Below are 115343 nucleotides of genomic sequence, written 5' to 3' on the forward strand. Positions count from 1 at the left end.
TGAGTTCGCTTTTTCTTGGATTCATTGTTATTCATAAAATAAGTCTAAATTGTGTAAACTTATTTCAGGACGGGACACTATAAATAAAAAAGACTGTCTAACAAGACAGCCTTTTTTGAATTTATTTAATTTCGAAATCTTCCATGAATTTCGTAGTGTAATTACCAGCTACGTAATCTGGATGATCCATTAATTGTCTGTGGAAAGGAATTGTAGTTTTAATTCCTTCGATGATATACTCATCTAAAGCACGCTTCATTTTATTAATTGCTTCTTCACGAGTTTGTGCAGTTACAATTAATTTAGCGATCATAGAATCGTAGTTTGGTGGAATTGTATACCCAGCATATGCATGCGTATCAATACGAACTCCGTGACCACCTGGCTCATGGTAAGAAGTAATCTTTCCAGGAGAAGGTCTAAAGTTCTTGTGAGGATCTTCTGCATTAATTCTACATTCGATCGAGTGTAACTGTGGAGTATAGTTTTTACCAGAAATAGGCACTCCAGCAGCAACTAAAATTTGCTCACGAATTAAATCGTAATCAACAACCTCTTCAGTAATTGGATGCTCTACTTGAATACGAGTATTCATCTCCATAAAGTAGAAGTTACGGTGTTTGTCTACTAAGAATTCAACAGTACCAGCTCCTTCGTACTTAATATATTCAGCAGCTTTTACTGCAGCTTCTCCCATTGCATTTCTTAATTCATCTGTCATGAACGGAGAAGGAGTTTCCTCAGTTAATTTTTGGTGACGACGTTGTACAGAACAATCTCTTTCAGATAAGTGACAAGCCTTACCAAATGAATCACCAACAATTTGAATTTCAATATGTCTTGGTTCTTCAATTAATTTTTCCATGTACATTCCGTCGTTTCCGAAAGAAGCTTTTGCTTCCATACGAGCAGAATCCCAAGCAGGTTTTAAATCTTCCTTGTTCCACACGGCACGCATCCCTTTTCCACCACCACCAGCGGTAGCTTTTAACATTACAGGGAATCCCATATCAACGGCGATTTTTTCTGCTTCTTCGTAAGAATCTAAAATTCCTTCAGAACCAGGAATACAAGGTACACCTGCAGCAATCATTGTTGCTTTAGCTGTAGCTTTATCTCCCATTTTAGAAATCATTTCTTCTGAAGCTCCGATAAATTTAATTTCGTGCTCTTCACAAAGTTTAGAGAACTTTGCATTTTCAGAAAGGAATCCATAACCTGGGTGAATTGCATCTGCATTTGTAATTTCTGCAGCAGCAATAATTCTATCCATTTTTAAGTAAGATTCGTTACTTGGCGCAGGTCCAATACAAACTGCTTCATCAGCAAATCTTACATGTAAACTTTCTGCATCAGCCTTAGAGTAAACAGCTACTGTTTTTATACCCATTTCTTTACAGGTACGAATTACACGAAGTGCAATTTCACCTCTATTGGCAATTAATATTTTTTTAAACATAATTGTAATAGTTAATTAATAGCTCAATCGATTAAGCTATACGATAAATTAAGATGGGTCAACTAAGAATAATGGTTGATCAAATTCAACAGGAGTTGAATCATCTACTAATACTTTTACGATTTTTCCTGAAACTTCAGATTCAATCTCATTGAAAAGTTTCATTGCCTCAATGATACATACAGTATCTCCAGTTTTAATTTCATCTCCAACTTCTACAAAAACAGGCTTATCAGGAGACGGCTTACGGTATAAAGTACCAATAATTGGAGATTTTATAGTAACGTATTTAGAATCGTCATCTGATTTAGCTGGTGCAGCTGGGGTAGCAGCTTCAGCAACTGGTTGCGCAACTACTTGAGGAGCAGCAGCGATAGGTGCAGCAGCTTGAATAATTTTTGTCTCTGGTGCATCAGATCCAGTCTTAATGGTGATTTTTACATCATCCATTTCTAGCTTTACCTCGCTAGCGCCAGATTTTGCTACGAACTTAATAAGATTTTGAATTTCTTTAATGTCCATTGTCTATAATTTTAGTTGATTGTGTCTATTTATTATACGCCCATTTTAAGTAGATAGCTCCCCAAGTGAAACCACCACCAAATGCAGCAAAAATTAAATTATCACCTTTTTTAAGTTCTTTTTCATAGTCTGCAAGTAATAATGGTAAAGTAGCAGAAGTTGTATTTCCATACCTACTTATGTTCATCATTACTTTTTCTTCAGCTAAACCAATTCTGTTGGCAGTAGCTTCAATAATTCTTTTATTAGCTTGATGAGGAACTAACCAATTTACAGTTTCTTTAGTTAAATTGTTTCGTTCTAATATTTTCTCCGATACATCTGCCATGTTAGAAACTGCGAACTTAAATACAGTTCTACCTTCTTGATGCACGTAATGTTGATTGTTCTTAATTGTTTCTTCAGAAGTAGGTAAAATAGAACCTCCTGCGTCAATCTTTAAGAATTCTCTTCCGATACCATCACTTCTTAAATATTCATCTTGGAATCCTAAACCTTCTTCATTAGGTTCAAATAAAGCAGCTCCAGCCCCATCACCAAAAATGATACATGTTGCTCTATCTGTATAGTCTATAATAGAAGACATTTTATCTGCTCCAATTAATAATACTTTTTTATATCTACCAGATTCTATATAACTAGAAGCTGTAGACATACCATATAAAAAGCTTGAACAAGCTGCTTGTAAATCGTAAGCGAATGCATTTACAGCTCCAATTTTAGTAGCTGTATATACTGCTGTCGACGCAACTAACATATCAGGTGTTGCAGTTGCTACAATAACTAAATCAATCTCTTCTGGATTAATATTATTCTTGCTTATTAAATCTTCAGCTGCTTTAATGGCTAAGTAAGAAGTACCTTCGCCTTCTTTCTTTAATATTCTTCTTTCTTTAATTCCGGTTCTTGAGGTGATCCACTCATCGTTGGTATCTACCATAGTTTCCAACTCTTGGTTGGTTAGAATGTAGTCAGGAACATATTTTCCTACTGCTGTAATTGCTGCAGTTATTTTAGCCATGTTTGTTACTTATAGTAAATTTAGTTTTCAAAAGTAGTGATTTTTTTTTCACTTGAAAACGAAAAAAACGCCAAAAACTTTCGTTTTTGACGTTAAATATGTTAAACTATAAAATCTTTATAGAAGTTATAATGTATTAAGCTTCAGCTTCAGTACTATCGATTACCACTTGACCACGGTAATATAATTTACCTTCATGCCAGTGAGCTCTGTGATATAAATGTGCTTCTCCAGTAGTAGGATCAACAGCTATCTGAGGCATAGTAGCTTTATAGTGAGTTCTTCTCTTATCTCTTCTAGTTTTTGATATTTTTCTCTTAGGATGTGCCATTTTATGTGTTTTTTCCTGTTAGTAAATCTTTTAACTTATCCCATCTCGGGTCGGTTGACTCATCTTCAACCGGTTTCTCTTTATTAATCTCTAATTCCTTAAGTCTCTTTAAAGTTTCAGACTCCATTGTTCCATTGACTACATCTGGATGTACTCTTTTCTTAGGAACGGAAAGAATTATTAGTTCATAAATATATTGAGCAATATTTAATTGATATTCTTCATGAGGAATGATTAAAATTTCTTCATTTTCATCGTTAAATTCTTGTCCGAACTTAACAATCAATTTATAATCTCCTTCAATTGGTTGATCAAATAATTCACTTGTTAAATCACAAGGTACGTTTACAGATCCACTAATTGAGAACAAAACTTCAAATAAAGTACTCTTTTTTATGAACTCAACGTCAACTATAACATTAGTTTCGTTGAATTCTTCATACTGAAATTCTTTAAAGAACGTGTTGTCAATTTGGTATTGAAACTCGTGGCTACCTTCTTTTAAGCCTACAAAAGGAATACTATATTCTTTTAAACCTTTCATTTACAATATCAATTTGAGGGCGCAAATATAATAAAATATTTTTTTAAAAAAGAAGAATTAGAACTATTTTGATTTTAATGTATTCGACTCTAATTCAATATTTTCTTTTCTGTTTCTATAAATTTTTAAAGAACTAAATAAAGCTTCTTTAAAAGATTCTACGTTTGCCTTGTTTTTTCCTGCAATATCAAAACCTGTCCCATGGTCTGGAGAAGTTCTAATTCTGTTAAGTCCAGCAGTGAAATTTACACCGTTTCCAAAGGATAAGGCTTTGAAAGGAGCTAATCCTTGATCGTGATACATTGCTAAAACTCCATCAAATTGCTGATAAGTCTTAGAGCCAAAGAAACCATCAGCAGCATAAGGTCCGAAAACCATTTTTCCAGTTTTTTTAATCTCAGTTATTGTTGGACGTATAATATCGTCGTCTTCTTTACCCATTACACCTTTATCTCCACAATGAGGATTTAATCCTAAAATAGCAATTTTTGGTTTATTAATGCTAAAATCTCTTTTTAAAGATTGATGCATTATGTTTACTTTTTTCTTTATCAATTCTGGTGTAATAAGTTCTGTAACTTTAGAAACAGGCACATGACCTGTGATTAAACCTATTCTTAAATCTTCACACATTAATATCATTAAGCTTTCACCTTCTAATTCATTTTCTAAAAATTCTGTGTGTCCAGGGAAATTAAACTCCTTCGATTGTATGTTTTCTTTATTTATAGGAGCGGTTAATAATACATTAATAGTATCGTTTTTAAGTGCTTTAATTGCCATGCTTAAAGACTTTAATGCATATTTTCCTCCTTCGGGAGTTATTTTACCAAGTTCTACTTTTACATCTTCTTTCCAAATATTTAGTAGATTGATTTTTCCATGTACAATTTTATCTAAAGATTGAATGCCATGGATACTGTTATTTAAGTTTAATGCTTTTTTATGGAATGAAATAACTTTGTTAGAGCCGAAAATAACAGGAGTACAAAATTCTAACATTCTTTTATCTTCAAATGTTTTAAGAATTACTTCTACACCTATACCATTAATATCACCTATTGAGATTCCGACAATAATTTTATTCGTTTTTTCCATATTTAGAATACCTATGTTGTATTTTTGATGTTAACAAAAGTAACTAAATTTTAAGGAATGTTTACAGGTATAATTGAAACACTTGCAAGTGTAACTGAGCTTAAGAAAGAACAAGAGAATATTCATATTTCTTTAAAGAGTGAAATTACTAACGAATTAAAAATTGATCAAAGTGTTGCTCATAATGGTGTTTGTTTAACTGTTGTAGCAATTGATAATGACGAATATACTGTTACAGCTATTAAAGAGACTATTGATAAAAGTAATATAGGAGATTTAAAAGTAGGAGATGAGGTTAATTTAGAAAGAGCAATGAAGTTAGGAGATCGTTTAGATGGTCATATTGTTCAAGGTCATGTTGATCAAACAGGTTTTTGTAAAGATATCAAAGACGAAGGTGGAAGTACTGTTTTTACTTTTGAATATAATTCAGAGTTAAATAATGTTACAATAGAAAAAGGATCAATAACTGTAAATGGAGTAAGTTTAACCGTTGTAAACTCTAAATTAAATGAATTTAGCGTAGCAATTATTCCTTATACTTTAGAACATACAGTTTTTAAACATTTTGAAGTTGGAACAAAAGTGAATTTAGAGTTTGATGTTATAGGTAAGTATGTGGCAAGACTTCAAGAGTTTAGAAGTTAACATTTAAAATAGCTTTTAAATATTTAGCGTTGAAGTAAAAGTAGTTTTTTAGATAATTATTCTATATTTAGACTTTAAATAATTAACTATGAAAAGCTTATATAAGAGAATCTCTGCCGAGGTTCCTAGTGACTACACCAAACCTTCACAATCGTTTAAAAAGCATGTTTGGCTTTCAGTTCTAGGATTGTTAGCCTTTATTGTTTTGTATTTAGGTCTTACGATATGGTTTGGGCGATTGGCTTACAATTTAGCAATGGATGCCCATAATTTTGATGGTCATTTTTTCAATTATCTTTTGGCTTTTGGATTTGGCTTTCTGTCACTATTCATGGCAAAATCATTATTCTTTCTTAATAAAAGAGAAGATAATCCAATTCATAAATACGTAACGGAAAAAGAAGAACCTGTTTTATTTGATTATTTATATCAATTAGCAGATGAAGCTGGAGCTCCAAAACCAAACAAAGTTTTTCTAACAGATAGAGTTAACGCAAGTGTATCTTATGATATTTCTTTAATTAATTTAATTTTTCCTTCAAAAAAGAATTTGGAAATAGGATTAGGGATTACTAATGTTTTAAGTTTGGGAGAATTAAAAGCAGTTTTAGCTCATGAATTTGGACATTTTGCGCAACGTTCCATGCTTTTGGGAAGGTATGTTTATGTAGTACAACAAATTGCAGCACGTATTGTTGGTAAAAGAGATGCTTTTGATTCTTTTTTAGCAGGCTTGTCGAGAATAGATCTTCGTATTGCCTGGATAGGCTGGATATTATCAATCTTAGTTTGGTCTGTAAGATCATTTATAGAAATATGTTTTCGCGTAGTTGTAGTTGCTGAAAGGGCTTTGTCTCGTGAAATGGAATTTCAAGCAGATTTAGTTGCTGTTTCTTTAACTGGAAGTGACGCTTTAATTCATGCGTTATACAAATTACAGGTGGCAGATGAAGCTCATGAAAACGCAATTCAGTGTATGAGTGAGTTGTTAGGTGAAAAAAAAGCCATAAAAGATATGTATACTTTACAAAGTAATTACATTGAAAGAATGGCTGTTATATTGAACGATCCTGCTTATGGGAAATCTCCTAAAGTACCAGATCAATTTCCAGAAGAAAATAGAATTTTTGCCAATAAAAAATACAATCCGCCAAAGATGTGGGCAACTCACCCTGCAGATATTGATAGAGAAAATAATGCAAAAAAGAACTATATTTTTGAAGAGATCGATGAAAGATCTTCTTGGGAGTTATTTTCTGATCCAAAGTTTTATAGGGAGGAAATGACAAAACGTTTGATTAGTACAGCTAAAGTTGAAACTATAGATGAGGTTGAAGAGGAAGGAATTAAATATCAGAATAAATCATATTTCGATTGGACGTTTCTTGAACCAGAGTACAACTCTAATTTTTTAAATAGATTTCCATTTCAAAATTTTGAATCGTATGAAGATTTGCTAAATAAGGAAATAAAAGATGTTGATTTAAGTACTGCAGTAAGTAAATTATATCCACATTATATAAGTAATGACATACAGGAATTGCAAGAATTAGAAGAGGAAATTATTGCTTTAGAAGTGAGTAAAGACGAATCTTTAACTTTAGAGAAAAGAAAAATATGGCATAGAGGAAACGAGGTTAAGAGAAAAGATATTCCTGAAATATTAAAAGAGTTAAAAGAAGAAGTAGCTGTAATCAGAGAGAAACTAAAAGAACACGATGTTTTATGTAGATCTACTTTTCAGAAGTTAGCTAAAGAAGTAGATCAAAGTTGGGCAGATTATCATGAAAGATTGATCAAGCTTGTGCATTATAGTGAACATACTATGGCAAACTTAAAAGATGTGATGCGCAAGTATAATAATGTAATGGGTATTGCTTTAGCTGATGGAAATGTTTCAGACGACGAATTGGTTAGTATTTTATCTATAGGTGATACTTATCACATAACGCTAAGAAGAATATATAAACATGCCGAAACTTTTACATTGAATAACACGCTATTGAAAAATATGAATATTGATCATTATAATAGTTTGTTTGAAGAGTTTAAGTTGCCGCCTCCTAGTAAAGAGAATATTAATGAGTGGGTACAGGTTGTAGACGGATGGGCTTCTGTTGCTTTAGCAGCTTTGAATAAATTGAGAAATGAATCTTTAGAATTACTATTAGAGACTGAGAAATATATAAAACAAGCTTACGCAGAAAAACTTACTGAAAAAACTACAGCGGTAATTAAAGGTTTTCCAGATCGTTACGATACATTAATTCCGGGAAAGGAGAGGAAACTACAAACAAAATTAGGTATTTGGGATCGTTTTGTAACTGGAGATGGAATTATACCTTCCATAGCAAAGTTTGGAATATCAGGAGGTATTGTGTTTGCGGCAATTTTCTTTGGAAATCGTTCGCAAAAATTACCTTTATATATTTATAATGGATTACAGACTACAGTAAGTGTAACCGTTGGAAGTGAATTTTTCGAGATTGAACCTAATTATAACGAAGAATTACTAATCAATTATGGAACAAAATACATTATCAAAGCTAAAAATTCTGAAGGACAAATTATTGATAGTCTTAATTTTTCAATGAATGAGCATTCTGCTTATATGTACAACGTAGCTAATGCTGCTGTGATGATGAAATATCCTGTTTTTTATGGTGTTGGAGCTTTTACAAGTCCAAAAAGTGAGACAGAATTATTAAATGAAAATAAAATATTTCCTATAAAGGCAGATTATATATTAGTAGAACCACCTCAAGAAATTTCTATGCCTTCAGGAGTAAGTGTAGAGAGAAAAGATGTGTTGTTGGCGTACAGTGAGCAAGATCCGCAAGAATTGTTGTCAATTTTGAAAGATGAAGATCAGATTTCAGAAATGATTGAAACTCATGTAAAGTGGGATGATGATGATAGTAAACAAATTGTAAATTGGTTATACTCTTTAAGAGGAACAAAAGAAGGTTTAGCGGTTTTAAATTCAAGACTCAACAGGAATCCAAAGGAATTTATTAGTTTAAGAGCGTTACAAGATTTATCTGACTCTACAGCTCACAAAGATATTTGTAATAAACATGTAGAACTTGCTCGAGAAGAACCAGATAACCCAGATTTATATTATTTATCAATTCGATGTATCAAGGATGAGAAATTGAAAGATAGTAAGTTTTTAGAAGGGTATAAAAAATGGAATCAACACAATTGGCTGGCATATGCTTCTGGATATATTTATACACAAAAAAATAATCTAGAAGAAGCATATGAGGCTTACAGAGTTGCTGCCAAAGGTAATCCAACCATAAGATCAATGATAGCTTTAGATGTTGAAAGAATAAAAAGAATCTTGAATTTAAAAGGAAAAAAACGATACAGAACTATAATAAAAAATGAACAAGTAAAATATTATCAAAATCTAGAATTAGGTAAAATTGAAAATGGCGAAAATAATCCAGATTATATCTTTTATCTCATAAATAATGGTAAGATTGATGAGGCTTATAAATTGGTAAAAAAATATGGAGAGCGTATGAGCTATGTGAATTATTTTATAGCTGCATCAAAAGGAGTAAAGAAGGATTTAAGAGATAAACTAATTCGAAATTTAGATATTAACCAGCTTAATTATAATTCTGTTTGGCCTGTTTTAGGATTACATGTTTTAGATAATAAAGATTACACAGACTTATTACCTATTTTTCAACCATTAGATATGGAAGCGAAAGATGTTAATAAATTAATCTCTTTAATAAAGCAAAGAGATTTTTCTGGAGTAGATAATCGTATTCAAAACTTAACAACTCAGTGGAAAGCTCAAGTTTATGTTTTATCTAGTATTATTCAAAAAGGAAATATTCCAACTAACTGGAAAAAAGTGATTAAAGGAGGGTTGTTTATATCTGAAAAACCTTATTTAGGACTTTAATTTATTATAATATTTAAAAACATTAGAATTGTAAAAATAAGAAAGACTACCTTTTTGGTAGTCTTTCTGCTTATATAAATGAATGTAAATTGGAATAATTAATTCTTACATTCGGATAGAAGGTTCAAAGTTTAATTCACTTTTTTGTTTAAATTCCGAAACAATAAACACTTACTTTAACACGCATTTTACATTCAAATGGTAAAGCATGGTATTGATCACATGTTCCGCAATTCGAACCTAATGGTACATCAAAAACACCGTAACAAGTTGGAGAAGGAGGGCAATATGAATATTGGCCACCATTAATATTTTTTTGAGTGTTTTTATCAAGTTTTTTTCCTAAGTTTAATATTGTTTTTTTCATAATTATATTTTATTAAAAAGGGAAATCACCACTACTACAAGATCCATACTGTCCGCAATTATACATTGGATCGTTCCCCAAGAAATGATAATTACTTAACCAAAAACCTTGAGTTCTTGTACAGCAAAATTGATATGGTGTTGGTATATATCCACCATGGATTTCTTTTTGTTGAATTTTGTTTAGAGTCGCACCTAATTTTAAGATTGAATTTTTCATAATTTTAATGTTTAATTTGTTTAACAACTTGCACAGCAATATCCAGTAACTGAAGATTCATTATGGTATAACCATTGAGCATCTTCTACAGACCACCCTTTTTGCCATCCTGTAGCAGGATCATAAATCTGACAGTCTTGAGACATTCTTCCTCCGTTAATTTCTAGCTGTTGCGTTTTGTTTAAAGTTTTACCTAATTTTAAGATTGATCTTTTCATAATTTTTCAAGTTTTCTTATTTTATTTTAGAACAGAAGAACTTAATGCAAGTTCAAGTTCTTCTGTATGAATCTAACTTTGTGTATTTTTAATAAAGAACCCAACCTCCTCTGCCATCGCATACACCAGGACAGTGTGGTGGTCCACATTTAATGCTTGAAGTTGATGTAGGGCATACTTCAGCACATGTTTTAATTTTTTTGATTAAAACACCACCAATGATTTCTGTTTGATCAGCTTTACTCAAAGCTTTCCCAACATTCAAAATTGATTTTTTCATAATTGAAAGGTTTAAATTTGATTAAATCCTTGAACATTTAAAGACACTCAAGGTTTGTGTCTGTTCTTCGCGAAAAAAAATGTTCAAAAGGCAACGATTTACGTTTTCTTAAGAACAATAAGGGTCAAAAATAGCGTGTGTAGTATTTATGCATGCTCCGAAACTACAGCAGTCAAAAGGACCTCTGCAATCTTCAGATCTATAACACCTTAATCCTACTAAGCCGCCATTAATCTCTTTTTGTTCAACTTTATTTAAAGTTTTACCTAATGTTAAGATAGATTTCTTCATGGTTATATAATATAGATGCTTATACAAACTCCTTGTCCATTACCTAATGGTTCACAAACATGTAAAGCATCACAATAACCTCCAGGGTTTTTGCAGTATCTGATTCTGCTAAATCCACCATTTATTTCTTTTTGCTGATCTTTGCTTAAAGACTTCCCTAAGTTTTTAACTGATTTTTTCATGATATTTAGTTTTAAAAGATTAGTTGCATATTAAGGGATAGCAATTTCTCCTCTTAAACATTGATGTGTAAATACAGTTCCAATACAACATCCATTTGGTAATGGACCACCACCACAAGCTAAACATTGACTTGCTGGGTAAGTAGGGCATGAGAATCCTCCAGAAATACTTTTCTGTTCTGTTTTACTTAGAGGTTTACCGAAGTTCAAAATCGATTTCTTCATAAATATTTGTATTAAAGGTTAATTAAAAAGAGATTTAAATCAAGTTTTTGATTTTGTTCTCTTGTACTCTGTTTTTTTCAGATAATAGGAGTAGTAGCTGAACTATATAGTTAACTATAATAACATAAATGTTAAACTGGAAATTAGTTTACACTTTTAATAAGAATATGATTATTTATTCTTTTAAACTTACCTAGAGGTGTTTAAGAACAAAATAATTGACAACCGTCAAAACATATTCCAAGTTCCATTCTATCTTTTGAAGTAGCCACGCAATTGTCATAACATTCAAAACAAGTTGTGCCTCCATTGATAGATTTTAATTCATGTTTGTTTAGAATTCTTGTAGAATCTATGTTTATTAGTTTTTTCATGATATAGTGTTTAGTTACCCGACTGCTATAATTGGGTAAAAACCATCATCACAAACTATAAAACAACTAACAAGTAGTGTAGGTTTATTACGGCAAACACAAGGGATTGTATTCATGCCGCCTTGAATTTCTTTTTGTTGAGTTTTGGTGATAGGAGTACCAAAATTTAAAATCGATTTTTTCATAATCGAAATAGATTTAAGGTTAATTAAATCCTTGTTCATTTAAAGACATCAAGGTTTATGTCTATTCTTTGCGAGAGATTATTTTATTTTAAGACGTTTTTAAGTTGATAGAAGAATCTTTCTATTAATCTTAGGTCTTCGGTAATTATATCAGCATTACCCTGCATTTCTTGTCTAAATTCTAACTGCTTCTCATAAGAAGTTGTTAGTTTGTTGGGTAAGTCTACATCTATTAAATAATTACCTTCTTGATCTGGAACAGAAGAAATACTTCTTACTTTACCTTCAAGTTTACCAAACTCATCCGAAGGATAATTTAATAGTTTAATATGCACTTTTTGTCCGATCTTTATTTTACCGGAATTTGCAATAGGAGCTTTAATTTTTCCTAGAAAATCTTGAGCGTTATTCGGTATAATTGTAAAAATTAAATCCCCAGTTTTTACTGTTTGATTTCTACTCCAAAAAGAAAGAAATGAAACTTTACCACTCATAGAAGTAGTTAAAGCATAGTTGTTTTCCCAGTCACTAATAGCTTTTCTAAGAAGTAAAAAAGATTGTTTAGCTCTTTTTTGAAGACCTCTGTCGTTCTGAGTTTTTTTAATACTAGTATCATCTACATTTTGAGATGAGCTATTTATCAACTCTCTGATTTGTAAAATAGAAGCCTCCATGTTTGCATAACTTCTTTGTGCCTGAATGAATTCAACTTCTCGTTGTTCCATGTCTTTAGCGGAAATTACACCTTTTTCGAACATTTGTTTGCTTCTCTTTAGATCTGTGCTTTTAAAGTCTAATTCTCTTTTACTTAACTCTTTTTGATAAAGCATATTTTGAAGCCTTCTCCTGGCTTCAATTACTGACATTTGACTTGCCATTACTTGCGATTTAAAAGGAGCTAAATCTTTATTTAGTTTGTAGGCCTGATAATCATTTTCAAATTGAGAAAAACTAGAGTTAATATCTCCCAATACTAATGGAGGAATATCATCTAGTGGGAAGCTAAATTGTTCGTTATGAAACTCAATCGTATCTACGATGCTTTTTAAAAATAACACATCTTTATAAGAAGCACTATTTTTAATAACAGCTAAAATTTCATTTTGCTTAACTTCTGTACCTTCATTGGCTAATAAAACTTCAAATTGTCCAGATGCTCTTGCAAAAATTTTCTCCGGAGGTGTAGCTGTGGTCACCATAACCTGAGTTTTAATAACATCTGGGTATTTTACAAACCAAGAAATGAAAAGTAACATGATTATTAATAATAATATTAACATATTACCATACCTAATCATCCAACTTGGTACTTTGCTAAGTATTTCTTGAACTTCTTCGCTTCTAATCTCTATGTCTTGACTATTCTGTGGCATTTATTATTATAAGAAGTGAGGGATTGCTCCCTCACTATAATTAGTATTAACAGTAAATTCTTACTTGGAAACCAGATGTACCGAAAAATGTAGTACATGGTTCACATCTTGTGCATGAAGGGTTTGCTCCATTAGAAATAGCTGCTGCCATTGCAGAGTTACATCTACTTTGAGTTGTATAACAAGAACTTCCAATAAAAAGTTCTCCAAATCCTCCATTAATGTTTTTTTGTTCAGCTTTATTTAAAGCTTTACCAATATTTAAAATTGATTTTTTCATGATTTGAATTTTAGAAGGTTATAGGTATACAGGAATTTCACATTCAGCATGAGTTAAAGCACAGCCTTTGTGTTTTCTTGGTAATGCGTTGTATTCAGCACATGAAGCGCAACCAGGAATACTATCTGCATAACAAAAAGGACCAACATAATCGCTACAACTACCGAATCCTCCATTGATGTTTTTTTGATCAGCTTTATTTAAAGCTTTTCCTAAATTTAAGATTGATTTTTTCATAATTATTATTTTATTGATCACTATTTACTTGACTTAAGTCTAATTCACATTTACCATTTCCATCAGGTATCCAATATTTACATAAACATGTAGTACCATCAAATGATATTGCTATAATACAAGCTGGATTTGTTTCTGGTGTAAAATAAAAATCTCCACCTTTAACATTTCTTTGTTCAGCTCTGTTTAAAGCTTTTCCTAGATTTAAAATTGATTTTTTCATAATTGTTATGATTAAAAAGCTTGAACGCAACAGTTATTAAAACAAAATGTAGGACCATTAGGTATAATTCTATTTACACACTGGCTACATGAACCAACAGGGTATTTTTCAAATCCAGAACAAGTAGATCCAAAAATACCTCCGTTTATATTTCTCTGCTCTTCTTTTTTAAGAGCTTTTCCTATATTTAAGATTGATTTTTTCATGTTTTTTTATTTAAAAAATTAACATCCAGGTGTATTTGGAAATAAATAACATATTAAAGGATCTGGAGGTAAAGGTCCAGGACCTTCAGCTTCACGTTCTCTACAATCTTCAGTACCACAAATAGGATTGTTCCAACGTCCAGTACTGTAATTGCAATTACATGCAGGTTGTTCTGTATTACTTCCTGTTATATTTCTCTGTTCTTTTTTATTGAGAACTTTACCTAGATTTAAGATTGATTTTTTCATATTCTTATTTGAAAATACAGACTTTTAAATTTGGCATTTAGCATCTACAAGAGCACAAGTAGGTCCTGTTAAAAGTCTAAATTCATAACATGAAGCACAACCAGGAATGTTATCTGAATAACATTGTGGTCCATTATCACCAATTGCTTGGCATAATTCGCTACCTCCATGAATAGTTTTTTGTTCAGCTTTATTTAAAGCTTTTCCTAGATTTAAAATTGATTTTTTCATTATTTATAAATTAAGGATTGAATACTATACTGGATCTTGTGGTCCACCACCACCTGGGTTACCTGGAGGATTTCCACCACCACCATTTCTACAATAGCAGAAAAGAGGTTTGTAATACATTTCTTGTAAGTCAGGATCAGCACACCATTCAAAGCATGGTCCAGTGAATACACTGCCGCCACCTGCAACTGTTTTTTGTTGAGTTTTGTTTAAAACTTTACCTAGTTTCAAGATTGATTTCTTCATAACTCATATGATTTAAATGTTAATTAAATCCTTGATCAATTAAAGACATTCAAGGTTTATGTCTATTCTTCGCGAAAAAAATATGATTAAGACTATGTTATTCAGGACAAACTAAAATACAAGCATTATCTAAAAAAACATATTCACAACAACCAGCACCAGTATTGTCGTCACATAAAAAATCTATTGTTGGACAGTTGTTTCCAAAACCTCCGTTGATTTTCTTTTGTGTGTCTTTGTCTAATGCTTTTCCAATGTTGAAAATTGATTTTTTCATATTAATTATTTGATTTAAAAAATTATTAAATCCTTGATCATTTAAAGACACTCAAGGTTTGTGTCTATTCTTTGCGAGAGATATTTAATTTAACTACCTAATTCAAGTTGGTTTTTAACCAAATGGTAGTAACTACCTTTTAATTTAATAAGTTCTTCATGATTTCCTTGCTCTACGATTTTTCCTTTATCGAGTACAACAATCTGATGCGCATTTTTAACCGTACTTAAACGGTGAGCAATAACAACTGCTGTTTTATCAGCAAAGAAGTTATTCAGATTTTCCATGATAACTTTTTCATTATTTGCATCTAAAGCAGATGTAGCTTCATCAAAGAATAAAAATTTAGGATCTTTATAAACAGATCGAGCAATTAATAATCTTTGTTTTTGACCTGTACTTAGTCCGTTTCCTTCACTACCAATTTTGGTGTTATATCCAAGAGGTAGAGCTTCAATGTAATCTGATATATTAGCTACGTTAATAGCGTGACTTAATTTTTCTTTATCTACAAAATCTTCTCCAACAGCAATGTTTTTAGCAATACTATCGTTAAAAACATAACCTTCTTGCATTACAACTCCACAGTTTCTTCTCCATTCCTTTTGAGATATGTTTTTCAAGTTGAAATTACCAACTATAATTTCTCCTTGTTCTATTTGATAAAAACCAAGTAAAAGTTTCATTAATGTAGTTTTTCCACTTCCACTAACTCCAACAATAGCTGTGGTTTTATTTGCAGGTATTTCTAAGCTTAAATCTTTAATTACAGGTTCTAATCCTCCAGTATATCTAAAAGAAACATTTTTAAGTTTTATAGGATGATTAATAGGAATATTAGTTACTTTTTCGTCTCCTGGTTTTTCTTCATCTTCCATGTTGTGAATTTCACCTAAACGATCTAACGATATTTGAGCATCTTGAACGTCTCTCATAAAGTTAATAAGCTGCATGATAGGTCCGTTCAATTGACCAACAATATAACTTATGGCCATCATCATACCTAAAGTAATATCGCCATCAATAACAAGTTTTGCTGAAAGAATAGTAATTAACATGTTCTTTAATTCATTAATGAAATTAGAACCAACGCTTTGAGTTTGTTCTAAAGCTAAACTTTTAGTGGCAACTTTAAATAAACGAGCTTGAACATATTCCCAATTCCAACGCATTCTTCTTTCTGCGTTGTGAAGTTTAATTTCTTGCATTCCATTAATAAGTTCAATTACTTTACTCTGTTCTTGACTTACTTCTGAGAATCTTTTATAATCTAATTCTTTTCTCTTTTTGAAAAAGAATAGTACCCAAGCAAAATATAGTACACTACCTAATACAAAAACTCCGAAAATTTGTAAACTGTAAAAACCTAAAACAAAACTGAATATAATTAAGTTGATGAAAGAAAATAGTACAGATAGAGAAGAGGTTGTTAAAATACGTTCTATCCTTTTATGGTCATTTATCCTTTGTAATAAATCCCCAGTCATTCTTACGTCAAAATAAGATATAGGGAGTTTCATTAATTTGATAAAGAAATCTGATATTAATGAAATGTTTATTCGTGTGCTTAAATGTAATAAAATCCAACTCCTAATAATTTCCAGAGAAGCTTTACCAAAGAAAAGGAATAATTGAGCAAAAAGAATAAGGTAAACGAAATTCAAATCTTGATTTTCGATACCGACATCAACTACACTTTGAGTTAAAAATGGTAAAATAAGTTGAAGTAAACTTCCTGCTAGTAATCCAATAATTAATTGGACTACAAAACTTTTGTATCTAATTAAGTATTTAAAAATAAATGAAAAACCGAATTTTTCATCTTCTTCAAATTCTTGTGAATAAAATGCAGCAGTGGGTTCAACTAATAAAGCAATACCGTCTTCTGTATTTTCATCAGCATTATTGCCAATCCAATGTTTAATGAACTCTTTTTTAGTCAAAGTGATTAAACCATGAGCTGGATCAGAAATATATACGTTGTCTTTTTTTATTTTATAAAGAACAACATAATGGTTTTTGTTCCAGTGAATAATACAAGGTAAAGGTGCCTCTTTTAGTTTTTCAAAAGCTAATTTGATTCCTAAAGATTTAAAACCCATCGACTCAACAGCTTCGCTAAGACCTAATAAACTACTTCCTTCTCTGGTAGTTTCACTAAGTTCTCTAAGTTGTTGTGTGTTAATTGTTTTGCCATAGTGTTTGGCAATGATTTTTATACAAGTAGGCCCGCAATCTTTAGCCTCAGTTTGCTTATAATGTGGAAATTTTTTCAAGTATATTCTAATTCATTTGGTTAAAAACTCACACATAGTTTTCATTAAAATATAGTGTGATTTACATTGCAATTCTGAAAATTTAAAGTATAATTAATTGAGTGAAAACACTTAAAATGATTTTAAATAATAATGTTTTTGCACTAATTTGTTACTTTTTTTACAATAATTTAAATTTTAAGATTACATTTGCGGCGAACATTTTAAGACACTCACCTAGTGTGTCTATTCTTCGCGAGAGAATATTGTTCGAAAGGTAAAGTCGCTTTTGCGGCTTTGCCTAATTTTGATTCTCTACTTGAAGGTTCGATGTAGCCTGAAAGTGTTCCTCTAAATCTTCTATAAAAAAGATCAAGTCAGTTCTGTTGTATTCTTTAGGGAAAGATTTACCGTTTATTAAAATTTCTGGAGTAAAGTTGATCCCGTTTTCAACACACCAATCCTTTTCTGCTTTTAAAACTTCTGCAGGGTTTGTGGTTTGAGTACCTTTATTCCATTTTTCCAACCATTTTTCATGATCTGTACCACCATAAATTTCATCTAACGCAATTTTACAATCTTCTAGTTTTCCTGAATTATAAAGTTCAAGTAATGTACTTGTAACCTTTACACCAGCACTTTCTGTATCATCTACAGGAACATTAAAGCGAATAATAATTTTAGCAGAATCATTATACTTCTTTAATATTTCATCAACTATTTCATGTACTCCTTTACAATGTCCACAAAATGGATTTGTGACAGTTACTATTTCTAAAGAAGCATTCTTATTTCCAAAAATAATTTCGTTAGGGTTGTTAATATTAGTGTTTAAACTTGGAGATTTTACTAATAAACTATTAAATAAATTGAAATTTCTTTTAAACTTTACAAAATCAATTTTTTCCTTTTGTAAAGTGCTTAATTCTTTAGCCATTGGTTTAATAAAGTTCCAAGCTAAATACACACCAAGAAAAGAAACAATCGTAATTGCTATATCAGCTAAACTTGTGTTTGATATAATTGAAGATGGATCTCCATTTACAAAAATTAGAGCAGCTTGTACCCATAAAACACCAACTATAGTTAAACATAATAAACACCAAGATTTAACTACTTTGTATTGATAATATATTGAGTAAATTGTAATAGGTAACGAAGCTAAACTTATAAGATAAAGTGTGTTTAAATTACCAAGCAAAAAAGAAGCCAGTAAAACACTAGAAAAATAAACAATACTTAAGTCGCTTAATTTGTGGTTTTTAATTATTTCAGCTCCTTTTGAATTTAAAACAGCATCACAATCCTTTTTTTCATCTGTTCCAGAACAGAAAGCATTACCAATCGCTGTGCTTTCTCCTAATTCTTGTTTTAAAATACTATAACTTGTAATTATACCAAATACCGCTAGTATGCTATATGCATAATTAACAACACTATTGTCTTTATTTATTAATAAAAATAAAATCGAAGCGGCAACTAAACCTAATAAAACAATGTTTTTAACACCACTTTCTTCTTTAGTTGTAGTTATATCATCAGTCTTTTCAACTGCAACAATAATTCCTGTAAATTGAGTTAAAAATTCACCTTCAGTTAATTTCTTTTCTTTATTATCTTCTCCACTAATTACTGAATAACCAGATTTTTTGTTGTCTTTTTTTACAGTAACTAAGTCGTTTCCTTTATCTGTAGAAATTTGAGCAATAAAACTGTCTGGTAATTGTTGTAAAGTCTGAGTATCTGTTGGAATTTCAGCAGCAATATTTTCAATATTAAAATGGTCTAGAACACCTGTTATAGCATGTAAACTAGGGTAAGAAGGATGGCTTTGAATTTGAAAAGCTAATTCTTTCTTGTCATATACAATTCCGTTGTATGATAGTAACTTTTGTACTATCAATGATAATGCATTTTTCATAGGAGGCAACAGTACTTCAAAAAAGAAATACTTATTTTAAATTTTATTGATTGATGACTCTAAAGTTACAATTTTTTTTAAAATAGATATTTTTTGTTCAAAATTTAACATTTTTTTGTTTCAAGGATTAGCTGTTTTTAGGTGTGATTATATAGTTAAATGGTTAAAAAATTGTTGATTTTCAAAAAACTATAGGAATGTTATTGAAAATCATTCAACATTTTTAAATTTGTTAATACTTATATATTAAGATGGGAAAGGGGATTTTAAAAAAGCATATGCAAGAGCTGCATAACGATACAAGTATTAAAACAGATGAATTACAATCTTTTTTAGTGCAGTTTAAAGTTTTAGGGAATATTGGAATAAATGCAAATTCTATTTTTTATGTGTTGAATTTAAACACAATGAAATATGAATATGTAAATGATGCTTGTTTTAGTTTTACAGGGTATACATCAGCGGAGTTTTATGAAAAAGGAATGCATATTCTACCGCTTATTATGGCTGACGAAGATTTTAAATTATTAACGACTACTTTATTTCCAAAAATGAATGATTTTTCGAAAGATTTAAGTTTTAAAGAAAGGAGTAAAATAGTTTTTGAGATTTATTATAAAATGAAGCATAAAAGTTCTGGTAAAACTATTCAAATGGTTGAATTTAGTTCTTACACTAAGTTTGATGATAATGAACAACCAATTCTTTCAACAGGGTTATGTTATGAAACTAGTCAAGATGTTAATGGTGTTAAAGGCGTGGTGCGTTTAAATGAAGGGGAGAAACAAATTACTTTGTTTGAAGAAAAAATAACGTATAAGAAAGAAAAGTTAACAAAAACTGAAAGTACAATTGTTGATTTATTAATTGAAGGATTATCTAGAAAAGAAATAGCAAATCAACTTTCGATTTCTTTGCATACTGTTCATACACATGTGAAAAACATTTACAAGAAAGTAGGAGTTAATAAGGTGTCTGAACTTATAAAAAAGATTGGGTAAAAAATCTATTTAGAAAGAATTATATTTAATTCATTAAAATATGTAGTCTATGCTTTTAGTGAAGTTCCGGTTAAATCATTCAATTTTTTCTTTTTCTCTTTTTTTATTATTTGGATGTGTCTCTGTCCAAAAAGTTCCTTTTGAAAACATTGTTGATACGACTTCAAAAAAGATAATTTATCAAAACAAAAAGGTGTTTTCAACAGAGAAAGGTGTATATGCTTCAAATAAATTTAATGGAGCTAGGTTATCTGATTTCTTCCAAGAAAATGATTCTGTTTATACAGTTTTTATTCAGCCAGAAAACACTCCGATTAATAATAGTGCATATTACTCTTTTAAGTTATGGAGTGATCAGTCAGAAGAAATATATTTAAAATTTAAATATCCTCAAGGATACAAGCACCGATACATTCCTAAAATAAAAGCAAGAACGGAACATTGGAAATCTATAGATTCAAGTTTAATTTATAAGAAAGACTCTTTGTTTATGGTGAAGTTGAATCTCTCAAAAGATACAACTTGGGTTTCTGCACAAGAAGTGGTAACAGTTAAGGATACTGAAAATTGGTGTGGTAATTTAGTTCATTTAAAACCTTATGTACACTTAAAAAGTGTTGGTAAAACTAAGTTAGGTAGAAATATTCCTGTTTTAGATATCTATAAAGAATCTAAAGAACATAAGCCAATTGTTGTTTTATTAACTCGTCAGCATCCTCCAGAAGTAACAGGTTTTTTTGCTTATCAAGAATTCTTGAAAACAGTTTTAAAAGAAAACAAATTATCTGAAGTTTTTTTCTCTAAATATAGAATACTCACTTTTCCTATTGTAAATCCGGATGGAGTAGATTTAGGTCATTGGAGACACAATGCTAATGGAGTGGATACAAACAGAGATTGGTCTCAATATCGACAATCTGAAATTAAACAAATAGTAAAATATATTAGTAAGGAAAGTAAGAAATATAAAGGTAAAATTGTTTTAGGTTTAGATTTTCATTCTACTTATGAAGATGTGTTTTATACAAACAAGATAAGAGAAGGTACTTCATTTCCTGATTTTATAAAAGATTGGTTTAAAGCTTTAGAAAAAGAAATTCCGAATTATAAAGTGAATGAAAAACCTGGGAATAGTAAAAAACCAGTATCTAAAGGTTGGTTTTTGTATGGACACAATGCAGTTGGAATTACTTATGAAATTGGCGACGAAACTCCACGAGATCGAATAAAATTAATTGGTAGAATCACTGCAGAAGAAATGATGAGAGTTTTAAATCAATATTGATAAAAAACAAAAAAGCTTCACAAAAAGTGAAGCTTTAAAGGTGGTCCCACATGGGCTCGAACCATGGCCCCCCCTGATTATGAGTAATTAACCTTTTGAGTGTAACTATTTCTTTTGTAGTGTCTTATCTGTATTTGGTTTCTTTAAGCCGTAAAAAAGCCGTATTATGCCTTTATTTGGAAGTTTAATTTGATGAAAGATTCTTTTGAATGTTCATCAAAATACACTTCACCATACCCCATTTTAGAGCCTGAAGGATTATCAAGCTTTGACGAATTTTTTAAATATGTTTTGAACTTATTAAAATCAATTACATGATAGCATAGTACTTCTGTGTCAGGTTTAACTATGATGATACCTCCCACAATATCATATTTCCCTGACCAAACAGTTTTTGAAGTCATCCCTAGAGCTGCTTCAACTAAAAAATTAACAAGTCTGTATTCATAAAATTTATGACCCTGACTAAGATCATAATTCATAGGGTTTTCTTCGTTGATTTTAGAAATTATATCAGTGAATTTTATTTTACTACTAACAAACTTATCTTTTACAATGTGTGCTATTATTTGAGGTAAATCGCTATCAATTACTTGAAGGTTTAACTTAAAAGTGTCGTCATCATAGGAATGGAAATTAATATCATACCCTAATTCAGATATTTTAGAAATACGTTTAATGTATTTATGCGGATTTCCGATTGAATTTACAGTAGTTAAATCTACTTTTGAAACAGGATTATTATTTTTATCAGTAATCTTGTATGTGATGTTTGTTGTTTTGTTAGCATTAAATAAAGTAGGAGTACTTCCAAGGAATGATTTAATGCTGAATTCTTGACTACTTGTTATTCCATGTATTGGGTCATAAATAACTAAATTAATATCGCCTTTTCCTTGAGATTTATTAGTAACTTTATTTATAGAATGCTTTTGAATTGAATCAATTAATTGTTTGGGTATAGATATTTTTCCTTTTTTTATTTCTTTAGCGAGATCATCAGCTATTTTTTTAGCATCTACAACATTAAAAGAAGATATTATTTGATTATTTTTAAAATCGATAATGTTTATTGTTTGATTATTGATTCTAAAATTTAAATCTTGTTCATTATCTCTTCTTATTATTGATTTTAATTCAACAAAAGATTTAGTTTTTTTTAAATTTTCATCAGCAGAAAAAAGTTTTCCATCTCCTAACAATTTAAAAAAAGTATAGAGTTCACTCCACTCTCCTTTGTTTCCTTTCATAGGTTTAATGTTTTAAGTATTTGCTGAGCAGTTTTTTGTATTGCAGGGACAGCAACTGAATTACCAAATTGTTTGTATGCTTGGGCGTCAGATACTACTATCTTGTAGTTGTCAGGGAAACCTTGTAACCTTGCCCATTCTCGGGGAGTCATCTTCCTTATACCTTCTCTGTTAACTTCACCAGAAATATTTGTTATAGGTTTAAAATTCGTTAACCTATGGTCAATAATTAAATTTCTCTCTCTTCCCATTCCTCCACAGACTACAGCATTTGCTACACCGTCATTAGGGATTATTTGAAAACCAAACCCATTTCCTTTATTTTGATGTCTTTCTTTGTGTTTTCTTAGGGTATCAATATAAGTTGTAGAAAGGTAGTATTTTACTGAAACCTCTTTTTCTTCAAGTATATTTCTTAATGAGGTTTTTTCATTTACAGGTTTTGGGTATTGGAAATTTGTTATTTCAGTATTTTTATTAAATCCAACAATAAAAATACGTTCTCGATTTTGAGGTACACCAAAGTCTTTTGCATTTATTATTTGAGGATCTGGTACGTAATAGCCTAAATCTTCTCGAAGAACATTCAAAATTGTAGATAAAGTTTTTCCTTTATCATGATTTCTTAATCCTTTTACATTTTCAAGAAAAATAGCTTTGGGTTGTTTTTTTTTAATTATTTCAGCCACATCAAAGAATAAAGTTCCTCTCGTATCTTCAAAACCACCGCGTTTTCCTGCAATAGAAAAGGCTTGACAAGGAAAACCAGCACATAAAATGTCAAAATCATCGGGGATATAGTCTTTTGTTCTTTTTCTTGTTATATCTCCAAACGGTACTTCTCCAAAGTTAGAGTAATAAGTTTGTTGTGAATATTTATCCCATTCACTAGTGAATACACATTTTCCTCCTAAGTTTTGAAAAGCTAGTCTAAAGCCTCCTATACCAGCGAAAAGATCAATGAACTTGAATTTAGGTTTTTTGGGGCTGGGAAAAGGAATAGTTTGGTTTTGTGATATTAGGTATTTGAGAGTATTTTCTGCTACTCTAGTAGAGATTATTTCTTCAGGGAATTTATATTCAATTAAATTTTTAACATGTTGTATAGCGTCTAACTTGTAATATTTTGAAACGCCGTTTTTATTATTATGCAGATAGTGCGTGAATGCAGGTTCAGTGTCTATTCCTGACTCTTTAGTTTTGATTCTGAATTTTTTATCTTCAAAGTCAATGATTGATATTTGTTTGTTTAATTGCACTAATTTATAATCTGAATTGAATATGGCAAGTTAGCTAAAATTATTTTTTTGTTAAAAGGATAATATTGTTTTTAATTATCATCTTATAAGGTTTCTTATTGTCAACTCTTAAAGCTTTTTTGTGGTTGATTTAGAATGAAAAAAAGCCGTAAAAAAACCGTATTTTTAAAAAAAAAACAGGTGTGAAATAGGTATTGTTTAAAAAGGTTTTATTGATTATCAATGTGTTATTGATGTAGGTCACCTTACTCTATATCAGGAGTCCAACTATATATAAAAATGCTTCTGACACTAGTAAATACAAAGGGTTGTAACTTGTTGTTAGTGAGTTTTTAAAAACAAAAAAGCTTCACAAAAAGTGAAGCTTTAAAGGTGGTCCCACATGGGCTCGAACCATGGACCCCCTGATTATGAGTCAGGTGCTCTAACCAACTGAGCTATAGGACCAGTAAAATGGATTGCAAAAATAAAAACTTTTTTGAAATTTAAAAGCCTTTTTTTATACTTTTCTTACCATTAAATTTTTTCCGAAATTAATTAAACTTTCTCTGGCTGATTCTGAGATGTTTAGTTGGTTTAAATTTTCAAAAGATTTATTTGTGTATTCTTTAATTAACCCCTGAATTAGGTTAGGAATATCATTTTTCTCAAAAATTCTGGTTACTTCTGGTACTTTAACAGAGTTGTCTTCTAACTTCTGATTGAAGAAGAATTTTAACTTTTCAGCATCTTCATTATTGGCAACCTCTAAACATTTTAAATATAAATATGTTTTTTTGTTTTCAATAATATCACCACCAATTTGTTTTCCGAAAGTTTCAGGATTTCCAAAAGTATCTAAATAATCATCTTGTAATTGGAATGCAATACCAAGATTTACTCCAAAATTGTAAAGTTCGTCTGCTTGTGCATCAGAAGCTTCTGCAACAATTGCTCCCATTTTTAAAGCAGCACCGACTAAAACAGAAGTTTTAAGAGTAATCATCTTTATATACTCATCTATGGTAACATCGTTACGCGTTTCAAAGTCAACATCTAATTGTTGTCCATCACAAACTTCTATTGCAGTTTTACTGAATAATTTAGCAAGCTTTTGAAAAATAATAGGTTCGTAATTCTCAAAATATTGGTATGCTAAAATCAGCATAGCATCACCAGAAAGAATTCCAGTGTTAATATCCCATTTGTGGTGAACAGTTTTTTTTCCTCTTCTTAAAGGAGCCTCGTCCATAATGTCGTCATGAACTAAAGTGAAATTATGAAAAGTTTCCACAGCCATAGCAGCTGGTAAAGCTTTTTCAAAAGAGCCTGAAATAATATCACAAGCAATTAAAGTCAGTATAGGTCTTAATCGTTTGCCTCCTAACTGTAAAATATAATCAACTGGCGCATAGAGATTCTTAGGTTCTCTATCGAAATCTTGATTTTGTAAGTAATTTAAAAATGATTGTTGATACTTAGATAATTCCAAAAGTAAAGTTTTTGTTACAAAAATAAGTCAATTATAAGAACTGAGTAAGCCTAATGTTAAAAAATGATTAAAACTTAGGAAACTTTTTTTGTTTCTTGAGTTTCCTTGTGTAACTTTGCATCGTATTATGGAAGATAAAATTATAAACAAAGCAGGAGAAATGTTTTTAACCCTTGGGTTTAAAAGCGTGACTATGGATGATATTTCTAGCGAGTTAGGAATATCTAAAAAGACCTTATATAAATATTTTTCTAATAAAGCCTCTTTAGTAAGTGCATCTTGTGCAACTATTCATCAGTCTATTGAAGGAACAATAGATTTAATTAAAAGCCAAAATCATAATGCAATAGAAGAAGAGTTTGCTATTAAGGCAATTTTTAAAGAAATGTTTAAGAATGCAAAAGCATCTCCTATGTTTCAACTTAGGAAATTCTATCCAGAAACTTATGCAAAGTTAATGGAAAGAGAAGTGTGTATGTTTAAAGATTGTAATAGTGATAATTTAAAAAAAGGAATCGAACAAGGTTTGTACAGACCAGAGATTGAACTTCCTCTTATTACTGATTTCTATTTCACTTTAATATTTGGTTTTTTTGAAAGCGACATGTATAGTGAGAACATACAAGAATTAGTAAAAATAGAATATAAGATATTAGAATATCATATAAGAGCCATTGCTACAGAAAAAGGATTAGAAGAGCTAGAAAAACAACTAAAAATAATTAATCAAAATTAAAACTAATGAAGAAATACATAACAAGTGTATTTGTTTTATTTTTTATGAGTATAACAATAAATGCTCAAGAAAAAGTGTTGCGATTATCCATGGATGAAGCCATAGATTACGCGATAAAAAATAACTACGACAATAAAGTTGCTTCAAAAGATATTGAAGCTGCTAAACAGAAAAAATGGGAGACAACGACCATTGGATTACCTCAAATCGATGGTAAAGTTGATTATCAAAATAACTTAAAGCAACTTTTCGATCCAGTAGATTTTAACCAAGATGGTTTTCCAGATTTTGGAGCGAAACATTCGGTAACAGCTGGTGTAACATTAACACAATTAATTTTCGATGGAACGTATTTAGTAGGACTACAGTCTGCTAAAACGTATTTGAAGATTTCTGAACAAGCTAAAGAAAAAACGGAGTTGGCAACTAAAGAAGCTGTAATTAACGCTTATGGAAATGTACTAGTTGCTGAAAAAAGTTTAGAGATTTTAGAAAGTAATAAAAGAGTTTTAACTAAAAACTTAAATGAAACGCAAAAGATTTTCGATAACGGACTAACGGAGGAAGAAAATGTAGAGCAACTTCAAATTACTTTAGGAACTTTAGAGAATAATATTAGAAACACGCAGCGTCTTAGAGATATTGCTTACAAAATGCTAAACATCGCTTTAGGAAATTCTATTGATAAACAATTAGAATTAAGTGATACTTTAGAGAATTTAGCTATTCAAAACACCGATTTAGGTTTGTTAAGTAAAACGTTTAATCTGGATAATCATATCGATTATAGAATCGCTAGTAACGATAGAGAAGCAAATAGATTATTATTAAAGTTAGAAAGAAACAGACAATTACCAACATTAGCAGCTTTTGTGAATTACAATGCAATTGCTAATTCTAATTCGTTTTCTTTCTTTAATAGTTCTCAACAATGGAGATCAACCTCTCTTTTAGGAGTAAGTTTAAATGTTCCAATATTCGGTTCGTTTAGAGCTAAATCAAGAATTAAACAAGCGAAATTAGAACTTGAAAATTCAGATATACGATTAGAAGAGATAAAACAAAAATTGAATTTACAAGCGGAAACAGCAAAAAGTGAATATCAATTAAGTATCGAAAACTACGAAACAGCTAAGAAAAACTTACTATTAGCAGAACGTATTGAGAAGAAACAACAAGTGAAATTTTTCGAAGGACTTTCAACAAGTTTCGATTTATCTCAAGCGCAAAATCAACTTTACACACAGCAATCAAATTACGTGCAATCAATGTTAAACGTAATTGCTAAAAAAGCACAATTAGAAACAGCATTAAATATACCTATAAAATAACCAACTCAATGAGAAAGATATTCATATTCACAATAGCTACAGTTCTTTTAGCTTCATGCGGAAAAAAAGGACAATCAGTAGACGCTGTAATAGCTTCTGGAGATTTAGGGCAAATTAGAGCAAAGAAAGATGAGTTAAGCACAAAGAGTCAAGAGATATTAAGTCAAATTAAGTTGTTAGATACTGAAATTTCTAAACTTGATAAGAATAAAAAAATACCATTAATCACTACGATCAATGCTAATTCATCTGAGTTTATTCATTATTTAGAATTACAAGGTAATGTACAAACAAAGAAAAATGTTTTAGTATACCCAGAAGTACCAGGGCAATTAGTTAGTGTTTTTGTAAAAGAAGGACAAAAAGTAGCTAAAGGACAGTCATTAGCAAGAATAGATGATGCTGGTATGTCTAATCAATTAGCACAGTTAGAAGCAAACGCAGCTTTAGCCAAAACTACTTATGAGCGTCAAAAACGTTTATGGGAGCAAAGAATTGGTTCAGAAATTCAATTTTTACAAGCTAAAACAAATTTTGAAGCACAAACTAATGCGGTAACTAATTTACGTAAGAATATTGCAAAGTATACTATAAGAGCACCTTTTGCTGGAATTGTAGATGATGTAATTAAAGAACAAGGAACTGTTGTATCTCCTGGTCCTGGAGCTGAGGTTTTCAGAATTGTAAACTTAGGAAATATGTATATAGAAACAGATGTTCCAGAAAGTTATATCAGTTCAGTTAAAAAAGGAAAAGCAGTAGAAGTTGAGTTTCCAATTTTAGGAAAAAAGTTAGACTCAGAAGTTCGTCAAGCAGGAAATTTTATCAATCCAGCAAACAGAACTTTTAAAGTTGAAATTGGTGTGCCAAATAAAGATAGAAGTATCAAACCAAACTTAACTGCAAAACTTAAAATTAACGATTATACCAATCCAAATGCAATCTTAATTCCTCAGAGTATTATTTCAGAAAACTCAAAAGGTGAGCAATATGTTTACGTAGTAAATACAAAAGACGGAAAATCTACAGCGCAACAAGTTATTATCAAAACAGGAAAAACTCAAGGAGATGTTATTGAGGTGCTTGATGGAATTAAAAGCGGAATGAAGATCATTAATGAAGGAGCAAGAAGTGTGAAGGACAGTCAGGAAGTTAAAATATTACAACTAGCCAAAAAATAAAAAATATTCTGATGACAGAACAACAAAAAAAAGTAGATAAAGAGTTTGGTTTATCTTCTTGGGCAATAAACAATAAAACTACTATTTATGTATTAATGGTAATTATATTGTTCTCAGGTATCTCTGCATTTATTAATATGCCAAGAGAAAATTTCCCAGAGATTAAAGAAACCAAAATTTATGTAAGCTCTGTTTTTCCAGGAAATACAGCAGAAGACATAGAGAAATTAATTACCGATCCTTTAGAAGAGAAGTTAAAAACAGTAAGTAATGTTACTAAAATCAACTCTACTTCTCAAGAGAATGTATCGATGATTACCATTGAATTTAATGAGCAAATCACCGTTGAAGAAGCGAAGCAAAAAGTTAAAGACGAAATCGATGAAGAGGTTTCAGGTGAAGACTGGCCAACGTTTAACGGAGCAAAAGTTGAACCTAACGTTTTCGAATTAAACATTGCTGAAGAAACACCGATTTTAAATATTAATATTTCAGGGGATTTTACTGTAGAACAATTAAAAGAGTATGCAGAATATCTTCAAGATGAAATAGAAGATTTAAAGGAAATTAAAAAGGCAGATATTCGTGGAGCTGAAGAGAAAGAAGTTGAAGTTGCTGTAGATATCTATAAAATGATGGCAGCTCAAGTTAGTTTCAATGATGTACTTCAATCTATCGGAAATGGAAATGCTACAATTTCTGCTGGTAATATTATTTCTAGTGGTCAAAGAAGAACGATTCGTGTTCTTGGTGAAATAGAACAACCTTCAGAGTTAGATAATTTTGTAGTGAAATCTGAAAGAGGTAGTGCAATTTATTTAAAAGATATTGCAACAGTTTCTTTTAAAGATAAAGACAAAACAACTTATGCTCGTGAGAACGCAGAATCTGTAGTAATGCTAGATGTTAAAAAGCGTTCTGGAGAAAATATGGTTGAGGCTACTGATAAAATTAGAGAGATTGTAAAAGTAGCTCAAGAAACTAAAGTGTTACCAGAAACACTTAAAGTAACCTTAGCAAACGATCAATCTTCTAAAACAGTTGGTCAGGTAGATGATTTAGTAAATAATATCATTTTTGGAGTTATTCTAGTAGTAACTGTACTAATGTTCTTCTTAGGATTGAAAAATGCATTATTCGTAGGATTTGCAATTCCAATGTCAATGTTTATGTCGTTAATGATTCTAAACATGATGGGATACACCATGAATACCATGATTCTTTTCGGGTTAATTATGGGATTAGGAATGTTAGTAGATAACGGAATTGTAGTTGTTGAAAATGTGTACCGTTTGATGGATGAAGAAGGAATGTCGAGATTAGAAGCGGCTCGAAAAGGTATTGGTGAAATTGCTTTTCCAATTATTATTTCTACAGCAACAACAGTTGCAGCATTTATTCCTTTAGGAATGTGGCCAGGGGTAATGGGACAATTCATGATTTATTTCCCAATTACATTATCTGTAGTATTAGGTTCTTCTTTATTTGTAGCGATATTCTTTAATTCAGTACTGGTCTCTCAATTTATGAGTACAGAAGATAAAAATATGCCATTAAACAAGATTATACGTTTAACAATAATCTTAGGAGTTTTAGGATTACTTTTTGTATTCTTTGGTGGAGCTATTAGACCATTAGGAACATTATTGATTTTTGCTGCTGCAAATTTCTGGATTTACAGGTTCATTATGCGTCCCGCAGCTAACGGATTTCAATCTCGTGTTTTACCAAGATGGGAGCGTTTTTATGAAAGAATGATTAGTGGTGTGTTAAAAGGTTGGAAACCACAAGTAATTACAATTATAACATTTGTAATGCTTATTGTAGCATTTATGGGATTCGGAAATTCTGTTCAGAAAAAAAGAACAAAAGTAGAATTCTTTCCAGATAATACACCAAATCAAGTTATTGTATATGTTGAATATCCGCAAGGAACGGATATTGAAAAAACAAATGCAATAATGAAGGATATTGAACAACGAGTAACTAATGTGATTAATTCTTCTAAATATTTAGATGGAGAATATAACTTTTTAGTTGAGAGTTCTATTACTCAGGTTGGTGCAGGATCAGGAAATCCGCAAACAGATGGAGGTTCAACAGCAGAAATGCCACACAGAGGAAAGGTTGTAGCTTCTATGCGAGAGTATAAATATAGAAAAGGTGCAGACAGTAAATTACTTAAAAAGGCAATTACTGACGAATTACAAGGAGTATATCCAGGGTTATCAATTTCTGTTGAGAAAGATCCAGTTGGTCCACCTGCTGGTTATCCGATTAATATTGAATTAGAAGGTAAAGATTACGCTGAACTGATTAATGTTGCTGAAAAAATGCGTGATTTTATCAATACAAAATCTATTCCTGGAATTGCAGAGCTTAAGATTGATGTAAATAAATCTAAACCAACAATGTTAGTTGATGTTGATAGAAAGAAGGCTGGAGAATTAGGTGTTAGTGCAGCTCAAGTAGGAACACAATTACGTAATTCTATCTTCGGAGCAAAAGCAGGTGTTTACAAAGAAGATGGTGAAGATTATGATATTTATGTAAGATTTAATGAAGAGAATAGATACAATACAAGTGCTATTTTTAATCAGAATATCACATTCAGAGATCCTTCAAACGGGCAGGTGAAATCTATTCCGATTTCTGCTTTAGCAACACAGAAAAATACTTCAGGTTTTAGTGCTATAAAACACAAACAAGGAAAAAGAGTAGTAACAGTATATTCGGCATTAGCACCAGGTTATACAGATGCAGGAGCAATTGTGTCTAAGATTCAAAATGAAATGAAAACCTTTACAGATTTACCGGCTACAATTAAAGTAGATTATACAGGACAAATCGAAGAGCAAAATAAACAAATGGCTTTCTTAATGGGGGCGTTCTTCTCAGGTTTAGGTTTAATTTTCTTAATCTTAATTTATCAGTTCAATTCTGTGTCTAAGCCAGCAATTATTATGCTAGCTATATTCTTAAGTTTAATAGGAGTATTCGGGGGAATTGTAATTTCTGGTTCATCATTTGTTATTATGATGACAATGATGGGAATTATTTCACTCGCCGGAATTGTGGTAAATAACGGTGTGGTACTGCTCGATTATACACAGTTATTAATAGATCGAAGAAAAGTTGAATTAGGTTTAGATGATGACGAGTTTGTTTCTGTAAGCGATTTAAAAGAAAGTATTATAAAAGGAGGAAAAGCAAGATTACGTCCGGTATTATTAACGGCAATTACAACAATTTTAGGTCTTATTCCTTTAGCTACAGGTTTAAATATTAATTTCTACACATTAGTGTCTGAGTTAAATCCACATATTTATGTTGGAGGAGATAACGTAATTTTCTGGGGACCATTAGCTTGGACAGTTATTTACGGTTTAATTGTAGCTACCTTCTTAACATTAATTGTTGTTCCAATATTATTTTACTTAATCACAAAGTTTAAAATGTGGATCAAGAACAGAAATAGTATCACAGAAAAATCATTTGATGAAATTGCTGAGATTGGAAATTAAGAAATAATTTATGTTTGTATTAAAAGAGTTAGTAGTTGTATGTTACTAACTCTTTTTGTTTTTTTGGGGTATGAATAAAAAGAGTGTGCTAACGGTAGATGAGGTAAAAAGAAAACTTGAAAGATTTTGTGTGTATCAAGACAGATGTCATAAAGAAGTGGAAGAGAAATTAAGAGGTTTTCATTTAATACCTGAAGCTAGAGAGCTTATTTTACTACATCTTTTAGAACATAATTTTTTAAATGAAGAACGTTTTGCTAGAAGTTTTGCTAGAGGAAAATTTAGAATTAAAAACTGGGGAAAGGTTCGTATTACAAGAGAATTGAAATTAAGAGATATTTCAGTCTATAATATTAAGCAAGCACTTTCAGAAATAGATGAAGAAGAATACTTCTCGAAACTAAATAGTTTAGCTGAAAGAAAAATTTCTTCTATTAATGAGTCTAATTCTTTTAAGAAAAGAAAAAAAATTTTTGATTATTTGAATTACCGTGGATATGAAATCAGTTTAATTAATGAAGTGTTGAATGAGTTAATGTCTTAAATATTTTACTTCTTTTTCCTTTTTTAAAGGAATAACTTTATCAATAATTTCATTAGGAACAGTTACAGAAAGTACGTAATGTTTTATAACTAATTTTCCGTTAACCTGTTTAAGTACTCCAGAACCACGACAAACACCCATCCAAGTGTCTAAAATTTCATCAAACCAAATGAAATTAGTGTCGTTTTCAGTATAAATATTACGTTGAATCTTTTTAAATGACCAAGCTTTACCTTTATCAAAAAAAGGTTTACTGAAATCTTGAAATTGTTTTTTAGACCAGACCTCACTAGCATCAGTGCCAACGAAAACGGAGATATTATCCATTGCATTAAAATAATTATCAAAGTTTGCTTCAGAAGCAGCCTTATGCCAATTGTCTAAAAAAGTATTGATTGTTTCTTTGCTGAAAGAACTTGTGTTTTGTTGTTTTACAGAGTTGCAACTAATAAATATGTTGCATAAAAAAACTATAAATAAGTGTAGAGGTTTCATTTTTTCTTTTCTTTTAATTCAACTTCAGGTTTAAAAAAATCATCTAAATTAATTTCCTCATCAAATTCTTTTTTACTGTAAATCGTATTTACTTTAGCATTATAACTACTGTAAATAAGTAAAATTTTATCAACTTGATTATTAATTTCTTTAGCTTTAATTGAAGGAATTAAAGTCATGTCATTTAAACGCAAAATTTCATTTTCTAAAACATTGGTTCTAGCTTTTAAAGCATTTGTTTTAAGTGTTTCAATTTTTAAACTGTCGTTTAAACTTTTTACTAATCCTTTTAATTCGTTAGCCATTTGTAAGGCTTGATTAGGAGATACAGAAGAAAATCTACCTAAAAACTCATCAAGTTCGTTGTATTCAGTCCAATCCTGAATTTTTGTTTTAGCTAATTCAGAAAGATTGGTTACTTTTTTGTGCTTAACAACAGTACTCATATCAGAAGTAACTATTTTTTCGACAGTGTTTTTTTTCTTTGGGGTACAATTGAAAAAAAACACACTAATTAAAAGAATTAAAAGACTAGAATACTTAAGCATTACTCATGTAAATTTTGCCCAAAAATACATTTTTTAAATTCGTTTTTTCTAAAACTAAACTTAAAGCTTAATTATCAGTTTTTTAAAAGATTGAAATTATCGATAGTTAAAAAATAACATTTAAATATTACGAATATTTAAATTCATTAACTTTGTAGAGCGTTAAAAATAGATTTTTGTAAATGAGTGATACTATTTTAATTCTAGGAGCATGTGGTCAAATAGGTACAGAACTTACTCAAAGACTACGAGAGATTTATGGAAGTGAACATGTAATAGCTTCAGATATTAGAGAAGGAGATGCCGACTTTTTAAATTCTGGTCCATTTGAAATTATTAATGCAATGGATAAGGATAGAATATTAGAAGTGATTAAAAAGTATAAGGTGAATCAAGTGTATTTAATGGCAGCTATGCTATCTGCTACTGCAGAGAAGATTCCTTTGAAAGCTTGGGATTTAAATATGCAATCACTTTTACATGTGTTAGAAATAGCGAAAGAAAAGCATATTCAAAAAGTATACTGGCCAAGTTCTATAGCAGTCTTCGGAAGTACTTCACCTAAAGTAAATACACCACAACAAACAGTAATGGAACCATCAACTGTTTATGGAATTAGCAAGGTTTCAGGTGAGCATTGGTGTAATTATTATCATAATAAATTTGGTGTAGACGTAAGAAGTTTACGATATCCAGGGATTATTAGTTGGAAAACAAAACCAGGAGGAGGAACAACAGATTACGCTGTCGATATTTATTTTAAGGCAAAAGAGGAAGGTAAATACGAATGTTTTTTAAGTGAAGAAACAAAACTTCCTATGATGTACATGGAGGATGCGATTAATGCTACAATTCAAATTATGCAGGCTCCAGCGGAAAATATTAAAACTAGAACTTCTTATAATTTAGCTGCAATGAGTTTTACTCCAAAAGAAGTTACTGAAGAAATTCAAAAACATATTCCAGAGTTTGAAATATCATACAAGCCAGATTTCAGACAAGAAATTGCTGATAGTTGGCCGCAAATTATAGATGATAGCGCAGCAAGAGAAGATTGGAATTGGAAGCATTCGTTTGATTTAGAACTGATGACTAAAGATATGTTAACAAATATTCAATCGAAAAATAATGAACTTTTAAAAGCTTTGTAAGTTTATAAAAATATACTCGTCATAATCATTGTAAAATGGTTAACATATGAAAGAAGTTATAGAAAAGAGCCTTGAAAGCGCATTAACATATTCAGAATACAGAACTTTAGTATCAGATTTATTAGAAGAAAATAAATCTACAGGAGTAAATCAATCAGAAGCATTATACAATTATAGCTTTCTTAACGATAGACGTATGAAGCGTCTTGATAAAACATCAAAGTTAACAGAAGATACTTTAACAAAGATTAAAAATGTTGAAGAACCTCAAACTTGGATTGTTTTAACTGAAGGTTGGTGTGGAGATGCAGCTCATAACATTCCTGTATTAAATAAAATGGCGGAAGAAAATCCTAATATTGATCTTCAACTGGTTTTAAGAGATGAAAATCTAGATTTAATGGATAATTTTCTTACAAATGGAGGCAGATCTATTCCGAAATTAATCGCTGTAAATAAAGAGAATGATGTGCTGTTTACTTGGGGTCCAAGACCATCTGTAGCAACAAAAATGATTGCAGATTATAAAGAAGAACATGGTGTTGTAGATGCAGATGTGAAAAAAGATTTACAAGTTTGGTATAACAAGAATAAAGGAACAAACGTACAAGAAGATATTTTGTCTTTATTAGAAAACTAAAGATTTAAATAATTTAGTAGTTTATATTTAAGCCTCATGATGTTTCTCATGAGGCTTTATTTATATTTGCAACTTATGATTGTACCGTTTGAAACTTTATCTGAAGAAGCAAAAGTTTGGATTTATCCATCAAGTAGAAAATTTTATGCTCAAGAATTAGAGCCCTTACAAGAGAAAATCGAAAGTTTTTTAAATGATTGGTTAAATACTGCTGAAGCAAAATTATCATACTGTATAAAATATGATAGGTTTATTGTGTTTTCATCTGAGGAAGGTGTGGTTGTTAATAATCAAAATTTAGATCAACAAGTCGGTTTTATATTAAAGTTACAAGAAGAGTACGAAATAGAATTACTAGATAAAATGAACGTAAGTTTCAAACAAGGAGAATTCGTTCAATATAAAGAAGTAAAAGAATTTAAAAAGTTGCTCAAAAATAAATCGGTTAACAGCAAAACTATAGTTTTCGATAATTTGGTTCAAACCAAGTATGATTTTGAAAACTTTTGGGAAGTACCAATTACAGAAAGTTGGTATAATCGTTTCTTGTAAAAAAGATTGTAAATTTTACGTTTTTTTTACGTAACTATTTTAAAATGGGGAGTATTTATTTAATTAATATTCTACTTTTGTAGCAAAATTAATTATATGAAAAAACTAATACTCTCAATTTCAATTTTCCTTACCTCCTTATTAAATCTTAAAGCCCAAGACGTACCTTTCACGCAAAGGTTATCATCAGGCGGAATCACAGTTAAAGGAGATGTGACCTTTGTATCTAATAATATACTGAATAGAGAAGATAGTTCATTTTCGCCAAACGATCCTTTTAATGGAAATGGTAGTAATGGACAACTCAATATTCAATATATAGATGTAGATGATGATCCTACAACGTTCTCTTCTTCGAGTTCGATTTTAAATGTACCAACTTGTTCTAGAGTTGTTTATGCTGGTTTGTACTGGTCTGCGGTATTTCCCTATGAAACTTGGGAAGCTGAACAATCAAGACCTGGCGATTACAGAAATATCAAATTTAAATTACCTGGTCAAGATTATCAAGACATTACAAGTGATGAAGTAATATACGATAATGGAATAGCTACACAACGTCCATATGTTTGTTATAAAGATATGACTGCGGAAGTAAGTAGTTTATCTAATCCGAACGGAGATTATTTTGCAGCAAACATAAGAGGAACAGTAGGTTTTGATGCTTTTAACGGTTTAGGAGGAGCTGCAGGATGGGTTTTAGTTGTGATTTATGAAAATGAAACAGAAACAACAAAAAATATTTCCTTATTTGATGGTTTTGCTACTATTGATGGAACTAATAATGCAGATGTTATATTTTCAGGAATCAGAACAACACCAGCAGGTCCAGTTAGAGTAAAAACTTTGGTAGCAACACTAGAGGGAGATCAATCTTTTATCGGTGATCGTTATCAAATTAAAGGTAGTAATGGATTTTATACTGATCTCACTAATCAGACTAATCCTCAAGATAACTTTTTTAATAGTTCTATTACTCAAAATGGTGATTATGTAATTGATAGAAATCCATCGAGTGAAAACACATTAGGTTTCGATGTAGATTTATTTGAAATTAATAATCCAGGAAATGCTATTATAGCAAACAATCAAACTTCTATAGAAGCAAGATTTACTACTAACGGAGATGTATATTGGCCATTTTTAAACGCGATCGCAGTAGAGGTGTCAGAACCAGATCTTAGAGTTGTAAGTACTGTAGATGATGGAGCAGGAAATGATTTATCTGGTTCAGTATTAAGTTTAGGTGCTGATTTTTGGTATAATCTTCAATTTCAAAATATAGGAAATGATGACGCAACAAATACAACAATAAGTAAGCGTCTTCCGAAAAATGTAAATTTAATTCCTGCAGATATCATTGTACCAGCCGGAGTAACTTTTACATATGAACAACCTTCAATTTCCAATGGTTTTAGAGGGGAGTTAATTTTTACAGTGAACGATAGTTTAGTTGAAGAGGGTAGTGCTTTACAAAATATCCGTTTTCATGCAGAATTAACTAACGATTGTAGTGGATTTACAGCATCTTGTTCAAATATAATAGAGAGTCAATCATTCTCAAGTTATTCAGGAGTTAATAGCGTAATTCAAATATCAAACGATCCTAGTTTTTCTGGTATCGATGCTTGTAATAAAGGAATTGTTGGAGCTACAAGTTTTTTAGTTGAACTTTCAAACTGTACAGATATTACTAAAGAGGTTACATTATGTGCTTCTTCAGTAACTTTAACTGCTGCGTCAGGATTTGTTACATACCAATGGGAAGATAATAGTGGAACCGTGATAGGAACTTCACAGTCGATTACAGTAAATACATTCGGTACTTACAAAGTTACTAAAGGTAGTGGTACTGGTGCACCGTCTGCTTGTTTGCCATTTTCAGAAACATTTAATGTTGTAAGTGGAACAGGATTGGCTAATAATCCTATTTTAAACTCAATAGATAACGTTTTAACATGTTCTATAGATGGAAGTGAGTTATCTGAAGTTTATTTATGTGGAAGTTCAGATTCAAGAAATATTACAGCAAATGTTCCAGCAACTTATACTGTACAATGGCAAGAATTAATTAATTCTACAACAAATAATACTAATTGCCCTGATACTACAGGAACATGGGAGAATGTGTCTACTAGTTCAACAAATGAATCGAGAGTTTTTTCAGAAGCAGGTCAATACAGATTGCTTACAGCAAGCGCTCAGGGTTGCCAACAATATTTTTACTTTAATGTATACAAGAATACTATAAACCCAGCTATTGCTGTTGAAGATGTTTCTTGTAATAACGGACTTGTGTCTATAAATAATATTTCTGATAATTATGTATTTGCACTATCGCCTAGTGGTATTGTGCCTTCTGCAAGTGATTATCAAGTTTCAAATATTTTTGACGTATCTGCTGCAGGTTATTATGAAGTTTACATAAAAAGTAATGATAATTCGTGTGTTTTTACATATGATGTAACGGTAGGTCAAGCTGATCTAGTGTTATTTTCTGCTTCCACTACAGATCCGTCATGCACAGAAACTGATGGAAGTATATCTATAAACGTTTCAAGCGGAGAGGCTCCATTTACATATACAATTATTAATACACTAGGTAATAACGGAGGAGTTAATGAAGCTGTAAGTAATGATTATTCGTATGTGTTTACTGGTTTAAGTGGAGGGAATTACGAAGTTCAAGTTACAGATAATAATGGATGTACATCTTTGTTATCGTTAGTAGTATCAGAATTATCTCCTATTATAGTACCTCCTTTAACAGTAACTCAGTTTGGTTGTAGTTCAGGAAATGTAACTAATAATGCAAACATTGCATTAGATGCTAGTTTAATAGTTGGAGGTACTGGATCTTATGCTTCATTAGAATTATTTAATGATAATGGAACACCGTCAGATTCAAGTGATGATACAAAAGTTAACGGAACTAATGCGGGGAGTATTTACACGTTTGATATTTTAGATGTTAATGGAGGTGATTTTTATGCTAAAGTTATAGATAGTAATAATTGTCAAGCTTTATCAGCTCCTGCAACAGTTAATGCTTTTGATGAATTACTTAATGTAACGGTTACCCAAGTTGATCCAGTTGGTTGTGTAACTACAGATGAGTTAATAAGTATATCGTATACTTCAAGTTTAGGAGCTTCAAATGCAGTAATACAAATAATTAATAGTGCAGGTACTGTAGTAGATACAATTTCTGATGTTCAAAGTAATACAGATGTCAATAGTAATATACGTTTAATACCTGGTACATACATTGTTAAAGTAATAAATCCAGTTACAGGGTGTGAATTAAATCAAACTCATGAGGTTTTAAATGTAGAAACTTATACTTTAAGTATAGTAAACTCTACACCAGTTGCTTGTTTCGGAGATAGCAATGGTTCTTTAATTTTAACAATTGAAGATACAGGACTAACCCCGTACACAGGAACTTATAATTATGAAGTTTTTGATGCAGGAGGAAATCCAGTAGGTATTTCTACAGTTGCAAGTAGCAATCCTTTAGTTATAAATGGCCTTTCTTCTGGAAGTTTTAGAGTGCAAGTTACATTTAATGAGTTTCCGTTTTGTACGTTAACTTCAGCAGATGTTAATGTTTTCGGACCAGCAGCTCCGTTAAGCGTTTCTGCTCATGTTAATGGAGATATAATAACAGTAAATGAAACAGGAGGTAATCCTCCTTATGAATACAGTTTAAACAATACAGGTTTTACAACGAGTAATGTTTTTGATGGTGTTAGTCCAGGAGATTATACTATAGAAGTTAGAGATATAAATGGATGTGCGGCTACTACGTTTATAACAGTAACTGGTACAAATAATGATATCATATTAGCAGATGATGTAGCAACTACTTTATCTAGTACTCCTATAGATATTGATATTTTCTCAAATGATACAAACATTCCAACAGAAGGATTTTTAAATATTACAACTCCGTCTAATGGTGTAGTTCAAATAAATGATTCAGCTACACCAAATGATCCTAGTGACGATATTGTTACTTACACTTCAGATCCAGATTTCGTAGGAACAGATAGTTTTACTTACTCAATATGTGATATTTCTGGAAATTCTTGTGATACAGCAACAGTGTTTATCACTGTCGATCCTCAAGTGACTCCAATGGAGATAACGTTAATAAGTTCTGATGTAACTTGTAATGGAGACAATAATGGAGTAATTCAAGCAACAGTATCAGGAGGAGTACCTCCATATACATATGTATTATTAGATTTTTCTTCTTCAGTAATTGCAGATAGTTCTAATGGTATATTCACAAATGTTGCAGTTGGAGATTACACTGTAGAAGTTACAGATAGTATTGGAAACACTTCAAGATCTATCAATGTAGTTATTTTAGAACCTGAATTGTTAGAAACTACTTTGGCTATAGAAAATGTAAGTTGTAACGGTTCTGATGATGGAAGTATTACTGTGAACTCAACAGGTGGTACAGGTGGTTATGTTTATGAAATCAGTTCTCAACCAGGAAGATTTCAAAGTGAAAATACATTTACAGGTTTAAGACCTGGTTCTTATTCGATCACAGTCTCAGATGATTCTGGTTGTGTTAATGTTATTCCTGTTAATATTGAAGAGCCAGAAACTTTATTTATCAGTTCTGTTGATATTAGAGCTACAGGAAGATTCCCAAGTGGAAGAATTAAAATAGGAGCAGATGGAGGTTCTCCAAGATATACCTATAGTGTTAATGGAGGTCAATTTAAAAGATCAAATAGATTTTTAGATTTAGAAGATGGTTCTTATACAATTCTAGTAAAAGATGCTAACGGTTGTATCTCTAATCCACTAACAGTTCGTATTGATAAAATTGAAATCAATAATACAGTTAATCAAATTTTAGAGATTTTAGAAGCATTATATAAAAATGCAATTTCTTACCAATGGATTGATGTAGATAATGATGTTAGAATTCCAGGAGCGAATCAAGCAACTTATAAACCAACGAAATCAGGTAGATATCAAGTAGAAATGGTAATAAGTGAAACTTCTACTAGAATGGAAAATAATACAGTGATTAGAAAAGAAAATAGTCAAGTAGTATTATCACCAGTTATTGAATATAAATCAGAAGTTTTAAATGTTGAAGATCTTGAAGAGAAGATTTTAAAAGTATATCCTAATCCTGCTTCAGAACGTTTAATCTTACCAGTTGATTTAATCAATAAGAAATATAAAATCTATTCGATTATTGGAACGGAAATAAGGTCTGCTAAAATTTCTTCTGAAGAAATTCAGGTGAATGAATTAGCTAGAGGTGTTTATCTATTAAAAGTTGATGGATATAAACCATTACGTTTCGTAAAGAAATAAGATAGTTCTCAGTACAAAAAAATGCGTTTAGTTCTCTAAACGCATTTTTTTTATTCTTTAAAAGAAAGAAAACCCAATTCCTAAAGATATACTATCTAAGTTTCCATTTTTAAATTCTGCAATTTTCTTCCTATGGAAATCTATTCGAATTAAACCATTCCAACGACTAGAACTAAAACTCATTAGTCCTAATCCAACTTTATAATAATTTCCGCTGCTGAAACTTTCAGAAGGTCTCCACATTCTACCAAAACTAGCGTCTACGAAGTAGGCAGAGCTACTTTTAGCAATAAAGTTATATCGTAGTGTCCCAAAATAGGGAATAGAGTTAATAGCGTATTTAAAATGATGATCGTATCCCATACTAACACTTCCAGACCAACGTTGGTCGAATTGATAACCAACTTCTGCTCTAAGTAAAATAGATTTTGGTGTGATAAATGGTCCATTGTCATCTTCTCCTAATCTAAATTGTTGATTAATTCCGAATGTGGTTCCAATGTTTCCAATAAAAAAAGGTTTCTTTTCTTTAATCTGTGCTTCACTTACTAAGTAAATGCTTAAAAATAAGAGACTAAGTAATAGTTTTTGCATAATAGTTTTTAGTTTCCATCTATTTATCAATAACTATTCCATGAAATGATCTTGTAACGAAAAATAAAATTCACGTCATATAATTAAAAAAGTTATGTTAGGTTCATTTGGTAGTCCACAAGCGCTATTAGATAGTAATAAGAATTTATTACGGAAAAAAAGCTTGTTTAAAGACAGAGAAAAAAGATTAAAATCTGAAGAAGGAGAATTAGAATTTGTAAAATTATCTGATGAGGAATTGGAGCTGTTAAAAAAAGAAATAACTAAACAATCCTGGAAAGAAAAAGTTTTAGGAATAATTGCTGTCCTTTTTGTAATTACCTTTGTAAGCTTTACAGCAAATTATTTAATTCTAGAAAACAAAAATTATAAAGAATATATTTCATCTAAGAATTATCAGCATAAATTAAATGAGTTTAATGAATACATGAAAAAGGGTGATGAATTCTATTATCAAGAGCATTATAAAAATGCCTTGTTCTTTTATAAAAAGAGTTCAATCTTGTTTCCTGAGAATAGTTTAGTAAAAACTAAAATGAATAACTGTTATCGTTTACGATGTGAAAATGAGAATATAGATTGTAATAAACTAGTTCGCTAAACTTTCAATAAATCCGTCTATATTTTGTGCATTCTCTACAGAAAAATCACCAATTTTAGTACGACGCAAAACAGATAAATGAGCACCTGAGTTTAAAGCAATACCAAAATCGTGAGCTAAAGATCTAATATAAGTTCCTTTACTGCAAACGACTCTAAAGTCGATGTTTAAACCATCGATTTTAGTAATTTCAAATTCAGTAATTTCTACTTCTCTAGATTTAATTTCAGTTGTTTTTCCTTGTCTGGCTAACTCATATAAACGCTTTCCGTCTTTTTTAATTGCTGAAAAAATAGGTGGTTTTTGCTGAATCTTCCCTAAAAATTGTTCAGTTGTTTTATGAATTAAATCAGATGTAATATGTTCAGTAGGAAAAGTTTTATCAATTTCAGTTTCTAAGTCGTAACTAGGTGTAGTTGCTCCTAAAACGAAGGTTCCTGTGTATTCTTTTATCTGACCTTGATATGTTTCAATACTTTTAGTTTGTTTACCAGTACATATAATTAATAAGCCAGTAGCTAAAGGATCAAGTGTTCCTGCATGCCCAACTTTAATTTTCTTGATATCAAAACGTTTTCTAATGTGCCAACGAAGTTTGTTAACCACTTGAAAAGACGTCCATTCTAAAGGTTTATCAATAAGTAAAACCTTTCCTTCTTTAAAATCCTCTAAAGTATTCATGTGATTATTTTAATAAAGCGTATCCAATAGCAATTACACCTACAATTGCACAGTAAATAGAAAAGTAAGAAAGTTTACTTTTTTTCACTAAAGCAATCATCCATTGACAAGCTAGCAATCCGGTAACAAAAGCAGCAACAAAACCAGCAGAAATCGGAACAATTTCAGAAGATTGAAAATTAATATCTCCTCCTAAAATATCTTTCGCAATTTTACCAAAAATTAAAGGTACAACCATTAAAAATGAAAAACGCGCGGCTTTTGTTCTATCTATTCCTAATAATACAGATGTCGAAATTGTTGCTCCAGATCTAGAAATTCCAGGTAACATTGCTATTGCTTGAGAAATACCAATAACTAGAGAGTTAGAAAAAGACACGTTTTTTTCTGTATTTTTTGCTTTATCTGCCAACAATAAAAGTAAAGCAGTTACTAAAAGCATAAAACCAATTAGTAGTATGTTTTTGCTGAAAAAGGTTTCTAATTGTTCTTCAAACAACAATCCAATAATTACTGCAGGAATCATTGAGATTACAATTTTTGCTGAAAATTGAGACTCTTCATTCCATTTAAATTGAAATAAACCTTTAAAAATTTGGGCAACTTCTTTTCTAAAAATTACCAACGTACTTAAAGCAGTTGCAAAATGCAAAACAACAGTAAAAGTTAAGCTTTCTTTTGGTACAGAATTATCACCTAAAATGGCTTTTACCAATTCTAAATGTCCACTCGATGAAACAGGTAAAAACTCAGTTAATCCTTGAATAATTCCAAGGATAATCGCTTCTAAAATATCCATAGTTATTTTTTAGGGTTGGCTAAAATAGCATATATTTCAATACCTAAACCAATAATAACTAAAGTAGGAGCTAAACGTATTCTTCTCCAACTGTATAATTCTTCGTTAAATACATTAGGATCATCACTTCCGCCACCTGCCATTAAAATAAATCCTAAGGCAATAACAGCTAAACCAATTAGCATGATTTTATAATTTCGTTTACCGAATAAAAATTCTGGTTGTTCTGAATTTTTATTTTTTTCCATAGTTTAATAATATAAATCGTTGGTTTGTAAGTTTAAGAATCGTTGTGTTGCAAAATACGTGCTAATCCACGAAATAATAAATGCAGCAGTTAAAATTCCAACTGCTAAATAAATTAATGAAATATAGTCTTTTACCAATTCTAAAGTTGGTATGTTTTTATCAATATAATAAATCATAACACCTAAAGCTAACAATGCTAAAAATGCACCAATAAAACCTAAGCGTATACTTTGCCAAATAAAAGGCTTTCTAATAAATCGTTTTGTGGCACCTACCATTTGCATGGTTTTAATATTAAAACGCTTTGCGTAAATAGATAAACGAATAGAACTGTTAATTAAAATCACAGAAACCACTGCGAAAAATCCACTTAAAACTAAAAGCCAGAAACTTATTTTTTTTATGTTCTTAGTCAGTTGCTCTACCAATGGTTTATCATAAGATATATCTGCAATGAAAGTGTTTTTTTCAAATTCTTTTCTAAGTTCTTCCATTTTCTCAGGAGTAACAAAATCTGCTTTTAAATACAAATCAATTCCATTTTTAAGTGGATTCGTTCCCAAGAAATCAAGAAAGTCTTCTCCTAAATCTTTGCTATAAGTTTGTGCAGCTTCTTCTTTAGATATGTAAAAAAGTTCTCTTGTAAAAGGTTTTTCAGTTAACGATTTTCGAAAAGATTCTATCTGATCTTTAGTTACGTCATCTTTTAAGAATAAAGACATTACTACTTCTTGCTTAAAGTGATTAGCAACTTTAGTAGATTTTAATAAAACTAAACCTAAAATTCCTATCATAAATAACACAATAGCAATACTAATGATTACTGAAGCGTATGAAGATCGCAAGCGTCTTTTTTGAAAAGAATCGAAAGAATTCGTCATTAATGTGCACTATTTAATTCGCAAGTTACAAATAATTGATATAAACTGATAAAGTTTATATGATGAAGGTTGTTTTTTAGGAATTAATTATAAAAAAAAACAGGAGCGAAGAAGTAGTTTCGCTCCTGTTTGGAAGGATGTTGAAAAAGTATGAAGTATGTTTATTGTTTTATAAAGTTTACTGTAATGCAGTCTGAAAACTTACCACATTTTGGAGATTCAGCTTCGTAACAAACTTCTACAGTACCAGATTGCTGAATGTGATCTTCAATTAATACAAATCTTGGACTTCTAGGTGTTACTTCTGTACCATTAATTGTCCATTTTACTGAACCGTTTACAATATCAGTAATTCCTAAAGTGTTTACACCTACAAATTGTTTATTACGTACTGTAAATTCAAATGCGCCTTGAAATAAAGAACAGTCTATTGGCGTTGGTGGGCCAGGTGTTTCTTCTTCAGAGTTATTTCCATCTTGTCCGTTACCATTGTCTCCATTATTTCCATTGTTGTCATTATCTGAATCTTCATCAGTATTACCATTATTATCAGAATCTGAACCGTTGTTAGTATCTCCATCTGTAGAATTATCTCCATCTTGATCTGTGTTATCGCCATTATTATCAGAATCTCCATCTAAAGCTCCTTCAGCCTCATCGGTAATTTCTGTTAGGGGATTTTGCTCATCTACTAAGTTTTCATTTTGTTGACAAGAAGTAAGAACCAAAGTGAATACAATTAAAAGCTTTAAAAATTTCATTATGTAAATAGTTTTATGTTTTTAACAGTACTAATACAACTGAATAAAAAAACACCCTACACTTTTTTTAAAAAAAATGTAGGGTGAGTTTTAATGTTTTTATTTTTAAAGTTTTATAAGCCTGCTATTTTATCTCTTGGCAAAGTTCTATAAGTACTCCGTTAGTAGATTTTGGGTGTAAAAAAGCCACAAGTTTATTATCGGCTCCTTTTTTAGGTGTTTCATTTAATACAATAAATCCTTCGCCTTTTAAGCGAGTAATTTCAGCTTCAATGTCTTCAACAGCAAATGCAATATGATGAATTCCTTCTCCTTTTTTCTCAATAAATTTTGCAATTGGACTATCTGGTTTTGTCGCTTCTAACAGTTCTATTTTGTTAGGTCCAGTTTTAAAAAATGAAGTCTTTACACCTTCACTTTCTACTTCTTCAATTTTATAATGTGCTTCACCAAAAAGAGAAGCAAATAAAGCATTCGATTTTTCGATACTTTTTACTGCAATACCAATGTGTTCGATTTTGTCCATAATCAAATAAAAATTCAAGACAAAATTAAAGAAATAGATTTAAAAATCGTTTAAATCTATTTCTTCAGCCATTACCAATAAAATGTCAGATTTATGTAATAATGATAAAACTTGTAATGTTATACTTCTTAGTTGTTCGTGTGTATTACAAAAGTGCCATATACCTTCTAAAAAATGTGTGAAGTCTGTTTTTTTATCAAGTTTAAAAGCTTTGGTTTGTGCTACTAAATTTAATAATTGTTGTATAAGTTCTCTTGCTTGTTGTGTTTTTTGAGTAAAAATTGCATTCGTTTCCCAAATATCATGTTGTGCTTGTTTTAACAAACGGGCAGTAAAACTATATTGTTCCTTACGTTTCCCTCTTGCACTAGGAACATAAGTAACAAGTTCTGCTCTTATAGCCGCTATTTGTGATACCTGCGGAAGATTATTTTTTTTCAAAATCTCTTCTGTATCAAATAACCAATTTCTAAATTCAGAGATACTAGTACTATTTTTTGATTCTATTAAGTTTGTTAGCTGATGTATTTCTAGTAACTTTTCATTTAGTGCTTTAACGATATTTATTTTTGAAGGACGCATAATTATTCAGGTAAAAGTTTCATATTGGTGCTTCCATCTTCATTAGCTGTAGAATGCCATTCCATTCCGTCTTCACTCAATTTCAATTTAATTTGAATGATGTTTTCTGGTTTTATTTCTCTTAATTCATTGGCTTGTACAATCACTTTTGTTTGATGTTGTATCAATTGTTTTTTCTGAATACGAGGTGTAAGTTCAGTTTTTATCTTTTGAATTAAACTTTCAATTTTAATATTATCGTCGATTCTACTCATGTATAATTCGGCTAAATTTTTCGAAAGTGATTCCATTGCAGCTTCTTTTTGTGTATCATCTGCTTTAATTCGTTTTTCTAAGTTTTCTGTTTCTTTAGCGATAGCACTTCTTAAAATTGTTGAAGTTTTTCTGTCAAACGAAGAAGTTTTAGAAAAATCTTTTAATACAGAATATGTTGCAGAGTTAAACTGAATATTATCGATGGGTTGATAATCTTTTTCTTGTTCACTTTCTAACTCTCCAATGGCAACAGGAATATTTAATTCAATGTCTGGTGTACGAAAACGAGGAATAGAAAACGTTTTTAGTAAATTGTCTTTAGCATAAATCTCGGCAATTCTGGCAGACTCAAGGTCTGCCATCATTCTTGCCTGATTAATTCCTACGACTAAAGAACTTAAGTAGTCTTTTAAATCAATCATTTGTTCTGGTTTTTAGTTTATTCTACTGGTTGAGAAACAATAGCGTCTTCTAAAATTCCTAGAAGTTTTTCCATTCCTTCTGGTATTTCATCTTGACTCACTTTTACTTTTACACCTAAGTGGAAAGTTTTATCAATTTTATGTCCTTGACGCGAATTTCTTTGGTAAGAAATACTGGTGTTTAATTTTACAGTATTCGTGTTTTTATTTACGTTAAACACTCCTGGTCCTAAGGCATAATTTTTATTTGTGTTTTGATTTCCATACGAAAAACCAGTGTTGAATTTAAATTCACTACCAACACGCTTATATTCCATTGAAGTAATTTTCGCATTAAAATCGATATTTCCTTCTTCTACACGAATAAAAGGAATAGGCATCATGGTAATAATAGGAACCTGTAATTGCATTTCTTCGAATTGTGCTGGTACAGCATCTTTATCTTCGGTTGTAATATCGAATTCAGCTCCAGTACCAGATCCGCCAGTAGCCGCAGCACCATTTTCATCGTCAATTCCTGTTAATTCTAAATTTGTGCTAATTTGTGTAATAGCTCCTGTGTTACTTACAGCAGTAACTTCAATAGATAATCCACCAGCAGTTAAAATGTCTCCTACAACATAATTAGTACCAGCAGCGCTAATAGTTACACTATCAAGCTTTCCTTTAATAGCAGGTTGGTATGGCGCTACCATTTTAGGATATTTAAAGCTTACATAAATAGGTTCTCCTGGTTTTATTTCACCAGTAGCTTCATCTTCAGTATCTGGTGTAAAACCAACACTTTTTACAAAATCTACAGTAGATAACGCGGCTTTAGATTGCGCATCAACAATAGCGCTTAAAGGTCCCCCTATCATACCTGCAAAGTCAATACTAGCCAATTCCTGACCAGGATTGTAGTTTGATAAACTCATAATAGTAATTTTATTGATTAAATGCCTACTCTATTTTCGTGGCTTTTCGGCTGTCGCCACTCTTGTATTTCGAAATAGCAACAACAAAATTCAATAAAAACTAAAGTTAAAAGACAAGTACTAGCACTTGAAAAAATAGAGGTAATACCCTGTATTTTTTGGAGTGATTTTCACAAGCGCCATAATAAAACAATGATTGAAATTTCGTTAGGAAATACATTTCATAAGTTTTACCTTTGTTAAAAATTGTTAGTTTAAATTTTCTACATAAAAATTGCATTTTAAAATATAGAAAATTAGCTATTTACTTATTTATTAACCATTATTATAATTTAATTATGAAAACAATTAAAGTTGTTACGCTTGCCATATTGGTAAGTGCGGTTACGTTTGTTGCGTGCCAAAAAGATGAAGACACAGTTACTCCAGAAACACAAGTGGCAGAAGCTGTAAAACCAGCACAAGCTATTTCGTATGAAAAAGCTAGAGTATTACAAAAAGAATATATAGAAACCAGAGCAAATGTGCTAAACAAAGCTTTACAATCTCGTGGTGTAATACAAGGGGAAGACGTACGTGATTACTATTATGACTTAGAAGTTCTAGAACAGTATATTGCATATTTTAAAGCAGAAGCAAAGAAAAAAGGATATGATAATTTGGGTTTACGAATTCACTTAGGAGCATATCCAAATCAAGAACATTATAACGAACCAGGTAATAGTACTATTTTTATAATGCCTACTCATAAGTTAGAAGATAAAAACAAGAGACTATTATTAAATAGTGATGTTTTAAATGCTGAAGGGATAGATGCTTTAAATCTAGCGACAGGAGGTAGGCCACCCGTTGATTTAGAATAAAACTCCATAATATTAATAAATTAAAAACTCCTATTTCGGTAGGAGTTTTTTTTGAACAATAGTTTTTTTCAATTTCTATCTGTTAAACCCTGAAAACCTAATAGGAAAGACCCTGAGTGGTAAAAGGTGTTTTTCCTGTATTTTATTTTTAAAAACTTGATTTACTTGATCTCTCGAAAAAAAGCTATTTTTTTTCAATAATATCCCTGTATTTTTGGCTATGAATTTAAACAAAAACATCATGAAAAAAATGAAACTACTACTAGCAGTAACATGCACTTTTACTTTATTACTTACTTCTTGTGATTTAATAAACGGAGGAGGCGGAAATACAGGAAGCGGTGATAAATGCGAAAACTGTTACGATTTTAATGGGCAAAAACCAAAGCAAGCAATTTCTAAAAAACAAGCATTAGTATTACAAAGAGAATATTTAGAAACTCGAGCAAAATTTTTAAATGAACACTTAAATAGCCAAGGTCATATTAAAGGAGAAGATGTAAGAGATGTTTGGTATGATATAGAAACGATAAAGCAGTATATCGCTTATGTTGAAGCGGCTGCAAAGAAAAAAGGATACGAAGGAGTTGGTTTACGTTTGTATTTTGGAGCATATCCAAAAAATTATGATCGAGTAAAAACTCCAGGATATAGTACAATGTTCTTTGCTCCAACTTACAAGAAAAAAGGAGCAGTTATGAATTTTGTATACGACCATGGTGGAGATCACTTAATGGACGATGTAGATTATTTGAATGTAGGAATGGGAGGTTTACCTCCAAAAGATTTGAATTAAAAAAATGAATCCAATTTTTTATTTATTTATTATACCGTTTTTTGAGCTTTTATGTTTGATTATCTCTTGGTATTCTTTTAATAAATATAGTCTAACGAATGAGAGATTTTTTCCTTATTTTTTGACTTATGTTTTTTTAAATGAGTTATTGGGAATTCTACTAAGTTTTATATTAGGTGTAGATAATAATTGGATTTATAATATATATTTTTTTATAAGTTTTAATTTTTACTTTTATTGGTATTATAAGATAATTAATAGTAGAATATTAAAAAACATAATTCTTTTGTTCTCTGTATCTTTTTCTCTAGTAGCATTATATTTTTTTGTTAGTCTAAAATGGGATTATTATCATGAATTTACATTTATATTTGGAGCTATTCTAACTATTTTTGTAACTACATTTCATTTTTATGAATTACTTAATAATAACAAAGTTATTGTTGTAAATAATAATTTAAGTTTCTGGATATCAACAGGTCTCTTGATGTTTAATTTAGGGATGGTACCTCTAATGTTTTTTTCAAAAATATTTAATGCAAGTAATGAAGTGAGAATTTTAATACTAATAAGTCTTAATTTTATTTTATATGCTTGTTATTCAATAGGATTCATTTTATGCAAACCGACCAAAGACTAGTTTTTATACTTACAACATTAATAGTGGTTTTAATGGCTTTAGTTGTTATTACTTTGTTTGTAGTATTTTCTAGAAAGAAAAACAGGTTATTACGCGAAAAATCTCAGGAGAAAAAACGTTTCGAGCGTGAAATTGCAGAAACACAAATAGAAATACGAGAAGAAACTTTAAGAAATATTAGTTGGGAGTTGCACGATAATATCGGGCAACTCTTAACTTTAGCAAAAATACAATTGCAAAACGCCACACCAGAAAGTTTAGATGATATTTCAGAAACAATTACTAAAAGTTTAAATGAAATACGCTCATTATCTAAACTCATCAATCCAGAATTTATAAAGAATATAGCGTTAAAAGATGCTTTACAATTAGAAGTAGAACGTTTTAATCGTTTACAGTTTATAAAGGCAAGTTTGTATATTTCTGGAGAAGAAAAAGAATTAAATCAGAAACACGGGATAATTTTATTTCGAATTTTACAAGAATTTTTTTCCAATACTATAAAACATGCACGTGGATCGAAATTAGAAGTTTATTTAAATTTTGAGTTAGATAAACTTACAATTAAAGCTATAGACGACGGTGTAGGTTTTAATATGGAAGAGATTCAACAAAAAGGAATTGGCCTAGAAAACATGAAAACAAGAGCCAAACTTATTAATGCAGATATAAATTTAGAATCTAAGCCAAATATAGGCACAGAATTAAATATTTATTACTATTTTTAGAAAGCGTAATCCCCTTATGCAGTAGTTATTTACTAACTTATTTAACCCGTTTAACTATGAAGTATTCAGTTGTTGTGGTAGACGATCATACGTTACTTTCACAAGCTATTGAAGGCATGGTTAATACTTTTGACAAATTTAAAGTATTGTACACATGCAAGAACGGAGGGGAGGTAAAAGAAAAATTTAAAGCTTCCCCCCGAAACATTCCAGACATTGTCTTGGTTGACGTTAACATGCCCGTTATGAACGGAATTGAGACCACCGAATGGATTGTTGCGAATTATCCAAATGTTCATGTTCTAGCCCTTTCTGTTGAAGATGCAGACGGAACAATTCTAAAAATGCTTAAAGCAGGTGCCATTGGTTATCTCTTAAAAGATACCCAAAAAGAAGTACTCGAAAAAGCATTATTAGAAATTATGGAGAATGGTTTCTATCACACTAGAAACGTAACTAACCTACTATTAGACTCAGTTTCCGGAAAAGGAAACAGAAATCAAGTCAATTTCAAAGAAAATGAAATCAAGTTCATGCGATTAGCGTGTTCAGAACTCACCTACAAAGAGATTGCCGAAAAAATGTTTTTGAGTCCAAAAACAATTGACGGTTATCGAGACAGTTTATTTACCAAATTAGATGTCAGAAACAGAGTAGGTCTAGTTATGTATGCTATAAAGAACAAGATTTACACCCCTTAAATGATTTAAGAATTGCTCCCTTTATTTCATCAGTGAAAAATAACTCTAAAACAATTGTTTAGAGTAACATTTAATATGCGTACAGTTTTACTATTTTTAGAAATGGTATTCCATAATAAATCTATAAATTTGCACTATGGAAGAAACTAATAGACAGCGAAAGATAGCAGGAGTACTACAAAAGGACTTAGTTGAAGTTTTACAGCGTGCTGCTCAAGATGGAATGAAGGGAGTAATTATTTCTGTATCGAAAGTATCGGTTACAGCAGATTTAGGTGTGGCTAAAGTTTTTTTAAGCGTTTTTCCTTCAGATAAAAGAGATGAAATTTTAGAAGGAGTAAAATCTAATACTCCATTAATTCGTCATGAATTATCACAAAGAACAAAAAATCAATTAAGAAGAATGCCTGAATTGTTGTTTTTTGGAGATGATAGTTTAGATTATATTGAAGAAATAGATAAGTCTTTAAAAGGAGAAGATACAGATCCTATAAAAAATCCTGAAATATTACCACGTCGTCAAAAAAGATAATCGAGAATAATTGTTACATTGCCAATAATTTTAGTAACAATTGAATTTCCCATTATACATAGCAAAACGCTATTTGCGATCTAAGAATAGCACTAATGCAGTAAATATAATTACCATTATAGCAATGCTTGGTGTAATTATAGGTACTCTAGCTTTATTTATTATTTTATCAGGTTTTTCTGGATTAAGAAATTATAGCTATTCTATGTTAGATAGTTCAGATCCAGATATTAAAATTACAGCTAGAAAAGGAAAGAGTTTTTTATATACCAAAGAGTTAGATGAAGCTTTAGTTTCAAATACCAAAATTGCAGATTTTTCAAAAGTTTTAGAAGAGCGTGCCTTTTTAAAGTATGGAGATAAAAACCATATTGCATACATAAAAGGAGTAGATGTAAATTATACAGATGTTTTAGCTGTAGACTCAATTTTATGGTCTGGAGATTGGATAAATCGTGAGTTTAAAAATACAGCAGTTGTTGGTTATGGAATTTACAATAAGTTATCCATTCAAAATTACCTAAGACCTTTGGTAGTTTTTATGCCTAAACCAGGTACGGGAATTATTAATCCAAATAACGCATATCGTTCTGTAAACACTCAAGTAACTGGGATATATGGTGGTTCAGAAGAATTTCGAAATAAGTTTGTTTTTACGGAATTACATGTTGCTCAAGAATTAATGGGCTATGAACCAAATAAAATCTCTGGAGTTGAATTAAAAGTAAGAAACCCAGAACTTGTAGATGATATATCAAAAGATTTACAAAAAGAGCTAGGAGACACTTATAAAGTTCAAACAAGAGCAGAGTTAAATGAATTAATTTTAAAAGTAATTAATACAGAGAATTTTGTGTCGTATTTAATTTTTACTTTAATAGTAATTATTGCATTGTTTAATTTAATTGGAGCAATAATTATGATGATTATCGATAAAAGAAAAAATTTAAAAACGTTATTAAATATTGGAGCATCAGTAAAAGATATAAAAAGAATTTTTGTGCTTCAAGGTTCATTATTAAGTGTGGTAGGAATGCTAATAGGCTTATTTATAGGGATAAGTTTAGTATTTCTTCAAAAACATTTCGGTTGGTTTAAAATAAGTCCAGAATTAGCCTATCCAGTAGAATTTAAATGGTTTAACTTAATAACTGTTGTTATCACCATTTTAACTTTAGGCTTTTTAGCTTCAAAAATTGCAGGTAGCAGAATAACAAAAGAGTTTATAGAAAGTTAAAATTTCTAAAGTATTGATTTAAAAATAAAACCCAGCGCTAGGATATTTTATTTATAGATAAATACATGTTTCTTTTTAGTGATCTATTTTTCAAGATTTAATTTATGTTTCATGTATAAGATCATGTGTATTGTGAATCTAAGTATGATAACTTTTATGATTCATTCATTTACATTACTTATGACACAAAAATTTATAAAAGGTCACATCGTGTTTAAATTCAGTAAAATATATGGAATTGTATAAAAAGGTAACTTGAGTAAATTCCGAATTGGAACTACTCAAATTAGAAGCATTTGAATTAGTATGGTGTACTATATTTTAATATAACCCAGCGCTGAGTATTAGTTTTTCCATTATACAAATGTTTCTTTTTAGTGATCTATTCTTTCAAGATTTACTTTATGTTTCATTTATATAAGTAAAAATGGATTAATTAATTGTGAATAATTAAGGGATTATTTTAATTAACTAACACTGTAAAGATACTATATGTAAATATTAAAAAAGCTGAGTTTTGGATACAACTCAGCTAATTATCGATAAACGGTTTTATAATTTAGATGAATGGTAATTATTTAATTTCAGGAATTCTGGTATTACCAAACTTATTTTGAATTTCATCAAAAGCATTAAAAACGTCCTGAGGATCATCAGAAGTTACCAGCTTTAATCGATATTCTTTAAAGTGAGGAATACCTTTAAAATAATTTGTGTAGTGTCTACGTGTTTCAACTACTCCTAAGTGTTCACCTTTCCAATCTATAGACATTTGTAAGTGACGACGAGCCACTTCTACACGTTCAGCAATTGTAGGTTTTGGTAAATGCTCACCAGTTTTAAAGAAATGTTTTACTTCATTAAAAAACCAAGGATAACCAATAGAAGCTCTACCGATCATTGCCCCATCTAATCCATAAGAATCTCGCATTTCCATAGCCTTTTCAGGAGAATCAACATCACCATTTCCAAATACAGGAATATGCATTCTAGGATTGTTTTTTACATCAGCAATTGGTCTCCAATCTGCAGAACCTTTGTACATCTGCGCACGAGTACGACCATGAATAGAAATCGCTTTAATTCCAACGTCTTGTAAACGTTCAGCAACTTCTACAATTCGAATTGAATCATGATCCCAACCCAAACGAGTCTTAACAGTAACCGGTAAATCTGTATGTTTTACCATAGCTTCAGTAAGTTTTACCATTAGGTCGATATCTTTTAAAATACCTGCTCCAGCTCCTTTAGAAACTACTTTTTTTACTGGACAACCAAAGTTAATGTCAATAATGTCTGGTTTGGTTTTTTCTACAATTTCTATAGAACGTAACATAGAATCCATATTAGCACCAAAAATTTGAATACCAACAGGACGCTCTTTTTCATAAATATCGAGTTTAATAACGCTTTTTGCTGCGTCACGAATTAATCCTTCTGAAGAAATAAACTCAGTATATACTACATCTGCACCATTTTCTTTACATAGTGCTCTAAAAGGCGGATCACTAACATCTTCCATTGGAGCTAAAAGCAATGGAAAATCAGGAAGTTCTATGTTGTCTATCTTTACCATAATTCAAAAAATCGTTGCAAAATTACTGTTTTTTTATAGAATGATTTTATAAGTTTGAAATCATCTAAAAAATAAATTGTTGGAAATCCCTTTTGAACCTATACTTTTTGGTGTAAAAGTTAATATTCATTTGATATTAGAATACTTAGCCTTTTTTCTTGGATATCGATATTATGCATTCTTGAAAAAAAGATCAAAAGATCATATTCCATCAGAAAATAGACTTTATATTATTCTAGGAGCAGCTCTTGGAGCTTTTTTCGGCTCGAGAATAGTTGGGTTCTTAGAACATCCCGTTATCGCAATACAGCAATCTTTCTTATACATTTTTAATGTGAAAACTATTATGGGAGGTTTGTTTGGAGGTTTGTTAGGAGTGGAGATTTCTAAAAAGATTATTGGTGAAAAACAATCTTCAGGAGATTTGTTTACGTTACCAATTATTCTTGGAATTTTTATTGGTAGAATAGGTTGTTTCTTAACAGGAATAAAAGAGTTTACTTACGGACAAGAAACTTCTTTTTTTATGGGAATGGATTTAGGAGATGGAATTTTAAGGCATCCTTTAGCATTATATGAATTGATTTTTTTAGTCCTGTTATTTTTTCTTTTGAAATCTTTTCGAAGCAAATTCTCAGTAAACGGAGATCTGTTTAAGGTTTTTATGTTGAGTTATTTTGGATTCCGTTTTTGTATTGAATTCTTAAAACCAAATCAGTTTTTTGTTTTCGGACTTAGTTCGATTCAAATATTATGTATAACTTGTTGGTTATATTACTATAAATTTATTTTAAAAGCTATGAAATATGCCCGTTAGAAAATATACGTATTACGATTTTACATTGAGTTTATGTCCTGAATGTTTAAGAAGAGTAGATGCTAAAATCGTATTTGAAGATAATAAAGTGTACATGTTAAAACGTTGTCCTGAACATGGCAATTCAAAAGTTTTAATAGCAGACGATGTAGAATATTATAAAAACATTAGAAACTATAACAAACCATCGGAAACGCCTTATACATTCAATACTAAAACACATTATGGTTGTCCGTACGATTGTGGATTATGTCCAGATCATGAACAACATTCATGTTTAACAGTTTTAGAAGTAACAGATCGATGCAATTTAACTTGTCCGACTTGTTACGCAGGATCTTCACCAACGTATGGAAGACACAGAACTTTGGAAGAGATAAAGAAAATGTTAGACATTATTGTTAAGAATGAAAAAGAACCTGATGTAGTTCAAATAAGCGGAGGCGAGCCAACAGTTCATCCACAGTTTTTTGAAATTTTAGATTACGCTAAAACGTTACCGATTCGTCATTTAATGCTGAATACTAATGGAATTAAAATAGCAAAAGACAAAGCATTTGTACAAAGGCTAAAAACCTATACGCCAGATTTTGAAATTTATTTACAGTTTGATTCTTTTAGAGATGAGGTTTTACAGCAAATGCGAGGGGCAGATTTATCTGAAATTCGAAAACAAGCAATAGCAAACCTGAATGAAGTTAATTTATCAACGACCTTAGTGGTAACACTTCAAAAAGGATTGAATGATGATGAAATTGGAGAAATTATCGAATATGCTTTGCAACAACAATGTGTTCGAGGTGTTACATTTCAACCTACACAAATAGCTGGTCGATTAGAAAATTTCGATCCAGAAAAAGATCGATTAACACTAACAGAAGTTCGAAGAAAAATATTGGAACAATCTCCTGTTTTTAATTCAGATGATTTAATTCCAGTTCCTTGTAATCCTGATGCTTTAGTGATGGGTTATGCTTTAAAATTAGGAGGAGAAGTATTTCCGTTAACACGTTATGTAAATCCTGCTGATTTATTAGATAATAGTAAAAACACTATTGTTTATGAGCAAGATGAACAACTGCACGGAAAAATGATAGAATTATTTAGTACAGGAAATTCTGTAGAAGTAGCTCAAGAAAATTTAAAGTCGATTATGTGTTGTTTGCCTAATATCGATGCACCAAATTTGGGTTACGACAATTTGTTTCGAATAATTATTATGCAGTTTATTGATGCTTATAATTTTGATGTAAGAGCAATTAAAAAATCGTGTGTTCATATTGTGGATAAAGACTATAAAATTATTCCGTTCGAAACTATGAATCTGTTTTACAGAGACGATAAAAAACAACGTTTAGAAGAACTTAAAAAAGAAAGCATATGAATTTTTTAGAAGTAGGAGATTTATCAGGACTATTCACCATAATTATATTAATTATGTTCGGTCCACCTTTGTTGTTAGTAATTATCGGATTTTCAGTTAAAAAGAAAAATAAAGAAGCAGCAACTGTATTATTTATTTTGGCAGCGCTTTATGTTTTAGTTGGCCTAGGAATGTGTTTCGGAGGTTTAGCATAAACAATTATTTTTTACGTTACAATTGAAAAATTAGTATTAATTACTTCGATGTATATTCAGCTATCTTTAAATTTCATTAAATACATTGATTTTGAAAAAATACAATTGGGCTATTTTAGGTTGTGGATGGATTGCTGAAATTTTTGCAGGAGATTTAAAAACGCTTAATGATGCTGTTTTATATGCGACAGCATCTAGAGATATAAAAAAGGCGGAAAAGTTTGCAGATCAGTTTGGTTTTCAAAAAGCTTATGGTAATTATAGAGAAATGTTAGAAGATGAAAACGTTGATATCGTTTATATAGCAACACCTCATACATTTCATTGTGAACATACGTTACTTTCGTTGCAACATAAAAAAGCTGTTTTATGTGAAAAAGCTTTTGCAATTAATGAAATAGAAGTTCAAGCCATGATTACTGCTTCTAAAAAAGAAAAAACGTTTTTAATGGAGGCTTTTTGGACACGTTTGGTTCCTACATTCAAAAAAGTTTTAGCTATTATAAAATCAAAAGAATTGGGTGAGTTAAAAGTCGTTCAGTCAGATTTTATGTTTTATGGAGCTTATAATGAAAATAGCAGATTGTATAACCTAGACTTAGGAGGTGGCGCTTTATTAGATATCGGAATTTATCCTGTTTTTACCGCCCTTCAAACTTTAGGAATTCCAGATAATATTATAGCGAATGCGATTAAAAGTCCCACGGGTTCAGACGAACATATCGATATAATTTTTGAATACGAAAATCAGAAGAGAGCATATTTAAGAGCAGGTTTTACTTGCGACGCTCCAAATTACTCTATTTTCCATTTTGAAAAAGGAACTGTTCAAATTTCTAGAGAGATGAATTGTCCGATTATTATAAAAACTGAAGATGGAATTCAAGAATTAAAAGAAAATGATGGAGAAGGTTATGGATATTACTTTGAGGCTGCACACGTCATGGAATGTTTAGACAAAGATTTAATTGAAAGTCCAATTTTATCTAATAATTTTAGTTTAGAACTTATTCAAACTTTAGATAAAATTAGAAAAACAATAGACCTAACTTACCCCAATCATGATGGAGTAAGTAGATCTAATTAAAAAGGACCGTATTTATTTACTAAAATACTCTCACAATGTTAAAACCAAAAGCAATATCCCCCCCGGCGTTGCTTATATATCCTGGTTCATTTGACGATTGTGCATTTGTAAATAGTAATTGAAAAACATGACCTCCCGTTTCAATATCTACACCAAACGTATAGGGATTGTAAAAAATTGAGTTTTCGTCTCTGCTAAAATTATGTACATATTCTGCATTTAAACTCACACGTTTACTTAGTTTTAAGCGACCGCCAAATCCCATGGCAAATTGGTTATGATTTGCAGCTCCTGTTTCTTCTAAAATTTGTAAATTTTCTCTTACATAAGTAGGTGCAAATTCAAAAGAGAAACGTTTAGAAAATCTATGTGATGCTAATAATTGAACAGCATAACTCATTCTATCGCCATCTTGTAACGTGTAGTTAGAAAATCTACTGTTACTTAATTCTGTGTTAATATTTGCAGTAGCATAACCTACTAAGTTAAAAGGAAAAGTTTCCGATTGTTTTGTAAATCTACTTTTAACAGCCAAAGCGACTGTTTTTTCAAAAGATTCTCTACTTAAGCTGAATTGTGTTCCTTCCCAAAAACTATATAAAAGTTCAATTTTAGTATTGGCCTGATCTAAACCTAAAAATGTATCAAAACCATCTTTTAAAGGTCCAAATCTATGTGAAACAATTAAGTATAATTCTCCTTTGTCACCTATTTTTGTTGATTGAAGATTACCAATTTTTAATGTTTTAAAAGCTGGTAGTTCAAATTTGTTTTGTGACTTTTTATTTTTGTTAGACTTCTCAGTTGTTTCTTCGTTACTATAATCATCTAATTCGTTAAGTAAATCATCTTGAGCAAAAAGAAGACTTGTTTGTATAGCAAGTAAAAAGAAGAAAAGAAGTGTTATTTTTTTAATGTGCATTGGTTTAGTTTTAGTTCATTTAATAGATCATCGTAACCTATAACCATTCCTTTAATAGTGATAGTTTGATTTTCCTTCAATGTATTTAAATTTTGATTTTCAGAAAATTGACAAAATACATTTTCATCGATAACTACACCTTCATCATTTATTGTCGATATGGTTCCAGTAATTTGAATAATTTTAGAATTCCATTCTGAAATATTAGTGCCATTTTGAGTAATGAATTCTTTTGAAGAACCTTCAAACGAAGGTTTAATTTCAGAAACTTCTTGAGGTTTTTGAAAGACATAACTGTAAGTTCCAAAACCAACTATGGCAATTAAAGAAAGTGTGATTAATAGTTTTTTATTTTTTTTCAGAAAGCTCATAATTTAAATTAACAGTAACTATTCTTGCTATTTTACGACGTACAACACTGGGTATCTTAATGTTAAAATCACTTGGCAAAAGGTCGAAATTAGTTACTAAATTAATTTTATCGTTTACTTTAGTAATTGTTCCTTTAGTTTCTATTTCTTTACTAACACCTTTGATAGTTATTTTTCCTTTAATATTAACCTCTTTACTTCCTTGTAAAGAAGCAGCATTAAAATCTTCTATTTTACCTCTAAATACAGCTTTAGGAAATTCGTTAGATTCCATAAAACTTTCATTGAAGTGTTCTTGCATTAAAGCCAACCTAAATTTAAAAGCACTTATGAATAATTGTGAAGCAATTTCGCCGTCGTTAGTTAAAATAGCAGTTGTACTTTTATTTAAGGCTTGTACAGGTTCAAATGCGTCTACAGAAGCTTTAAATCCGGTTGTTCCAGTTCTTGTGTAAAATTTCTGGCTGAATAATGTTTGGGTTATTAGTAATAAAATTACGAAAAGTCTCATGATATTGTTCTTTATTTTGGGGTTATTTTTTGTTAGATTATTCTTCTAAATATCCATCAGCTCTCCATTGGCTAATAATATTTCGTGTAGCTGATGGTAGTAATCCAGATGGAGGCATAGGACTGGCTGTATTGTTAATACGTCCGAATATATTTCCATTTTCTGCAGCATTTCTTACATTGTTATAACTCGTTAAAGCTAAACCTGCAGTTGGATTTACATCGTCATGGCAGTTTGTGGTTGCACAACTGCTGTTAATAATTCCTTTTACATCTTTTTCGTAAGTTATTTTCTCTACAGGATCTATTGGAGTTTCATCAATAGGAACCTCAGAAGTTGAACAACTAGAAATTGTTAAAAGGATTGAAACTGATAATAAATTAATAAGTGATTTCATTTTTTTGAGATTATGAGATTTAATGTATTAATTTTTACTTCGTCGTTTTAGTATAGTTTTTCTTAATTTTTTATTGATCAATGATTCACTGGGGCAAATGTATCTTAAAGGTCTTGTTTATAATCTATTAAATAGGTTTAAAAGGAAATAAAATAGGTTAAAAGGGAAAAAATACGGTTGAAAAACACTTTAAAAATGAAAAATACAACTGAATTAAGAATTAATAAAACGAAGAGTTGTAAAGATGTAAATCATATTAACATATTTCGAAACAAGTTTAAAATTTAGTGGTATACTTTTATTTGAAGTAGCTTTCAAATACTGTATCTTTGTCGGTCATAAGAAGTTATTAGAACGAATGAAGAACATTAGAAACTTTTGTATTATTGCCCACATTGATCATGGTAAAAGTACACTTGCAGATCGCCTTTTAGATTTTACTCAAACAGTAACTGAACGTGAAAAGCAAGATCAATTATTAGATAATATGGATTTAGAGCGTGAACGTGGAATTACCATTAAATCTCACGCAATACAAATGGATTATGTTCATGAAGGAGAACAATATATTTTAAACTTAATTGATACTCCAGGTCACGTAGATTTTTCTTATGAAGTTTCTCGATCTATTGCTGCCTGTGAAGGAGCGTTGTTAATTGTAGATGCAGCTCAGAGTATTCAAGCTCAAACCATTTCTAACTTATACTTAGCATTAGAGAATGATTTAGAAATTATTCCAGTATTAAACAAAGTAGATTTACCTTCGGCTAACCCGGAAGAAGTTACTGATGATATTGTTGATTTGTTAGGTTGTGATCCTGAAGATGTAATTCCAGCAAGTGGGAAAACAGGTTTTGGAGTAGATAAAATTTTAGAAGCAATTATCGATAGAATTCCTGCGCCTAAAGGAAATCCAAACGCACCTTTAAAAGCTTTAATTTTTGATAGTGTTTATAATTCTTATCGTGGAATTGAAACGTATTTTAGAATTATTGATGGTTCTATTAAAAAGAATCAGAAGATTAAATTCATGGCTACTGGAAATGACTATTTTGCAGATGAAGTAGGTACGTTAAAGTTAAATCAAGAGCCTAAAAAAGAAATAAAAACTGGAGATGTTGGATATTTAATTACTGGTATTAAAACTGCGAAAGAAGTAAAAGTAGGAGATACAATTACAGATTTTGCTAATCCGACTACAGATACTATTGAAGGTTTTGAAGATGTAAAGCCAATGGTATTTGCGGGTATTTACCCTGTAGATACTGAAGATTATGAAGAACTTCGTAATTCTATGGAGAAGTTACAATTAAATGACGCTTCTTTAGTATTTCAACCAGAAAGTTCAGCCGCTTTAGGTTTTGGTTTCCGATGTGGATTCTTAGGAATGTTACACATGGAAATTATTCAAGAACGTTTGGAACGTGAGTTCAATATGACTGTGATTACTACGGTTCCTAACGTGTCTTATCATGCATACACAAAGAAAGAACCAGATGAGATTATTGTTGTAAATAATCCTTCTGATTTACCCGATCCATCAAAATTAGAAAGAGTAGAAGAGCCTTTTATTAAAGCTTCAATTATTACTAAAGCAGATTTTGTTGGTCAGGTAATGAGTTTATGTATAGAAAAACGTGGGCAAATTATTAATCAAACTTATTTAACTCCGGAACGTGTTGAGTTAATTTTTGAAATGCCATTAGCAGAAATTGTATTCGATTTTTACGATCGCTTAAAAACAGTTTCAAAAGGTTACGCTTCTTTCGATTACCATCCAATTGGAATGAAAAAATCGAAATTAGTACGTGTAGATATGTTATTAAACGGACAATCGGTTGATGCACTTTCTTCTTTATTACATGATAGTAATGCTTATTCTATTGGTAAAAGAATTTGTGAGAAATTAAAAGAATTAATTCCTCGTCAACAGTTCGATATTCCAATTCAGGCAGCAATTGGAGCTAAAATTATTGCTCGTGAAACTGTAAAAGCCTTACGTAAAGATGTAACTGCTAAATGTTATGGAGGAGATATTTCTCGTAAACGTAAACTTTTAGAGAAGCAGAAGAAAGGTAAGAAGCGTATGCGTCAGGTTGGAAATGTAGAAATTCCACAACAAGCGTTTATGGCTGTTTTAAAATTAAATGATTAGTATTAAAATACTATCTTAGATAAAAATTTAAATAAAAAAATAATATGGAAAATTCATTCAATTCTTTTGATAACCTATCAAATAGAGTTTTAGTTGCCCAATCTACAGAAGTAGAACGCGTTGCATTTTATAAGAAAACTTATGCTCATGTAGCAGGAGGAGTATTACTATTCATTTTATTTGAATATGTATTATTACAAAGTGAAGCAGTTGTTACTTTCATGATGTCAATGATGCAAGGTTATAAAATGTTATTACTCTTAGGTGGTTTTATGTTAATTACAAATTATGCTGAAAGTACTGCGTTAAGAACTACAGATAAGAATTTACAATATATGGCTTATGCTGGATATGTTTTTGCAGAAGCGTTGTTTTTTGTACCATTAGTTTACATGGCAGTGATTTATACTCAAGGTTTTGATGTGCTTCAACAAGCAGGAATTGTAACATTAACTTTATTTGCTGGTTTATCTGCTGTAGTAATATTAACTAAAAAAGATTTCTCTTTTTTAAGATCTGCTTTAACAATTGGTTTCTTTATTGCCATTGGTTTGGTTTTAGCTGGAGTTTTATTCGGATTTAACTTAGGTTTATGGTTTTCAGTAGGTATGTGTGCTCTAGCTGGTGGATCAATTTTATATCAAACATCTAACTTAGTTCATAGGTTTACAACAGAAGATTATATTCCGGCTGCAATTGGTTTATTTGCATCGCTAATGTTATTATTCTGGTATGTATTAAGAATTTTTATGAGTAGAGATTAATTATAAAAATTAATATATTTTAAAAAAGCTCGTCTAATTTTAGACGAGCTTTTTTATCTTTATACTATAAGTTAAATAGTTAAAACTTGATTGCAGAAGCTCTAGATAATTACTTTCCAGAATTGACTAAAATGCCAAATTTAAAAAATGAATTGATTGCAATAAGCTCAATTGTTGATATGGAGGCAGGAACTGTTATTTTAAAACAAGGAGATTACGTAAAGTCAATTCCACTGTTAATTTCTGGACTAGCAAAGGTGTTTAAAGAGGAGTCAGTTAACGGAAATGAGGTGTTGTTATATTATATAAAGCCAGGAAAGAGTTGTGTTATGTCTGTTATCACTTTAATTAAACAACAAAAAAGTAGTGTTAAGGCAATTTTAGAAGAAGATTCTAAAATAGTATTGATTCCAGCAAATAAAGCGTTTGAAATTGCTAAAAAATATCCAAAATGGAATGAATTCATCTATGACTTATTTGATTTAAAATTTGATGAATTGCTTAATATTATTGAGATTTTAACTTTTTCTAATAAAAATGTACGCTTATTAGAGTATTTAAAGAAAGAAACTTCTCTTAAAAAAAATAATACATTACAAACGACACATCAACAAATTGCTTACGAATTAGGTTCTTCTAGAGAAGTTATCTCTAGATTGTTGAAAAAATTAGAGGTTGATGGTTTGGTGAAATTAGGGCAAGGTAAAGTAACTCTTATCAACGAAAGCTTTAACTAAAATCTTCCTTTTTTAAACTTCCTGAAATATAATATAGTCTTGTAACAAATGTCACTGCATAAATCATTCATGGAAATTATTTTTGATTTATAAAATTCATAAAGACATTAAACATGAAAAAAAATATGGGCGGTATCGACCGCATAGTTAGAATCTTTTTAGTACTTGTAATAGCAGGATTATTTTGGAAAGGAATTATTGTAGGTACCTTAGCTTATGTTTTACTTTCTTTGGCAATTGTTTTATTGCTCACTAGTTTTGTTAATTTTTGTCCTTTATACAAATTAATAGGACTGAATACTCTTAAAAAAAGTAATAAATAAAATCTAACCTAATTTAACGTTAGTTTGATACAAGAATTTAACATGATTAAAATTGTCAATTCGAGTGATTTTCAATAGAAAGTTGTGCCGAGAAAGACAATTTTGATTACTAAAAGATTGTTGTCGAGATAAAATTCTTTTCCAGAATTCCATTCGAACTCAAATGAGTTAAATTATAACTTTAATTATTTTATTGCTTACCTAAAAAAACACATTTTTAATGATTTTGAAAATGTGTTTTAACTCTCCAACCATTTTCTAAATTCAGATGTGGTTGCTGTGCTTGTCATAGGTTTTTCTTTGCAACCAGTAACTGTAAGTAGTAATCTATTTTTAAAATGATTTTCAATATTTTCAATGTAATCAATACTTATAATCTCACTTCTATTAATCTTAAAAAATTTGTTTGGGTTTAGTTGTTTGAAAATAGAGCTTAAGTTCTGAGAAATCGTATGACGTTTACCGTTAGTATCTGTAGCAATACAAAAATCACCCGAAGCTTCTATTAATGTAATTTCATTAACATTTAAAAGCTGAATTCCTGTACTTTTCTTTATAACAAATCGCTTTTTATAATTGGTTTCTTCTTCTTTTAAAGCCGACTTTAGTTCAGTAATAATTTTGGTGTCTAAATTATTATAATCTCCCTTTTGAAATAATGCTTTATACTTTTCAATAGCTTTATTGAAGTCAAGTTTTGTATACGGTTTTAAAATATAGGCAATTCCGTTTGTGTTGAAAGCTTTAAACAAATATTCATCATGAGCAGAACAAAATATAATTGGAGCTTCTAAATTAACTTCATCAAATAAATCGAATGAAATTCCATCTAACAATTGAATATCCGATAAAATAAAATCATAAGAATTTTGGAGCAACATTGTTCTTCCGTCTTTTATAGATCTAGCCCAATCGTGTTGTACTTCAATTTCAAAAAAGTCATTTAAATAATTTAATAGCTTTTTATATGCAGGAACTTCGTCTTCTAAAATTAAAATTTTCATAAGCGGTATTTTATTCAGATAGTTTAATGATAGGAATAGAAACTTTAAAGTTATGATCTGTATTTATAATAGTAATTTCTTGATCGGATAATAATTGATATCTCGTTTTTAAATTATCTAATCCGGTTCCTAGTGAATCGTTTTTTACTTTAAAATTCGATTTTGTATTTACTACAGTTAAACGATTTTTATCAATAGTTATTGATGCTCGAATTGGTTGTTGTCCGCCGGGTTTATTATGTTTTACTACATTTTCTAATAATGTTTGAATAGCACCTGTTGGAATAAATGAATCTTTAAGGCTTACATTTTTAATGACTTCAAAATCATAATCATACTCGAATCTTGTTTTTATTAAGAAGATATAATTTTCTGCAAATTGTATTTCTTTAGAAAGTTCCATAACCTCAGAATCTTTAGTTTGAATGAGGTAACGATATATTAAAGACAAACGATTAATATATTCTTTTGCTTTTTCAGAATCTGTATCAATTAAGCTATCTAAAGTGTTTAGGTTATTAAATAAAAAATGAGGATCGATTTGAGAGCGTAATAACTTTAATTCGTTTTCTTTTTGTTGTTTTTCAACTTTTAAAAATTGAGTTTGTCCTTCATAGAATTTCTTGATTAATAAAATTCCTAAAGGAAAACCAATCATGTCTGTTGCATCATATAAACCAGCTTGAAGGAATAGAAGAAAATTAGGAAAATCACTCCAACTTCTTCCTGCGGTTACAAAACCTACGAGTCTATCTAAACACCCAATAGTAGTTAATACAACCAAACTAACAAAAAAGAAAGTTGTGTATTTCTTTGTGTTAATTAAGTATCTAGGAATAATAAAATACAAGAAAATTAAGATAAGTATAATGGAAGAAACCGTATTTAAAGGTAAATCAATAATGTATTCAATAAGTTTATTTTCACTTCTATAATAATCTATTCCATTTAAAATGGTTGTAGCTCCGTATAACAAAGCGAGTAGTATCCAGTCAGATTTATTAAGTTTGGTATTCATGTGATTTTTGTTGAAAATAAAATCAAACAATATGCTATAGAAAAATTAAATATACACAGATTAATTGGCTTGAGATAAAACCAAAAGCAATAGCATTATCATCCACGATAATAAATTATAGTATGATGTTTAATTGAATGATTAGCGTTAGGAGATTGTAAAGTAAAATTAGGGCTAGAACTTTTAAGTAAAAGCCCCAATAACTATAATTGTTGTTGGTCTATTTTGTTATAGCAAGCTCATTTGGAATGTGTTTTTTCATAATATACATTCCATAAAATAAACAAGGTAATGTAATAATAACTGTGAAAATAGCTCCAGTTAAATCTGTTTCATTGATGCCTTCTGGTTTAAAATTCACGCCAATATCGTCAAGTTTTGCAGCAAAATCGATAAGTATATGAATTATAATTAACGGATAAATTCTTTTGGTTACTATTAATAAAGCTCCAAACATGACTCCAATAAAGGTTGCAAAGAAGAATTGTGAAATTTCGCCGTAAACTCCTTTATCGAATTTTATAAAGTGTAGTAATCCAAAAATAGTAGCTGCTATAAGAACAGATTTAATTATTGATTTTTTTGAATAGCCAAAGTACTTTATCAGAAGAGGTATTAAGACACTTCTTAAACTTAATTCTTCAGCAATACCAATACTTAAACAGTAAGTTAATAAGACAATTAAGTTAGTGGTTGTAAAATTCGGAATATCATCAGCAAACAGTAAATTTAATCCAACGATATAAACTAATGGGAAAATTAATAATAATTTTTTCTCGATTTTAACCGGTTTGATACCACTAAATTTAACTAAATCTAGTTTCTTAACTATTAAGATTGAAATTATACCTAGTATAATGTTACTTATTGTTTTTGTTACTAAAACAATATTATAGTTTTCAACATTATGAAAAATCAAATAACTCTTTATGTTGACGTTAATAATAGATTTTATTAAGATTAAGATGATAAATAAAATTGTGTATTGTAATGTCTTTTTCATAGCAATTAGTTGTTGTTATCTATTCTATTTTGTTCTTCTTCAGATGCATTTCTTTTTGCTTTTTTCTTTCCGAATCTAGATCCGAAACTATATGTTAATCGTAGTTGAACATTTTGACGAGATCCGTTACTTTCAATATTAGCATCAATATTATCGTAATTCACAGTACCAACAAAACCTCTGTTCAATACTTTGTTAATTCCTAAGTTAACTTTTAACTTGTCATCTAAGAACTTTTTACCAAAAGAGAAACTTAAATCCCCGATCCAACCAGCATCAATTTGTCCTTCTAAAGCTCCAGTACCAAAGTAACTAGACATTTCCGCATTAATATCCCAAGGTAATTTATAACTAGCTTGTGTGTACCAACCTAAATTCCATTTTGATAAAAATAAGTTCGGACTTAATTCATTTGATTCAAATTTGTTATAATCTACAATGAAACCTGTAAATCCATCAAGATTTTCAATAAAGCTTAGAGGTCCGAATAATCTGAAGTTCCAGTTTTGTCTATCTTGAAGATTAATGGTTGTTCTAGAAATTTGGGCTGTTGCATCATCTTGTGAGATAAATAAGAATAAATCGTCACTAGTTTCACTATAACTTACGGTAAAAAAAGGTTGATTATCAAAAGTTAAATTAAACTGTAAGTTATTTGTAAATGCTGGTTTTAAAGCTGGGTTACCAACTTCAGAAGTTAAAGGATCATAAAGAGTAACAAAAGAATTTAAACTATTATAGTTTGGTCTTCTAATTCTATAACTATATGCAACATTTGCTCCTAACTTTTCGGTAAGTTTTTTGCTTAAAGAAGCACTTGGGAAAAGTTGAGAAATAATTCGAGTTCTAGTTTCATCAGTTGATGTAGATGTTCCTCTAGTATCACTGTTTTCGTATCGAACACCTGCAGATAAAGACCAATCACTCCATTTATAATTTACTTTTGTGTATAGTGCAAAAATTCTTTCATCGATAATAAAACGATTACTATCATCAGCCTGAAAATCGAAATCACCATTAGTGTTTTGAGTGAATAACTTTAGGTCGCTATCTGTATCTACATGAGAAAATTTAGAACCAAAACTAACTTTAAAATCATCTGTAATATTTTTGTTATAATCTGCTTTTATTGTTCTAATAGTATATTTACCATCTTGCAAATATCTTTGGTTTACAAAAGGAACAGTATTACCGTTAACAGCATCGATTGTATTTGTGTTTTCATTTACAAAATTTACATAATTAAAATCTAAAATGAATTTATCGTTATCTGATTTAAACTCATAATACGGATTAATACTGAATGTATTTCGTTCTCTATCAAAAGAGTTTTCAGTTACAAAACGTTCAATGTTAGTTGTAGAACGAACTTCAGTATTACTGCTACCTATTCTGTCAGACATTGTGTTGTTATATCGAGTACTAAAACCAATGGTATTTTTATCATTAATGTAATAATCAATACTACCAGATAGCCAAGTGTTTTTTGGATCAAAAGGTTCTATAGTTGCTTGGTCATAAGTAACTGTTTCATTTGTGCCTGGATCTACAACTCTACGGTTAATAAAAAGATCGTTTCTCCATGTTGGTGCAGAATATCCTGTACTTAATTGCCAATTTAATTTGTTTTTATAACTAGCAATAGAAGCATTAGCACCGTATTCAATTCCTTCATCTTCACCAACCCAAACTCCAACAGATCCATGAGTTCCTAAACGAACATTCTTTTTTAAGATGATATTTATAATTGGTCCAGAGCCTTCTGCATCAAATTCAGCACCAGGTTGTTCTATTAATTCTACTTTAGCGATATTATCGGCAGGTAAGTTTTGTAATAAAGTTTCTACATCCATATAGTCAGTAGTTTTTCCATTAATCAAAATTCTTATGTCCGATCGCCCAGCAAAATTAATTCCATTATTGGTTACAATAACTCCTGGCACTCTTTTTACGACATCTTGTAAGTTACTATTTAGCATTTCAGATTTTTCTAAATCTAAAACTAGTTTTTCAGCTGTTTGCCTAATTACTGGTCTTTTACTTTTTATAACAACTTCATCAAGAGACTCATTTTCTTCTTCTAAAGTAAAATTGAAAGTTTTATTACTGTTTAATTCAAAAGTTTTAAGATTTTTAGTTTTAAAACCTAGCATTGATATTTCAATAGTGTATGTTCCCTTTTTTACTTTATCAAAAATGTAATTTCCATTATCATCTGAAACCATACCTTTTGGTAGTGCTTCTTTTTCGTTGCTTAAAAGAATCACATTAGCAAATGGTAAAGGTTGGTTTTGTTTATCTGTTATTTTTCCATTGATAGAAAACTGAGCTGATAGGTTATAAATACCAATAAGAAAGAAGAATAGTAGTTGTTTAAATAATTTCATAATTGAATTTTTATTTTTTAAAGACAATCCAAAATTATAATTGTTACAAAGTATATGAAATGCAAAACTGTTGAATTGGGATAAAAATAGGTTGAAACAGACTTTTATAAAGTCAATCTATATTATTCCAAATCTTTAGCTAATAATCAATAGTTTATAGGAAGTTGATGAAATAGCTTTAATATTCTGTTTAAATCGTTGTTAATAATGTAGTGATCTTGTTGATTAACATGTGTTTATAAGTGTTTTTTTATGTGAAAATCTGCATATTAGTTGCAATAATTTGAATAAGAGTATGTATATTTGGTTAACCAATTTAATTAACCAAAATCCCCTATTATATGAAAACTTACTTAATTCCCTTAAAAACAATAACTAACCATTGTAGTCCTAAATTAATAATATGATAAATGGATAGCATTCTAATTGAATGCACCATATGGTAGCTGTTGATTAACACAGCATAATTTATCCGGATATTTTATTGAAAAGTATGAAGTCTTTTTAGGCTTTATAGTAGTATTTATTGATAGCTTTTAAAATGTAAGTTTTATAGGCCTAGCTAACCTTATATCTCATTTTAACTATCTCCCAACCAATTTTTTTTTAATAGAAAACATGAAAACAAACTTTAAGTTGTTGGTATTGTATGTACTAATAATATCTTTAACGTGCACTGCACAAAAAATTAAACCTAGAGAACGTATTTTATCAGCTCAATCTGAAGGACAGAAATTTGAAGAAATAAATCTTTTTAATTTCGGAAAGAATAGTAGAAGAAAACAACGAATTAAAATACCGAAGGAATTCAGAAATTATGAATTATTATCGTTGAGTCCTCAGGCTATGAGCCGCTTTTTAAATACTAAAGTTTCTCCTGAAACTATCAATTTACCATTGCCAAATAAGTCATCAACAATGATTTTACAGTTGGTAAAAGTCTCTATTAAATCAGATGATTTTACTTCTATAGCATTACCTTCTAAAGAAATAACACAACCATCTAGTATAACACATTACCGAGGAATAATAAAAAACCATAACAATTCTAGGGCTGCTATTTCAATTCAAAATGGCGAGGTATATGGTTTTATAAGTTTAGACGATAAGGTTGGGAATTTTGTTTTAGGAAAAGTAAAAGGAAGTAGCAATCATATTTTATACGAAGACAAAGATATAAGTCATTTAAATGATTTTAAATGTCAAATAGAAAAAACACATCATCTTAAAGCGCCTAAAGAATTAGAAAACAAGAGTAAACAACCAGCAGCAAATGCAGGTAAATGCCCAAAAATCTTTTTTGATATTGCGAATGATGTGGTAAGAGATAAAGGAGGAGCAAGTGCTGCGTCAGCTTTTGTTGAAGCTATGTTCAATCAAGTTGCTATTCTTTATAATGATGAAGGAGTTAATTTGAAACTTTCAGGAATTAGAGCTTGGACTTCAACAGCGCCTTTTAATGACCTAGATAGTTATAGAAGTTACAGAAATAGAAACGGATTTAATGGTGATTTAGGCCATTTTGTAACCTATAATTATTCAGGAGGAGTTGCTTGGGTTAATGCACTTTGTGGCTCGTATCGTTATGGTTTATCTGGTATTTATAGAAATTATTCGAATGTACCTCGTTACTCGTGGAATATTTCAACAATTGCTCACGAACTAGGACATAATTTTGGTTCTAGTCATACACATGCTTGTGTTTGGAATGGAAATAATACTGCTATTGATGGTTGTTATCAAACAGAAGGAAATTGTAGTAGACCAGGAGCTCCTTCAGACGGAGGAACAATCATGAGTTATTGTCATCTTAATAGTGTAGGAACAAATCTAAGAAAAGGATTTGGTTCACAGCCTGCAAGTGTGATACGAAGAAGTATTAACAGAGCAAGTTGCGTGGATTCGTGTTCAGACAACGGAGGAGGAGGTAATGGAGATGAAGTTAGTTGTGCGGGAGTTAGCAATTGGGCCGAGAATACAAATTATACTTCAGGAGATAAAGTAGTGTACAATGGTAGATTATTCGAAAGAACAGCGAATAATGATTGGAATGATCTAGGGCTTTGTAGTTCTGATAATTGTTATGGTGTTGATGAATGGACCGGCAATACTACTTATAAAGAAGGTGATTTAGTTGTATATCAGGGTAATTTATTCAAAAGAGAGAATAACGATTGGACAGGTTTAGGTTCTTGTGATAATCAAAATGGAGATCCTTGTTCTGGAATAGATCCTTGGCAAGAGAATACAAATTACCAGCCTGGTGATAAAGTTATTTATCAAGGAAAAGCATTTGAATGGAATGGAGCTGAATGGATAGAATTAGCAACTTGTTCTTCACAACCTGGAATCAAATTAAACTCTCTAAGAAAAAATAACTTTAAGAAGATTGCTCTTAATGTGTATCCCAATCCTGTAAAGGAATTTTTAAACTTCAAAGTAAAACACATGAAAACTAAAGAAACTAAAGTGAGTCTTAGAAATATCTTAGGGAAATTAGTATTAGCTAAACAAGTTAACAGAATTTCTCCAGGAGCTACAGTTTCAGAAAAAATTGATGTAAAAGCTTTACCTAAAGGAATCTATCTATTAAAAATTACGAATGGAAAAACAAGTGTTGCTAAAAAAGTTATGATAAAATAAGAATACGATCAACTAAAAACCAATTATAAATGAAACAATTAACCTCATTAAAATTAACGATAGCAGTAATACTGCTATCGTGTAATTTCTCCATTGCCAAGGCTCAAGAGTTATACGAATTATCTCAGAAAGAAAACTTAAAAGTCAAAAAGCTAGAACGCTTAGGAGAAAAATATTACGAAACTCATAGTAAAGGTAAAGGCAGTGGATTTAAATTATTCATGCGAAACTTGTATTGGGCAAAACGTAATCAAGATGCAAATGGTCGTGTAATTAGTGACAGGCAAGTTGTAGATGAATGTGAAAAATTTAACAAGCAGTACAACACAAAAGAAATTCAATCTAGACAAGCACGAAATGTGAGTGGATGGAAAGAATTAGGTCCATTTAACTGGACTAGAACTAGAAGCTGGTCTCCAGGTTTAGGTAGAATAGTTTCTATTGCTGTTGAATCAAATCAACAAAATATTATTTATGCAGGTTCACCTGGTGGAGGTATTTGGAAAACTACAAATGGAGGTTCTTCTTGGACACCTTTAGGAGATAATATGACAAACATGTCTATTTGGTCTATAGCTATAGATCCAACAAATTCTAATATTGTCTACCTTGGAAATTCTGCTGGACAAATCATGAGATCTAGCAATGGAGGTTCGTCTTGGTCGCAGATTTATAGAGTAAGCGGAACACCAAGAAGAATTTTAATTCATCCTAATGGAAATACAATTTTTATAGGAACTTCTAGAGCGCTATATCGTTCTACAAACAAAGGAGCTAGTTTTTCTTCAGTATTAAATGCAAATTCAGAAGATGTAGAATTTAAACCAGGAAATACAAATGTAGTTTATGCCTGCGGAAGTAGTTTTTATAAATCAACAAATGGAGGTGCTTCTTTTAGTAGAATTACCAGTGGTTTAAGTAGAACAGAACGTATGAAAATGGCTGTAACTCCTGCAAATCCAAATATGGTGTATTTAGTACAAAAAAGAGGTAGCAGTTTTGGGTACATATATAGATCTACGAATAGCGGATCTAGTTTCTCTACAAGATCAAGTTATCAAACACTATCTACAAGTGATGTATATTTCACACAAGCTTCAAGAGATATGGCAATCACAGTTTCAAATACAAATGCAAATGAAGTTCATGTTGGAGGAATGGATTATTCTAGGTCTTTAGATGGTGGAGTTTCATTTACAAAATTAGCATCATGGAGTAGTCCTGGAGATCGTTCTTATGTTCATGCTGATATTGAAGTAATGCAATATATCAACGGAACTATCTATGTAGGTAGTGACGGTGGAATCTTCAGAAGTTCAGATCGTGGAAATAATATGCGCGATTTAACTCAAGGAGGATTAGCTGTTCGTCAATATTATAGAATAGGAAATTCAGCAACAGACGCTAATATGATTGTTGGTGGAGCGCAAGACAATGGAACTAATATTATGAGAGGTTCTAGCAGACAATTTGTTGAGTGGCTAGGTGCAGATGGAATGGAGTGTTTTATCGATCATACCAATAGAAATATTGTTTACGGAACTGTTCAGTTCGGTAGTTTGTATAAAAGTACAGACGGTGGAAACAGTATTGGAAATATTAGTAAGCCAGGGAATTTTAGTGGAGAATGGGTAACACCATTTACCATGGATCCTATTGATAGTAGAAAGATTTATGTAGGATATGGAAACTTATATAGAAGTAATAATGGTGGAAGAAGTGGAAGTTGGACTAACATTACCTCAAGAATAAATGTTGGTGGTAATTTAGATGAAATGGCAATTGCTAAATCGAATAACAACTACATTTATATAGCTCAAGAAGGAAGAGTTTGGAGAACTAAAAACGGACAAAGCAGTAATCCGACTTGGACCGAAGTAAGTAATTTTAGAGGTGATGTAAACTTTATAGCTGTCGATCCAAATAATCCAGAAAGAGTTGCTATTGCAGCAACTGGTTCAAGAGTATATGTTTCTACAAACGCAGGAAGTGATTGGACTAACATCAGAAGTAATTTACCAAATATTGCTGCTCAATGTTTAGTGTTTGATGATACAAGTAAAAATGGTCTTTATGTAGGAATGCAATCTGGTGTTTACTATACAAATGATAATTTGAGTTCTTGGGTTTCGTTTTCTAAAAACCTTCCTGGTGTTCAAACTACAGATTTAGAAATTCACTATGGTACAAGAAAGCTTCGTTTGGCTACTTACGGAAGAGGTATTTGGGAATCTGATTTGTATAGTGAAGATAATACAGATACTGAAATTACACCTCCAAGTGATTTAGTTGCTTCTTTGAATGAAAGAAATGTAACATTAACATGGAAAGATAATTCTAATAATGAGTCAGGATTTACAATTCAAAGAAATGACGGACAGGGGTTTAGTAGAATAGGATTTATAAACGATCAAACTACGTATACAGATGAAAATTTGGCTGATGGAACTTACACTTACAGAGTAAGAGCTTATAATGGAACTGATTATTCAGATTTTTCCAATACAGTAGAAATAAAAGTAACAATTACCGATAATACAATTACTCCTCCAAGTGATTTAACTGCTACATTAACTGATAAAAATGTAACATTAACATGGAAAGACAATTCTAATAATGAATCAGGATTTACAATTCAGAGAAACGACGGACAAGGATTTAGTAGAATCAATTTTGTAAATGATTTAACAACTTATACAGATGAAAACCTTGCTGAAGGAACTTACCAATATAGAGTTAGAGCTTATGATAGTTCTGATTATTCAGATTTTTCTAATGTAGTAGAAGTTAAAGTGAATGATAATTCGAACGAACCAGATATTAAAGAAGATTGTATTGGTTGTGTAGTTTACGATACCAATAGTGAAGAAACTACTAATGCAGATCATTCGAAAGAGAAAGCTGCCGACGGAGATCCAAATACTTATTGGCATTCAAATTGGTACGATGATAATACATCACATCCACATTTTATAGCGATAGATTTAGGTAAAGAAAAAGAAGTAGTAGGATTTTCATATCAAGGTCGTCAATCAGGAACTACAGGAATGGTAAAAGAATATATTCTTTTTGGATGGGATGGAAGTAATTGGGAACAACTTTCAACAGGATCATTCCAAAAATCAACATTAAAACAATCGGCAGATTTTGAACAATTCAAAACACGTTATTTATATTTTAGAGCACTTTCTGAAGTAGATGGTAAACGATGGGCTTCTATTGCTGAGTTTTCTGTAAAGTATATAGATTCACCTGAAGAAGCTGTAAATCAAGTTTCAAAAACAAATGAAATAGCTCCAAGTGTAGATTTACAAGATTTTGGAGGAATTAAAGTGTATCCAATTCCTTTTAAAGATAAACTTATTGTAAAAGGAATTCCGTCTCTTAAATCGGCAAGAAACTTAAAGTTAATTGGAGTAAATGGTAAAGTGTTACCTATTGCAAAAGTATTTGATGGAGAGAATTTGATTATTAATGTGAATACGGTTTCAACAGGATTTTATATTCTACAATTTGAAGATGGTAAAAAAAAAAGGCCTCAGTAAATATACTGAGGCTTTTAATTATATCTTTTTGAGAATTTTTTTCTCAACTTTCTTAGGCTTTTTTTGAGGCCTTCTATTTCCTGGGAATACTAAAGATGTACTCGAAAAAGTAGTTCCAAAATTTACGTGTGCATAATATACTTGGCTCACAGCGTCGTAAACTTGATCTTCGGTTAACTCTTTTAAAGGATGAATAAATACAGACCATAAAATATTATCAGAAATAGCATATTTAACATCTAAAGCAGTATGAAAATTAGCCATTAAAGAAGCTGTTTTCAATTCTTCGTTTAATTTATCACTTTCACCAATTGGAGAAATAATTCGCATTCTATTGTGAGTAGAATCTGCTATGGCAATAAAAGGAATGTTTTTTATAAGAAATCGCCATTGCGGCTTTTGACTAACTATACTATCACTAGCGTTTTCAAATATTTTTTCAAGTTTACTAAGTGTCATATCTTGAGCTTGTATTGAAAAACTAATAGACATAGTTAAAATAAGAAAAGCAATAAATTTTTTCATAATTAAAATTTATTGCTTCGACGTTATAAATGATAAAACCTTACAGGTTTTTATTATTAATCATCTCTACTTTGTGCAGCCATTAATTGCATTACCCAATATAATAACATTGCTAAAGAACCAATTGCAGCAACTAAATATGTTCTTGCGGCAGCTTTTAAAGCATCTTGCGCACCTGCTAGTTCTTCTCTGGAAACCATGTTCTTGTTTTTTAACCAAGCTAAAGCTCTATTACTAGCATCATATTCAACAGGTAATGTGATAAAGCTAAATAAAGTTGTTACTCCAAATAATCCAACTCCTGCTGATAAAATGGTATATCCAAAACTAGAAGACAGTCCTAATACTAATCCCGCCATTATTAAAACATTAGAAAACTTAGAGGCAATACCAACTAACGGAACAATATTCGATCGCATTGTTAACCATTTGTATGCACGAGCATGTTGTATAGCATGTCCAACTTCATGTGCAGCAACAGCAGCAGCAGCGGCATTTCTTTCATGATAAACAACTTCACTCAAATTTACGGTCTTGTCTCTTGGGTTATAATGATCTGTTAAACGGCCTGGAGTCGAAATTACTTTTACATCATAAATACCATGATCATCAAGCATTTTTTGTGCTATTTCGGCACCACTCATTCCATTTCTTAAATGAAGTTTAGAGTACTTTTTAAATTTTCTTTTTAATGAACTGCTAACTGCACTACTTACCAGAGCTATAATTCCAATAATTATATAATATCCAAACATAGGTGTACTTTTTTATCTTTTGTTAATTGTATTCTTTCTTAGTTTGATAAATTTACAACATAAATTATTCCATAATTAAAAAGGGGTTAAAAAGTTGACAAAATGACAAATAGTCCTAATATATTATTAGTGTACACCGGAGGTACAATTGGTATGGTGAAAGATTATAAATCAAATGCACTTAGAGCTTTTGATTTTAGTCAGATTTTAGAAAAAATTCCAGAATTAAAACAGTTGAATTGTGAAATAGACACCATTTCATTTGATGAACCAATAGATTCATCAAACATGAATACAGGATATTATATAACAATCGCAGAAATAATTGAAAAGAATTACAATAAATACGATGGTTTCGTTGTCTTAACAGGGTCGGATACGATGTCTTATATTTCTTCTGCAGTAAGTTTTATGTTTGAGAATTTACAGAAGCCTGTAATTTTTACAGGTTCACAATTACCTATTGGAGATTTAAGAACAGATGCTAAAGAAAATTTAATAACTTCTATAGAAATTGCTTGTGCTTCCGAAAAAGGAGAGCCAATAATTCAAGAAGTAGGTTTGTATTTTGAATATAAATTATATAGAGCAAATAGAACTACAAAAATAAATGCAGAACAGTTTGAAGCTTTTTCTTCTATGAATTACCCTCCTTTAGCAGAAAGTGGAGTTCATTTGTCTTTTAATAAACATTTATTGCTTAGAAATGAATCAAAAAATTCAAAATTAATTTTTAGAAAAAACTTAGTAGAAGACATTGTTATTCTCAAACTTTTTCCAGGTATTACACCAAAGGTTGTTGAAGCAATTGTTAATGTAGAAGGTTTAAAAGGATTGATTTTAGAAACCTATGGTTCGGGTAATGCACCTACAGAAAAATGGTTTATTGATTTGATTCATAAGACTATAAAAAATGGGGTTCGAGTTGTTAATGTAACTCAATGTTCAGGAGGAAGTGTAATTTTAGGATTGTATGAAACCAGTACAGATTTAAAAGATATGGGAATTATAAATGGAAAAGATATTACAACAGAGACAGCAATTGCAAAGATGATGTACTTATTAGGTGAAGATTTAACAGACCAACAATTTAAATACTATTTCGAAACTCCATTACGAGGTGAGATTTCATAAATTTATCTTAATTGAATTCTTGATTACATCAAAAACTTAAAGTATTTTAACAATAACCGTTAATTTTCTTTACTGAACCAACATTTTTTTGTTAATTGGCAGTCTGAAAACTTGGGGTACATATTTTATGATTTAAAAAAGTGAAGAGATTGTAGTTTGTACGCAAGTTTAAACAATTTAAAAATTTGTATTTTTATCACGTTAACTATTTAAATTAATTATAACAAAATGAAAAAAGCAGTAAATGCCCTTACACTTACGGGAATCATGTTCTTTGGGGCTATTCAGTCAACTTTCGCACAAGAAGTAGTTGAAAAAACTTTCCACCAAGAATTAAAACAACGTTTTATCGAGGGAGATCCTAAATTCATGGGGATTGTTTTAGTTACTTTAATATTAGGTTTAGCTATAGCAATAGAAAGAATCATCTATTTAAACATGGCAACAACAAATACTAAGAAATTAGTAGCTAAAGTTGATGACGCTTTAAGTTCTGGTGGTGTAGAGGCTGCTAAAGAAGTATGTAGAAACACTAAAGGACCTGTTGCTTCAATCTTTTATCAAGGTTTAGAAAGAGCAGACGAAGGATTAGATGCTGCTGAGAAAGCTGTAGTAGGTTACGGTGGAGTACAAATGGGATTATTAGAGAAGAACATTTCTTGGTTATCTTTATTTATCGCATTAGCACCGATGCTTGGGTTCATGGGAACGGTTATTGGTATGATCGACGCCTTTGATAAAATTGCAGTTGCAAATGATATCTCTCCAGCGGTAGTAGCAGGTGGTATTAAAATTGCACTTTTAACTACAGTATTTGGATTAGTAGTAGCAATTATCTTACAAATTTTCTATAACTATATCGTATCTAAAGTAGATAGTATAGTAAATAACATGGAAGACGCATCAATTTCTTTAATTGATTTGTTAGCTAAGTATAAAAAATAATAAAAGTTAGCAAATGAATAATAAAATATTAACACTATTAGTAGCTGTCATTTCAGTTGTAGGCTTCGGTCTTTTTATCAACGTAATGATTACAGATTCTGAAGACAAAATTGCAATGTCTGATGCATCTAGTCCTATAGTTACTTTCGGTATAATCATGTTTATCGCTACTGCAGCAATTGCAGTGATAGCATCTATATTAGGAGTAGCTAAAAATCCAAAAGCACTTAAAAAAACTTTATTAGGTTTAGTAGTTCTTGGAGTTATATTATTAGTTTCGTCTTTAGTTTCTGATTCTAGTCAAGTTTTAGATGCTAACAAAGAAATAATAGCAGCAGAAGGAAGTTCTGTTTCAAAATTAACAAGTACAGGTATTTGGTCTAGCCTTATTTTATTAGTGGCTGGAGGAGCATTCTTTGTATTTGATTTATTCAAAGGATTAGTTAAATAATAAAGTATGGCAAGAAGAGAAAACCCAGAAATTAATGCAGGTTCGATGGCAGATATAGCCTTCTTGCTACTTATCTTTTTTCTTGTAACAACAACTATGGATGTAGATTCAGGTATTTCTAAGAAATTAGCTGAAAAACCTCCAAAGGATTACGATCCACCAAAAATTAAAGAGAAAAATATCTTTCAAATAAGTATCAATAGAAATAATGATTTATTTGTTGATGGTGACGTACTAGAGTTAAAAGATTTGAAGAGCGCTGCACTTAAATTTATCGACAACGGTGGAGGTATAGGAAACCCAATGCCGGGTACTGATAAGGGAACAGAGTGTGACTATTGTGAAGGTGATAGAAATCCAGATTCTTCTGATCACCCTAACAAGGCCATTATATCAATTGAAAGTGACAGAGCTGCCGATTATGGTACTTATGTGACTATTCAAAATGAATTGTTAAGTGCTTATGCTGAGTTAAGAAATAAATTATGCCAAAGAAGATTTGGTATTTCATTCACTGAGCTAGAAGAAGCATATAAGAAAACTGGTCGTAAAGATGAGGAGTTAAAAAAGAAGCTAGAAAATATAAAATCTAGTTATCCTCAAATTATTACTGACTTAGATTCTGATGATAGTAATTAAATTATAAAACATTGAATTATGTCTAAATTTAAAAAGAAAAAATCAGGTCAACAAGCCATATCAACAGCCTCTTTACCAGACATTGTATTTATGTTATTATTCTTCTTCATGGTAACTACAGTAATGCGTGAAACTGATCTTAAAGTAGATAGTCCACGTTTACCTAGTGCAACTGAAGTAAAGAAATTAGAGCATAAAAGTTTAGTAAGTACTATCTACGTAGGTAGAGCTAAGGATAAAGAAAAATGGGGTTCTAAATACAATAGAATTCAATTGAATGATAAAATAGCTACACCAGATGATATACCAGCATTTATCTTAAATGAACGTCAGCAAGTATCTGATAAAGAGATACCATTTATGACGACTTCTATAAAGGCAGATAAAGAATCAAACGTAGGAACTTTAACTGATATTCGTTTACAGTTAAGAGAGGTAAATGCACTTAAATTGAGTTTATCAACTCAAAAAGGAAGTAGCATTAAACAATAAGAAATATTATTTCTAAATAGTTAAAGAAGAGCAATAGTTTTATTGCTCTTTTTTATTTTTATAAAGTAAATTTTAATTTATGTTGAAACGTCTTTTTTGTTTAGTATTTATTATTACTTGTAATATTTTGTTTTCGCAAGCTGATTCATTGAAGTTAGGAGACAAATATTTAGAAGATCAACTGTATTTAGGGGTAAGTTATGATATCATGTTAAATCAGCCTAAAGGAACAAGTAGTACAGGTTTTTCTTATAGTTTGTCTTTTGGCTATATCAGAGATATTCCATTAAATAGAAAGGGTAATTTTGCTATCGGAGTAGGAGCAGGTTATGGTTTTAATTCTTTCAATCACGGAATACAAGTTCTAGATGATAGCACCATTCAACTAGCTGTAGATATTTCTTCAAATAAATTAGTATTACATAATTTGGAATTTCCAATTCAGTTCAGATGGAGAACTTCTGATGCAATTACATATTCCTTTTGGAGAATTTATTCAGGAGTAAAAATGACATATAACTTAAACAATAGTTTTAACTATGTAGAAAACGGAAATTCATTTGAATTTGCTAATATTCCTATATACAATAATTTTCAAACAGGTTTAGAGCTATCAGCAGGTTACGGAACCTTTAATTTTTACATGTATTATGGTTTAACTCCAGTGTATAAAAATGTAGTTATAAACAATACAAGTGTAAATTCTAATATCATTAAGTTTGGACTCATTTTTTATCTCTTATAGTTATAGTGTGTAATAAACTATAAGTTGACAGCTAAAACCTATAAAAAAGCCCAAATAAACTTCTTTAGGAGTGTGTGCTTTAAGATCTAACCTAGCAGTAGCTAAAAGACCAGCTAAAAGCATAAAAATGACTATTAAAGGAAGTAAAGAAATATTATATATTAATTGTAAAGTCACAAAAAAACCTAAAGCACTTCCCGCCGATAACAAATGTAAACTTGTTTTTATGTTTAAAAAGAAAATAAAGTAAACTGCAATTAAACCTAATAGAGTTCCATAAAAAAGAAAAGATAAATCATTTACAATAGTATATTGTTGGAAGAACTTTCCTAGAAACAAAAAAATACAAGTCATTAAGAATAATGGTACTTTACGCTCTTTGATACTTGGAACTTCAAAAGACTTTATTCTTCCCGTTAATTTCAGAAAAATTAATAATAGCATCGGGAATAAATACGTAGTAATGAAAACAGTAATGAAGAGATATAACTGTTCTCTAATTGTAATATGATTTGGTGTTATTATGAAATAGGTAAGTATACCTATAGTTGGCATAACTACAGGATGCAAAATTGTTGATAAAACTTTTTGCCAACTCATTAAATTTCTTTTCTTAAACGTGCTACAGGAATATCTAGTTGTTCTCTGTATTTAGCCACTGTTCTTCGAGCTATAGGATATCCTTTTTCTTTAAGTATTTTAGAAAGTTTTTCGTCTGTTAAAGGTTTACGTTTATCTTCTTCAGCAATAACATTTTCTAAAATCTTTTTGATCTCTCTTGTAGAAACATCTTCTCCTTGATCATTTTTCATAGACTCAGAGAAAAAATCTTTAATCAACTTTGTTCCGTAAGGAGTAGATACATATTTACTGTTTGCAACCCTAGATACCGTAGAAACATCCATGTTAATTTGATCTGCAATATCTTTAAGAATCATTGGTTTTAACTTACGTTCATCTCCTGTTAGAAAATAATCATATTGATAATGCATGATAGAGTTCATTGTTACCAATAAAGTCTGCTGGCGTTGTTTAATTGCATCTATAAACCATTTGGCAGCATCTAACTTTTGTTTTATGAATAAAACAGCATCTTTCTGAGACTTACTTTTGTCTTTAGAACTCTGATATCCTTTCAACATTTCATTATACTCTCTTGAAACATGAAGTTCTGGAGCATTTCTTGAATTTAAAGTCAGTTCTAATTGTCCATCTATAATTCTAATGGTAAAATCAGGAACAATTTGTTCAGCTATTTTATTGTTTCCAGCGTATGAACTACCAGGTTTTGGATTTAATTTAGAAATTTCACCAATAACTTCTTTTAATTCTTCTTCAGAAACATTGAATTTATCTAAAAGTTTTTTATAATGTTTCTTTACAAAATGATCAAAAGCATTTTCTAATACACTTATAGCTAAAGCTCTACTTTTAGTCTCGCTTTTAGCTTTTAACTGAATAATTAAACATTCTTTTAAATCCCTAGCACCAACACCAATTGGATCTAATTTTTGGACAACGTTTGTAAGTACTTTTTCTACTAATTCTTCTGTTGTAAATACATTTTGTGTAAAAGCCAAGTCATCGACTAAATCGATAATTTCTCTTCTTATATATCCACTATCATCTATACTTCCAACTAAAAACTCAGCAATAGCTTTTTCTTCTTCATTTATACGGAATGTATTTAATTGATTTTTTAAAGACTGATGAAAAGTTGTTCCAGCAGCATAAGGAACTTGTTTTTCTTCATCGTCAGCAGAATAATTATTACTTTGAGTTTTATAACTCGGATATTCATCATCACTTAAATATTCGTCAATATTTATATCCTCAGCATCAATCTTTTCATTGCCAGTATCATCATATTCACTTTCATTACTTAAGCTATCATCAAAATTATCAGCTTCTTCTTTTCCAGTATCTAATGCAGGATTTTCTTCAATTTCCTGTTTTAAACGTTCTTCAAACGCTTGTGTCGGTAATTGAATCAACTTCATCAACTGTATTTGTTGAGGAGATAATTTTTGTAATAATTTTTGATGTAAACTTTGCTTTAACATAATTACAAATATATGAATTCAAAGAAAAAGAAAATCGCCATTCTTAGCGAAGAATGACGATGATCTTGTTAATATATCACTGTAGAATTAAAATTCTGCATTTTGTGGTGTTCTAGGGAAAGGAATAACGTCTCTAATGTTACTCATACCAGTTGTAAATAACACTAAACGTTCAAAACCTAAACCGAAACCAGAGTGTACTGCTGTACCAAATTTTCTAGTATCTAAATACCACCATAACTCTTCTTCAGGAATATCTAAAGCAGCCATTTTTTCTTTTAATACATCTAAACGCTCTTCTCTTTGAGCTCCACCAACCATTTCTCCAATACCAGGGAATAAAACATCCATAGCTCTTACTGTTTTACCATCGTCATTTAAACGCATGTAGAATGCTTTAATTTTCGCTGGATAATCGAATAAGATTACAGGACATTTAAAGTGCTTTTCTACTAAATAACGCTCGTGTTCTGATTGTAAATCTGCTCCCCACTCGTTGATTGGAAATTGGAATTTCTTCTTTTTGTTAGGCTTAGAATTACGTAAAATATCGATAGCTTCTGTATAAGAAACACGCTTAAAGTTATTATCTACAACAAACTTTAACTTTTCAATTAAAGACATTTCGCTTCTTTCAGCTTGTGGCTTTGTTTTTTCTTCTTGTAAAAGTCTGTTTTCTAAGAACTCTAAATCATCTTTACAGTTATCTAAAACATATTGTAAAACATACTTAATAAAATCTTCAGATAAATCCATGTTTGCATCTAAATCGTAGAATGCAACTTCAGGTTCTATCATCCAAAATTCTGCTAGGTGTCTAGTTGTATTAGAATTTTCAGCTCTAAATGTTGGTCCGAATGTATATACTTTACCTAATCCCATTGCATAGGTTTCAGCTTCTAACTGCCCAGATACGGTTAAGTTCGTTTGCTTACCAAAGAAATCTTGGCCATAGTCCACTTCTCCTTCTTCGTTTAATGGTGCTTTATTTGGTTCAAAGTTGGTTACCTTAAACATCTCACCAGCTCCTTCAGCATCAGAACCTGTAATAATAGGTGTATTTACATAATAAAATCCGTTTTGCTGAAAGTATTGATGTACAGCAAAAGAAAGTGCAGAACGCACACGCATTACAGCACTAAATGTATTGGTACGAACTCTTAAGTGAGCATTTTTTCTTAAAAATTCAAATCCATGTTTTCTAGGTTGAATAGGATATTCATCAGGATTCGAATCTCCTAAAATCTCTAAATTGTTTACTTGAACTTCAACTGATTGACCTTTACCCTGGCTCTCTACTAAAGTTCCTTTTATTGCAACAGCAGCACCAGTAGTAATTCTTTTTAATAAAGCTTCATCAGTATTTTCAAAATCAACAACACATTGAATATTCTTAATTGTAGAACCATCGTTTAATGCAATAAAACGATTACTTCTGAAGGTTCTTACCCAACCTTTCACACATACTTCTTGTAAAAACTGATCTGAACTTAAAAGCTCTTTTACACTACTTGTTGTCATTATAAATAGGTTAACAAATTTCAGCGACAAATATAATTTATTAGATAGAAATTACAATAATGTTTATAAACTACTTACAGAAATAAGTGGATTTATAGCAGAACTTTCAAACTTTTTAATATTGAATTTACGGAATGAGATATTTATTTATCATTTCTTATCGAAATCGAAAATATATCATGATTATTTGATAATAATTTCATAATATTGGGGCATATAATGTATAGAGATAAACTTCATATGTTTATCTGATCAATTTAAAACAAAGGTTCTCTTAATTGAGGGCCTTTTGTTTTTTTAAAACACCTACTTATAGGTATTTACTTCTAGAATTTGTGAATGTAGTTTTGATGGATTAAAGAACATATACATGAAAACAAAACTACTTTTATTACTTTCTCTTGTGGTGTTTTGGGGAGCACAAGGACAGGTGTCACAAGCAGAGAGAGAAGCGTTAATAGCATTATATAATGCTACTGACGGTGACAATTGGACGAATAATACGAATTGGGATACGGATCCTAATTCTAATTCGGATGTTTCAACTTGGCATGGTGTGTCTATTTTAAGAAATGGATTAGGCGAAGTCAGGGTTAGCAGAGTAGATTTATTCAATAATAATTTAACAGGAACTTTACCCGATTTAAGTGGGTTAATAAGTACTACTATTATTCGTTTAGAAATGAATAATATTTCAGGAGAATTGGATCTATCTAAACTTCCTTCTGTGATACAATATTTGTATTTATTTGACAATAATCTTACAGGTCAAATTCCTGATTTTTCTGGATCAAATATGGTTCAATTAAGATTGGATAATAATAATTTACAAGGAAATTTATCTGAAGCAATGTTTCCAACATCTTTAGATATGCTCACATTATCTGAAAATAACTTTTCAGGAGAATTGGATTTAAGTTCATTTAATAACCTTACTTCTGTAGCGATCAGTGATACAGGTATTAGTTATTTACAAATCCCTGCTAGTGTAAACGGAAATAATCAAGGAGCTTTAAGAATTAAAAACACGCCGAAACTTGCCTATGTTGAAGTAAATTCCGGAATAACAAATTTTTATAATTTAAGAAACTCGTATTTTGATATTGGAGTTAGAATAGTTTCAAGTACTACAAATGTAGATCGATCAGTACGACCTGTTGTTTCAGAAAGGGAAGCTATTCCACGTTTTTTTATTGGAAGTGGATTAGATATTAGATATAGTAATACAATTAGAAATGGTTCTAATGATAAAGAGTGGATTGAAACAGAAGAGATAAATGGTGAATTAAGAATTACAGGTGTTTTTATTGCTGATAGAACTTTGTTTAACAATGAAGTGCCTTCTCAAGTAAATGCGCTTTCAGCATTGAAACAATTAAATTTAACTGGTTGTAGTCTACAAAGATTACCTCCAGAAATAGGCGATTTACCAGAGTTGCAAATATTAAATCTATCACAAAACTCACTAGCTAGTTTACCTGTAGAATTTGGAAGTTTGCCAAAACTTGAAAATTTAGTTTTGACTTCAAATTTGTTAACAAGTTTACCAGAAGAGTTTTATAATTTAAGTACATTAAAAAACTTATCAATTCATTTTAATCAAATTCCTACATTATCAGATAGTTTAGGAAATTTAACAGCTTTAGAACAATTTAATTTTAGTTCTAATTCTATAGATGAAATTCCTAGTTCGGTTGGTAATCTGGTTAATATGAAAACTATACAGTTTCAAAATAATAGAATTACATTATTACCGCCAGAATTAGGAAACTTAAGATTATTAACTTCTATAACAGGTTCTAATAATCAAATAGCTAGTATACCTTCAGAATTTGGTCAATTAACATTACTTAAGTTGTTAGATTTATCTTCTAACAGTATCTCAAATACTCCAGCAGAGTTTTCAAATCTAACCGAGTTAGAAACGCTATATTTAAATAATAACGATTTACAAGTAATAGCTGGTTTAGGAGGTTTCACTAAATTGAAATTTCTACGATTACACAATAACAGATTAGGAGAAGATAATGCAATTTTCGATACTAAACTTCCAAGTAATATAGGTGATTTATCATTGCTTCAAGAGTTAACACTTCATGATAACAAGCTTACAGAATTACCTAATACAATTGGTAGTTTAACATTGTTAACAGAATTACCATTACAAAATAACAGATTAGGCAGTTTACCTTCTGGAATTGGAAGTTTAAATGGACTTAAAAAATTACAATTACAGAATAATCAATTAACGGGATTACCTGTAGAAATTGGAAATTTATCTGCTTTAGAGGAATTAAATATTACAAATCAAACAAGTTTTAATACTGAAACTATTTATCATCTTACTAGTTTACCAACTACGATAACAAACTTAACAAGTTTAAAAAGGTTTGAAGCAAGTTCAAATCGTATTGAAGGCGATATAGATTTAAGTAATAGTATTACTTTAAATAATTTGCAGCTCTTTGATAATCGTATAAGTGGATTAAAATTAGGAACAGGTCCATTTTCTACTCAAGTAACTTTTAATCCGAATTTAAGTTGTATTGAAGTGCCTTCAGATCAGGTTGCTAGTTGGAAATCGACTTCCCTAAATACAGTTAGTACAGATAATGGTGTAGATTTTAGTGATAATTGTTCAGGATTTAGAGTACCACAATTAGAGCGTGAAGCTTTAATTGCATTTTATAATGCTACTGGCGGAGGAACAAATTGGAATGGTCAGTTTTGGAATACAGATCCCAATAGTTTGAGTAATGTTGGTGCATGGGGAGGTGTTACAACAGCTATAGTTAACGGACAAAAACATGTTGTAAAATTAGAAGTAAGGAATTCTGGTTTAAATGGTTTTATACCTTCTGAAATTAAAAACTTAACTGAATTAGTAGAATTAAATTTAGGAATATTTAATGGTAGAGGAAATTTAACTGAAGTAAAACCAGAAATAGGAGAGTTAACAAAATTAGAACGATTAGATTTAACAGGCCATAAGTTATCAACCTTACCTACAGAAATAGGAACCTTATCAAGTTTAGTTTATTTAGAGTTATCAAACAATTCATTAACAAGTTTACCTTCTGGAATAGGAAGTTTAAATGCTTTAGAAGAATTAAGAATAACCAGTCAAAATAATACAACAACAGGTGAAAAAACATTAGCTTCATTACCAAATGAAATAGGAGGATTAACAAGTTTAAAAAAGCTATCTCTTCAAGGAAATAGATTAACTTCAATTCCTAATACTATAAATGGATTAACAGCTTTAGAGGATTTAAATTTGGGAGATAATTCTGGAAATGGGAATGAATTATCAACTTTGCCTTCTACTATTGGTGCTTTATTAAATTTAAAAACGTTAAATATAGCCTACAATAGATTAAATAGTTTACCAGATGAAATAGGGAATTTATCAAGTTTAGAAAGTTTATATCTATCTAATCAAGTTACTTTTGACGGAGGAACAACGTATTATTTAACAAGTTTACCAGTTACATTAAATAACTTATCTAATTTAAAAACATTTCATGCTTCTTCTAATAGAATTGAAGGCGATATTGATTTAAGTAACATTATTACTTTAACAGATTTACAACTTTTTGATAATCGAATTTCTGGTTTAAAATTGGGGAAAGCTCCATTTTTCTCTCAATTATCAAGCAATCCGAATTTAACTTGTATAGAAGTTCCTACCAGTCAAGTTAGTAATTGGGAAACTTCAGCATCAACTACAGGTTCAGTTACTGTAGATAATGGAGTTGCTTTTAGTGATAATTGTACAGGATTCAGAGTGCCGCAATTAGAACGTGAAGCTTTAATTGCTTTTTACAATGCTACAGGTGGAGGAACAGATTGGACAGGACAGTTTTGGGATACAGATCCAAATAGTTTAAGTAATGTTGGTGCATGGAACGGTGTTACAACAGCTATTGTAAATGGACAAAAACATATTGTAAAAATAGATCTTTCTAATAGAAGATTAAATGGTTTCATTCCTTCAGAAATTAAAAACTTAACTGAATTAGTAGAATTAAACTTAGGAGTGTTTAATGGTAGAGGTAATTTAATAGAAATAAAACCAGAAATTGGAGAGCTAATAAAATTAGAACGACTAGATTTAACAGGACATAAGTTAACAGCTTTACCAACAGAAATAGGGAGTTTGTCAAGTTTAATTTATTTAGATCTTTCAAACAATTCATTAACGAGTTTGCCAGCTGGAATTGGTGATTTTGCTGCATTAGAAGAGTTAAGAATAACTAGTCAAAATAATGTAAGTACTAGAGAAAAAACCTTAACTATTTTGCCTGATGAGATAGGTAATATTACAAGCTTAAAACAATTATATCTACAAGATAATAAATTAACATCACTGCCAAATACTATTGATGGATTAATAGCTTTAGAACAGTTATATTTAGGAGACGGCTCTGGTAGAGGTAATGAGTTATCGAGTTTACCTGCTACAATTGGGAATCTAAACGCTCTTAAAATTCTAGATATCGAGTACAATAGACTAATAAGTTTGCCCGAAGAAATTGGTGATTTATCTAACTTAGAAAATCTTAGTATTGCAAATCAAGTTACTTTTGATGGAGGGACAACGTATTACTTAACAAGTTTACCGTCATCAATAAATAATTTATCAAGTTTAAAAAATTTTAATGCTTCAGCTAATAGAATTGAAGGAGATATTGATTTAAGTAATATTTCTACATTGAGTTTTCTTCAGTTTACAGATAATAGAATAAGTGGATTGAAATTAGGTGTAGGACCTTTTTCAGTTCATTTAACTAGTAATCCGAATTTAAGTTGTATCGAAGTCCCTGCTTCAGAAGTTAGTAATTGGGAAGCTTCTCCAGGTGGTGTAGTAAGTATAGATAATGGAGTTGCTTTTAGTGACAATTGTACAGGATTCAGAGTACCGCAATTAGAACGTGAAGCTTTAATTGCTTTTTACAATGCTACAGGTGGAGGAACAGATTGGACAGGACAGTTTTGGAATACAGATCCTAGTAGTATTAGTAATGTTGGTGCTTGGGGTGGTGTTACAACAGCTATAGTTAACGGACAAAAACATGTTGTAAAACTTGAGATTTTAAATAGAAATTTGAATGGGTTTATTCCTTCAGAAATTAAAAACTTAACTGAATTACAAGAAATCAATTTATCAAGTACAGCTGCAGGAAGATCTAATTTAACTGAGATTAAACCAGAAATAGGAGAACTTAAAAAACTAGAGCGATTAGATTTATCAGCTCAAGGTTTAACAATTTTACCAGATGAAATAGGGGATTTATCGAGTTTGTTGCGTTTAAATTTAAATTCAAATTCTTTAATCACTTTACCATCAGGTATTGGAAATTTAGCAAGTTTAGAAGAATTATATATTAATAATCAAATAGAAACGAGTTCTAATGAACGTTCGTTTACTTCATTACCAAGTAATTTAGGAAATATTTCTACCTTAAAAAGATTAGAATTAAGAACGAATAAACTAACTAGTATACCAACATCTATTGGAAATCTTTCAAATTTAGAGTTCCTAATTTTAGAAGATAACCTATTAACAGAATTACCAACTATAATTAATAGCTTGGCAAATTTAAAAGAGTTAATAGCAGGGATGAATAGAATTTCTGGAGATATTAATTTAAATAACTTAACGGTTTTAAATAATTTAAAATTAGAATATAACAATATTAGTAATCTAAAATTAAATGTTTCTCCAACTTCTTTTGGAACTTCTAATTTTGGTAGATTTTCTTTATTAAGAAATGCTTGTGGTTGTGTGGAAGTACCAAGTGACGAATTAGTGTCTTGGCAATTATCAGAGTTTAATGAGCAAAATGGAATTCTAGATAATGGTGTTGTATATTCAGATAATTGTAGTGGTGTTACCAACAATAGTATTATAGATGTAGAGAGAGAAGCTTTAATAGCATTATTTAATGCAACAGATGGAAATAATTGGAGAAACGATTTAACAAGTTCATATAACGGAGTACTTTGGAATTCAGATATAACTCAAAAAGTAAATGTTGGTGCTTGGTTTGGTGTTACTACAGCTATGATAAACGGACAAAAACATGTAACTAAAATAGAGCTAAACTCTAATTTACTTGAGGGAGAATTGCCAATTGAAATTAGAAATTTAAGTCAATTAAAAATATTTAAAATATCAAATAATACAATTTCATTAATTCCAGCTGAAATAGGAGAATTAATAAATTTAGAACAGCTAACTTTAAGTAGTCAGTTTGATATAATTACAAGTCAGAAAACATTAAGTGCGCTTCCTACAGAAGTAAATAATTTAAGTTTATTAAAGCATTTAGATATTCAAGGAAATGCAATTGAAGGAAATTTGGACTTTTCTAATCTAGTAAATCTAACATCATTGCATGTAAGTTCTAATGAAATTACAGGGCTTAAAATTGGTATTTCTCCACAGGTTTTCGATAATCAATTTGATTTTGATGGAGGTTTTTCAAGATCGTTCAGTTTTTCTAACGCCTATTTAAATTGTATAGCTGTTCCTCAAACTACAGTTTCAGATTGGGGAAATTCAACATTTGCTCAAAGAAATCCAAATATTGTTTGGGGACAAGATTGTACTGCTTACAACAATGTTCCGAATGAAGAAATAAATGCTTTAGTTGATATGTATAATGCTTTAGGTGGTGGAAGTTGGACAAACAATGAAAACTGGACCGGAGTTTTGAATAGAGCAATCATGAACTCACCTTTTAATACAACCAAATGGCAAGGAATAACTACAGAAATTGTAAATGGAGGTAAACATATTACTAGAATTAATTTAAGTAGTAATAATCTTACAGGAACTTTACCAGAAAGTTTAGGTAGTTTATCGGAATTAAAATATTTAGATTTAAATACAAATAATTTAGAAAATAACTTGCCATCAAGTTTAAATCAACTGACTAAATTAGAGACTCTTTTAGTTTCTTCGAATAATTTAAAAGGAACTATTCCTGACTTAACTAATATCACTTCATTAAATAATTTTTACATTGATAATAATAACTTCCAGTTTGGTGATTTTGAAAATGAGTTTTCAACTTATAGCACATTTGTTCAGTTTTTATACCAAACACAAGCCAATGTTAGTGAAGATGAAACAGTAGAGTTGACTGATGCAGATTATCGATTAGAAGCTCAAGTATCAGGAAATAATAATGTATATCAGTGGTATAAAAATGGATCGCCAATCACAGGAGCGAATGAAGCTAGTTACGATATTTTGAATCCTTCTTCTGCTGATGATGGAACTTATTATTGTCAAATTACAAACACTGTTGTTACAGGATTAACCTTAAGAACAGGAACAGTTACAGCTACATTTGATAGTACTTTAAGTATAGAGAATGAAGCGTTGAAGAACTTTATTGTTTTATATCCAAACCCAACGAATGGTATTGTAAATATTGATGTTTCAAATAATATTAATATAGAAAGAATAGATGTTTTCTCTATAACAGGAGTAAAAGTAAAGTCTATTGATAAGGTAACAGAGAAATTGAACATTCAAGATTTACCATCGGGAGTGTATATGATAAATATTCAATCAACTCAAGGAAGAATAGTAAAACGATTGATTAAAAAATAAAGGATTTTAGTTTAGATAATTTGTATAATTTGGATTGAGAAACAAAAACGCACACTTTTAAAGAAATGTGCGTTTTTAATTTTTATGTCTAATTTTTTATATCATTTCTTCTCCTTAGGCGGGAAAATTTTAAAGTTCGTTTCTTTTAATACTTTCTGATTTGCAATTTTTCGTTCAAAAGAAAGTAATAAAGAAGGCAACAATAATAAGTTAGAAACCATAGCTAGTAATAACGTTACAGAAACTAAACCACCTAAAGCAATTGTTCCTCCAAAACTAGAAATAGTAAACACTAAGAATCCAAAGAATAAAACAATAGAAGTATAAAACATACTTACACCAGTTTCTTTAAGAGCGGCATAAACTGCAGGTTTTATCTTCCAGTTGTTTGCTAGCAATTCTTGTCGGTATTTTGCCAAGAAATGTATCGTGTCATCTACAGAAATACCAAAAGCAATACTAAAAACAAGAATTGTTGATGGTTTTATAGGAATATCGAAGAACCCCATCAATCCAGCAGTAATTAACAATGGAAGCATATTTGGAATTAACGATATTAAAATCATTTGAGGAGATCTAAACATCCAAGCCATAAAAATTGAAATCAATAAAATAGCTAACGATAAAGAAATTACTAGGTTTTTAATTAGGTAATTAGTTCCTTTTAAGAAAACTAAAGCTTTACCAGTCATAGAAACACTAAACTTGTCTCCTTTAAATTGTTTTTGAATCACAGCATTTAATCGATCTTGAATGATATCCATTTTATCAGTTCCAATATCTTTCATAAATGTTGTAATACGCGCATATCTACCAGTACTATCTACAAAGTTTTTTAACATCCCAGAATTGCTATTGGAATTCTTTGTATATGCAAAAATATAACTCTTTTCTTGACTAGTTGGTAATTGATAATACTTCGGATTTCCGTTATAGTATGCCTGTTTAGAATATTTTACTAGGTTGTTTACCGAGATAGGTTTAGAAAGTTCAGGGAAAGTTTCAATAGTTTCATTTAGCTTTTCCATTTTTTTCAATGTAGAAAGTTTCATAACACCTTTTTCTTTCTTCGTATCAATAAGAATTTCTAATGGCATTATACCTCCAAATTCACTTTCAAAGAATTTAATGTCTTTATAAAACTGTTTTCCTTTAGGCATATCTTCTATCAAACTACCAGAAACTCGTATTTGATATAAACCTATCATACTTAAAATGATAACTACAACAGTTGTTATATAAATATAAATTCGTTGTTTTCTTACCATTCTTTCCATCCAGTCTACTACATTTTCCATCCATCTTTTTTCTAAGTGATTTAAATGCTTTTTCTGCGGAAGAGGCATAAAACTATATAGAATAGGAATAATTAATAGCGCTAAAATGAAAATACTAATGATATTTATTGAAGCTAAAATTCCGAATTCACGAAGTAATTTACTTTTTACAAATACAAAAGTTGCGAATCCAGAAGCGGTTGTAATATTTGTCATTAGCGTGGCATTTCCAATTTTAGAAATTACACGTTGTAATGATTTTGCTTGATTACCATGTTTTTTTACTTCTTGCTGGTATTTATTAATTAAGAATACTGCGTTAGGAACTCCAATAACGATAATTAATGGCGGAATTAAAGCTGTTAAAACAGTCAATTCATAACGTAATAAACCAATAAAACCATACGCCCACATCACACCAATTATAACTACTAATAAGGTGATAAACGTAGCTCTAAACGATCGAAAGAAGAAAAAGAATATGATTGCCGTAATAAACAATGCACCTAAAACAAATATTCCCATTTCTTCGGAAATATTCTTAGAGTTTAAAGTTCGAATGTATGGCATCCCAGATACTTTAACATCCAAATCGTTTTCAGCTTTAAATTTTTCTATAGCTGGAATTAGGGTTTCTTCAATAAACTGAGCACGTTCAGGTTTATTTACAATATCTTTTTTTAGATAAATGGCTGTTTGAATTGTTCCTTCGTTATTGAATAAAATATTTTCATAAAAAGGAAGTTTTTCAAAAAGTTGAATTTTAATTTGATCTACTTCTTCTTGTTTCGTAGGCTCTTTTTCAAACAAAGGATCAACAACAAACTTTCTTTTTTTACGATCAGCTTTTAGTTTCTTAATATCTGAGATAGAAACTGTGAATTCTACTTCTGGAGCACTATCTAATTCACGAGCTAATTTATTCCAAGAATTGAATTTATCTAAAGAATAAAAAGTACTGTCTTTAATTCCTAGAATGATTAGGTTTCCTTCTTCACCAAAAATATCTAAGAATTTGTTATACTGGATATTCGCTTCGTGATTTTCAGGAAGAAGATTGGCTTCAGTATAAGAAAAACGAACGTATTTGGACTGGGTAAGTAAAAGTGCAGTGATAATAACTATAGTAGTTAACACTAGGTAGCGATTTCGTAAAATAAATCCTGCGATCTTAGTCCAAAAAGTCATCTAAAAAAATTTGTGCAAAGGTAAATATTAAAAAGATAAGAAAAATAAAAAAAGAGTGTTTTAAAACACTCTTTTTTTAAATATTTTGAGAAAAACTATACAGTCATAATTTCTTTCTCTTTAACAGCTAGTTTTTCGTCAATTTGTTTAACGTAGCTATCTGTTAAAGTTTGTACATCAGCTTCAGCATTTTTCTTCATATCGTCAGAAGCATCCACTTTTTTTATTTCATTGTTAGCATCTTTACGTGCGTTACGTACTCCAACTTTTGCATTTTCAGCTTCTGCCTTAGCTTGTTTAGCTAAATCTCTACGACGCTCTTCAGTTAGTGGTGGTACATTAATAATAATATTTTCACCATTGTTCATAGGATTAAAACCTAAGTTAGCTATCATAATAGCTTTTTCAATCTCTTGTAACATGTTTTTTTCCCATGGTTGAATTGAGATTGTTCTTGCATCTGGCGTATTCACATTTGCTACTTGACCTAATGGAGTTTGAGATCCATAATAATCAACTTGTACATTCGCTAACATTGCAGGAGATGCTTTTCCTGCTCTAATGCTTCTTAATTCTTTCTCTAAATGAGAAATAGCATTAACCATAGCTTCTTTAGTACTATCTAAAATAAAATCTATTTCTTCAGTCATCTCTTTATAATTTAATTAACTCGTATAAATACGGTTTATTTATGATCAACTATTGTTCCAATTGGTTCTCCAGAAACTAATTTAATTAAATTTCCTTGTTTATTCATATCAAAAACAATAATTGGTAATTTGTTTTCTTCACTAAGAGTAAAAGCAGTCATGTCCATTACTTTTAATCCTTTTTCTATTACGTCTTTAAAAGTAATAGTTTCAAATTTAATAGCATCTTTATTTTTTTCAGGATCATCGTTGTAAATTCCGTCAACACGAGTTCCTTTTAAAATTGCATCTGCATCAATTTCAATAGCTCTTAAAACTGCAGCAGTATCAGTAGTGAAATAAGGATTACCAGTTCCAGCTCCAAATATTACAACTCTACCTTTTTCTAAATGTCTTATGGCTTTTCTTTTGATGTAAGGTTCTGCTACTTCTTTAATTTCTAAAGCAGTTTGCATTCTGGTATAAACACCTTCATCTTCTAAAGCACTTTGTAAAGCTAATCCATTAATACAAGTTGCTAGCATTCCCATATGATCACCCTGAACTCTGTCCATTCCATTAGCAGCACCAGAAACACCTCTAAAAATATTTCCTCCTCCAATTACAATGGCAACTTCTACACCTTTTTCAACGACTTGTTTTATTTCTAAGGCGTATTCTTTTAATCTTTTAGGGTCAATTCCATAGTCGCGTTCTCCCATTAGGGCTTCTCCGCTTAATTTTAGAAGTATTCGTTTGTATTGCATAGTTCTGTTGAAAGTTGTGCAAATATACAAATATTAGAAAACAAAAAAACCTCGCTAATCGCGAGGTTTAATTTAGTTTTTCCAAAATCTAAAAGAGTCCAAACTATTGTTTATTTTGTTTAACCAGAAGCTTATATCGTTTGCAAAATCAGCTTCGATGGATCTACCTAAAATATAAATTGTAAAAAGTACATAAATAAGTAATAACAGTATTGCACTTAAAATATTCATTTTTCTATTAGAAATGTATATGATAAAAGCAATAAACGTAGATATAAATAATAGAATTCTTAATTCAGAAATATTTATTACGGTCTCTTGATTCATTTCAATTGGTCCATATATCAATGTAAATATGAATAAAGGAAAACCTAATGCAAAGCAAACATCGAAAATATTACTTCCTAAAGCATTTGAAACAGCATCATCATAATTCCCTTTTTTAGCATCTTTCATAGATAATATTGTATCTGGGACACTCGTAGCAGCACTTGCTAAGATAACAGCTACAAAATATATTGGAATATTTAAGGAATCACCTAACCATTCACATGATTTAACTAACAACAGACAAGCAGAACCTATTATTAACATAGAAAATAAAAGTAAAGACCATGCTTTTTTATTATTGATTGAATCTTTAATAAAAACAGGTTCTAAATTAAGTGTTAATAAATTAAATAGAAAGCCTTTTTCATCATCGTCTTCCTCTTCCTCTTCTTCCTCTTCATTTTCATCTTCTTCATTTGATTTCATTGATATTAGCATATATGAAGCATAACCAACATATAATAACATTAAAATTAAACCGTGTGTCCAGTTTAATGAATTTCCTCCTAAGATAAAGATAAGAACAAGTTCACAGATTAGTAGTGATATTCCATCTCTTAATAATACTTTTTTAGATATTTCAACATAAGAAGTAACTCTTTTTAAAATTACTACAAGTATAACAACAGCAGGAATAATCATACCGTTGAAAATTGCACTACCGGCTGTTGTGCCTATTCCTCCAGCAAAACCATCTCTATCTTTTAAAACAAAAAGAAAAAATAATGTAGTAAACAATTCAGGCATAGATGAGCCTATAGCGTTTATTGTAGCTCCACGTACACCTTCACTAAGGTTTCTTCCAAGGTATTCAGAAGCAGCTTCGAATCCATCACTTGCTCTCCAAATTATAATACAACAAGTAATAATAAGTAATATTGATACTAACATAGTTTTTTTAGTTTTATTGGTTTGTTATTTTAATTTGTGCCATTCTTCCATAGTTTTCATTAGAGAGCAGTATTTTATTTCCATTTTCTAATTCAAGCATTTGGCCAATTGGTATTTTTTTATCGTTTGTTAAATCAGTTAAATCTTGGATAGCTTCATTAACGAACAACCATTTGTTATTATGAAATACAAAATATCCAAGTCTTTTTTTATCTATTGAGTTAAGTTTTTCATTTCTAATTATGTTTCTATTTACATGCCATTTATGAAGTGTTGTGTTATTACCAATAACTAGTTTTTGGTTTTCAGGTTTCCAATCATCTGGTTTAAATTCATAAAAGAATTCTAAAACAGGAATTGTATTGTTGTATTTTGTGTTACAAAAAGGGCATTTGTTATCTGTGGTTTCATTATGAATAAACCATTGTTGTTCACATGATTGATTGCTACATTTTAATTTTAAATCATCTGTTTTTATTAATGCTTGTTCCCAACTTTCAGCTAAAGGTCTTTCTCTAGGGTTATGTAATCCCTTGATAAACGCTTGTTCAAATAGTTCCTTAAGATAAGGTCCAGCTATTGTATAAGGAGTTTTATTTAAATCTGTCCATGGAGAAAAATTAATCATGTTATCCCCATATTCTCTTTTAAAGTTTCGATTACTACTATTTGTGGGGTGTTCAACAAATAAAGCCTCAGATCCCATTAATAAATCCTCTTCTTCATCAGATTCAATTGCTCCGAAATAGTTACCACCTCTTAAAGGGTGCCTATAAAAAAGATACATATAAATTAGAACTGCTAAAGCATGTAAATCAGTATATCTATTTGGTAAGTTCCTGTTAAGGTCCTTAGCGTCGAGATGTTTTGTGGCTATTACTTCAGGGGCAATAAAATCTGCTGTTCCAATTACCTCAGGAGGATATAAGCCAGGAACTACAAGTCCATCAATATCAATAATTGAAGCTGTCTTGGTAACCGGATCTATTAGGACATTTTTATAAGATAAATCAGAGTGAGCTAAACCACCTGCATGCATTCTTTTCACACCTCTTGCTATATTTACTCCTATTTGAAAGTAACTTAACCAATTTCCAAGTTCAGATTTATCTAACTTTAATTTTGAAGTTTTTGATCTAAACTTTGCACTAGCAAACCATTTTCCTTCTTTCTCTTTTCCTATTAAAATAGGGATAGTTTCATATCCTTTTTTGAAAAAGAAATTATCAGGGTAGCAAGGAACAATAATTCCTATTTTGTCTCCTACTTGAACAACATCTGTAGGCCAAGAATAAAGTTTTTGATAATAATCACCACCTTCTCTATTAAAAAAATTTTCGTAGTAAGTTGTGACAATTTTTTTTAATCGTTCAATAGAGTTGTTGTCTTGTTTATCTCTGTATATGGCAACAACATATGATTTTGTAGGACTAAAATATACATCTTTCATACCGCCTCTCATAGGCTCACCATTATCTACATATTGGTATTTCTTTGATGCATTAATAATAGAAGTGACTGTTATTGTATTCATTTGTTTTATTTAAAAAATAATAGCGAGAGTTCTATCATCATGATTTCCTCTACTCCAAAAATCCATCCAATCATTCAGGTTATTTTCAATGCTTTTTATAGGAGCATTAAAATCAATTGTTATATTACTTTCATTCAGACCTTGTAAATCTTCAATAAATTCATTCCATTTTTCTATCTTATTTAAATTTGCTTCAACTTCGAATTTAGGGTCATAAATTCCATCAGACATTAAGAATAAAAATGAAAAATCTTTTTGAAAATGTACTGAAAATCTAGTAGCCATAGGTCTATCTTCAGAATAAAATATGTTACGTTGTGTAATAAAACGAGTTCCACCACCAAATTCGCCTATATCTAACCAATTTAGCATAGTTGATTGTTTTTTATCTTTACTTATAATACAAGCTGGGCAGTCACCAACACTAAAAGAAAGAAACACATATCCATTTGCGAATTTTTTAAAAGCAGTAAAAACTAATGTGCTATGAAAGCTATTGATACAGTTTTTTTCATTCGTATTTTTATCGAATAAATGAGGAGTTTCATTGTAAGTTTGAAGTGCTAATTCATTCAATTTTTCATGTGAATGTATAACTGCTTTATAAAGTGTTTTTTTTGTAGAAATTAATACTTCATTTGATAGGGAAGTTTCTTCATTGAAATCTAAGGTACTTACTTCTTCTTCTAAACTCTTAAGCTTTTGTTCGTTTACAATATTTTCTTCAAAGTATTTTACAACTTCATTACAGATTAATTGAGATCCTTTTCTAGAAAAAGTAGCGCTACCAGCTCCATCGCTTACAGCTATAATATTCCACTTAGAATTTTTAATTTGCTTAAAAGCAAAATCATCATCTCTGTAGCTACCTACATTTTTATGAGATCTTCCTCTTTTAGAAGAGACAACAATTGACTTTTCTTCTAGTTCTTGAGACATAGATCGATCATCAACTTTCCAAAAAATACTTTCTGTATCGCTTGGTATATCTTTCCATAATGATTTAGGATCTGGATTAATTAGGAATGTGATTTCCTTTTCATTTACAGTAGTACTTGTTTGTTCTCCTTCAATTTTAAATAAAATTATTACTTTAAAATTCCCGCTTTTGCTAGGGATTCCTTGTAGAGATTTTGTGTTTTGATCGTATGATAATCCTATTTCTTCTATACCAGAAAAATAGAGCTTATTTATATGATTTGTTAAAAAAAAAATATCTTCAAAAGTAAAATTATAACTTTTATTAACAGTACCATTAGGTATGGTAATTTGTAAATTTTTAAATTCTAAAATTTTACTTCTAATCATCCATTTATCCATAAGAACATTTTGAGTTTTCAGTATCGTAGCTTTTACTCTTCTGTATTTTTACTATTAATAAAATTATTTAAATCTTCTCTGTTGTTGATATTTCTTTTGAAATAAAAAAAGAGATAAGTATTGCAATGATAATTCTTTATCTCATTACCCTTGAGTTCTATTTACATCAAATCCACCACCTCCAGAACCATATCTTCCTTTGTTTCCACAACTAGGACAGGTTGATATTTCTTCATCACCAATACAATGAATTTGACCACACTTGCATACTGCAAAAGCATATTGATTTCCGCAACATGGACAAGTTGGAGCACCGATTAGCTCTTCTGTGTTTACAGTATATTGTCTTGATGATTGATCAGATAATTCTATGTAACTATCATCGAGTTGAAATGCACCATTAAGTCTATATGATTTTGTTCCTAATTCTATTCCAGCAAAACTAGATTGACGAATTATCTTTTTATATTTCATTAAATATGGCTTCTTTGTATTTTGACAAAGTCCAGATAGAACTACAAAATTATCATCGACAGGATGTGCATAAGGATCTATTTTTTCAATATCAATTGTAGATAAGTCATCTGTAAAATTTGCAAGTTCAAATCCTGCTTTATTTTTTTCAACACTTTCACTACTAGTTTTAATAGAATCTGTAACCCATTTAAAGAATTCTCTATATCCAGAAGCATCGGTGTTTTCTAGCTGTAGAACATGATCTGTAAGTTGTCCTAAAATTCTATTATCTGTGCCATCACCTATAGAAACGGCAACTAGATTAGCTGTTTTTCTCCAGTTATTGTTCCATTCCTCAATTGCTTTTGTGGTATCATCGGTAGGAACCCCATCTGTAAACAAGAAAACTATAGGTTTCCAATCACCTTTTTGAGTAGCGGTTGTTTTAACCAAATTTTTTCTTAAATCATGCATTAAGTGTCCTAGGCCTTTACTTAAAGAGGTTCCACTACCTATTGGAAATCTTGGAGGATAAAAACTTATTATATCTTGTAAAGGAACAAGAGTTTTAGCTTGCCCGGCAAATACAATTATTGAAATCCAAACAGTTTCTAAAGAATTTGGGTCCGATTTTAACTCTTGTATAATTGTAGAAATTCCATCTTGTACTTGATTAATAGGGTCTCCAACCATAGATTCAGAGACATCTATTAAAAAATAAATGGGTAGTCTTCTCATTATGAAAATGTATTAATGCTTTACTCTTTTAATTTTGAATTATAAGCTGTTTATTTTTTATTTTTCTCTTTAACTCAAAAAAGTTAAATAACAATAATGTCTTCTGATGGAGGAGGAGGTAAAGTAATAGTTTCAGAAACTCCTAAACTTTTGTTTCCTTGTTCAATAGTATCCGATACCCACATAAAAAATTGTTTTAGGGTATTGCTATCTGCTGTTTGTAAGTGAACTACTGTATCAGTTAATTCTTTAAGCTTTTCATCGTCAGCTTTATGTCCAGCAGCACAGCCAACAATTGTACCGAAGTTTAACGATTTAATTTTAGGAATTACTTCCTTATATTGTTGAACATCAGATGGTTTTCCATCTGTAAATAAAAATAGTAAAGGTTTCCAATCTCCTTTTTGTTCTGCAGTACTTTTCTTTATGTCTTGTTGCACTTTTCCATAAAGAAAATCGAGAGCTTTACCTGTAAAAGTAGGACCACTTTGCGGACAAGTAATTTCTGGTAATTGGAAAGAAGGTAGATCTGTTAATGGAACAATTTCTTTAACTTCTTTATCGAATGTTATAATACTTATCCATAACGTTTCAGATGCTTGCGCATCTGAACGTAATGTATTGATCATACCACTTAATGAATTATTTAATGCTTCAATAGGTTCTCCGAACATAGAACCAGAAGTATCTAACAAAAAATATACAGGTAATCTCCTCATAAATTTAATTTAATAAATTTTCTAATTCTGTCGGTAAAGTACCTAGGGTACTTTTTAAACTCAATAATAATGCCTTTTCAGTATTGTCTATAGTACCATCACCTTGAATTTGATTAACAAGGTATTTAGTTTCATCAGCATCGATTTCTCCATTTGATTCCTCATCATCAAGAACAAAGCTAGATATTGCTTTTACAAATAACCCTTCCCAAGAACTATGATTTTCTTTACCAGAAACAGCATCGTTTAATTCAAATAAAAAATTAGCTTCTTCTTTATCTATTGTACCGTCAGCATAAATAACTGTTTCTATTTCTTTAACTTCTGAAGCATCGATGATACCATCTTCTAAGATCTCTTTTTTTAATTGGTCTAAAGTTTTCATATTTAAGTTGTTTTTATAAAATAATGTCTAAATCAGCTGGTGGAGGAAAATCATTAAAGTTGGAAGTATCTTCTCCTTTTTCTTCAATCTTTGTAGATGCAATACCTATAGAAGCTGTAACCCAAGCAAAAAAATTAGAAATACTTTTGGCATCAGCTGTTTCTAAGCGGATTACATTTTTTGTAATTTGTTTTAAAAGTTCAGTATTTGCTCTACTTCCTGCAGCACAAGCTACTATTTGTCCTATATTTCTTTTTTTTATTTCTGTAATACCTTGTTGTATATCATCAGTGGGGACACCATCAGTCATTATAAATACTAATGGTTTCCAATCTCCTTTACTTAATGGAGTGGTTTTTTCTACTTCAGTGTCTATGTAGTAACTAACTAAATCTAATGCTTCCCCAAGTGCCGTAGTACCTTTAGCGGTAATCTCAGGAATTTGAAAAGAAATTACATCTGTTAGTGGCATTAATTGTTTTACTGAACTATCAAATGTAATAATACTTACGAAAGCTGTCTCAATAGCTTGAGGATCTTGTTTTAGAGAATCTATCATGAATTGAATCCCCTTTTTAACAGCTTCAATAGGTTCACCAGTCATAGATGCAGAAGTATCCAGTAGAAGATATACAGGTAAACGTCTCATTTATTTACTGTAATTTTTTAAAATTCTTTGGATAGTTTGTAAAAACATAGTGTCATTTGAAGGTTCTCCAATAGCATCAAACTTCCACTCTCCATTTCTTCTGTATAGTTTTCCCATGATTAAAGCTCCTTTACCAGCGTAAGTATTATCTGTAACGATATCGTAACTAGAGTGAACATTATTTACTCTACTTGGAGTTCCTTCATACATTCTAATTTTAGCAAAAGGAATATGAGAGAAATCAAAATTTTGTCCTTGATTCAAATAAATATTTAAAAAGAAGAATATCTTTTCAACATTAGAATCAACGCGATCTAAATTAACACTTATAATTTCGTTATCTAGTCCATCATCACCACCTACATCTCCTTGTCTATCATCACCACTATGTCTTAATGCACCGTCTTTAGAGTTTAATTTTCCTAAAGGGAAATTATTTTTTTGTAAAAAACCGTTATACTCTGGAGAATAAATCCAATCAATAAGTTCCCCATTAGTATCTGTCATGATACAACTTAAATCTAAATCTACATCTTCGATTTTTTTTCTTGTACCAAAGAAACCTTTTTTTATGGTTTCAATTGCTCCCCAGTTTACACCTACGCAAAAGTTAGTAAGTTTTTCACCAGAAGATTTTTTTAAATCAATTTTTTGTCCTTTAGTTAAGTTGATAGCCATTATTTAATATATTTTTTTGTGATTATTGATACTGTTTCTTTAAGATCTTTAGCTTCGCTTGGTTCACCAATTGCATCAAATTCCCAAGCTCCGTTATTTAAGGTTAAACTCCCCATTATCATGGAAATAAACCCGCTGTATTCTGGGCTTGAAGCAACATTATATGTAGCAAAAACTTGTTTGACAACATCAGGAGTTCCTTCATATAAGCGTATAGAAGCAAAAGGAACTCTAGAAAAATCTTGCTTTTTATAACTATTTAAGAAAAAAACTATTTTCTTTATAGAAGGTGAAATTTGGTTTAGATCTACAGATATAATTTCATTATCTAAACCATCATCTCCATCTAAATCTCCATCTCTATCATCTCCACTATGTTTTACAGAAAAATCCTTAGAGTTTAATTGACCGTAATATACAATATCAACTAAATTTCCATTAGTGTCATAAAGAACACAACTAGCATCTAAATCAACAGATTCCGTAAATGTTTTTGTTACGGTTTCTTCTTTACCACCAAAACCTAAAAATCCTCCTTTTTTTTCACGCTGAATGTAAGTGCCTTTTATGGCACCCCAATTTGCTCCAACGCAAAACTTTGTTAGTTTAGATACATTACCACTGGATGATTTTTTAGTAAGGTCAATCTTTTGACCTTTTTTTAAATCAATAGCCATATGAATTAATTGTATTTGTTTAAGAAATCTTGAAGACCTCCTTTTAAACCATTACCAATAGCTTCAAACTTCCATTCATTATTTCTTTTATAAATTCTTCCAAACTCAATAGCAGTTTCTATAGAGAAGTCTTCATCAAGTTCAAATTTCATTATTTCAGTACCGTTAGTGTTGTCAACTATTCTGATAAATGAGTTTCTAACTTGACCGAAATTTTGTTTTCTAGATTCGTATTCATCTATGGTAACAACTATACATACTTCAGTAGCTCTGCTATCTATTTTAGAAAGATCAATAAGGATTGATTCATCGTCTCCTTCTCCTTCTCCTGTTCTATTATCTCCAGTGTGAACAACAGCTTCATTAGGGCATTGTAAATTATTGTAAAAAATAAAATGTTGATCCGATAATATTTTTTTGTTTTCTCCAAGAATAAAAACAGATGCATCTAAATCAAAATCTACTCCCGTAGAAGTTTCGTTAGTATCCCATCCTAATCCAACAGTAAAATTTCCTGTTGATAAAGATTCTCTTTGACCTTTCTGTAAATTAATTGCCATTATTTATTATTTGAGTTAATATTTTATAATGAAAACCTGAATTACTTATTTAAGCGTAACAAGTGTAATTATTTCTTAAGAATTTATTGACTTCATGAAGAATAGAGATTGCAATTTTCTTGTTTTATTAACCTATTCTTTTTCTATGTAACAAATTTTCTAAATTCAATTTAGCCAAATATATATATAGTTTTTTTAAAAAACAATTTAATCATTTTTAAAGATGTTAAATGTATATTTTACTTAATGAGACATAAGTGTTATAGTTTTTTATTTCAATGTGAATTTATGATTGGATATAACTTTTAATAATAATTTTTAGTCAATTTTGTATTAGTGTTGTTTATAATAGGTTTAAAAACAAGGATTTAATTTTTTTAATTTTGAATGCTTAACCCCTAATTCTAAATAATTTATGAAAGTGTCTTTCAAAACTACTCTAATATTTAATTGAGATTTTAAAAATTTTTTATAACTCTAATTCTTGGTTTTTTCTTTAATCTTCAGATAGTAGTACAGTTGTTTTACTATTGAATTTTATTCGTGTTGTCTGTTTAAGCCTATAAGCTTTTAATAGATGAAAACACGATCTTATTCATTCTAGAAGATGTTCTATTTCATTACGTTATACTATGTTAAGAGTTTCGTTTTTTCTTTAAGAAATACAATATCCAAGTCTGTTTTATGTTATAGTCCTCAAAATTAATTTCCTAAATAAACCAAATGATGAAAAATTATCAAACTATCAAAAAACTATGTCTAAAAAGCTTGGTTTTATCCATGTTTTTTATTGTCCAATTATCACATGCCAGAGATATCTACGTTTCTAAGAAAGGAAACGATGCTAATAATGGAAGTTCTAATTCTCCATTTCTAACTATTCAAAAAGCTTCTTCAGTTGCTCAACCTGGAGATGTTATTATTATTGGAGGAGGTACTTATGAAGAAACCATTAGACCAGCAAGATCAGGAAAAGCAGGTGCTCCAATAATCTATTCAGCAAAACAAGGTGAGAAAGTTATTGTATCTGCAATGCAAGCTTTACAAGGTTGGCAAAAAGACAATGGAGTGATTTATAAAATTAAAGTCGATTGGGATCTTGGTCAAGAGAATTTTGTAATGAATGGTAATACTGCTATGGATTTAGCACGTTGGCCAAACAATACAGACGGAAAGCCTTTTACCTTAAATTCTTTGAGGAATGATGGCGGAAGTAATAAAAATGTGTCCAATGGTGCGTTTTTAACCTCTTCTAAAATTCCAAATATTAACTGGAAAGGTGGAGCTATTTTCTTTTATGGTGATCGTCCTGGTTCTGGATGGATTGCTTGGAAAGCTTTTATCACTTCAAGTTCTTCTGGAAGAGTAAATTTCAATTTAGATAAAAATCCAACATGGATTAGAACTTTCCATGATCCGGCTAGTAAGGGTGATTTTTATTTAGAAGGAGTAAAAGGTGCTTTAGATTATCAAAATGAATGGTGGTTTAATAGTAGAACAAAAGAGTTATTTGTGCAAATGCCTAATGGTAGTGCTCCAATTAATGGTAAAGTGCAAATGAGAAAACGTAAAGTAACTATCGATTTAAATCAGAGAAGTTATATTGAGATTAAAAACTTGGCTGTTTTCGGTGGAGCTATTCTAATGAAATCGAATTCTAATAATAATAAGTTATATGGAGTTTCTTCTTTCTATGGAAATCATACACAAGGAGTTTTTAAAGGTTTCAATGCTGGAAAACCTAGTGTAGAAGTAAATGGGAAAAATAATGTGGTAGAAAAATGTGAAATTGCTTTTAGTGCTGCTACTGGTGTTCGCTTAGGAGGAAACTCTAATAAATTAGTGAACAATTATATTCATGATTTTAATTATTTAGGTTCATACGATGCTCCGTTGGTTGCAAGAGGTGGAACTGATAATAAAATTTTACGAAACACAATTTTTAATGCAGGTAGAGACGGAATTAATTTTAATGGAAATCGTTGTGAAATTGGTTACAACGATGTGTCAAGAAGTAATTTAATTAACGACGATTGTGCGCTTTTTTATACAGTTGGAGGTCCGCAAAATACAGAAATTCACCACAACTGGTTTCACGATGCAGAGAGTAGAGGAAAGTTAAAAAAGGCAGCAGGAATTTATTTAGATAACGATGCTGAAGCTTTTTCTGTACATCATAATGTAGTTTGGAATGTTGAATGGACGAATGTTCAAATCAATTGGGATGGTAAAGATCTTGATATTTTCAATAATACATTGGTAAAAGCTAAAGGTGGAACCATGGGAGCTTGGCATAAAGCTGGTACTAAATTCACGAATGTTAAAGTATGGAATAATATTACAGATAGAAAAGTAACAGATCAAGCAGGGAATCAAGAAACAGAAGTAACTTGGGAACCTCAATCTGACAAACAAAATAATTTAATTGATAAGAATTCTTTTGTTAACCATGCGGGTAATAATTTCAAACTTAAAGCCAATTCCAAAGCGGTTGATTATGGTAGAGTAATTAACGGAATAACATATGGATATAAAGGAAAAGCTCCTGATGTGGGTGCTTATGAACTTGGTGATAATTGGGTGCCTGGAATTAATTGGAATCCTGAATTTGGACCAACAGGTTTAGGTTGTTATGGTTTACCAGGAGAATCTTGTAATAATCCAGATACTGGTGGAGATACTTCTAGACCAGATGCCAACTTAGAAGATGGTATTTACTATATCGAAAATCCGTACGATAGTAAGAAATTAAATAGTCCTAACGGAAGAACAATTGATTTATCAAATACAGCAGCAAATAGTGCAAAATGGGAAATTGTAAAATCAGGAAGCTATTATACAATTAAGAACTTAAGAAATAATGAGTATTTCGAAGTGCCATATGCTGCTTGTGAGAAAAATGATACAACTCAAAATCCGAATCTTAATTTCGGAACTTGGACAGAAGCTACTGCAAATCATCAAAAATGGAGTATTACCAAAGTAGGCGAGGATTACTTCCTTGAGCCTTTACACTGTACTAAAGTTGTAGATAGAAACAATGGAAATACAATGCATTTGTGGACTTTCCAAAAAGGAAATAAAAATCAGAATTGGAAAATCGTAAGTGCAGAAGAAAAGTGTAATTTAAATTCTGAGTTAGTTAATTTAAAAATTTCTAATACTACTGAAACTTCTTTAACATTAGCTTTTGATGAAATTAAAAATGTTAGTACGTATGAATTACGTGCTTGGGTAAAAGGACAGTTTACTGGAAATATTAATACTCCGGCTGCTTTAGTGTATAAAGACGGTAATTCTTCGCCATTAACTATAAGCGGACTTCAAGCTGGTACACCATATACATTAGTTTTACGTGCAATTTGTGCTTCTGGAGGAACTACAAAATTAGTTCAAATTGATACAACTACATTAAGAGGAAAAGAAGCATGTAACAATCAAGTTATTATTGAGAATTTTAAAGTGAAAAGCAGTACAAATTCATCTATTACTGTAACATTTACAGATTTATTGAATGTAAAAACTTATGAATTAAGAGCTTGGCTAAAAGGACAATTTACTGGAAATATCAACAGCCCAAGAGCTATATCGTATGAAGGATCTTCTATTCCTGAAATGACTATCGATGGATTACAGCAAGGTGCAGAGTATACTTTAGTCTTACGTGCTATTTGTAATGCGGGAGTAACAACACAGTTGATAACATTAAACGGGTTCACGAAGTCTAGTTTTGCAAAAATAAAAGAGAGTAAAGGAAACGAGGTTTTGGTGTATCCTAACCCTTTAAGGTTTGAAAAGATTACCGTTTCATTTAATAATACAGATAGAGAAGATTCAAGAGTTTTGATTTTTGATACTACAGGAAAAATGATTTTTAATAAAACAACTAAGAATAATTCCTTGAATTTAAATAGAAGTGATTTTGGAAGTACAGGGATTTATTTTATTAAAGTAGAACAACACAATAAAACGATAACAAAGAAAGTTATCATTCAGTAAAAAATCTTAAAAACGGATATTGTAAAATATCGAAACAAAAAAAGCTGTCTGAATTCAGACAGCTTTTTAAATATTATAATTGAAATAAGAATTATCCTAAAGTAACTCTTACGAAGTTTTTAACTTCTACTTCACCATAAGAAGAAACATATTCAGCAACAGTTTTCTTCTCATCCTTGATGAATTTTTGATCTAATAAACACTGCTCTTGATCTAAAGTTGTGTTATCAGAAATAAATCTTTCCATTTTACCTGGTAAGATTTTGTCCCAGATTTTCTCTGGTTTACCTTCAGCTTTTAACTGCTCTTTAGCGGCTTCTTCAGCGTTAGCTAAAGCTTCGTCTGTTAATTGTAATCTAGAAACGAATTGAGGAACGTTCTTTAAAGTTTTACCTAAACGTACTAGTTCTTCGTTGTCTTTTACGATAGCAGCGATTCTAGCTTCAGTTTCAGCAGCAACGTACTCAGGAGAGAAATCTTTATAAGATAAAGTTGTAGCTCCCATAGATGCAGCTTGCATAGCTAAATCTTTAGTTAAATCAGCAGCTTTGTCAACAGTTTGAGTTAAACCAACTAAAGCAGAAATCTTTCCAACGTGAGTATAAGAACCTACATAAGGAGCTTCAACTCTTTCGAAAGAAGGGATCTCGATTTTCTCACCGATTACACCAGTTTGCTCGATTAATTTTTCAGCAACAGTAACTCCACTTTCGAATTCAGCAGCTAAGAAATCTTCTTTGTTAGAATAGTTGATAGCGATATCAACGAATTGCTGAGCTAATTCTTTATATGTGTCATTTTTAGCAACAAAATCAGTTTCACAAGCTAATACGATAGCAACACCGTAAGTATTGTCGTCACTGATTTTAGCGATAGCTACACCTTCAGAAGAATCACGATCTGCTCTTTTAGCAGCGATCTTTTGACCTTTTTTACGTAAGATTTCAATAGCTTTATCAAAGTTACCCTCTGCTTCAACTAAAGCGTTCTTACAGTCCATCATTCCTGCACCTGTAGTCTCTCTTAATTTTTTTACGTCTGCAGCGCTAATTTTTGACATTTTGTTTGTTTTTTAAGGTTGTATTTAATTGTACAATGATAAAATAAATTAAAGGTTTCAATGTAATGAAACCTTTAAATATTTATTTTGCCTCTTCAGTTTTTACTTCTTCAGCTTTTTTACTTTCAGTCTCTTTTTCTGTTTTAGCTTTTTCTTTGTCAGCTTTTCTATCAGCTAAACCTTCAGAAATAGCTTCAGTAACATAAGATAAAACTTTATCAATAGACTTAGAAGCATCATCATTTGCTGGGATTACGAAATCGATCGGTCTTGGATCAGAATTTGTATCAACCATTGCAAAGATTGGAATGTTTAATTTTTGAGCTTCAGCAATTGCAATGTGCTCTTTCTTTACGTCAATTACAAATAAAGCACCTGGTAAACGTGTCATATCAGCAATAGAACCTAAATTCTTTTCTAATTTTTCACGTTGACGGTTAATTTGTAATTTCTCTCTTTTAGATAAAGCGTCGAAAGAACCATCTTGCTTCATTCTATCAATAGCAGCCATTTTCTTTACAGCTTTACGGATAGTAACGAAGTTAGTTAACATACCACCTGGCCATCTTTCAGTGATGTAAGGCATGTTCACAGATTTAGACTTTTCAGCTACGATATCTTTGGCTTGTTTCTTAGTCGCTACGAATAAAATCTTACGACCAGAGTTAGCGATCTTTTTTAAAGCTTCTTTAGCTTCGTCGATCTTAGCTGAAGTTTTATATAAATCAATAATGTGAACACCATTACGCTCAGTGTAAATATAAGGTGCCATGTTTGGATTCCACTTTCTAGTTAAGTGACCGAAGTGTACTCCATTTTCTAATAATTCTTGAATGTTTGCCATTTTAATAAATGTGTTTACGTTCTGTTTTCACAATAGTACAGTAGTTTTACGTCTGAACTATTTAGATACTAAACTGTTGATAAAAAAATATTTTTTGAAAAACAGTTCCAATAAACGATTAACGTTTAGAGAACTGGAATTTCTTACGTGCTTTCTTCTGACCGAATTTCTTACGCTCAACCATTCTTGGATCACGAGTTAATAATCCTTCTGGTTTTAATACTGCTTTGTGTTCTTCGTTAATTGAAACTAAAGCTCTAGTAATAGCTAAACGGATAGCTTCAGCTTGTCCAGTTACACCACCACCGTATACGTTTACTTTAATATCGTAAGCCTCTAAGTTTTCAGTTAACATTAAAGGTTGTCTTACTTTATATTGTAAAGTAGGAGTAGTAAAGTAATTAGTTAATTCTCTTTTGTTGATTGTAATGTCTCCTTTACCTTGAGAAACATATACACGAGCAACAGCTGTTTTTCTTCTACCTATTTTGTGAACTGTTTCCATTATTTAAGATCGTTAAGGTTAATAGATTTTGGTTTTTGAGCTTCTTGAGCGTGCTCAGTACCAGCATATACATATAAATTTCTAAATAAAGCGCTACCTAATTTGTTTTTTGGTAACATTCCTTTAACTGCTTTTTCTACTAATCTAGCAGGGTTCTTATCGAACACTTCTTGAGCAGTTAACGATCTTTGTCCACCTGGGTAACCAGTGTGACGGATGTAAGTTTTGTTATTCCACTTACTTCCAGTTAAATTAACTTTTTCAGCATTGATAATCACAACATTATCACCACAATCTACGTGAGGTGTATAATTTGGCTTGTGTTTACCTCTAATAAGTTTTGCAACTTTAGAAGCTAAACGACCTAATGATTGCCCGTCCGCATCAACAACAACCCACTCTTTGTTTACAGTTGCTTTGTTAGCCGATACTGTTTTGTAACTTAATGTGTTCATACACGATTTAGTTTTTGTCTATTAATAAATTATATAACTTTTCCTTAAAAAAGGAGTGCAAATTTACAAATATTTATTTTACTGACAAATAGGAAGTTGGTTTAATTTTATTTAAGAATCTCAAAATGCGAATTAACATATTGTTAAGAGATTTCTAGTATACTTTTGCGACAACGATTCAAAACTAAAAATGAAGGTAAGAACATTACTGTTTATTTTTTCTGTTTTTTGTTCACTATTGGGATGGGGGCAAAGTTTAGAAAAGAAAATATATACAACTAAAAAGACTGATAAAGAACTTACAATTGATGGAAAATTAGATGATCCTGCTTGGGAAGCTGTTCCTTGGGGAGGTGATTTTTTTCAAAAAGATCCAGAAGAAGGAGTTGCTCCTGCTTTTCAAACTAAGTTTAAAATTCTTTATGATACAAAGTATCTTTACATAGCAATTAGAGCATTTGATGATTCACCTGAAGAAATTGAAGCTCGTTTAACTCGTCGTGATGGTTTTGCGGGTGATCGCGTAAATGTGATTATAGATAGTTATCATGACAAAAGAACTGCTTTTGTTTTTACAGTTACAGCTGCTGGGGTAAAAGGAGAAGAGTTTGTGACTCAAAATGGTCAAAATTGGGATGAAAGTTGGAATCCTGTTTGGTATACAGATGCTGTTATTGATGATAAAGGTTGGACGGGAGAGATGAAAATTCCATTTAGTCAATTGCGTTTTGGTAAAGCAAAAGAGCAAATTTGGGGGTTAAATTTTAATCGTACAATCTTTAGAAAAAACGAAAGGTCGCTCTGGCAAAGAATACCAAATGATATTTCTGGTTTTATCAGTGAAGCAGGGGAATTACACGGGTTAATTGATTTAAAATCACAAAAGCAATTAGAGATTCAGCCATTCACCGTAATGTCTTATGAGACTTTTGAAAAAGAACCAGGAAATCCGTTTAGAGATGGTGATAATTTTAGAGTTAATGGTGGGTTAGATGCTAAAATTGGAGTAACAAATGATCTTACTTTAGATGTAACAATAAATCCAGATTTTGGTCAAGTTGAAGCCGATCCAGGGAATATTGTGTTAGATGGTTTTGACGATGTTTTCTTCCGTGAACAAAGACCATTCTTCGTAGAAAATAAAAATATTTTTGATTTTAGGGTTGGAGGACAAGATAATGTGTTCTACAGTAGAAGAATTGGAAGAAGTCCACAAACTTCTGCCGATTCTAATGATGGAGAATTTGTAGATGCGCCAATTAATAGTTCTATAATTGCTGCTGCTAAGTTTTCTGGTAAAACAAGAGATGGTTGGTCTATTGGTGTTTTAGAAACTGTAACGGATAATGAGTATGCGGAGATTGATAATAATGGAGATAGAAGAGAAGTTTTAGTTGAACCATTAACAAATTATTTTGTAACAAGAGTTCAAAAGGATTTTAACGATAGGAAATCTTTTATCGGTGGTATTTTTA

The 115343-nt window shown here is 30.5% G+C and carries 109 protein-coding genes and 1 tRNA gene (1 of these 110 running past the window's edge); 39 read left to right on the forward strand and 71 right to left on the reverse strand.

Features of this window, described 5'->3' with window-relative positions; translation table 11 throughout:
* Positions 1-121: 121 nt before the first annotated feature.
* The 6 genes from accC to pdxA all read right to left on the reverse strand — a co-directional run bounded on the left by accC (position 122) and on the right by pdxA (position 4975).
* Positions 122-1459 carry an acetyl-CoA carboxylase biotin carboxylase subunit gene (accC, locus tag Q1A46_RS11750; RefSeq protein WP_299678574.1) on the reverse strand — a complete coding sequence of 446 codons (1338 nt, stop codon included), beginning with the start codon at positions 1457-1459 and terminating at the stop codon, positions 122-124.
* Between the two features lie 48 nt (positions 1460-1507).
* Positions 1508-1981, reverse strand: coding sequence for an acetyl-CoA carboxylase biotin carboxyl carrier protein (gene accB, locus Q1A46_RS11755; RefSeq protein WP_299678577.1), 474 nt, complete (start codon positions 1979-1981; stop codon positions 1508-1510).
* A 25-nt stretch (positions 1982-2006) separates the two neighbouring features.
* Entirely contained in the window at positions 2007-3002 is a 996-nt protein-coding gene (locus tag Q1A46_RS11760; RefSeq protein WP_299678580.1) for a beta-ketoacyl-ACP synthase III, read from the reverse strand.
* A 136-nt stretch (positions 3003-3138) separates the two neighbouring features.
* A complete protein-coding gene (gene rpmF, locus Q1A46_RS11765; RefSeq protein ID WP_095069128.1) occupies positions 3139-3333 on the reverse strand; it encodes a 50S ribosomal protein L32 in 195 nt (64 codons plus the stop codon).
* 1 nt (position 3334) lies between these two features.
* Entirely contained in the window at positions 3335-3877 is a 543-nt protein-coding gene (locus Q1A46_RS11770; RefSeq protein WP_299678583.1) for a DUF177 domain-containing protein, read from the reverse strand.
* A 63-nt stretch (positions 3878-3940) separates the two neighbouring features.
* Complete coding sequence (gene pdxA, locus Q1A46_RS11775; protein ID WP_299678586.1) at positions 3941-4975, reverse strand: 4-hydroxythreonine-4-phosphate dehydrogenase PdxA; 1035 nt, start codon at positions 4973-4975, stop codon at positions 3941-3943.
* Between the two features lie 57 nt (positions 4976-5032).
* Here pdxA and Q1A46_RS11780 point away from each other — a divergent pair, with 57 nt between their 5' ends.
* A complete protein-coding gene (locus tag Q1A46_RS11780; RefSeq protein ID WP_299678589.1) occupies positions 5033-5623 on the forward strand; it encodes a riboflavin synthase in 591 nt (196 codons plus the stop codon).
* Between the two features lie 88 nt (positions 5624-5711).
* A complete protein-coding gene (locus Q1A46_RS11785) occupies positions 5712-9548 on the forward strand; it encodes a M48 family metallopeptidase (protein ID WP_299678592.1) in 3837 nt (1278 codons plus the stop codon).
* A gap of 148 nt (positions 9549-9696) precedes the next feature.
* Here Q1A46_RS11785 and Q1A46_RS11790 read toward each other — a convergent pair whose 3' ends face one another.
* The 18 genes from Q1A46_RS11790 to Q1A46_RS11875 all read right to left on the reverse strand — a co-directional run bounded on the left by Q1A46_RS11790 (position 9697) and on the right by Q1A46_RS11875 (position 19369).
* Positions 9697-9915 carry a hypothetical protein gene (locus Q1A46_RS11790; protein ID WP_299678595.1) on the reverse strand — a complete coding sequence of 73 codons (219 nt, stop codon included), beginning with the start codon at positions 9913-9915 and terminating at the stop codon, positions 9697-9699.
* Positions 9916-9927: 12 nt separating this feature from the next.
* Positions 9928-10134, reverse strand: coding sequence for a hypothetical protein (locus Q1A46_RS11795; protein ID WP_299678598.1), 207 nt, complete (start codon positions 10132-10134; stop codon positions 9928-9930).
* Between the two features lie 20 nt (positions 10135-10154).
* Complete coding sequence (locus Q1A46_RS11800) at positions 10155-10352, reverse strand: hypothetical protein (RefSeq protein WP_299678601.1); 198 nt, start codon at positions 10350-10352, stop codon at positions 10155-10157.
* 88 nt (positions 10353-10440) lie between these two features.
* Entirely contained in the window at positions 10441-10632 is a 192-nt protein-coding gene (locus Q1A46_RS11805; protein ID WP_299678604.1) for a hypothetical protein, read from the reverse strand.
* A 108-nt stretch (positions 10633-10740) separates the two neighbouring features.
* Positions 10741-10923 (reverse strand): hypothetical protein, encoded by a 183-nt coding sequence (locus Q1A46_RS11810; protein WP_299678607.1) that lies wholly within the window; start codon positions 10921-10923, stop codon positions 10741-10743.
* A 2-nt stretch (positions 10924-10925) separates the two neighbouring features.
* Complete coding sequence (locus Q1A46_RS11815) at positions 10926-11105, reverse strand: hypothetical protein (protein WP_299678610.1); 180 nt, start codon at positions 11103-11105, stop codon at positions 10926-10928.
* Between the two features lie 30 nt (positions 11106-11135).
* Positions 11136-11330, reverse strand: coding sequence for a hypothetical protein (locus Q1A46_RS11820; RefSeq protein ID WP_299678613.1), 195 nt, complete (start codon positions 11328-11330; stop codon positions 11136-11138).
* Positions 11331-11972: 642 nt separating this feature from the next.
* Positions 11973-13262, reverse strand: a complete 1290-nt coding sequence (locus Q1A46_RS11825; protein WP_299678616.1) for an HlyD family secretion protein — start codon at positions 13260-13262, stop codon at positions 11973-11975.
* 46 nt (positions 13263-13308) lie between these two features.
* Complete coding sequence (locus tag Q1A46_RS11830; RefSeq protein WP_299678619.1) at positions 13309-13542, reverse strand: hypothetical protein; 234 nt, start codon at positions 13540-13542, stop codon at positions 13309-13311.
* Positions 13543-13560: 18 nt separating this feature from the next.
* The gene (locus Q1A46_RS11835; protein ID WP_299678622.1) at positions 13561-13779 is read right to left on the reverse strand and encodes a hypothetical protein; all 219 of its coding nucleotides are present in this window, start codon (positions 13777-13779) and stop codon (positions 13561-13563) included.
* A 10-nt stretch (positions 13780-13789) separates the two neighbouring features.
* Positions 13790-14002: a hypothetical protein gene (locus Q1A46_RS11840; protein ID WP_299678625.1), complete on the reverse strand. Its 213-nt coding sequence runs from the start codon at positions 14000-14002 to the stop codon at positions 13790-13792.
* 11 nt (positions 14003-14013) lie between these two features.
* Positions 14014-14208: a hypothetical protein gene (locus Q1A46_RS11845; RefSeq protein ID WP_299678628.1), complete on the reverse strand. Its 195-nt coding sequence runs from the start codon at positions 14206-14208 to the stop codon at positions 14014-14016.
* 18 nt (positions 14209-14226) lie between these two features.
* Positions 14227-14457: a hypothetical protein gene (locus Q1A46_RS11850; RefSeq protein ID WP_299678631.1), complete on the reverse strand. Its 231-nt coding sequence runs from the start codon at positions 14455-14457 to the stop codon at positions 14227-14229.
* A 24-nt stretch (positions 14458-14481) separates the two neighbouring features.
* Entirely contained in the window at positions 14482-14688 is a 207-nt protein-coding gene (locus tag Q1A46_RS11855) for a hypothetical protein (RefSeq protein ID WP_299678634.1), read from the reverse strand.
* Positions 14689-14712: 24 nt separating this feature from the next.
* Positions 14713-14934 (reverse strand): hypothetical protein, encoded by a 222-nt coding sequence (locus Q1A46_RS11860; RefSeq protein ID WP_299678637.1) that lies wholly within the window; start codon positions 14932-14934, stop codon positions 14713-14715.
* A 97-nt stretch (positions 14935-15031) separates the two neighbouring features.
* A complete protein-coding gene (locus Q1A46_RS11865) occupies positions 15032-15211 on the reverse strand; it encodes a hypothetical protein (protein ID WP_299678640.1) in 180 nt (59 codons plus the stop codon).
* 89 nt (positions 15212-15300) lie between these two features.
* Positions 15301-17487: a peptidase domain-containing ABC transporter gene (locus Q1A46_RS11870; protein WP_299678643.1), complete on the reverse strand. Its 2187-nt coding sequence runs from the start codon at positions 17485-17487 to the stop codon at positions 15301-15303.
* 280 nt (positions 17488-17767) lie between these two features.
* Positions 17768-19369, reverse strand: a complete 1602-nt coding sequence (locus Q1A46_RS11875; RefSeq protein ID WP_299678646.1) for a vitamin K epoxide reductase family protein — start codon at positions 19367-19369, stop codon at positions 17768-17770.
* Positions 19370-19638: 269 nt separating this feature from the next.
* Here Q1A46_RS11875 and Q1A46_RS11880 point away from each other — a divergent pair, with 269 nt between their 5' ends.
* Together Q1A46_RS11880 and Q1A46_RS11885 are read left to right on the forward strand one after the other, a co-directional pair.
* Positions 19639-20388 (forward strand): LuxR C-terminal-related transcriptional regulator, encoded by a 750-nt coding sequence (locus Q1A46_RS11880; RefSeq protein ID WP_299678649.1) that lies wholly within the window; start codon positions 19639-19641, stop codon positions 20386-20388.
* Positions 20389-20581: 193 nt separating this feature from the next.
* Complete coding sequence (locus tag Q1A46_RS11885; RefSeq protein ID WP_299678652.1) at positions 20582-21673, forward strand: M14 family metallopeptidase; 1092 nt, start codon at positions 20582-20584, stop codon at positions 21671-21673.
* Positions 21674-21837: 164 nt separating this feature from the next.
* On the opposite strand, the gene Q1A46_RS11890 is transcribed toward Q1A46_RS11885, so the two are convergent.
* The 4 genes from Q1A46_RS11890 to Q1A46_RS11905 all read right to left on the reverse strand — a co-directional run bounded on the left by Q1A46_RS11890 (position 21838) and on the right by Q1A46_RS11905 (position 25653).
* Positions 21838-22923, reverse strand: a complete 1086-nt coding sequence (locus Q1A46_RS11890) for an HpaII family restriction endonuclease (RefSeq protein WP_299678655.1) — start codon at positions 22921-22923, stop codon at positions 21838-21840.
* Positions 22920-24182 (reverse strand): DNA cytosine methyltransferase, encoded by a 1263-nt coding sequence (locus Q1A46_RS11895; protein WP_299678658.1) that lies wholly within the window; start codon positions 24180-24182, stop codon positions 22920-22922. The genes Q1A46_RS11890 and Q1A46_RS11895 overlap by 4 nt, the downstream gene beginning before the upstream one ends.
* Before the next feature lie 373 nt (positions 24183-24555).
* Positions 24556-24629: transfer RNA gene (locus tag Q1A46_RS11900), tRNA-Ile, on the reverse strand.
* A 52-nt stretch (positions 24630-24681) separates the two neighbouring features.
* Positions 24682-25653: a polyprenyl synthetase family protein gene (locus Q1A46_RS11905; protein WP_299678661.1), complete on the reverse strand. Its 972-nt coding sequence runs from the start codon at positions 25651-25653 to the stop codon at positions 24682-24684.
* 127 nt (positions 25654-25780) lie between these two features.
* Between Q1A46_RS11905 and Q1A46_RS11910 the strand changes: the two genes are divergently transcribed.
* The 5 genes from Q1A46_RS11910 (at position 25781) to Q1A46_RS11930 (ending at position 32969) form a co-directional block, all read left to right on the forward strand.
* Positions 25781-26389 (forward strand): TetR/AcrR family transcriptional regulator, encoded by a 609-nt coding sequence (locus Q1A46_RS11910; protein WP_299678664.1) that lies wholly within the window; start codon positions 25781-25783, stop codon positions 26387-26389.
* Between the two features lie 5 nt (positions 26390-26394).
* Positions 26395-27720: a TolC family protein gene (locus Q1A46_RS11915; protein ID WP_299678667.1), complete on the forward strand. Its 1326-nt coding sequence runs from the start codon at positions 26395-26397 to the stop codon at positions 27718-27720.
* A gap of 8 nt (positions 27721-27728) precedes the next feature.
* Entirely contained in the window at positions 27729-28901 is a 1173-nt protein-coding gene (locus Q1A46_RS11920; RefSeq protein WP_299678670.1) for an efflux RND transporter periplasmic adaptor subunit, read from the forward strand.
* An 11-nt stretch (positions 28902-28912) separates the two neighbouring features.
* Positions 28913-32425, forward strand: coding sequence for an efflux RND transporter permease subunit (locus Q1A46_RS11925; RefSeq protein WP_299678673.1), 3513 nt, complete (start codon positions 28913-28915; stop codon positions 32423-32425).
* 70 nt (positions 32426-32495) lie between these two features.
* Positions 32496-32969, forward strand: coding sequence for a regulatory protein RecX (locus tag Q1A46_RS11930; protein WP_299678676.1), 474 nt, complete (start codon positions 32496-32498; stop codon positions 32967-32969).
* On the opposite strand, the gene Q1A46_RS11935 is transcribed toward Q1A46_RS11930, so the two are convergent.
* On the reverse strand, positions 32958-33464 hold the full coding sequence (locus Q1A46_RS11935) for a nuclear transport factor 2 family protein (RefSeq protein WP_299678679.1): 507 nt from the start codon (positions 33462-33464) through the stop codon (positions 32958-32960). The genes Q1A46_RS11930 and Q1A46_RS11935 overlap by 12 nt on opposite strands.
* A complete protein-coding gene (locus Q1A46_RS11940; protein ID WP_299678682.1) occupies positions 33461-33910 on the reverse strand; it encodes a hypothetical protein in 450 nt (149 codons plus the stop codon). Before Q1A46_RS11940 ends, Q1A46_RS11935 begins: the two co-directional genes overlap by 4 nt.
* Positions 33911-34194: 284 nt before the next feature.
* On the opposite strand from Q1A46_RS11940, the gene Q1A46_RS11945 reads away from it, so the two are divergent.
* The 4 genes from Q1A46_RS11945 to Q1A46_RS11960 all read left to right on the forward strand — a co-directional run bounded on the left by Q1A46_RS11945 (position 34195) and on the right by Q1A46_RS11960 (position 41707).
* Positions 34195-35163 carry an NAD-dependent epimerase/dehydratase family protein gene (locus Q1A46_RS11945; protein WP_299678685.1) on the forward strand — a complete coding sequence of 323 codons (969 nt, stop codon included), beginning with the start codon at positions 34195-34197 and terminating at the stop codon, positions 35161-35163.
* A 46-nt stretch (positions 35164-35209) separates the two neighbouring features.
* The gene (locus tag Q1A46_RS11950) at positions 35210-35803 is read left to right on the forward strand and encodes a thioredoxin family protein (protein ID WP_299678688.1); all 594 of its coding nucleotides are present in this window, start codon (positions 35210-35212) and stop codon (positions 35801-35803) included.
* A 75-nt stretch (positions 35804-35878) separates the two neighbouring features.
* Complete coding sequence (locus Q1A46_RS11955) at positions 35879-36355, forward strand: ABC transporter ATPase (RefSeq protein ID WP_299678690.1); 477 nt, start codon at positions 35879-35881, stop codon at positions 36353-36355.
* Between the two features lie 96 nt (positions 36356-36451).
* A complete protein-coding gene (locus tag Q1A46_RS11960) occupies positions 36452-41707 on the forward strand; it encodes a T9SS type A sorting domain-containing protein (protein WP_299678693.1) in 5256 nt (1751 codons plus the stop codon).
* Positions 41708-41764: 57 nt separating this feature from the next.
* Here Q1A46_RS11960 and Q1A46_RS11965 read toward each other — a convergent pair whose 3' ends face one another.
* Positions 41765-42301 carry a hypothetical protein gene (locus Q1A46_RS11965; protein ID WP_299678696.1) on the reverse strand — a complete coding sequence of 179 codons (537 nt, stop codon included), beginning with the start codon at positions 42299-42301 and terminating at the stop codon, positions 41765-41767.
* Positions 42302-42395: 94 nt separating this feature from the next.
* On the opposite strand from Q1A46_RS11965, the gene Q1A46_RS11970 reads away from it, so the two are divergent.
* The gene (locus Q1A46_RS11970; RefSeq protein ID WP_299678699.1) at positions 42396-42902 is read left to right on the forward strand and encodes a hypothetical protein; all 507 of its coding nucleotides are present in this window, start codon (positions 42396-42398) and stop codon (positions 42900-42902) included.
* On the opposite strand, the gene truB is transcribed toward Q1A46_RS11970, so the two are convergent.
* The 9 genes from truB to Q1A46_RS12015 form a co-directional block, all read right to left on the reverse strand.
* Positions 42891-43583 (reverse strand): tRNA pseudouridine(55) synthase TruB, encoded by a 693-nt coding sequence (gene truB / locus Q1A46_RS11975; protein WP_299678702.1) that lies wholly within the window; start codon positions 43581-43583, stop codon positions 42891-42893. The two genes, Q1A46_RS11970 and truB, sit on opposite strands and share 12 nt — an antisense overlap.
* Before the next feature lie 4 nt (positions 43584-43587).
* Entirely contained in the window at positions 43588-44382 is a 795-nt protein-coding gene (locus Q1A46_RS11980) for an undecaprenyl-diphosphate phosphatase (RefSeq protein ID WP_299678705.1), read from the reverse strand.
* 2 nt (positions 44383-44384) lie between these two features.
* Entirely contained in the window at positions 44385-44630 is a 246-nt protein-coding gene (locus tag Q1A46_RS11985) for a DUF3098 domain-containing protein (protein ID WP_299678708.1), read from the reverse strand.
* 3 nt (positions 44631-44633) lie between these two features.
* Positions 44634-45512: an ABC transporter permease gene (locus tag Q1A46_RS11990; RefSeq protein ID WP_299678711.1), complete on the reverse strand. Its 879-nt coding sequence runs from the start codon at positions 45510-45512 to the stop codon at positions 44634-44636.
* A gap of 161 nt (positions 45513-45673) precedes the next feature.
* Entirely contained in the window at positions 45674-46273 is a 600-nt protein-coding gene (locus Q1A46_RS11995; protein WP_299678714.1) for a hypothetical protein, read from the reverse strand.
* 124 nt (positions 46274-46397) lie between these two features.
* Positions 46398-46799 (reverse strand): methylmalonyl-CoA epimerase, encoded by a 402-nt coding sequence (gene mce / locus Q1A46_RS12000; protein ID WP_299678717.1) that lies wholly within the window; start codon positions 46797-46799, stop codon positions 46398-46400.
* 39 nt (positions 46800-46838) lie between these two features.
* The gene (locus Q1A46_RS12005) at positions 46839-47381 is read right to left on the reverse strand and encodes a hypothetical protein (RefSeq protein ID WP_299678720.1); all 543 of its coding nucleotides are present in this window, start codon (positions 47379-47381) and stop codon (positions 46839-46841) included.
* A gap of 2 nt (positions 47382-47383) precedes the next feature.
* Positions 47384-48058 carry a hypothetical protein gene (locus Q1A46_RS12010; RefSeq protein WP_299678723.1) on the reverse strand — a complete coding sequence of 225 codons (675 nt, stop codon included), beginning with the start codon at positions 48056-48058 and terminating at the stop codon, positions 47384-47386.
* Between the two features lie 17 nt (positions 48059-48075).
* Positions 48076-48975, reverse strand: a complete 900-nt coding sequence (locus tag Q1A46_RS12015; protein WP_299678726.1) for a DUF2589 domain-containing protein — start codon at positions 48973-48975, stop codon at positions 48076-48078.
* A 338-nt stretch (positions 48976-49313) separates the two neighbouring features.
* On the opposite strand from Q1A46_RS12015, the gene Q1A46_RS12020 reads away from it, so the two are divergent.
* The 6 genes from Q1A46_RS12020 (at position 49314) to Q1A46_RS12045 (ending at position 54472) form a co-directional block, all read left to right on the forward strand.
* The gene (locus tag Q1A46_RS12020) at positions 49314-49838 is read left to right on the forward strand and encodes a hypothetical protein (protein ID WP_299678729.1); all 525 of its coding nucleotides are present in this window, start codon (positions 49314-49316) and stop codon (positions 49836-49838) included.
* Between the two features lie 241 nt (positions 49839-50079).
* Positions 50080-50634 (forward strand): hypothetical protein, encoded by a 555-nt coding sequence (locus tag Q1A46_RS12025; RefSeq protein WP_299678732.1) that lies wholly within the window; start codon positions 50080-50082, stop codon positions 50632-50634.
* Positions 50635-51306: 672 nt separating this feature from the next.
* On the forward strand, positions 51307-52002 hold the full coding sequence (locus Q1A46_RS12030; protein WP_299678735.1) for a sensor histidine kinase: 696 nt from the start codon (positions 51307-51309) through the stop codon (positions 52000-52002).
* A 56-nt stretch (positions 52003-52058) separates the two neighbouring features.
* A complete protein-coding gene (locus tag Q1A46_RS12035) occupies positions 52059-52703 on the forward strand; it encodes a response regulator transcription factor (RefSeq protein WP_299678737.1) in 645 nt (214 codons plus the stop codon).
* 136 nt (positions 52704-52839) lie between these two features.
* Positions 52840-53235 (forward strand): 30S ribosome-binding factor RbfA, encoded by a 396-nt coding sequence (rbfA, locus tag Q1A46_RS12040; protein ID WP_299678740.1) that lies wholly within the window; start codon positions 52840-52842, stop codon positions 53233-53235.
* 40 nt (positions 53236-53275) lie between these two features.
* Positions 53276-54472: an FtsX-like permease family protein gene (locus Q1A46_RS12045; RefSeq protein ID WP_299678743.1), complete on the forward strand. Its 1197-nt coding sequence runs from the start codon at positions 53276-53278 to the stop codon at positions 54470-54472.
* A gap of 574 nt (positions 54473-55046) precedes the next feature.
* On the opposite strand, the gene dusB is transcribed toward Q1A46_RS12045, so the two are convergent.
* On the reverse strand, positions 55047-56048 hold the full coding sequence (gene dusB / locus Q1A46_RS12050; protein ID WP_299678746.1) for a tRNA dihydrouridine synthase DusB: 1002 nt from the start codon (positions 56046-56048) through the stop codon (positions 55047-55049).
* A gap of 79 nt (positions 56049-56127) precedes the next feature.
* On the opposite strand from dusB, the gene Q1A46_RS12055 reads away from it, so the two are divergent.
* The 4 genes from Q1A46_RS12055 to Q1A46_RS12070 all read left to right on the forward strand — a co-directional run bounded on the left by Q1A46_RS12055 (position 56128) and on the right by Q1A46_RS12070 (position 59530).
* Positions 56128-56865 carry a prolipoprotein diacylglyceryl transferase gene (locus Q1A46_RS12055; RefSeq protein ID WP_299678749.1) on the forward strand — a complete coding sequence of 246 codons (738 nt, stop codon included), beginning with the start codon at positions 56128-56130 and terminating at the stop codon, positions 56863-56865.
* Entirely contained in the window at positions 56855-58249 is a 1395-nt protein-coding gene (locus Q1A46_RS12060) for a radical SAM protein (protein WP_299678752.1), read from the forward strand. The genes Q1A46_RS12055 and Q1A46_RS12060 overlap by 11 nt, the downstream gene beginning before the upstream one ends.
* On the forward strand, positions 58246-58443 hold the full coding sequence (locus Q1A46_RS12065; protein WP_299678755.1) for a hypothetical protein: 198 nt from the start codon (positions 58246-58248) through the stop codon (positions 58441-58443). Before Q1A46_RS12060 ends, Q1A46_RS12065 begins: the two co-directional genes overlap by 4 nt.
* A gap of 91 nt (positions 58444-58534) precedes the next feature.
* Positions 58535-59530, forward strand: coding sequence for a Gfo/Idh/MocA family protein (locus tag Q1A46_RS12070; protein ID WP_299678758.1), 996 nt, complete (start codon positions 58535-58537; stop codon positions 59528-59530).
* Positions 59531-59549: 19 nt separating this feature from the next.
* Here the strand turns inward: Q1A46_RS12070 and Q1A46_RS12075 are convergent, their stop codons facing one another.
* Genes Q1A46_RS12075 through Q1A46_RS12090 form a run of 4 tightly spaced genes read right to left on the reverse strand, consistent with a single transcriptional unit; the run spans position 59550 to position 61731 of the window.
* Positions 59550-60452, reverse strand: a complete 903-nt coding sequence (locus tag Q1A46_RS12075) for a DUF5777 family beta-barrel protein (protein WP_299678761.1) — start codon at positions 60450-60452, stop codon at positions 59550-59552.
* Positions 60434-60823 carry a hypothetical protein gene (locus tag Q1A46_RS12080; RefSeq protein WP_299678763.1) on the reverse strand — a complete coding sequence of 130 codons (390 nt, stop codon included), beginning with the start codon at positions 60821-60823 and terminating at the stop codon, positions 60434-60436. Before Q1A46_RS12080 ends, Q1A46_RS12075 begins: the two co-directional genes overlap by 19 nt.
* Positions 60801-61334 (reverse strand): YceI family protein, encoded by a 534-nt coding sequence (locus Q1A46_RS12085; protein ID WP_299678765.1) that lies wholly within the window; start codon positions 61332-61334, stop codon positions 60801-60803. Before Q1A46_RS12085 ends, Q1A46_RS12080 begins: the two co-directional genes overlap by 23 nt.
* A 37-nt stretch (positions 61335-61371) precedes the next feature.
* Positions 61372-61731 carry a hypothetical protein gene (locus tag Q1A46_RS12090; RefSeq protein ID WP_299678767.1) on the reverse strand — a complete coding sequence of 120 codons (360 nt, stop codon included), beginning with the start codon at positions 61729-61731 and terminating at the stop codon, positions 61372-61374.
* Positions 61732-62089: 358 nt separating this feature from the next.
* Here Q1A46_RS12090 and lepA point away from each other — a divergent pair, with 358 nt between their 5' ends.
* The 4 genes from lepA to Q1A46_RS12110 all read left to right on the forward strand — a co-directional run bounded on the left by lepA (position 62090) and on the right by Q1A46_RS12110 (position 65710).
* The gene (gene lepA / locus Q1A46_RS12095; RefSeq protein ID WP_299678769.1) at positions 62090-63886 is read left to right on the forward strand and encodes a translation elongation factor 4; all 1797 of its coding nucleotides are present in this window, start codon (positions 62090-62092) and stop codon (positions 63884-63886) included.
* Positions 63887-63930: 44 nt separating this feature from the next.
* Positions 63931-64650, forward strand: a complete 720-nt coding sequence (locus Q1A46_RS12100) for a Bax inhibitor-1 family protein (RefSeq protein ID WP_299678771.1) — start codon at positions 63931-63933, stop codon at positions 64648-64650.
* A gap of 86 nt (positions 64651-64736) precedes the next feature.
* The gene (locus Q1A46_RS12105; protein ID WP_299678773.1) at positions 64737-65387 is read left to right on the forward strand and encodes a Crp/Fnr family transcriptional regulator; all 651 of its coding nucleotides are present in this window, start codon (positions 64737-64739) and stop codon (positions 65385-65387) included.
* A 113-nt stretch (positions 65388-65500) separates the two neighbouring features.
* Positions 65501-65710, forward strand: coding sequence for a DUF2892 domain-containing protein (locus Q1A46_RS12110; RefSeq protein WP_299678776.1), 210 nt, complete (start codon positions 65501-65503; stop codon positions 65708-65710).
* Between the two features lie 239 nt (positions 65711-65949).
* On the opposite strand, the gene Q1A46_RS12115 is transcribed toward Q1A46_RS12110, so the two are convergent.
* From Q1A46_RS12115 to Q1A46_RS12130, 4 genes are all read right to left on the reverse strand, one after another.
* A complete protein-coding gene (locus tag Q1A46_RS12115) occupies positions 65950-66714 on the reverse strand; it encodes a LytTR family DNA-binding domain-containing protein (protein WP_299678779.1) in 765 nt (254 codons plus the stop codon).
* Between the two features lie 10 nt (positions 66715-66724).
* Entirely contained in the window at positions 66725-67732 is a 1008-nt protein-coding gene (locus Q1A46_RS12120) for a sensor histidine kinase (protein ID WP_299678782.1), read from the reverse strand.
* 220 nt (positions 67733-67952) lie between these two features.
* On the reverse strand, positions 67953-68735 hold the full coding sequence (locus tag Q1A46_RS12125; protein WP_299678785.1) for a CPBP family intramembrane glutamic endopeptidase: 783 nt from the start codon (positions 68733-68735) through the stop codon (positions 67953-67955).
* 5 nt (positions 68736-68740) lie between these two features.
* Entirely contained in the window at positions 68741-71122 is a 2382-nt protein-coding gene (locus tag Q1A46_RS12130; protein WP_299678788.1) for an outer membrane beta-barrel protein, read from the reverse strand.
* A gap of 618 nt (positions 71123-71740) precedes the next feature.
* On the opposite strand from Q1A46_RS12130, the gene Q1A46_RS12135 reads away from it, so the two are divergent.
* Both Q1A46_RS12135 and Q1A46_RS12140 read left to right on the forward strand, forming a co-directional pair.
* Positions 71741-73765, forward strand: a complete 2025-nt coding sequence (locus Q1A46_RS12135) for a M12 family metallo-peptidase (RefSeq protein WP_299678791.1) — start codon at positions 71741-71743, stop codon at positions 73763-73765.
* 29 nt (positions 73766-73794) lie between these two features.
* Positions 73795-77310: a discoidin domain-containing protein gene (locus tag Q1A46_RS12140; protein WP_299678794.1), complete on the forward strand. Its 3516-nt coding sequence runs from the start codon at positions 73795-73797 to the stop codon at positions 77308-77310.
* An 18-nt stretch (positions 77311-77328) separates the two neighbouring features.
* Here Q1A46_RS12140 and Q1A46_RS12145 read toward each other — a convergent pair whose 3' ends face one another.
* Positions 77329-77835 carry a hypothetical protein gene (locus Q1A46_RS12145; protein WP_299678797.1) on the reverse strand — a complete coding sequence of 169 codons (507 nt, stop codon included), beginning with the start codon at positions 77833-77835 and terminating at the stop codon, positions 77329-77331.
* Positions 77836-77891: 56 nt separating this feature from the next.
* A complete protein-coding gene (locus tag Q1A46_RS12150) occupies positions 77892-78590 on the reverse strand; it encodes a zinc metallopeptidase (RefSeq protein ID WP_299678800.1) in 699 nt (232 codons plus the stop codon).
* Between the two features lie 102 nt (positions 78591-78692).
* On the opposite strand from Q1A46_RS12150, the gene Q1A46_RS12155 reads away from it, so the two are divergent.
* From Q1A46_RS12155 to Q1A46_RS12180, 6 genes are all read left to right on the forward strand, one after another.
* Positions 78693-79724, forward strand: a complete 1032-nt coding sequence (locus Q1A46_RS12155) for an asparaginase (protein ID WP_299678803.1) — start codon at positions 78693-78695, stop codon at positions 79722-79724.
* 228 nt (positions 79725-79952) lie between these two features.
* Positions 79953-80669, forward strand: a complete 717-nt coding sequence (locus tag Q1A46_RS12160) for a MotA/TolQ/ExbB proton channel family protein (RefSeq protein WP_299678806.1) — start codon at positions 79953-79955, stop codon at positions 80667-80669.
* A gap of 13 nt (positions 80670-80682) precedes the next feature.
* Positions 80683-81120 (forward strand): hypothetical protein, encoded by a 438-nt coding sequence (locus Q1A46_RS12165; RefSeq protein WP_299678810.1) that lies wholly within the window; start codon positions 80683-80685, stop codon positions 81118-81120.
* 6 nt (positions 81121-81126) lie between these two features.
* Positions 81127-81759, forward strand: a complete 633-nt coding sequence (locus tag Q1A46_RS12170) for a biopolymer transporter ExbD (protein WP_299678813.1) — start codon at positions 81127-81129, stop codon at positions 81757-81759.
* A gap of 18 nt (positions 81760-81777) precedes the next feature.
* Positions 81778-82251, forward strand: coding sequence for a biopolymer transporter ExbD (locus Q1A46_RS12175; protein WP_299678816.1), 474 nt, complete (start codon positions 81778-81780; stop codon positions 82249-82251).
* Between the two features lie 79 nt (positions 82252-82330).
* On the forward strand, positions 82331-82996 hold the full coding sequence (locus Q1A46_RS12180; RefSeq protein ID WP_299678819.1) for a porin family protein: 666 nt from the start codon (positions 82331-82333) through the stop codon (positions 82994-82996).
* Here Q1A46_RS12180 and Q1A46_RS12185 read toward each other — a convergent pair whose 3' ends face one another.
* The 3 genes from Q1A46_RS12185 to asnS all read right to left on the reverse strand — a co-directional run bounded on the left by Q1A46_RS12185 (position 82997) and on the right by asnS (position 86580).
* Positions 82997-83596: a hypothetical protein gene (locus tag Q1A46_RS12185; RefSeq protein ID WP_299678822.1), complete on the reverse strand. Its 600-nt coding sequence runs from the start codon at positions 83594-83596 to the stop codon at positions 82997-82999.
* Positions 83596-85059: an RNA polymerase factor sigma-54 gene (gene rpoN / locus Q1A46_RS12190; RefSeq protein ID WP_299678825.1), complete on the reverse strand. Its 1464-nt coding sequence runs from the start codon at positions 85057-85059 to the stop codon at positions 83596-83598. Before rpoN ends, Q1A46_RS12185 begins: the two co-directional genes overlap by 1 nt.
* 87 nt (positions 85060-85146) lie before the next feature.
* Positions 85147-86580 carry an asparagine--tRNA ligase gene (gene asnS, locus Q1A46_RS12195; protein ID WP_299678828.1) on the reverse strand — a complete coding sequence of 478 codons (1434 nt, stop codon included), beginning with the start codon at positions 86578-86580 and terminating at the stop codon, positions 85147-85149.
* A gap of 370 nt (positions 86581-86950) precedes the next feature.
* Between asnS and Q1A46_RS12200 the strand changes: the two genes are divergently transcribed.
* Positions 86951-94207 carry a leucine-rich repeat domain-containing protein gene (locus Q1A46_RS12200; RefSeq protein WP_299678832.1) on the forward strand — a complete coding sequence of 2419 codons (7257 nt, stop codon included), beginning with the start codon at positions 86951-86953 and terminating at the stop codon, positions 94205-94207.
* Positions 94208-94308: 101 nt separating this feature from the next.
* Here Q1A46_RS12200 and Q1A46_RS12205 read toward each other — a convergent pair whose 3' ends face one another.
* From Q1A46_RS12205 to Q1A46_RS12265, 13 genes are all read right to left on the reverse strand, one after another.
* Entirely contained in the window at positions 94309-96672 is a 2364-nt protein-coding gene (locus Q1A46_RS12205; RefSeq protein ID WP_299678835.1) for an RND family transporter, read from the reverse strand.
* A 95-nt stretch (positions 96673-96767) separates the two neighbouring features.
* Positions 96768-97322, reverse strand: coding sequence for a ribosome recycling factor (frr, locus tag Q1A46_RS12210; RefSeq protein WP_299678838.1), 555 nt, complete (start codon positions 97320-97322; stop codon positions 96768-96770).
* Positions 97323-97357: 35 nt separating this feature from the next.
* On the reverse strand, positions 97358-98068 hold the full coding sequence (pyrH, locus tag Q1A46_RS12215) for a UMP kinase (RefSeq protein WP_299678841.1): 711 nt from the start codon (positions 98066-98068) through the stop codon (positions 97358-97360).
* Between the two features lie 72 nt (positions 98069-98140).
* A complete protein-coding gene (locus Q1A46_RS12220) occupies positions 98141-99289 on the reverse strand; it encodes a sodium:calcium antiporter (RefSeq protein ID WP_299678844.1) in 1149 nt (382 codons plus the stop codon).
* Between the two features lie 13 nt (positions 99290-99302).
* On the reverse strand, positions 99303-100823 hold the full coding sequence (locus Q1A46_RS12225) for a helix-hairpin-helix domain-containing protein (protein ID WP_299678847.1): 1521 nt from the start codon (positions 100821-100823) through the stop codon (positions 99303-99305).
* 9 nt (positions 100824-100832) lie between these two features.
* Positions 100833-102143: a protein phosphatase 2C domain-containing protein gene (locus tag Q1A46_RS12230; protein WP_299678850.1), complete on the reverse strand. Its 1311-nt coding sequence runs from the start codon at positions 102141-102143 to the stop codon at positions 100833-100835.
* Positions 102144-102287: 144 nt separating this feature from the next.
* Positions 102288-103337 (reverse strand): TerY-C metal binding domain-containing protein, encoded by a 1050-nt coding sequence (locus Q1A46_RS12235; protein ID WP_299678853.1) that lies wholly within the window; start codon positions 103335-103337, stop codon positions 102288-102290.
* Positions 103338-103420: 83 nt separating this feature from the next.
* Positions 103421-104056, reverse strand: a complete 636-nt coding sequence (locus Q1A46_RS12240; protein WP_299678856.1) for a VWA domain-containing protein — start codon at positions 104054-104056, stop codon at positions 103421-103423.
* 4 nt (positions 104057-104060) lie between these two features.
* Entirely contained in the window at positions 104061-104441 is a 381-nt protein-coding gene (locus Q1A46_RS12245; RefSeq protein ID WP_299678859.1) for a TerB family tellurite resistance protein, read from the reverse strand.
* Between the two features lie 13 nt (positions 104442-104454).
* Positions 104455-105090: a VWA domain-containing protein gene (locus Q1A46_RS12250; protein ID WP_299678862.1), complete on the reverse strand. Its 636-nt coding sequence runs from the start codon at positions 105088-105090 to the stop codon at positions 104455-104457.
* Entirely contained in the window at positions 105091-105768 is a 678-nt protein-coding gene (locus Q1A46_RS12255; RefSeq protein ID WP_299678865.1) for a TerD family protein, read from the reverse strand. It abuts the gene before it with no gap.
* A complete protein-coding gene (locus Q1A46_RS12260) occupies positions 105768-106445 on the reverse strand; it encodes a TerD family protein (RefSeq protein ID WP_299678868.1) in 678 nt (225 codons plus the stop codon). Before Q1A46_RS12260 ends, Q1A46_RS12255 begins: the two co-directional genes overlap by 1 nt.
* Positions 106446-106450: 5 nt before the next feature.
* Positions 106451-107005: a TerD family protein gene (locus Q1A46_RS12265; protein WP_299678871.1), complete on the reverse strand. Its 555-nt coding sequence runs from the start codon at positions 107003-107005 to the stop codon at positions 106451-106453.
* A 780-nt stretch (positions 107006-107785) separates the two neighbouring features.
* On the opposite strand from Q1A46_RS12265, the gene Q1A46_RS12270 reads away from it, so the two are divergent.
* Positions 107786-111004 (forward strand): T9SS type A sorting domain-containing protein, encoded by a 3219-nt coding sequence (locus Q1A46_RS12270; RefSeq protein WP_299678874.1) that lies wholly within the window; start codon positions 107786-107788, stop codon positions 111002-111004.
* Positions 111005-111095: 91 nt separating this feature from the next.
* Here the strand turns inward: Q1A46_RS12270 and tsf are convergent, their stop codons facing one another.
* The 4 genes from tsf to rplM form a co-directional block, all read right to left on the reverse strand.
* The gene (gene tsf, locus Q1A46_RS12275; RefSeq protein WP_299678877.1) at positions 111096-112064 is read right to left on the reverse strand and encodes a translation elongation factor Ts; all 969 of its coding nucleotides are present in this window, start codon (positions 112062-112064) and stop codon (positions 111096-111098) included.
* Between the two features lie 82 nt (positions 112065-112146).
* On the reverse strand, positions 112147-112908 hold the full coding sequence (gene rpsB / locus Q1A46_RS12280) for a 30S ribosomal protein S2 (RefSeq protein WP_299678880.1): 762 nt from the start codon (positions 112906-112908) through the stop codon (positions 112147-112149).
* A gap of 118 nt (positions 112909-113026) precedes the next feature.
* Positions 113027-113413, reverse strand: coding sequence for a 30S ribosomal protein S9 (gene rpsI / locus Q1A46_RS12285; protein WP_299678883.1), 387 nt, complete (start codon positions 113411-113413; stop codon positions 113027-113029).
* Entirely contained in the window at positions 113413-113868 is a 456-nt protein-coding gene (rplM, locus tag Q1A46_RS12290) for a 50S ribosomal protein L13 (protein ID WP_299678886.1), read from the reverse strand. The genes rpsI and rplM overlap by 1 nt, the downstream gene beginning before the upstream one ends.
* 190 nt (positions 113869-114058) lie before the next feature.
* On the opposite strand from rplM, the gene Q1A46_RS12295 reads away from it, so the two are divergent.
* A protein-coding gene (locus Q1A46_RS12295) for a DUF5916 domain-containing protein (protein ID WP_299678889.1) crosses the window boundary here: on the forward strand, positions 114059-115343 show its 5' portion. It continues 1325 nt past the right edge of the window; 1285 of the gene's 2610 nt are visible here — the first part of the coding sequence; the start codon lies at positions 114059-114061; its stop codon lies off the right edge, out of view.

It is taken from the genome of uncultured Tenacibaculum sp., assembly GCF_947502995.1.
Lineage (GTDB): Bacteria > Bacteroidota > Bacteroidia > Flavobacteriales > Flavobacteriaceae > Polaribacter.

What these genes read in the sequence shown, in the direction of transcription:
- accC (WP_299678574.1), bottom strand. Translation starts at nt 1,459, where the DNA reads ATGTTTAAAAAAATATTAATTGCCAATAGAGGTGAAATTGCACTTCGT.
- accB (WP_299678577.1), bottom strand. Translation starts at nt 1,981, where the DNA reads ATGGACATTAAAGAAATTCAAAATCTTATTAAGTTCGTAGCAAAATCT.
- Q1A46_RS11760 (WP_299678580.1), bottom strand. Translation starts at nt 3,002, where the DNA reads ATGGCTAAAATAACTGCAGCAATTACAGCAGTAGGAAAATATGTTCCT.
- rpmF (WP_095069128.1), bottom strand. Translation starts at nt 3,333, where the DNA reads ATGGCACATCCTAAGAGAAAAATATCAAAAACTAGAAGAGATAAGAGA.
- Q1A46_RS11770 (WP_299678583.1), bottom strand. Translation starts at nt 3,877, where the DNA reads ATGAAAGGTTTAAAAGAATATAGTATTCCTTTTGTAGGCTTAAAAGAA.
- pdxA (WP_299678586.1), bottom strand. Translation starts at nt 4,975, where the DNA reads ATGGAAAAAACGAATAAAATTATTGTCGGAATCTCAATAGGTGATATT.
- Q1A46_RS11780 (WP_299678589.1), top strand. Translation starts at nt 5,033, where the DNA reads ATGTTTACAGGTATAATTGAAACACTTGCAAGTGTAACTGAGCTTAAG.
- Q1A46_RS11785 (WP_299678592.1), top strand. Translation starts at nt 5,712, where the DNA reads ATGAAAAGCTTATATAAGAGAATCTCTGCCGAGGTTCCTAGTGACTAC.
- Q1A46_RS11790 (WP_299678595.1), bottom strand. Translation starts at nt 9,915, where the DNA reads ATGAAAAAAACAATATTAAACTTAGGAAAAAAACTTGATAAAAACACT.
- Q1A46_RS11795 (WP_299678598.1), bottom strand. Translation starts at nt 10,134, where the DNA reads ATGAAAAATTCAATCTTAAAATTAGGTGCGACTCTAAACAAAATTCAA.
- Q1A46_RS11800 (WP_299678601.1), bottom strand. Translation starts at nt 10,352, where the DNA reads ATGAAAAGATCAATCTTAAAATTAGGTAAAACTTTAAACAAAACGCAA.
- Q1A46_RS11805 (WP_299678604.1), bottom strand. Translation starts at nt 10,632, where the DNA reads ATGAAAAAATCAATTTTGAATGTTGGGAAAGCTTTGAGTAAAGCTGAT.
- Q1A46_RS11810 (WP_299678607.1), bottom strand. Translation starts at nt 10,923, where the DNA reads ATGAAGAAATCTATCTTAACATTAGGTAAAACTTTAAATAAAGTTGAA.
- Q1A46_RS11815 (WP_299678610.1), bottom strand. Translation starts at nt 11,105, where the DNA reads ATGAAAAAATCAGTTAAAAACTTAGGGAAGTCTTTAAGCAAAGATCAG.
- Q1A46_RS11820 (WP_299678613.1), bottom strand. Translation starts at nt 11,330, where the DNA reads ATGAAGAAATCGATTTTGAACTTCGGTAAACCTCTAAGTAAAACAGAA.
- Q1A46_RS11825 (WP_299678616.1), bottom strand. Translation starts at nt 13,262, where the DNA reads ATGCCACAGAATAGTCAAGACATAGAGATTAGAAGCGAAGAAGTTCAA.
- Q1A46_RS11830 (WP_299678619.1), bottom strand. Translation starts at nt 13,542, where the DNA reads ATGAAAAAATCAATTTTAAATATTGGTAAAGCTTTAAATAAAGCTGAA.
- Q1A46_RS11835 (WP_299678622.1), bottom strand. Translation starts at nt 13,779, where the DNA reads ATGAAAAAATCAATCTTAAATTTAGGAAAAGCTTTAAATAAAGCTGAT.
- Q1A46_RS11840 (WP_299678625.1), bottom strand. Translation starts at nt 14,002, where the DNA reads ATGAAAAAATCAATTTTAAATCTAGGAAAAGCTTTAAACAGAGCTGAA.
- Q1A46_RS11845 (WP_299678628.1), bottom strand. Translation starts at nt 14,208, where the DNA reads ATGAAAAAATCAATCTTAAATATAGGAAAAGCTCTTAAAAAAGAAGAG.
- Q1A46_RS11850 (WP_299678631.1), bottom strand. Translation starts at nt 14,457, where the DNA reads ATGAAAAAATCAATCTTAAATCTAGGTAAAGTTCTCAATAAAAAAGAA.
- Q1A46_RS11855 (WP_299678634.1), bottom strand. Translation starts at nt 14,688, where the DNA reads ATGAAAAAATCAATTTTAAATCTAGGAAAAGCTTTAAATAAAGCTGAA.
- Q1A46_RS11860 (WP_299678637.1), bottom strand. Translation starts at nt 14,934, where the DNA reads ATGAAGAAATCAATCTTGAAACTAGGTAAAGTTTTAAACAAAACTCAA.
- Q1A46_RS11865 (WP_299678640.1), bottom strand. Translation starts at nt 15,211, where the DNA reads ATGAAAAAATCAATTTTCAACATTGGAAAAGCATTAGACAAAGACACA.
- Q1A46_RS11880 (WP_299678649.1), top strand. Translation starts at nt 19,639, where the DNA reads ATGGGAAAGGGGATTTTAAAAAAGCATATGCAAGAGCTGCATAACGAT.
- Q1A46_RS11890 (WP_299678655.1), bottom strand. Translation starts at nt 22,923, where the DNA reads ATGAAAGGAAACAAAGGAGAGTGGAGTGAACTCTATACTTTTTTTAAA.
- Q1A46_RS11910 (WP_299678664.1), top strand. Translation starts at nt 25,781, where the DNA reads ATGGAAGATAAAATTATAAACAAAGCAGGAGAAATGTTTTTAACCCTT.
- Q1A46_RS11915 (WP_299678667.1), top strand. Translation starts at nt 26,395, where the DNA reads ATGAAGAAATACATAACAAGTGTATTTGTTTTATTTTTTATGAGTATA.
- Q1A46_RS11920 (WP_299678670.1), top strand. Translation starts at nt 27,729, where the DNA reads ATGAGAAAGATATTCATATTCACAATAGCTACAGTTCTTTTAGCTTCA.
- Q1A46_RS11925 (WP_299678673.1), top strand. Translation starts at nt 28,913, where the DNA reads ATGACAGAACAACAAAAAAAAGTAGATAAAGAGTTTGGTTTATCTTCT.
- Q1A46_RS11930 (WP_299678676.1), top strand. Translation starts at nt 32,496, where the DNA reads ATGAATAAAAAGAGTGTGCTAACGGTAGATGAGGTAAAAAGAAAACTT.
- Q1A46_RS11935 (WP_299678679.1), bottom strand. Translation starts at nt 33,464, where the DNA reads ATGAAACCTCTACACTTATTTATAGTTTTTTTATGCAACATATTTATT.
- Q1A46_RS11940 (WP_299678682.1), bottom strand. Translation starts at nt 33,910, where the DNA reads ATGAGTACTGTTGTTAAGCACAAAAAAGTAACCAATCTTTCTGAATTA.
- Q1A46_RS11945 (WP_299678685.1), top strand. Translation starts at nt 34,195, where the DNA reads ATGAGTGATACTATTTTAATTCTAGGAGCATGTGGTCAAATAGGTACA.
- Q1A46_RS11950 (WP_299678688.1), top strand. Translation starts at nt 35,210, where the DNA reads ATGAAAGAAGTTATAGAAAAGAGCCTTGAAAGCGCATTAACATATTCA.
- Q1A46_RS11955 (WP_299678690.1), top strand. Translation starts at nt 35,879, where the DNA reads ATGATTGTACCGTTTGAAACTTTATCTGAAGAAGCAAAAGTTTGGATT.
- Q1A46_RS11960 (WP_299678693.1), top strand. Translation starts at nt 36,452, where the DNA reads ATGAAAAAACTAATACTCTCAATTTCAATTTTCCTTACCTCCTTATTA.
- Q1A46_RS11965 (WP_299678696.1), bottom strand. Translation starts at nt 42,301, where the DNA reads ATGCAAAAACTATTACTTAGTCTCTTATTTTTAAGCATTTACTTAGTA.
- Q1A46_RS11970 (WP_299678699.1), top strand. Translation starts at nt 42,396, where the DNA reads ATGTTAGGTTCATTTGGTAGTCCACAAGCGCTATTAGATAGTAATAAG.
- truB (WP_299678702.1), bottom strand. Translation starts at nt 43,583, where the DNA reads ATGAATACTTTAGAGGATTTTAAAGAAGGAAAGGTTTTACTTATTGAT.
- Q1A46_RS11980 (WP_299678705.1), bottom strand. Translation starts at nt 44,382, where the DNA reads ATGGATATTTTAGAAGCGATTATCCTTGGAATTATTCAAGGATTAACT.
- Q1A46_RS11985 (WP_299678708.1), bottom strand. Translation starts at nt 44,630, where the DNA reads ATGGAAAAAAATAAAAATTCAGAACAACCAGAATTTTTATTCGGTAAA.
- Q1A46_RS11990 (WP_299678711.1), bottom strand. Translation starts at nt 45,512, where the DNA reads ATGACGAATTCTTTCGATTCTTTTCAAAAAAGACGCTTGCGATCTTCA.
- Q1A46_RS11995 (WP_299678714.1), bottom strand. Translation starts at nt 46,273, where the DNA reads ATGAAATTTTTAAAGCTTTTAATTGTATTCACTTTGGTTCTTACTTCT.
- mce (WP_299678717.1), bottom strand. Translation starts at nt 46,799, where the DNA reads ATGGACAAAATCGAACACATTGGTATTGCAGTAAAAAGTATCGAAAAA.
- Q1A46_RS12005 (WP_299678720.1), bottom strand. Translation starts at nt 47,381, where the DNA reads ATGCGTCCTTCAAAAATAAATATCGTTAAAGCACTAAATGAAAAGTTA.
- Q1A46_RS12010 (WP_299678723.1), bottom strand. Translation starts at nt 48,058, where the DNA reads ATGATTGATTTAAAAGACTACTTAAGTTCTTTAGTCGTAGGAATTAAT.
- Q1A46_RS12015 (WP_299678726.1), bottom strand. Translation starts at nt 48,975, where the DNA reads ATGAGTTTATCAAACTACAATCCTGGTCAGGAATTGGCTAGTATTGAC.
- Q1A46_RS12020 (WP_299678729.1), top strand. Translation starts at nt 49,314, where the DNA reads ATGAAAACAATTAAAGTTGTTACGCTTGCCATATTGGTAAGTGCGGTT.
- Q1A46_RS12025 (WP_299678732.1), top strand. Translation starts at nt 50,080, where the DNA reads ATGAAAAAAATGAAACTACTACTAGCAGTAACATGCACTTTTACTTTA.
- Q1A46_RS12030 (WP_299678735.1), top strand. Translation starts at nt 51,307, where the DNA reads ATGGCTTTAGTTGTTATTACTTTGTTTGTAGTATTTTCTAGAAAGAAA.
- Q1A46_RS12035 (WP_299678737.1), top strand. Translation starts at nt 52,059, where the DNA reads ATGAAGTATTCAGTTGTTGTGGTAGACGATCATACGTTACTTTCACAA.
- rbfA (WP_299678740.1), top strand. Translation starts at nt 52,840, where the DNA reads ATGGAAGAAACTAATAGACAGCGAAAGATAGCAGGAGTACTACAAAAG.
- dusB (WP_299678746.1), bottom strand. Translation starts at nt 56,048, where the DNA reads ATGGTAAAGATAGACAACATAGAACTTCCTGATTTTCCATTGCTTTTA.
- Q1A46_RS12060 (WP_299678752.1), top strand. Translation starts at nt 56,855, where the DNA reads ATGCCCGTTAGAAAATATACGTATTACGATTTTACATTGAGTTTATGT.
- Q1A46_RS12065 (WP_299678755.1), top strand. Translation starts at nt 58,246, where the DNA reads ATGAATTTTTTAGAAGTAGGAGATTTATCAGGACTATTCACCATAATT.
- Q1A46_RS12075 (WP_299678761.1), bottom strand. Translation starts at nt 60,452, where the DNA reads ATGCACATTAAAAAAATAACACTTCTTTTCTTCTTTTTACTTGCTATA.
- Q1A46_RS12080 (WP_299678763.1), bottom strand. Translation starts at nt 60,823, where the DNA reads ATGAGCTTTCTGAAAAAAAATAAAAAACTATTAATCACACTTTCTTTA.
- Q1A46_RS12085 (WP_299678765.1), bottom strand. Translation starts at nt 61,334, where the DNA reads ATGAGACTTTTCGTAATTTTATTACTAATAACCCAAACATTATTCAGC.
- Q1A46_RS12090 (WP_299678767.1), bottom strand. Translation starts at nt 61,731, where the DNA reads ATGAAATCACTTATTAATTTATTATCAGTTTCAATCCTTTTAACAATT.
- lepA (WP_299678769.1), top strand. Translation starts at nt 62,090, where the DNA reads ATGAAGAACATTAGAAACTTTTGTATTATTGCCCACATTGATCATGGT.
- Q1A46_RS12100 (WP_299678771.1), top strand. Translation starts at nt 63,931, where the DNA reads ATGGAAAATTCATTCAATTCTTTTGATAACCTATCAAATAGAGTTTTA.
- Q1A46_RS12110 (WP_299678776.1), top strand. Translation starts at nt 65,501, where the DNA reads ATGAAAAAAAATATGGGCGGTATCGACCGCATAGTTAGAATCTTTTTA.
- Q1A46_RS12115 (WP_299678779.1), bottom strand. Translation starts at nt 66,714, where the DNA reads ATGAAAATTTTAATTTTAGAAGACGAAGTTCCTGCATATAAAAAGCTA.
- Q1A46_RS12120 (WP_299678782.1), bottom strand. Translation starts at nt 67,732, where the DNA reads ATGAATACCAAACTTAATAAATCTGACTGGATACTACTCGCTTTGTTA.
- Q1A46_RS12125 (WP_299678785.1), bottom strand. Translation starts at nt 68,735, where the DNA reads ATGAAAAAGACATTACAATACACAATTTTATTTATCATCTTAATCTTA.
- Q1A46_RS12130 (WP_299678788.1), bottom strand. Translation starts at nt 71,122, where the DNA reads ATGAAATTATTTAAACAACTACTATTCTTCTTTCTTATTGGTATTTAT.
- Q1A46_RS12135 (WP_299678791.1), top strand. Translation starts at nt 71,741, where the DNA reads ATGAAAACAAACTTTAAGTTGTTGGTATTGTATGTACTAATAATATCT.
- Q1A46_RS12140 (WP_299678794.1), top strand. Translation starts at nt 73,795, where the DNA reads ATGAAACAATTAACCTCATTAAAATTAACGATAGCAGTAATACTGCTA.
- Q1A46_RS12145 (WP_299678797.1), bottom strand. Translation starts at nt 77,835, where the DNA reads ATGAAAAAATTTATTGCTTTTCTTATTTTAACTATGTCTATTAGTTTT.
- Q1A46_RS12150 (WP_299678800.1), bottom strand. Translation starts at nt 78,590, where the DNA reads ATGTTTGGATATTATATAATTATTGGAATTATAGCTCTGGTAAGTAGT.
- Q1A46_RS12155 (WP_299678803.1), top strand. Translation starts at nt 78,693, where the DNA reads ATGACAAATAGTCCTAATATATTATTAGTGTACACCGGAGGTACAATT.
- Q1A46_RS12160 (WP_299678806.1), top strand. Translation starts at nt 79,953, where the DNA reads ATGAAAAAAGCAGTAAATGCCCTTACACTTACGGGAATCATGTTCTTT.
- Q1A46_RS12165 (WP_299678810.1), top strand. Translation starts at nt 80,683, where the DNA reads ATGAATAATAAAATATTAACACTATTAGTAGCTGTCATTTCAGTTGTA.
- Q1A46_RS12170 (WP_299678813.1), top strand. Translation starts at nt 81,127, where the DNA reads ATGGCAAGAAGAGAAAACCCAGAAATTAATGCAGGTTCGATGGCAGAT.
- Q1A46_RS12175 (WP_299678816.1), top strand. Translation starts at nt 81,778, where the DNA reads ATGTCTAAATTTAAAAAGAAAAAATCAGGTCAACAAGCCATATCAACA.
- Q1A46_RS12180 (WP_299678819.1), top strand. Translation starts at nt 82,331, where the DNA reads ATGTTGAAACGTCTTTTTTGTTTAGTATTTATTATTACTTGTAATATT.
- Q1A46_RS12185 (WP_299678822.1), bottom strand. Translation starts at nt 83,596, where the DNA reads ATGAGTTGGCAAAAAGTTTTATCAACAATTTTGCATCCTGTAGTTATG.
- rpoN (WP_299678825.1), bottom strand. Translation starts at nt 85,059, where the DNA reads ATGTTAAAGCAAAGTTTACATCAAAAATTATTACAAAAATTATCTCCT.
- asnS (WP_299678828.1), bottom strand. Translation starts at nt 86,580, where the DNA reads ATGACAACAAGTAGTGTAAAAGAGCTTTTAAGTTCAGATCAGTTTTTA.
- Q1A46_RS12200 (WP_299678832.1), top strand. Translation starts at nt 86,951, where the DNA reads ATGAAAACAAAACTACTTTTATTACTTTCTCTTGTGGTGTTTTGGGGA.
- Q1A46_RS12205 (WP_299678835.1), bottom strand. Translation starts at nt 96,672, where the DNA reads ATGACTTTTTGGACTAAGATCGCAGGATTTATTTTACGAAATCGCTAC.
- frr (WP_299678838.1), bottom strand. Translation starts at nt 97,322, where the DNA reads ATGACTGAAGAAATAGATTTTATTTTAGATAGTACTAAAGAAGCTATG.
- pyrH (WP_299678841.1), bottom strand. Translation starts at nt 98,068, where the DNA reads ATGCAATACAAACGAATACTTCTAAAATTAAGCGGAGAAGCCCTAATG.
- Q1A46_RS12220 (WP_299678844.1), bottom strand. Translation starts at nt 99,289, where the DNA reads ATGTTAGTATCAATATTACTTATTATTACTTGTTGTATTATAATTTGG.
- Q1A46_RS12225 (WP_299678847.1), bottom strand. Translation starts at nt 100,823, where the DNA reads ATGAATACAATAACAGTCACTTCTATTATTAATGCATCAAAGAAATAC.
- Q1A46_RS12230 (WP_299678850.1), bottom strand. Translation starts at nt 102,143, where the DNA reads ATGGATAAATGGATGATTAGAAGTAAAATTTTAGAATTTAAAAATTTA.
- Q1A46_RS12235 (WP_299678853.1), bottom strand. Translation starts at nt 103,337, where the DNA reads ATGAGAAGACTACCCATTTATTTTTTAATAGATGTCTCTGAATCTATG.
- Q1A46_RS12240 (WP_299678856.1), bottom strand. Translation starts at nt 104,056, where the DNA reads ATGAGGAGATTACCTGTATATTTTTTGTTAGATACTTCTGGTTCTATG.
- Q1A46_RS12245 (WP_299678859.1), bottom strand. Translation starts at nt 104,441, where the DNA reads ATGAAAACTTTAGACCAATTAAAAAAAGAGATCTTAGAAGATGGTATC.
- Q1A46_RS12250 (WP_299678862.1), bottom strand. Translation starts at nt 105,090, where the DNA reads ATGAGACGTTTACCTGTATATCTTCTACTGGATACTTCTGCATCTATG.
- Q1A46_RS12255 (WP_299678865.1), bottom strand. Translation starts at nt 105,768, where the DNA reads ATGGCTATCAACTTAACTAAAGGACAAAAAATTGATTTAAAAAAATCT.
- Q1A46_RS12260 (WP_299678868.1), bottom strand. Translation starts at nt 106,445, where the DNA reads ATGGCTATTGATTTAAAAAAAGGTCAAAAGATTGACCTTACTAAAAAA.
- Q1A46_RS12265 (WP_299678871.1), bottom strand. Translation starts at nt 107,005, where the DNA reads ATGGCAATTAATTTACAGAAAGGTCAAAGAGAATCTTTATCAACAGGA.
- Q1A46_RS12270 (WP_299678874.1), top strand. Translation starts at nt 107,786, where the DNA reads ATGTTTTTTATTGTCCAATTATCACATGCCAGAGATATCTACGTTTCT.
- tsf (WP_299678877.1), bottom strand. Translation starts at nt 112,064, where the DNA reads ATGTCAAAAATTAGCGCTGCAGACGTAAAAAAATTAAGAGAGACTACA.
- rpsB (WP_299678880.1), bottom strand. Translation starts at nt 112,908, where the DNA reads ATGGCAAACATTCAAGAATTATTAGAAAATGGAGTACACTTCGGTCAC.
- rpsI (WP_299678883.1), bottom strand. Translation starts at nt 113,413, where the DNA reads ATGGAAACAGTTCACAAAATAGGTAGAAGAAAAACAGCTGTTGCTCGT.
- rplM (WP_299678886.1), bottom strand. Translation starts at nt 113,868, where the DNA reads ATGAACACATTAAGTTACAAAACAGTATCGGCTAACAAAGCAACTGTA.